Below are 112,386 nucleotides of genomic sequence, written 5' to 3' on the forward strand. Positions count from 1 at the left end.
GCGCCATAGGAGAGCCGCTTGCCGCCCTCGAAGGTGCCGCGGATCGCCGGATGGGTCTTGAAGCGCTGGAATTCCTCGAACGGATAGAGATAGGGGTTCTTGTAGTTCAGGTGGACGACGAAGCCGACCGCCACCAGATTGTCCTCGAGATGATAGAGGAAGGAGCCGCCGCCGGTCTTCATGCCGAGCGGCCAGCCGAAGGAGTGCTGCACCAGGCCCTGTTTGTGGTTCTCCGGCTTGACCTGCCAGAGCTCCTTGATGCCGATGCCGAATTTCTGCGGCTCGCGGTCCTTCTGCAGATCGAACTTGGCGATCAGCTGCTTGGCGAGCGAACCGCGCACGCCCTCGCCGATCAGCGTATATTTGCCGCGCAATTCCATGCCGCGGGTATAGTTGGGGCCAGGCTCGCCGTTCTTCTCGATGCCCATATCGCCGGTGGCAACGCCGATCACCGCACCCTTGTCGTCATAGAGCACTTCGGTGGCGGCAAAGCCCGGATAGATCTCGACGCCGAGCTCTTCCGCCTTGGTCGCCAGCCAGCGACAGACATTGCCGAGCGAGACGATGTAGTTGCCGTGATTGTTCATCAACGGCGGCATCATGACATTCGGCAGGCGGATCGAGCCGGCCGGCCCGAGCAGCAGAAAATGGTCTGATGTGACCTCGGTCTTGAAGGGATGATCGGCCTCATCGCGCCAGCCGGGCAGCAGCCGGTCAATGCCGATGGGATCGACGACGGCGCCGGAGAGAATATGGGCGCCGACTTCCGAGCCCTTCTCCAGCACGACGACCGACAGTTCCGGATCGACCTGCTTCAGCCGGATCGCCGCGGAAAGACCGGCAGGGCCGGCGCCGACGATCACGACGTCGAATTCCATGCTCTCGCGTTCGGGCAGCTCAGTCGTCTCGGTCATTCACTCGTCTCCGCTTGGCCGCCTACGGCCATCATCCCATGGGTGACTTTCTTGTCAAAACAGCGCCGCATTGTCGAGCCGGGATGCGACAGCCAATCCTCAATTTCGCACAATGATACGTCTGCCGATCCGAGATTTACGATAACGCTTACGTTAACGTCAATTGCGAAATCCGATGCGGCCCTTCCCTCTCTTTCCTTTTTCCTCGCCTGCGCCTTATACATCGCTCAAAGACATCGGAGAAAATCATGGATCTCGGCATCAAGGGCAAAAGGGCGCTCGTTCTCGCCTCCTCACGCGGGCTTGGCCTCGGCATCGCCACTGCACTGGCGCGCGAAGGCGCAAACGTGCTGCTCTCAGGGCGCAGCGGCGAACAGCTGGAGGCCAATTGCAAGGCGATCAACAGCGAAGGCCATGGCCGGGCCGACTGGATCTGGGCCGACCTCAGCGATGAACGTTTCGTCGAGACGGTGACGACGGCGGTGAAGGAGAAATTCGGCGGGCTCGATATCCTCGTCAACAATACCGGCGGGCCGACGCCCGGCACGACCGAGGACATGACGGGTGAAAAGCTCGAAACCTATTTCCTCTCCATGGTCGCCCGGGTGATCACCCTGACCAATGCCCTACTGCCCGGCATGAAGGCGCAAGGCTGGGGCCGCATCCTGACGGTCGCCTCCTCGGGCGTAATCGAGCCGATCGCCAATCTGGCGCTGTCGAATACGCTGCGCCCGGCCCTTGCCGGCTGGAGCAAGACGCTTGCCTCCGAAGTGGCGAGTTTCGGCATCACCACCAACCTGCTCCTGCCGGGCAGCATTCTGACGGCGCGGCTCGACGATCTCGATGGCGCAGCGGCAAAACGGACGGGCAAAAGCCTCGAGGAAATCCGCACCGACAAGGAGGCGCGCATTCCAGTCGGCCGCTACGGTAAGGTGGAGGAGTTTGCCGCAACGGCGGCCTTCCTGTGCAGCCAGCCGGCAAGCTACATCACCGGCTCGCTCATCCGCTGCGACGGCGGCGCGGCACGATCCGTCTGAGGTATCCGTTAAGCAGCGCGGGTGGCCGAGGCCGCCCATGCCGCTGCGCTGCGGATCATCTGTTCCACATTGGCCGGATCGTCGGCAAGTTCGGCGAGCTCGGAAAGCCGATGGAACCCAGTCAGGACCGCGATGCGCCGCCGGTCAAGCCGTCGGCCGGTCAGGATTTCATAGGCCGAGACGATGCGTGCGGTCAGATCGGGCGAGATGAAGTTCGAATAGATGAACTCCTGGTGCAACGGCCCGAAACCGGAATCGGCGAAATCGTAAATACCATTGAGCCTGCCCTGCCGAAAATCGAAGGCCATGTTCCAGCCGTGGCCGTCGAAAAAGCCGTAGACCTTGCCGTAGGGATCCGGCGGCAGGAATTCGAAATCCGAAACAACGGTCTCTGCAAAGCGCTGGATATCAGCGGGCAGCAGCGGCAAGGCCTTAGCTCGCACCACGTCCGGCGATTGCCACGGCTGGATCGCCGCTGCGCCGGCCGCACGCAGGCGGTCGGCGTCAAGCGCGTGAAGCTCGGCGTAAAAACGCGCGAGATCATCCGCCAGGCGCTGCCGTTCGCCCTCCCCGAGCGCATCGTAATCTTCGGTAATGAGATGTTCGCCCTCCAGCTTGGCGTGACTGGAGAAGATCGGCGGCCCGTCGTGAATGCGCATATCGGGAACCGCCATCGACAGCGACGGCCTGATGATGTCGAGCAAGGCCGCTTCCTTCACCAGCGCCCTTTCGGCGCCGAGATGGCGGGGAAACTTGAAGATCAGCGTGTCATCGACATCAACCGCCATCGAATCCCAACCCTTCGCCGCCAGCTTGAAGACGGAGGCCGTCAGGTGGGGAAACACGCTTGTGATGAGGGTGCGAAATTCGCGGGCTTCCAACTCAGTCATGACGAACTGCCTTCTCTGTTTTCCGCTATTCCTTGTGTGCAGCGACCCGCATGCGGGAGCGGCTTCGGCCTGCCGCAGTCTAGCGGCAATGCCGCTGCGTAGCCACGTCAGGCGCACTCCTACTATATTAGTATAGTTTGAATATTACGGAATATTCATTACAAAAATTTAAGCCCTTATAACCACTTAGTGATCGCGACCCGGGAATTATGTCTTTTTTGCGCCGCAATATACGCGGCTCAATCAAGCATAAATTCGCAACCCTGCTCAACCGGTCTCGCCATGAAGAAATTTTGGATCACCGTCAGTATTATCGCCGCTGCTGCCGTCGGCCTCTGGCAATTCGGCAACCTGATCCCCTATGCCTCGCGCATCCCCTACTTCTCGCAGCTGACCAGGCAGGCGGCCGGCGGCAATGGCGGCGGCCAACAGGCTCAGGGCGGCCAGGCACAGGCCGATCCATCGCAAGATGGCGGTCAACATCAGGGCGGCGGCCGCAGGCGCGGCGGCGGCGGCCCGACCGTCGTCAAGACCGTCGCAGCGGTCAAAACGACGCTGCCCATGGATGTGACGGCGACCGGCTGGGCCGACGCGGATGACAACACCACCATCGCCGCACAGGAACAGGGGCTGATCGTCAGCATCGCGGCGCAGGACGGGGCGACCGTCAAGGCCGGCGACCTGATCGCCAAGCTGGACGACCGGACGGCCAAGGCGGCCGTCGACAAGGACAATGCGATGATCGTGCGCGACACGGCGACGCTTTCGGAAGCCGAGACCGCGCTGGTGCGCGCGCAGGACCTGTTCGACCAGAAAGCCGGCACCCAGCAGAGCCTGGATCAGGCGAGAGCCGCCCGCGATACCGCCGCAGCGACGGTCGATGCTGATAAGGCGACGCTCGCCTCCGATCAGATCCTGCTCGAGCATACCGATATCCGCGCGCCATTCGACGGCCGGCTTGGCGATATCGCGGTCAGTAAAGGCGCCTTCCTCAATGCCGGCGCGGCGATCGTCACCATCGCCAAATACGATCCGATCTATGTGAAATTCCACCTGCAGGAGCGCTATTTGCGCGAGCTGAAGAAGGCATTGGCAGCCGGTCCGGTCGAGGTCAGCACAGCCCCCAGTTCCACCAAGGGCCAGGTCCGCAAGGGCGAGATCAGCTTCTACGACAACACGGTCGATACCGCCTCGGGCACGATCCTCGCCAAGGCGAAATTCGAAAACGCCTCCGGCGCCCTCTGGCCCGGCCAGTCGGTGAATATCGTCGTGCATTTCAACAACAACGAACAGCAGGTGGTGGTGCCGACGGTCGCCGTCAGTCCCGGCCCGGACGGTTTCTTCGCCTTTGTCGCCAAGGACGGCAAATCGCGGCTGACACCGGTGACCGTCGCTCGCGCCAATGGCGGCTTCACCGCCATCGAATCTGGCCTTTCAGAAGGCGACCATGTGGTCGTCGAGGGCCAGGGCCAGCTCAGCGACCAGCAGGCGATCAAGGAGCAGTTCGACGAAAAGGCGCTCGATCTCGCGTCCGCCGACGCGCCCCGGCAGCCGCAGAAGTCCGAGACGATCACCGTGGGAGCTCAGCAATGATCCCCAATTTCTGTATTCAGCGCCCCGTCGCGACGACGCTGCTTGCCATCGGCGTCATTCTGGCCGGTCTTGCCGGTTACCGGCTCGTGCCAGTTGCGGCCCTGCCCCAGGTCGATTTTCCGACGATCAACGTTTCGGCGCAGCTGAGCGGCGCCTCACCGCAGACGATGGCGACGTCGGTCGCCACGCCGCTGATCAAGCAGTTCGAGACCATTCCCGGCATCAGCGAGATCAGCGCCTCGAGCTCGCTCGGCAGCACCAGCATCGTGCTGCAGTTCGACCTCAACCGTGATATCGACGCGGCCGCGGCCGACGTGCAGGCTGCAATCTCACATGCGACCCGGCAGCTGCCCGACAATTTGACGACGCCGCCGAGCTACCGCAAGACCAACCCGGCCGATGCGCCGGTCATGCTGCTCTCCGTACAGAGCAACACCATGCCGCGCAGCAAGCTCGACGAGATCGCCGAAGACATCATCTCGCCGTCGCTTTCCACCCTCCCCGGCGTCGCTCAGGTCAGCGTCTATGGTGCCCAGACCTATGCTGTGCGTGTCGAAGTCGATCCCAACAAGTTGCTCACCCGCGGCATCGGCATCGACACCGTCAACAAGGCGCTTTCTGCCGCCAACAGCCAGCAGCCCGTGGGGACGCTGCAGAACAATGCGCAGAGCATGACCATCACGGCGAACACGCAGCGCACCAATGCCGACCAGTTCCGCTCGCTCGTCATTGCCAATCCGAACGGCGCGCCGATCCATCTCGGCGATGTCGCCGATGTGCAGGACAGCGTCGAGAACCAGTATACTGGCAGCTGGTATGACGGCCAGCGCGGCATCATCCTCGCCATCCAGCGCCAGCCGGATGCCAACACTGTCGACGTCGTCGATGCGATCAACGCCAAGCTGCCGCAGCTTCACGCTGAAATTCCGGCTTCGGTCACGACCGTGGTCATGAACGACGCCGCAAAACCCATTCGCGCCGCCATCGCCGACGTGAAGTTCACGCTGTTCCTGACGATCGGCCTCGTCGTCCTCGTCATCTACCTCTTCACCGGCCACGCGACGGCGACGATCATTCCAGGGCTTGCCGTTCCGCTGTCGCTGATCTCGACCTTCGGCATGATGTATGTGCTCGGCTACAGCATCGACAACATATCGCTGCTGGGGCTGACGCTCGCAGTGGGGCTGGTGGTGGACGATGCCATCGTCATGCTCGAAAACATTCTGCGCCATGTCGAGGAAGGCATGCCGGTGCGCGAAGCGGCGATCAAGGGTGCCGGCGAAGTCAGCTACACCATCATCTCCATGTCGGTTTCGCTGATCGCGGTGTTCATCCCGATCCTGCTGATGGGCGGCGTCGTCGGCCGCGTCTTCAACGAATTCGGCATGGTGGTGGCCATCGCCATCATCTCGTCGGCGATAGTCTCGCTAACCGTGACGCCGATGCTCGGCTCGCGTCTGTCCAACAACCACAGCCGGCCGCCGCTGCTCATCCGCCTCTTCGATGCCGGCTTCGAGCGGACGCTCAATGGCTATGACAGAGCAGTCGGCTGGTGCTTGCGTCATCGCATCACGATCCTCGGCGTGTTCCTCGGTTCGGTGGCGCTGACGGTCTATTTCTTCATGACGCTGCCGACGAGCTTCTTCCCGCAGGAGGATATCGGCCGCCTGACGATCAGCACCCAGGCCCGCCAGGACATTTCCTATTCCGCCATGGAGGCGCTGCAGCAGCAGGCGGCAGCCGCCGTCAAGGCGAACCCGGCGGTCAACCACGTGATGTCGACGATCGGCGGCAACCCCAACAAACCGCAGAACAATGGCTCGATGTTCGTCGAGCTCAAGGACAAGAAGGAGCGTCCGCCGCTTGACCAGACGCTGCGCGAGCTGCGCACGGCGATCAACAAGATCCCCGGATTGCAGGCCTTCGTGACGCCGAACCAGAGCCTGCGCTTCGGCGGCCGCCAGACCGCCAGCCAGTATCAGCTGGTCATTCAGGCGCTGAGCGCCGACCAGACCAACCTCTGGGCCGGCAAGATCCAGGCGGCGATGCGCAAGGATCGGCTGTTCACCGACGTCACCTCGGACGCCCAGAACAACGCCCTGCAGGCGAATATCGTCATCGATACCGAGCGCGCGGCCGCCTACGGGATCGACAACGATACCCTGCGCACGACGCTGCAGGAATCCTTCAGCGGCTATACGGCGGCCGAGATCCAGTCGACCGGCGACAGCTACGACGTCATCGTCGAATACGATACGAGTAAACCCTGGGACGACCAGAAACTGGCCGAAATCCGCGTCGCCTCGTCGAATGGCAGCCTGGTGCCGCTGTCGAATTTCGCGCATGTCGAGCGCACCACTGGCCCGGTCACCATCAATCAGACCGGCCAGCTCGTCTCGACCACCGTCTCCTTCAACCTGCCGGAGGGCGTCTCGCTCAGTGACGCGACGGCGGCGATCGACCAGATCAAGAAGGAGATCAGCCTGCCGACCGATGTCTTCACCTCCTATGGCGGTACGGCGGAAATCTTCCAGCAGTCGCAGGGCAATACGCCTTACCTGATCCTGGCGGCCGTTTTGACCATCTATGTCGTGCTCGGCGTGCTCTATGAAAGCTTCATCCATCCGCTGACCATTCTCTCAGGCCTGCCGGCCGCGGCCTTCGGCGCGCTGCTGGCGTTGAAGATCATGGGCTTCGATCTGTCGATCATCGCCCTTATCGGCCTGCTGATGCTGATCGGCATCGTCAAGAAGAACGCGATCATGATGATCGACGTGGCGATGGAGACGATGCGCACGACGGGCGAAAAGGCGACGGCGGCGATCCACGAGGCCTGCGTGCGGCGCTTCCGCCCGATCATGATGACGACCTTCTGCGCCCTGCTCGGCGCCTTGCCGATCGCGCTCGGCACCGGCGCGAGCTCCGAGCTGCGCCAGCCGCTTGGCATCGCCGTCGTCGGCGGTCTTGTCGTCTCGCAGCTGCTGACGCTGTTCATCACGCCGGTCATCTTCGTCGAGATGGACCGCTTCGGAAACTTCCTGGGCCGGTTGATGGGCCAGAAGAAGGTCGAGGCGCCGGTGATGCAGGAGACAAGGGCAATGGCTGCCGAATGATGATGGCCCTCTGACTTCCGCGTCGCCATCAGCCCTTGCGGCGCACGTCTTCTTCCGCAGGGAGAACTCTTCTTCCCCAGGAAGAATACGTGCGCCCTTGATCACATCAACTTTCGATCCTCTTGAATGTGTCACGCCTCTGTGGCATCACCCGCCCTCCTTGATCCGGGCGTCCTTCGCCCTTCACGGAGCGACGCTCCGTCTCCAATAACAATCGGCATGAAGGAGTGCGGGCATGGCTCAGGCGCTGGGTTTCGACTTCGGCACGACGAATACGGTTCTCGCCATGGCGGACGGCGGGACAACCGGCTCGATGACGTTCACGAGCACGGCGGGCACGGCCGACAGCATGCGCACCGCGCTGTCCTTCATGAAGGATGCCCAGCTCGGCGCTTCGGCGCTGAAGGTGGAGGCCGGCCATGCGGCGATCCGGCAATTCATCGACAACCCCGGCGAATGCCGCTTCCTGCAGTCGATCAAGACCTTTGCGGCGAGCGCGCTGTTCCAGGGCACGCTGATCTTCGCCAAGCGGCATAATTTCGAAGATCTGATGGAGATCTTCGTGCGGCGCCTGCGCAACTATGCCGGCGACAACTGGCCCTCAGATGTCAGCCGCATCGTCACCGGCCGGCCGGTGCATTTCGCCGGCGCCAGCCCTGATCCGGTGCTTGCCACCGAACGCTATAACGAGGCTCTGTCGCGCTTCGGCTTTCCCGAAATCCACTATGTCTACGAGCCGGTCGCCGCCGCTTTCTATTTCGCGCAGAACCTGAAGCGGGATGCGACCGTGCTGGTCGCCGATTTCGGCGGCGGCACAACCGACTATTCGCTGATCCGCTTCGAAACCGTCGCCGGCAGGCTGACGGCAACGCCGATCGGCCATTCCGGCGTCGGCGTCGCCGGCGACCATTTCGACTACAGGATGATCGACAACATCGTCGCGCCGCAAATCGGCAAGGGCAGCCATTTCAAAAGCTTCGACAAGATCCTTGAAGTGCCGTCCAACTATTATTCCAGCTTCGGCCGCTGGAACCAGCTGTCGATCTTCAAGACCACGCGCGAATTCGAGGATTTGAAGAAGCTGGTGCGCACCAGCCTGGAACCGGAAAAGCTCGAGATCTTCATCGACCTCATCGACCATGACGAGGGTTACCCGCTCTACCAGGCGGTATCGGCAACGAAGATGGCGCTGTCGGCCGCCGACGAGGCGCCTTTCGACTTCGCGCCGCTTGGCCGCGGCGGACACCGCAGCATCAAGCGCAGCGACTTCGAAGGCTGGATCGCCGAGGATCTCGCCCGCATCGAAGGCGCGCTCGACGAGGTGCTCGACAAGACCGAGACGAAGCCGGCGGAGATCGACAAAGTGTTCCTGACCGGCGGCACCTCCTTCGTGCCGGCGGTGCGCCGCATCTTCACGGAGCGTTTCGACCGCGACCGGATCGAAAGCGGCGGCGAACTGCTGTCGATCGCCCACGGCCTGGCACTGATCGGCGAACGCGACGACATCACGCAATGGACTGTGCAATAGATCAGGACGGAGCGGCCAATGTGCAGCCTGCCCTTTCAATGCCCATTTCTCTCCGTTAAACTTGTCGCATGATCTCCGCCAACGACCTCTCCCCTGCCGAGCTTGCAGCGCTTCTGCATTTCCATGCGGATGCCGGCGTGGAGTGGCTGCTGGAGGAAGAGGCGGTCGACCGCTTCGCCGAGTTCGAAGCGATGAAGGCGGCGCGCCGCCCGGGATCGGCGCAGCAGGACCGTCCTGCGGCCGGGGAGCGTCCAAGCGTCGGGGAGCGTCAGACATCGCCGCGCCCGACTGCGGCAGCACGTCCAGCCCCAGCCTCCGGCCCGCAACCGGCGATCCCGGATGGCGAGGCGGTGCAGCAGGCGCGTTTCGTCGCCGAAAGCGCGCGCTCGCTTAGCGAACTGAAGACCGCGCTCGAAGCCTTCAACGGTTGCAATCTCAAGCACAGCGCCCGCTCGACCATCTTTGCCGACGGCGACGCCGAAAGCGGCATCATGGTGATCGGCTCGGCCCCGAGCGCCGAAGACGACCGAGAAGGCCTGCCTTTCTCGGGTAAGTCCGGCCAGTTGTTCGACAAGATGCTGGCGGCGATCGGGCTCGATCGCTCTAGCGTTCTGCTGACGCAAGTCATTCCCTGGCGCCCGCCAGGTAACCGGGCGGCATCGGCGGCCGAGATCGACATCTGCCGGCCCTTCATCGAACGACAGATTGCGCTCGCCGAACCGCAGGTGATCCTGCTGCTCGGCAATTTCGCGGCGCGATTCTTCTTCGGGGAAAACGATACGATTCACGGCCTGCGGGGCCGCTGGAAGGACATCGTCATCGCCGATCGTGCCATTCCGGCCATCGCCAGCCTGCATCCCCAGGATCTGTTGACCGCACCCGTCAACAAGCGGCTCGCCTGGAACGATCTTCTCGCCTTTCAGGCAAAACTCAAATCCCTCTCTCTGCTCAGAAATTAGTCGACGTTGAAGAATTTGTGAAGCGCGCCATGCATTTTTCGCATTGCTGCATCGCGTCAGCACGCATTGTAGAATCTATGCTGCACTGCAATATAGGCCTGTGTCTTGGGAGGAATCACAGGAACCAAGGCCATGAACAAGAGATTTCGTCCTATGCATTCCGGGTTTGAAACCCTTCGCCTTGCCGGCGACCAGCTTCGCTTCACACATGGCTACAGCCGCTTCGGTTTCGCCACGAACGAACAGATGATCGCCCGCGGTACCGGCATCAACAGCCGCACGGCGCGCCCGAACGCCATTTTCTCGGACTTCCAGCAATACTGAGCGGCGGCCGCTACAGCGCCGCGCATCTCGCCAGACGCGCAGATGATGCTGTAGCGCTTTGAATCTGCTGCCTTTTAAATGTCAGAGTAACCCACCATGTCAACGATCCTGCTATCGCTTCTGCGCAACATCGACACCTTCGAGCATATCCGCGTCGCTGTCTGCGCCGCGCGCGAATATGAGCGCGAGTTGTCGGTAAAGCCGGCCAATGCCGGCCCGGTCTCAGCAGCGATCGTGTTGTGATCACACCGTCAGTGGGTCGATCCGGGCCGTTGCCCATTCGAAGGCTTCGTCGACATAGGCGAACTTGACCGCCTGCCAGGCGCAATATTCCTCGACGAAATGCCGCGATAGCCAGAGATGCGCCTTACGCGGCTCATCATACCAGCCGACGCAGCCACGCTGTGCCGCCTTTGCCAGAAGGCGCTGCAGGTGCGTGCGCGACATCATGAAGTCGGCGGCAAGCGCACGGGTTTCGACGCGGCCGACGAGAAACTTGACCGCCTCGGCGTCTTCCGTTTCCATCCTGGCGATGAAGTTGTCGACGACGAGGCCGCCGGCTTCCGTCCAGAGAAACAACGCCACCTGCGCCGGCGGCTCCCGCCACGCGGCATCTTCCAGGCAGTGGCGTGCAATGCGCGGCTGAACGAGCCTCATCAATGACGGGTTTGCCTGGAAAACCGCCGCCCGTTCACCGCCGTCGAGCAGATCGAGCGCGGCGAGATTGGCATGAATCCACGCCGACATCGCCTGGAGGCTGACATTGGCAGGCTCGAAATGGCGCGGCCGGCGCCGCTCGTCGCCCGGCGTATGGGTGATGAAGCGGTAGGTAAAGAGTTCTTCGATGAAGGCGAGCACGGTGTTGCGGCTCGCCACCTTGTGGGCGGTGATGCGGCCGGTCAGCCCAACTGCTGTAAGACCCGAGGTCGGGTCGCGCGGATCATATTCCAGATGGAGGGCATAGGCGGTCTGGGTCAGCAGCCAGCGCTGGTGGGAGGCGAGCAATCGCGCCAGACGCGGGCCGGCATCGAACATGCCGCGCGTCTGCCCGGCCAGAAAGCGAATACTCGTCAGAAAGGCGCAGTTCCCCGCCAATTGCTCCGCCGTGAACGCCATTATGCTTTTCTCCACCTCCGCTCGCAGACCAGCGTTCGGAGCAGTAATATCGAAAGCCGCGGTGGCAGCGGCCTGTCAGCCATGCACAGCGTTGAATAAATGATCGTATCTCATGTTCAACAACCATATTCCTGGGATCGACGCCATCCTAAGAATTGACCATTCCTTCGCCCCCGAGCAGCAGGTTTCGCGCGGCCGCAATCGCCGCGTTAAAATCCAGCCTGCCGTGAAGCTCAGGCCTGCGGCGTCGTCGCCTTGCGCGCCTCGCGCTGTTCGATGCCCAGCTGATGCTCGCGATAGATGATGAAGATACCGGCAGCAACGACGATGACCGTGCCGGTGAGCATGGTAAGGCTCGGCACGTCGCCGAAGACGAAGTAGCCGACGACGCCGCCAAGCAGGATCGACGTATACTCGAACGGCGCAATGGTGGAGACGTCGGCGTGGCGGTAGCTTTCGGTCAGCAGGATCTGCGCCACACCACCGCAAAAGCCGGCAGCGACGAGAAAAAGTGCCGACGGCCACGGCAGGATGTGCCAGCCGAAAGGAAGCGAAGCCAGCGAGAAGACCGACGCGGTGAGCGAGAAATACAGCACGATCGTCGCCGTCTTCTCCTCCTCGACGAGGCGGCGCACCTGGATCATCGCCATGCCGCCCAGAACCGCCGAGAACAGCACGCAAAGCGCGCCGACGGCCTGTTCAGTTTCCATGCCGCCGTCTCGAAACAGCGTCAGCTTTGGCCAGGAGATGATGGCAACCCCGGCTATGCCGACCAGAACGGCGCTCCAGCGATAGATGCGCACGGTCTCGCCGAGAAAAACCGCGGCGAAGATCACGGCGACGAGCGGCAATGCGTAGCCGAGCGCGATCGCCTCCGGCAGCGGCAGATGCAGGAGGCCGTAAAAACCGAAAGCCATCGACAGTATGCCGATCGTGCCGCGCTTCAGGTGCCCGACCGGATTGGTGGTTTGAAAGGCGGCGCGCAGCTGTCCGATATAGGCGAGATAGGCCATGATCGGGAAGAGCGCGAAGAAGGACCTGCAGAAGGTGACCTGACCCGGCGGAATATCCGGGCCGGCCAGCTTGATGAAGGTCTGCATGGCGAGGAAGACCACGACCGATGAGACTTTCAGCGCAATGCCTCTCATCGGGTTTCTGAGAACCGAGTGCATGATCCTGGCTCTAATGCTGACTTGAACGAAGGGGAAACGCGTTCGACTCGGGAACGCAGCAGGTGACGCCCCATCGTAGCGAAAGAAAATCCCGCTGCATAATCCTTAAATCGGAATCGACGTCAGGATGACGCGGGAGTTCAAGGCTTACGGCATGCTTTGCGCGTCTGGAGAGGCCGGCATTCTCGTCGGCAAATCCTCGAGCAAAACCGGCAAATTCGGGCAAAAGGCAGCTACTACGACAATAGCGTTTCGATCGTCGCCTTCGCGCGCACCCTCGGCTACGAGGATTACGACGGGCTCGGCTGGACGGCGGCGTGGTGCAGCAGACCGCAAGCGACGCGTACGATCAAGGCCGCGCTCAATCAGAAATAGCAGACCTACTTCTGGCCCGCGCGTCCATCCGTTTCGAACAGGATATTTAGCCCGTAAACTTCGTGTTCGCGGGCAATTTGCTTTAACTTTGGTTCAGACTTTAATGTAATCATGCCCGGCAATTTAGGCAGAGCGCCCGCCTCTGTATCCGCGGTTGTCAAATAACGGTCTTCAGGAAACACCATGCGAACAGATACCGGCCAGGTCATTCATCTGGCAGATTACCGTCCCACCGACTTCGTGCTGGAACGCGTGGACCTGACCTTCGAACTCGACCCGACGGAGACCAAAGTCGAAGCCCGTCTCATCTTTCACCGCCGCCCGGGCGCCGACACTACAGCGCCGATCGTGCTCGACGGCGACGAGCTGACGCTGGCGGGGCTGCTGTTCGACCAGGTGGAGCTCGATCCCTCGCGTTATGAGGCAACGCCGGAAAGCCTGACGGTGCGCGACCTGCCGGAAAGCGCCCCCTTCGAACTGACGATCACCACGATCATCAATCCCGAGGCCAATACCCAACTGATGGGCCTCTATCGCACCGGCGGCATCTACTGCACGCAGTGCGAGGCGGAGGGCTTCCGCCGCATTACCTATTTCCCCGACCGGCCCGACGTGCTTGCGCCGTTCACTGTCAACATTATCGCCGACAAGGAGACCAACCCGCTACTCCTGTCGAACGGCAACTTCCTCGGCGGCGCCGGCTATGGCCCCGGCAAGCATTTCGCCGCCTGGTTCGACCCGCATCCGAAGCCCAGCTATCTCTTCGCTCTCGTCGCCGGTGATCTCGGCGTCGTCGAAGACACCTTCACCACCATGTCCGGCCGCGAGGTGGTGCTGAAGATCTATGTCGAGCACGGCAAGGAGCCGCGCGCTGCCTATGCCATGGATGCGCTGAAGCGCTCTATGGCATGGGACGAAGAGAGGTTCGGGCGCGAATATGATCTCGACATCTTCATGATCGTCGCCGTCTCCGACTTCAACATGGGCGCGATGGAGAACAAGGGCCTCAACGTCTTCAACGACAGATACGTCCTTGCCGATCCCGAGACCGCGACCGATGCCGACTACGCCAATATCGAAGCGGTCATCGCGCACGAATATTTCCACAATTGGACCGGCAACCGCATCACCTGCCGCGACTGGTTCCAGCTGTGCCTCAAAGAAGGCCTGACGGTCTATCGCGACCAGGAATTTTCCTCCGACCAGCGCTCGCGCCCGGTCAAGCGCATCGCCGATGTGCGCCATCTGAAGTCCGAGCAGTTTCCGGAGGATGGCGGCCCGCTCGCCCATCCGGTGCGGCCGACGACATATCGCGAGATCAACAATTTCTACACGCGGACCGTCTACGAGAAGGGCAGCGAAGTGACGCGGATGATCGCGACGCTGCTCGGCAGAGACGGCTTCAAGAAGGGTATGGATCTCTATTTCGACCGCCATGACGGCCAGGCGGTGACGATCGAGGATTTCGTCAAATGCTTCGTGGATGCGAGCGGACGGGACCTCACGCAATTCTCGTTCTGGTACCATCAGGCCGGCACGCCGCTCGTCACCGCATCGGGCAGCTATGATCCGGCGGCCGGCAACTTCACGCTGTCGCTCGAACAGATGACGCCCGCTACACCCGGCCAGTCGAGCAAGGAACCGATGTATATCCCGCTCAGCCTGGCGCTCTTCGGCGAGAACGGCGGCAAGATCGCGCCGAGCTCGGTCGACGGCGCCGAATATGCCGGCGAGGTGCTGCACCTAACCGGACGCACGCAGACGGCGGTGTTTCATGGAGTCGGCTCGCGCCCGGTCGTGTCGATCAACCGCAGCTTCTCGGCACCGATCAACCTGCATTTCGATCAAAGCCCGGCCGATCTCGCCCATCTCGCCCGCCATGAGACGGATCATTTCGCCCGCTGGCAGGCGCTGACCGATCTGGCGCTGCCGAACCTTCTGAAGGCTGCCCGCGACGCGCGCGAGGGCAAGCCGGTCGTCTGCGAGCCGACCTTCGTCGAGACGCTGATTGCGGCGGCCGCCGACGAAAGCCTCGAGCCGGCCTTCCGCGCCCAGGCGCTGGCGCTGCCGAGCGAATCCGATATTGCCCGCGAACTCGGCGGCAACAACGATCCCGATGCCATCCATGCCGGCCGGCAAGCGATCCTCAAACAGATCGCCGATGCCGGAAAGGAAGTCTTTGCCGACCTCTACGCGGCGATGGCGACCTCTGGCGGCTTCAGCCCCGATGCCAAGAGCGCCGGCCTGCGGGCGCTGCGCAATAGTGCGCTGACCTATCTCTCGCACGCCGAACAGACACCTGCGCGCGCCAAGGCAGCCTTCGACGCAGCCGACAACATGACCGACCTCAGCCATGCGCTGACGATCCTCGCCCATCGTTTCCCCGACAGTGCGGAGACAAGCGAGGCGCTGGCCGCCTTCCGCGATCGCTTTGCGGAAAACGCGCTCGTCATCGACAAATGGTTCACGATCCAGGCCGGCATTCCAGGCGTCAAGGCGCTGGACCGGGTGCGCGGCTTGATGGAGAACCCGCTTTTCAAGCGGACCAACCCGAACCGGATGCGGGCTCTGGTCGGAACCTTCGCCTTTGCCAATCCGACCGGTTTCGGCCGGGCCGACGGCGAAGGCTATCGTTTCCTCGCCGGTCAAATTCTCGAAATCGACGGCCGCAACCCGCAGCTCGCAGCTCGCATTCTCACCTCGATGCGCTCCTGGCGCTCGCTGGAGCCGACACGCGCCGATCACGCCCGCTCCGCGCTGATCGAGATCGAGCGGGCGCCCGACCTTTCCACCGATGTGCGCGATATCGTCGAACGCACGCTCAAGGGGTGATTTGCCTGGACCGGCCGGCGCGCACCACGCGGCGGCCGCCTCTCCCGGTGGTTCGAATCGCCCGAAAAACACAAAAATATAAATAGTTAACGGATTTTTACCTTTGCCTCTGGACAAGGCGAATCACCCATGATTCTCTAGGTCAGGTTCGAGCGAGCGGCGCGCGAATCACACGAGGGACAAGGCGAAGAGATGATGGACGTGCGGCGGGCAACCGTGGCCGGAGGACGGCTGCGTGTCGATTTTGACGGGCTGAAAGCCTGGCGAGACAGCCTATCCGGTCACCCGACATCGGAGCCGCTCCTGCGTCATCTGCCGAAGGCAGAGCTGATCTTGAAGCGCGCCATTCCGGCATTGATCATCGCCTTCCTCACCGTCGTCGCCGCCTCCCATTTCTTTGGCATGATGAGCGAATATAGCCGGCTGGAGGCTTCCGCCCGCCATGCCACCGCGCTTTCGGCGGCGACGGCGTCGGCCGTATTTGCCGATACGGCCGACATTTTCGACAGTGGCGATATCGCGCAAGCGCAGGCCCGCCTCTCCAGGTACCTGCCGCAGGACCGGCTTGATAACGGCGCCTTCGTGCTGCTGGTGCAGGCCAGCGGCAAGGTTTTTGCCGCAACGACCGCCGGGCTTTCGCATGTCGGCAGCAATGTCGGCGATTTCTTCCCCGAGGTCTCGGCGATCCGGCGTTTCGGCGATCGGGCCGGCGTCATCGAAACGACTATCGGCGGCGTGCCGCACTATGCCGAGATCACGCTGATGGGCAATGCCGGCGGCTTCGTCGTCGCCGCCACCTCGCTTGAGGAGGTCGGCAGGCTCTGGCGCGAGGAGCTGGCGCTCAATGTCACGCTGTTTGCCGGCATCTCCTCGATCCTGCTCGTCATCCTCTATGCCTATTACACGCAGGTGAAGCGCGCCCGCGACGCCGATGACATCTTCCTGGAATCGAACCTGCGCGTCGAGACGGCGCTGTCGCGCGGCCGTTGCGGCCTTTGGGACTTCGATTTCGAAAACCGGGAATTCTTCTGGTCGCGCTCGATGTACGACATGCTCGGCCTGCCGGGCTCCGACAAGACGATGGGCTTCGGCGAAGCCGCGCGGCTGATGCATCCCGATGATGGCGGCCTCTACGAGATCGCCCGCGCCATCGCCAAGGGCCATTCCGGCCAGGTCGACCAGATCTTCCGCATGCGCCATGCCGGCGGCCACTATGTCTGGATGCGGGCGCGTGCTCAGGTGATCCGCAGCAATTCCGGCCGCATGCACCTGATCGGCATCGCCATGGACGTGACCGAACAGCACCGGCTCGCCCAGCGCTACGCGGAAGCCGATCAGCGCTTGGCCGACGCTATCGAATGCACCTCTGAGGCCTTCGTGCTCTGGGACAAGAACGACCGGCTCGTCATGTGCAACACGCATTTCCAGCAGGCCTACGGGCTGCCGGACAGCGTGCTGGTGCCCGGCACCGAGCGTTCGATCGTCAATGCCGCCGCCGCCCGCCCAGTCATCGAGCGGCGGATCGCCGATGCCGACGGCTCCGGCTATTCGCGCACGACGGAGGTGCAGCTCGCCGACGAGCGCTGGCTGCAGATCAACGAGCGGCGCACCCGCGACGGCGGCAAGGTGTCGGTCGGAACCGACATCACGCTGATGAAGCGCCATCAGGAGCGGCTGCGGGAATCCGAACGGCGGCTGATGGCGACGATCGGCGATCTTTCCGCCTCGCGCCAGACGCTGGAAATCCAGAAGGCCGAGCTGTCGACGGCCAACGCCAACTATCAGGCGGAGAAGGAACGCGCCGAGGCCGCCAACAAGGCAAAGTCGGAATTCCTCGCCAACATGTCGCATGAGCTGCGCACGCCGCTGAACGCCATTCTCGGCTTCTCTGAAATCCTGCAGAACCAGATGTTCGGGCCGCTCGGCTCGTTGAAATACAACGAATATGCCCGCGATATCCATGACAGCGGCAAACATCTGCTCAACGTCATCAACGACATCCTCGACATGTCGAAGATCGAGGCCGGCCATCTCCGGCTGCATTGCGAGCGCATCGACCTCGTGCCGCTGATCGAGGAAAGCCTGCGCTTCACCGCCATTCCGGCGGCGGAAAAGAACATCGTCATCGACCAGCGCATCTCCTCCGGCCTGACGCTGACGGCCGACCGCCGGGCAATGAAACAGGTGCTGCTCAACCTGCTCTCCAATGCGGTCAAGTTCACCGATAATGGCGGCCGCATCGCGGTGCGCACACGCCGCGTCGACGGCGCCGTCACCGTCACCATCGCCGACACCGGCATCGGCATCCCCCGCTCGGCGCTGTCGAAGATCGGCCAGCCCTTCGAACAGGTTCAGAGCCAGTACGCCAAGAGCAAGGGCGGTTCCGGCCTCGGGCTTGCCATCTCGCGTTCGCTGACCGCGCTGCATGGCGGCCGCATGAAAATCCGCTCGCGCGAAGCGGTGGGCACGGTGATCTCGCTGCGCATCCCGGACGACGTTTAGGCTTTGACCACACTCAGAAAAATCTTCCGAACCGCCTTCGAGAGCCGTTTCACTTCCCCCTCGAGCGTCCTGATATCGGGGCAGTCGCCGGCACGGCAGACGAGTTCGATGAGGCCGGCAGGCGCGTCGTTCGGATCGAACTCACCGTCGATGCAGAGACGAATCAATTGCGACAGGCTGGTATAGAGCGCGAAGGCTTCAAGACAGGTGTCGAGATCGTCCGCGGCCAGCAGCCGGTCGCCGAGCAACTTCAGAGCCTCGCCGGTGCTCTTGCCGCTGACAGCAACGCCGACGCCCCTGGTTGGCGCGATCAACACCAGATACTGGGCGATGAATTCGAGATCGATGACACCGCCGGGGATATGCTTCAGGTCCCACGGGCCCGAAGGCGGCTTTTCCTTGTCGATCAGTTCGCGCATCTCGGCCACGTCATGTGCCACCTTGACGATATCGCGATCGGCCGACAGCACCTCGCGGATGACATGCTCCGCTTCGGCGATCAGGCTGTCATCGCCTGAGATCAGCCGGGCGCGGCTGAGCGCCATATGCTCCCAGGTCCAGGCCTCCTCGCGCTGATATTTGCCGAAGGCATTGATGCGGGTGGCGACCGGCCCCTTGTTGCCGGAGGGACGCAGCCGCATGTCGACCTCATAGAGCACGCCTTCGGCCGTCGGCGCCGACAGGGCGGCGATCAGCCTCTGGGTGATGCGGGTGAAGTAGCGCGTCGCGTCGAGCGGCTTCGGCCCGTCGGATTCGGCGGCGGCGGCGTCATAATCATAAAGCAGGATCAGGTCGATGTCGGACCCCGCGGTCAGCTCGAAGCTGCCGAGCTTGCCCATGCCTGATATGGCGATGCGGCCACCGGGATAATCGCCGTGCGCCGCCCGCATCTCGCTTGTCACGGCATCGAGTGCGGCTGATATGATGAGATCGGCGAGATGGGTGAAGGCGCGGGCGGCCATTGCGCCGTTGATTGCGCCGGTGAGCAGGCGGATGCCGATCAGGAAGCGCTGTTCGGCGGCGAAGATACGCAGCCGGTCGAGCACCTCCTCATAATGGCGCGCCTGGACGAGCGAGCCGTTCAGACGCTCGCTCAGATAGTCGCGCGTCGGCAGTTCGGCCATCAGGCCTGGATCGAGCATGCCGTCGAAGACATGCGGCTTGGCGGCGATCACCTCGGCAAGCCGCGGCGCCGAGGACATGATGTTGACGATCAGCGACAGCAGCGCCGGATTGCTGCTAAGCAGCGAGAAGAGCTGGATGCCCGAGGGAAGGCCGGAGATGAAGCTGTCGAAGCGCAGCAGCGCCTCGTCGGCGCGCCTGCTTTCGCCGAAGACGCGCAGGAGCTCCGGCGCCAGCTCCGTCAGCCTTTCACGCGCCTCCACCGATTGCGTCGCGCGGTAGCGGCCGTAATGCCAGGTGCGGATGATGCGGGAAATGTCCGACGGCCTGGTGAAGCCGAGCTTCTTCAAGGTCTCCAGCGTATCCGGATCGTCGCCCTGGCCGGTGAAGACCAGGTTTCCGGTTTCGGTGGAAAGCCTGCTCTCCTGCTCGAAGAGGCGGGCATAACGCCGCTCCACCGTCTTCAGCACGCCGACCAGGCGTTCGGAAAAGCTCGGCGTGTCGGTAAAGCCCATCATGAAAGCGATACGCTTGAGATCAGCGTCGGTCTCCGGCAGAAGATGGGTCTGCTCGTCGCGCACCATCTGGATGCGATGCTCGACGTCACGCAGGAACCAATAGGCCTCCGTCAGCTCATCGCGGGTCTCGGCGTCGATCCATTTCGCCTTGGTGAGCTCGCCGAGCGTCTCCTCCGTCGACCGGCCGCGCAGCGCCGGCATGCGGCCGCCGGCGATCAGCTGCTGGGTCTGGACGAAGAATTCGATCTCGCGGATGCCGCCGCGGCCGAGCTTGACATTATGGCCCTTCACCGCGATCGCGCCATGGCCCTTATGCGCGTGGATCTGCCGCTTGATCGAATGGATATCGGCGATCGCCGCGTAATCGAGATATTTGCGGAAGACGAAAGGCGAAAGCCCGCGCAGGAACTCCCCGCCAGCGGCGAGGTCGCCGGCCACTGCGCGCGCCTTGATGAAGGCCGCCCGCTCCCAGTTCTGGCCCCTGCCCTCGTAATAGATCATCGCCGCATCGACCGGAATCGCCAGCGGCGTCGAGCCGGGATCGGGGCGCAATCGCAAATCGCTGCGGAAGACATAACCATCCGCGGTGCGCTCCTGCAGGATGCGCACTAGCCGGCGCATCATCCTCGGGAACACCTCGATAGCGTCATCTGGGTCGGGCACGATGCCGGCCTGTTCGTCGAAAAAGACGACGAGGTCGATATCGGAGGAATAGTTGAGCTCGCAGGCGCCGAGTTTGCCCATGCCGAGCACGATCAGCCCCGAGCCCTCGCTCGGCTTTGCCGGATCCCGCAGCCTGACTTTTCCGCTTTCATGCGCCGCCAGCAGCAGATGGTCGATTGCAGCGGCGACAGAGGCTTCGGCGAGCTCGCTCAGCCAGCCGGTCGTGGCCCGACCATCGACGATGCGCGAGAGATCGGCGAGTGCGACGAGGAAGGCAGCCTTGCGCTTGATGATGCGCAGCCTGCTCATCACCACCGATTCCGCCGGCGTCGCCCCCTCGCCGTCCGGCCGCCAGCAGTCTCGCGCTTCAGCGATCAGCGCTTCGATCTGCGGCTCCAAGGGTTGCGTGATGGCGCCGGCGAGGATGGCCGGGTCGAGATTGACGATTTCGCGCAGGTAGGGCGACAGCGTCAGCACGGCGGCGATGAAATCGCGCAGCCCCCCTTCGCTCTTCAGCATCGCGGCGACTGACGGCTCGCTTTTGCCGGCCTGCTGAAGATCGCTCAGCGCCAGCTTCAACTCCGTCTGGCTCAGCGGACGCAGCAGCCCTTCGGCGACGTCCTTCAGGCCATGCGTCGATTTCGTCAGCATAGGCTCTCCCTGGCTTTGGAGCGGAGGAAACGGCCGCCAGAATCACGGCCCCGCCGCTCGATCGGGATTAAACTAGGGTCTCGGCGCCAAACCGCCAATACGCGATTCAACCGATCGTGTTTCCGCACAAGTGGTTCAGGCAGCCTTGGCCGGGAAGATCATGCTGACGGTCAGTCCGCGCTGTTCCGGCTTGTCGGGATTGGTATCGGAGAGCTCCAGCCGGCCGTTGTGCAGTTCCATCACCGCCTCCACCAGCGAAAGTCCGAGCCCCGTGCCCGGTTTCGAGCGGCTTTCGTCGAGGCGGACGAAGCGCTTCACCACGTCGTCGCGCCGATCGGCCGGTACGCCCGGCCCGTGGTCTGCCACCGACAGGCAGATGCCATCCGGGCGGCGGGCAAGCTTCAGCGACACCTCGCCCGCCCCTTTAGTATCGGAGGAGTATTTGATCGCATTGTCGAGCAGATTGAAGATCGCCTGGCCGATTAGCTCGCGATTCCCCTGCACCTCGATTCCGGGTTCGACGCTGGCGCTCAAGCCAAGTCCGGCCTCTTCTGCCGCCGGCTCGTAAAGCTCGGCGCTGTCGGAAACAATGGCCGACAGCTCGACCGGCGACATCTCCGCGGCGACCGATCCAGCCTCGACGCGGGAGATCATCAGCAGCGCGTTGAAGGTGCGGATCAGCTGGTCCGATTCGGAAATGATGCCTTCGAGTGCTGCGCGCCGCGTATCGCCGTCAGTCATATCGAGGGCGTCGGCGGCCTTATTGCGCAGCCGCGTCAGCGGCGTCTTGAGATCGTGGGCGATGTTGTCGGAGACCTGCCGCAGACCTTCGTTCAGCTTCTCGATGCGTTCGAGCATGGTATTCAAAGACATCGACAGCCGGTCGAATTCGTCGCCGGACCCGCCAACCGGCAGGCGCTGCGACAGATCGCCTGCCATGATCTTCTTGCTCGCATCCGACATACGGTCGATGCGTTTCAGCGCGTTGCGGCCAATGCCGAACCAAATGATGATCGCGCCTAGACCCATGATCGCCAAAGCGACCATCAGCGCCTGGCGCACCAGCAACCGGAAACGCTCTGGATCGCCGAGGTCGCGGCCGACGAGAATTCTTAAGCCGTTGTCGAGCACGAAAATATTGGCGATCGCCTTGTGCCGGCGCTCAACACCTCCACCGTCCGTATAACGCTGATAGGCGAAGGGGGCCGAGATCCAGCCGACTTCCTCGAAGACACCCGGCTGCACCGAAGCGACATTGCCGGCGAGAATATCGCCCGAGGGACCGGCGATGATGTAGAGATTGGCCCCGGGCTGGCGGGCGCGCCGCTCCATGGTGCGCAGCAGAAGGTTCATACCGCCGGTGTCATAGGCGCGCTGCACCTGCTCCACCTCCTGCCTGACGGCATCGCGGATCTGGCCCGTCAGCAGCCGTTCCGACATCGCCGTCACATAGAAGACGAGCGTCGCGGCGCAGATTGCGAAAAGCAGAATGTAAAGTGCCGAAAGTCGGACTGCAGTGGACTTGAAGAGAACCCTGAAGCGGCTCATCCCTCGTCCTTGATCATGTACCCCGCGCCCCGGATGGTTTTCAGGAGCGGCTGGCTGAAGTCCTTCTCGATCTTCGAGCGCAGGCGCGAGACATGGACGTCGATGACGTTGGTCTGCGGGTCGAAGTGATAGTCCCAGACGTTTTCGAGCAGCATGGTGCGGGTCACCACCTGGCCGGCATTCTTCATCAGATATTCAAGCAGGCGGAATTCACGCGGCTGTAGCGGGATTTCCTTGCCGCCGCGGCGCACTTCATGGGAGAGCCGGTCGAGTTCGAGGTCGCCGACGCGATAGATAACGTCCTGCTCCGGCGTACCCTTGCGGCGGCCGAGCACCTCGACACGGGCCAGCAATTCGCTGAAGGCATAAGGCTTCGGCAGGTAATCGTCGCCGCCGGCACGAAGACCGGTCACCCGGTCATCGACTTGGCCAAGCGCGGAGAGGATGAGCACCGGCGTATGAATGCCCTTGCGGCGCAGCTCACTGATGACGGAAAGACCGTCGCGGCGCGGCAGCATGCGGTCGATGACGATGACGTCATAGGTATTTTCCGATCCCATGAACAGGCCGCTCTCGCCGTCGCTGGCATGGTCGGCGACAATGCCAGCCTCGCGAAAGGCTTTCGTAAGGTAGGCCGCGGCTTCGAGATCATCTTCGATGATGAGAATCTTCATGCGGCCGACATTACCCACCGGCTGCGTTTCGGCAAGGCTCAAAGCATCTGGCTGCGGAGCGGCGCTCATCGCGATCATCCTTCAAAAATCAGAACAATCGAGCCGCGCGGAGTTTCCTCCGCACGGCTCCCGTTTTTCGCGGATCAGCCCTGGCCGTTGATCGGCAGAGCGACGAAACGGCTTCCTTCGCTCGACTGAATCTGGAAGAGCGCCCGGGTGCGGCCGTCCTTCTTGGCCTGGTTCAGCACCTTGACGACATCGGCGGGGGTGGAGACTTCCTGGTTGTTGACCGAGGTGATCTTCTCGCCTTCCTTGATGCCCTTGTCGGCAGCGTCGGAGTCCGGGTCGATGCCGGTGATCGCCAAGCCCTTGCCGTCATCGGAAGGGCCGACCGTCAGCCCAAGATCGGCGAGCGCCTTCTCGGACGCCGGCGCCTCGGGCTGCTGCGGCTGGTTGTTGTCATCGGCGCTAGCATCCTTCTGGTCGGCGGGCAGAGTGCCGAGTTCGACCTGGAGAGACTGCGCCTTGCCGGCGCGCCAGACCGAAAGTTCAACCTTGCTGCCCGGCTGCATCGCACCGATGCGGCGGCTGAGATCGCGCGCATCCTTGATGGTTTCGCCATTCAGGGCGGTGACGACGTCGCCGGCCTTCATGCCGGCCTTATCGCCCGGTGATCCCGCCTGCGGGGCGACGACCAGGGCGCCGCTCGGCTCGGAAAGGCCGATCGATTCAGCGATGTCCTTGGTCACCGGCTGGATTTGGACACCGAGCCAGCCGCGTGAAACCTGGCCGTCCTTCATCAGATCGGCGACGACATCCCTGGCGGTCGAGGCGGGTATGGCGAAGGCGATGCCGACGCTGCCGCCGGACGGCGAGAAGATCGCCGTGTTGATGCCGACGACTTCGCCGCTGAGGTTGAAGGTCGGACCGCCTGAGTTGCCGCGGTTCACGGCCGCATCCACCTGCAGGTAATCGTCATAGGGGCCGGAGCCGATATCGCGGCCGCGGGCCGAGACGATGCCTGCTGTGACCGTGCCGCCGAGGCCGAAGGGGTTGCCGACGGCGACGACCCAGTCGCCGACGCGGACATTGTTGTCGTCGGCCCAGTTGACATAGGTGAACTTCTTGCCCTTGCCGTCGACCTTCAAGACGGCGAGGTCGGTGCGCGGATCCTTGCCGATCAGCTTGGCATCGAGTTCGGTGCCGTCATTCATCACGGCGACGAAGGCCTGACCGTCGGAAACCACGTGGTTGTTGGTGACGATGTAGCCATCCTCGGAGATGAAGAAGCCGGAGCCCTGAGCGACCGGACGCAGACGGCCCTTGCCGGGGCCATTCGGACCGCCGGGGCCATTCTGGCCAAAGCGCCGCTGATGGCCTTGCTGGTCGTTCGGATCCTGGCCGAACTGGCGGAAGAAGCGCTTCAGCGGATGATCGTCAGGCAGATCATCGAAGCCGCGGCCGTTGAAATCGAAGGAGAAGCCGTCATTGTTGTCGGCGACGGGATTGACCCGGTTTTCGACGCGAACGGACACGACGGCGGGCGACACGGCATCGACGACATTGGCGAAGCTCGGAACGGCAGGCGCCTGAACCTTGACGGCTTCGGCATAAGACCGGGTGATTTCGAGCGGAACGCCGGTCGCGAGCACAGCGGCTGCGATACCGGCGACGGTAGAAGCCTTGAGCACAGTGGCGAGGGACGGACGTCCGTTGAAATTCTTCAGCATTGGAGCACCTTCTCTTGTTCTTGGATCTTCAGACCGGCAGCGCCGGATCAGTCGATGCGTCAAGATATAGGATGGCGCACCTTACTGCGAACTGTCCGGCCAATGAAAAATTGGTAATGTTTGGAATATTTCTGGCCGTTACTGCGCCCGGCCCTTCCCTGGGGTGTCCAAAGGATTCGGAAATATTCACCGGCTCGACGGGTTGTTATTTCTTTAGAAGCTCGTTCAGCCTCGCCTGTTCTTCCGGCGTCAGCTTGCTTCCCGTCGGCTTGCCGACCCTCTTGCGGGCAAAGATGACCAATGACAGACCGCCGGCGAGCACCAGCAGCACCGGCGCGCCCCATAGCAGCACGGTCTTCGGATTGAATCGCGGCTTCAGCAGCACGAATTCGCCGTAGCGCGAGACGATGTAGTCCAGCACTTCCTCGTCGCTGTCGCCGTCCTTGATGCGCTCGCGCACCAAGAGGCGCAGGTCTTTCGCCAGTTCGGCATTGGAATCGTCGATCGACTGGTTCTGGCAGACCATGCAGCGCAGTTCGGCCGAAAGGGTTCGGGCGCGCGCCTCCAGCGCCGGATCGGCCAGCACCTCGTCGGGATTGACGGCGAAGGCGGAGAAGGGTGTGAAGAGGGTGAAGAGAATGACGAGGAGCTGTGAGAGAAGCCGCATTCCCCTTCTCCCCTCGGGGAGAAGGTGCCCGACAGGGCGGATGAGGGGGCGGCCACTCGAAGCAAAAACGACCTTTCGCTTGCGCTCAAGCTCCTCACGGCTCTGCCGCTCGGCCCCCTCATCTGCCCTTCGGGCATCTTCTCCCCGGTGGGGAGAAGCGGAAAAGAGGTGCGAGCGCATCATTCCGCCGGCTCCATGGCAGGGGCCGCCGGTCTTGCCTTCGCCTTACGGCGCGGGGCGCCGACGCGCAGGCGGCGGTCGGAGAGCGAGACGAGGCCGCCGGCGGCCATGATCAGCGCGCCGCCCCATATGCACAGGATGAACGGTTTCCACCAGATGCGCACGACGATACCGCCGTCCTTGGTGGCGTCGCCCAAGGAAACGTAGAGCTGGCTAAGGCCGAAGGTCAGGATGCCGGCCTCCGTCGTCGGCATCTGGCGGGCGGTGTAGAGCCGCTTGGCCGACCAGGTGTCGGCGACCGCGACACCGGCGCGGCGGATGCTGAAGTGGCCGCGCTCCTCGGTGTAGTTCGGCCCGGTCGCCGGCTGCATGCCGTCGAAATGCAGGCTGTAGCCGCCGGCATCCGTCGTCTCGCCGGGTTTCATCTCGATGACGTGCTCGGTCTGGAACGTCGTCACCGCGACGATGCCGAGCACGCTGATGCCGAGCCCGGCATGGGCAAGGGCGGTGCCGAAGGCCGAACGCGGCAGGCCGGTCAGACGCCGCCAGGCGACGTTGGCCGCCACCTTGCCGATGCCGGCGCGATACCAGAGATCGGCGATTGCGCCGAGAACCAGGAACAGGCCTGCGGCGAGCCCCAGCACGGAGAGTACCGGCCCACCATGTTGGAGATAGAAGAAGATCAGCGCGGCCGCGAAGGCGAGACCCGCCACAACATAGAGCCGCTGCAAAACGCCGAGCAGATCGCCGCGCTTCCAGGAAAGCAGCGGCCCGAAGGGCACGATGACGAGCAGCGGCGCCATCAGCAGGCCAAATGTCAGGTTGAAGAAGGGCGGCCCGACGGAGATCTTGTCGCCGGTCAGCGTCTCCAGGAGCAGCGGATAGAGCGTGCCGGTGAGCACCGTGCCGCAGGCGACCGTCAGGATCAGATTGTTGAGAACCAGGGCGCCCTCGCGCGAAATCGGCGCAAACAGTCCGCCGGCCGCAAGCTTCGGCGCCCGCAAGGCAAACAGCGACAGCGCCCCGCCGATAAAGATCAGCAGGATGCAAAGGATGAAGACGCCGCGGGAGGGATCGCTGGCGAAGGCATGCACCGAGGTGAGCACGCCGGAACGCACCAGGAAGGTGCCCATCAGCGACAGCGAGAAGGTCAGGATGGCGAGCAGCACAGTCCAGATCTTCAGCGCCTCGCGTTTTTCCATGACGAGGGCCGAATGCAGAAGCGCTGTGCCGGCCAGCCACGGCATGAACGAGGCGTTTTCCACCGGATCCCAGAACCACCAGCCGCCCCAGCCGAGCTCGTAATAGGCCCAGTAGGAGCCCATGGCGATGCCAAGCGTCAGACAGGTCCAGGCGGCCAGCGTCCAGGGCCGGACCCAACGCGCCCAGGCGGCGTCGATGCGGCCTTCGAGAAGAGCGGCAACGGCAAAGGAGAAGCAGACGGAAAAGCCGACATAGCCGAGATAGAGCAGCGGCGGGTGGATGGCGAGCCCGACATCCTGCAGCACCGGATTGAGGTCGCGGCCCTCGGCCGGGGCCGGATCAAGCCGCAGGAAGGGATTGGAGGTCAAAAGGATGAACAGGGTGAAGGCGAGCGAGATCCAGGCCTGCACGGCCAGAACATTGGCCTTCAGCGTCTCCGGCAGGTTGCGGCCGAAGACGGCAACCAACGCGCTGAATAGCACCAGGATCAGCAGCCAGAGCAGCATCGATCCCTCGTGATTGCCCCAGACGCCGGAATATTTGTAGATCAGCGGCACCAGCGAATGCGAATTCTCCCAGACGTTCTCGACCGAGAAGTCGGAGACGACATGGGCATAGGTCAGCACGGCAAAAGAGAAGGCGACGAGTGTAAACATCGCCAGCGAGCCTGATGTCGCCACATCCATCATCGCCCGGTCACGGCGGCGGGCGCCGATCACAGGCACGCTCGAGACGATCAGCGCCGTCGCCAGCGCCAGCACCAGGGCGTAATGGCCGATCTCGATGATCATGGCGTCGCCTTCGCCTCCTGGCCTTCCTGCCACAGACCCTGCGCCTTCAGCTTGTCGGCCACTTCCTTCGGCATATAGGTCTCGTCATGCTTGGCCAACACCGTGTCGGCGACAAAGACGTTGCTGCCTGAGGCAAACATGCCTTCGGTGACCACACCCTGGCCCTCGCGGAACAGATCCGGAAGGATGCCGGTATATTGGACCTTGACCGCATTGGCGCTACCGTCGGTGACTGCAAATTCCACCGTCGAGCCGGCGCCGCGCACGACGCTGCCCGCGCCCACCAGGCCGCCGAGCCGGATGCGGGTCTCCGGCGCCACCGGCGTCTTCGCCAGATCCGCCGGCATGTAGAAATAGGCCACAGACTGGCTGAAGGCGAACATCACCAACAGCACCGCGGCAAGGATGAAACTCATCCCGCCCCCGATCACCGCAAGGCGCTTCTGCTTGCGCGTCATTGGGTCATACCCTCCGTGGCTATGCCAAGTTCACTGGCAAGCGCCAGCAATTGCCGACCTTGTTCCCCCGGCGGCGGAAAGGCCGCAAGCCCGCGCTTCAGGGCGTCGGCTGCGCGATCCTTGTCGTTCATTACGGCGTAGGAGCGGACGAGCCGCATCCATCCCTCGAAATTGTTGGGTTCGGCGCTCAGCTTGGCGTCGAGGCTTTCGACCATGCCGCGGATCATCTGCTGGCGGTCGCCGGCGCTCATGTTTTCGGCCGCCGCCACGTCTTCCGACGTTGGGCCGCTAGGCGCCGAAGGCTGGGCAGCCGCGCCGCCGTTCTTGGAGATATGTTCAGTGACCAGCGGCAGCCAGGGCGCATCGGCAGGCGATTGCTGCGCCAGCGCTTCGAAGGCCCGGCGCGCCTCGTCGGCTCGCCCCGCCTGCTCCATGCTGAGGGCGATATAGAAGCGGGCACGCGGATTGTTGGGTTCAAGCGTCAACGACTGTTCCAGCGCTTGGCGCGCCTCTTCGGTCACCACGCCTTCGGAGACCGCTATCAGCGTCTCGGCGAGGCCGTCGAGCCGGATCGGGCTCGGGCCGAGAAGCCGGATCGCATTGCGGTAGGCGACCTCAGCATCATTGACCCGCATCGTGCGGACATAGATCGGCGCCAGCACGTCCCAACCCTTCCCGTCATCGGGATTTTCGGCCAGATGCCGTTCCGCCTTGGCGATCAGCACCGCCACGTCATTGCCGGGATTTTCCAGCCGCGCTTCGAGCGGCTGCGAGGGCAGACCGGGCCTGCCCATCGTCACATAAAGACAGAGCCCGAGCACCGGCAGGATCAGGAGAACGAAGGCTTCGGTGACACGGTGATGGCGCGCGGGCTTCGGCGTTCCCTCCGGCTCGCCGGCGGAGACGGCGATCAGCCGCCGGCCGATTTCGGCCCTGGCATAATCAGCCTCCTCAGCTGTGATCAGCCCACCGGCAAGATCGCGGTCGAGTTCGCGCAGCTGGTCGCGATAAACTGCCGCCTCGCCGGCACGACTGTTCTCCGCCGCCTTCGCTCCACGCAGAAGGGGGTAAAGCAGGATGACGGCGACGGCTGCCGTCAGAACGGCAACGAGAATCCAGAACAGCATACCGGCCCAAATACGTGAAGCGTGGCGCTATTCCAACTGCCAAAGCCGGAATGACGAAGATTTGAGGCTATTCGCCGCAATTTAGCTTGGAACGAGCCTCACCCGAGCGGCGACCAGCTACCGTCGTCGTTGCGGCAGGCAGCGCCACGCGCCACGCTGTCCTTGCCGTCGACCGTCAGCGTATGGGTATATTGCCGGCAATTCTGCGAGCCGACCTGATAGGGTGCTGCCGCCACCACCTTGCCGGTGACGTCCTTGCCGCTCCAGACCACCGGCTGGCCGACTGCTGCCCCTTCCAACGCCCGATATTCCGCCTCGAGCGCCCGTTGCTTGTCGCTATCGCTCAAGCTGACGCCGCTGCGCCCGACGATGCCGCCCTGCAGCGCGGTGATGAAGGCGGCCGATGCCGAAGGTTTGCTGGAAAAAATGCCGCGCGAAGCAGCCCCCTTCGTCGTCGTGCAGCCGGTGAGCGCGACGGCGAGAAGCAGGATGGAAACGATCATCCCTTGCGAGCGTAGAATCATTGCGTCGAACCACGATCAGAGGTCAATTTCAGCCGATCGAAGTGCAGCGTCCCCGTGTCAGCATTAAGGCAAAGCATGCTATGCGTTTGCCAGTATCTTTGTGACATCAAGCAGTTGGTCATGCAACATCCTTTGTGACGCCGGGCAGGATAAGCTTCGCCTTCAGCCCGCCCCACTCGCCGCGGGACAGCTCGAGGCGCCCCTGGTATTCGTTTGAAATCTCAGTGACGATCGACAGGCCGAGCCCGGTTCCCGGCTTGCTTTCGTCGAGCCTGCGGCCGCGCTTCAGCGCCTCGCGGATCTGGTCGGGCTCCAGGCCCGGCCCGTCGTCCTCGACGGCGAGCTCCACCCAGTGGCGGCGGGCGCTGGCCTCTGCCCCTTTCACGTCCTCGCCGGCCTCGACGGCGGAGAGCCGCACCCTGCTCTTGGCGAAACGCGCCGCATTCTCCAGGAGATTGCCGACCGTCTCCTCGAGATCCTGCTGTTCCATGGCGACGGCCAGATGCGGCGGCGAAACGACGAGATCGAATTCGGTCTCGACATTCAGCCGGCGCATGACGCGCACCAGCCGCTCGAGCGCCGGCTCGGCATCGGTGCGCGCCAGCACGGATTCGCGCTGGGCGGCGATGCGGGCCCGGTTGAGATAGGACTGCACCTGCCCCTGCATCGATTCCGCCTGACTGCGCACCAGTTCGCCGTGGGATTTTTCGAGAACGCGCGCCTCGTTGAGGAGAACGGCGATCGGCGTCTTCAGCGAATGGGCGAGATTACCGACCTGCATGCGCGCCCGCTCGACGATGCGCCGGTTGCTGTCGATCAGCGCATTGACCTCGTTGGCGAGCGGCAGGATTTCGCGCGGGAAGTCGCCCTTCAACTGCTCGCTTTCGCCGGCACGGATGCGCTCCAGGGCGGCGCGCGCCTTGTCGAGCGGCTTCAGGCCGTAGAGAATGGCGAGCGCATTGACGATCAGGCTGCCGACGCCGAAACCGGCAAGCGCCAGATAGAGGCTGTGGGAAAAGGTGCGCACATCGTCCTCGACGACGTCGACATTGCCGGTGACGCGGAAGCGCGCCGCGCGTCCGTCGGTATCGAGCACCACTTCGGTTTCGGCGACCTGCACCCGGTTGCCGGAGGCGTCCGTCACCTGGTAATAACGCTCGTAATTCTTGTCGAAGGGCGCCTCGACGACGGAGGGAACCGGAATGAGCGCCGAGCCGAGCGAGGGCGAGACCAGCGGCGCTGTCGTATAAGTGCCGAGCGGCTCCACCACCCAGTACCAGCCGGTCTTCGGCTGGGCAAAACGCAGATCGCCGAGCTGCGGGCTGCCGCTCAACGCCCCCTGATCGCCGATCGTCACCGAATTGATGACGTTATAAAGCTGGGCCCGCAACAGATCCTGAAAACCGCGTTCGGCGCTCTTGCGGTAGAGCGTCGAGATGAGCAGGCCGATTACCACCAGGGCCACCGTCGACCAGACCGTGGTCAGCAGCAGCACACGTGCGGTGAGCGACTTAATTCGCATGTTTCGGCGCTTGGATGCGGTAGCCGAGACCGCGCACCGTTTCGATCAGGTCGACGCCCATCTTCTTGCGCAGGCGGCCGACGAAGACCTCGATCGTGTTGGAGTCGCGGTCGAAATCCTGGTCGTACATGTGTTCGACCAGCTCCGTGCGCGAGACGACCTCGCCCATGTGATGCATGAGATAGGCGAGCAGCCGATATTCGTGCGAGGTCAGCTTCAGCGGCGTGCCGTTAACCGTCGCCTTCGAGGATTTGGTGTCGAGCCGAACGGGTCCGCAGATGATCTCGGAGGAGGCATGCCCGGCCGCACGCCGGATCAGCGCCCGGATGCGCGCCAGCACTTCCTCGACATGGAACGGTTTGGTGACGTAATCGTCGGCACCGGCGTCGATGCCGGCGACCTTGTCGCTCCAGCGGTCGCGCGCCGTCAGGATCAAAACCGGCATGCCGCGGCCGGCGCCGCGCCATTTTTCGAGCACGGTAACGCCGTCCATCTCAGGCAGGCCGATATCGAGGATGATGGCATCATAGGGTTCGGTATCGCCGAGGAAATGTCCCTCCTCGCCGTCGAACGCCTGGTCGACGACATAGCCCGCCTCCTTCAGCGTGTCGGTCAGCTGCCGGTTCAGGTTGACGTCGTCTTCGATTACCAGGATGCGCATCGGTCCGCCTTCGTCCGCTTCAAATCGATCATGTTCTGAATAGACCGATTCCGCCTACATCGGAACCTTTACCGTCACCTTGCGCGGGCGCTGGCCGTTGCCCGACACCAGAACGGTGATGATGCAACTATCGCCCACCGGTTGCACCGATAAGAGCTGGCCACCCGTCTGCTCGACGACCTGGGCGGCAGCGGCGCTGCAATCGCCTGTCACACGCACGACAAGAGTGCCTGTGGCGTCCGGTGAGGGCGCCGATACCACCAGTCCGGCGGCCACTATTGCGACGCTCAGAGGAAAGGCCATGTGTTATGCTTTCAAGGGTAATTCCAACTTGATGCGACTATGTACTCACGCGACCTGAATGGCAAATGAATGCGCTGTAATGCCGGGTGTTTAGAACCGTTCTCGACTGTTGGCGGCAGCAGGTGTCAGCTGCTGAAAACCGATGCCGCGGCCGCTTTTTGCGCATGGGAAAAGTCTTCCCCAGGCGCATACGGAGGGCTGGGCGCGGATGCTTGGGTCAAGCCCGCGCGCGGCGGGCTGCCGGAAATTGCAATCACAGCTTTTACCGGCTGATTGAACCTGTTATGTCCTTGCGGCTCCCGCATTCAGGCCATTTCAGCACCAATGCCAAACTCCTTCCGCTTCCGCTCGGCGCAGACGGTCTTCGTGCTCGCCATCACCCAGGTGATCGGCTGGGGTACGACCTTCGACATGCTCGGGGTGATGGGCCGCATCGTGGCGCCCGATCTCGGCATGGCGAACGAGGTGGCGTTTGCCGGCCTGACGATCATGATGTTGGTCAGCGCCATCGTCGGCCCGGCGACCGGCCGCTGGCTTGGCCGTTACGGCGCCGCCCGGGTGCTTTCGGCGGCTTCCCTGACCTTTGCCCTCGGCCTCTGCCTGCTGGCAGCCGCCAACGGCGTCATTCTCTACGCCGCCGCCTGGATCGTGATCGGCGTCGGCGGCGCGCTCGGCCTGTCGGCGCCCGCCTATACCGCCGTCGTCGAGCGCGAGGGGATGGACGGCAAGCGCGTCATCGCCGTCCTGATGCTGTTCACCGGGCTTTCGAGCGCCATCTTCTGGCCGATCCTCAGCCTGCTCAACGAAGCCGTCGGCTGGCGCCTCACCTTCCTCATCTGCGCAGGCCTGCAATTCTTCATCTGCCTGCCGCTGCATCTTTTCGCCCTGCCGAAGCCGATCGCCGCGCATGTCGTCGGCGGCGCGGCCGAAATCGCGCCGGTGCCGCTGTCGAAGGCGGCCGGGCGCAAAGCCTTTCTGCTGATCGCCGCGACGACGACCCTTACCACCTTCGTCACCTTCGGCATCTCGCCCTCGCTGCTCGAGATCTTCCGCCAGTCGGGCGCCGCGCCGGCCTTGGCGCTGCAGCTCGGCTCGGCCCGCGGCGTGCTCGGCATTTCGGCGCGCTTCCTCGACATGCTGCTCGGCCGGCGCGGCAATCCCATCCTCAGCGCCGCCATGGGCATCGGCCTGATGCTGATAAGCTTCCTGATGATGCTGCTCGCCAGTCCGTCGACGCCGCTGCTCGTCACCTTCGTTGTGCTCTACGGCTTCGGCTCCGGCGTCATGGCCGTCGCCCGCGCGCTTCTGCCGCTGGCGGTGTTTTCGCCGCGCGAATTCGGCCTGCAATCGGCACGGCTGTCGCTGCCGCAGAACCTTGCCAATGCGATCGCCCCTGTTGTCTTCACTGCCATCCTCGACCGCGCCGGCCCCGGCCCGGCGCTTTTCGCCGCTGCCGTTCTCGCCGCCTTGTCGCTGATTCTGGTGCTGATGCTGATGACGCTGGTGCGCGGTGCGCGGGCATCGCAGCCAAGCCCGGCCGCCTCATGACGCTTGGAATGGACGCCCTCTTCCGCTGACGATGGACCGTGCGTTTGACGAATCTTTTGAATCGCTTGCCGCCGATTTTGCGAAGATTGGATCCGGTGGCTCACGGCTGCATCAACATCCAGCGCGGCGAATCCGGAAAGCTGTTTATCCCTTTGAAATTTAACCCAAACACGTCCGGCAGCCGACGGCCTGCCGGTTCAGAGCGGCCGCGTCACCGCTGCGCGGCTGTCGTAGTCCGCGGCAATGCGCTTTTCCCGCAGCGGCCGCACACGCTCGATCGAGCGCTGATAATCGGGATGCGCCTTATAGGCAGCGAGAGCCGCTTCATCGTCGAATTCACCGTAGACGACAAGATCGATCTCGGTACCCAGCTGATCGGTCTTCACATTGGTGCCGATTTCCAGCAGCCGCGCGTGCGGAATGGCGGTCAGGATCGACAGTCCGGCCCTCACCTCCTCCAGATGTTCCTCCTGCACTGTGAAGAAAACGATATGGCGGATCACGCGGAAGCTCCTGTCAGATTTCAGAGGGTCGCCCGCGCGATAACACGCGGACCCCGGGCCTTCAACCGCACGCCCCGACCTGCGCGGCATCAGGACGCATCGCCGCATGGAAGGCCCTGGCGTAGCCCGCGAGCTTCTCGGCCCGGTCGGTGCCGTTGACGATGCGGCGCGCATTGACCCAGTCCTCGGTCGTCGCGTTCAGGTGATCGGCAAGTTTGTGTCCGGTAAAGCTGCCCTGCAGCATGCCTTCGATCAGGATGGTCACCGCCGCATCCATCTCCATCGCCCGATCAGGATCGGCAACGAGGTCGATGCCCGTCAGCACGCTCATCGCCTCGTAATTCCGCCTATGGGTGAGCTGCACCAGGCCACGCCCGAGCCAGCAGCGGCCATCCTCGTCCGGCCGCCAGTAGGGCGCCTTTACCCAGGAGAGCCTGCCGGCGGCAAAGGCCGCCTCCAGGATCTCGACGGCGCGAGTATCGCTTTCAGCCAACGTCTCGCGGACCGGCTGCATCGTATAGGCGGTCTCGTGGTAAGCGGTTGCGAGGATGTAGGCCAGCCACCGGCGGTCGGCCCGCGCAAACCGCTTTTCCCAGGCATCGAGAATCGCCGCAATACCCTCTACCTGAGGATGAGTTAGCCCTCCTTTAAAGAGCTCCTGGCACACCGCATCAAAAAAGAACATCCGATCCATGTGGACAACCATACCGCGCTTCCCGGCAATCTCGTGGTTAAAACCGTCTTAATCGATTAAAATCAACTTAATCGTTTGAAGTGCCTAAGCCCCTGATTTACACGGCTTTTATCTTGTGCAATTCATTTCCTTGCCCTGAAGCCTTACCACCACAAGAGGAGACTTCCGATGCAGACGCCTGCCGCCAATACCCAGACCACCATTCCCCAGCACGTCGTCGACCAGATGGAAAATGAGTGGCGCCAGATTCGCCTTGAGCGCGAGAACACCCCGCCCGACCCGGCAGCCTCAACCGCAACGCCGAGAGATACAGGCAAAGCGGCGCGGATGTAAGGTCTGCCCTCATCGCGTCGCAGCCTCAAGCCGCTTCGCCAACGTTTCCAGCGACCGGGTGAAGACCGCTTCATCTTTGAGCGCGCGCGACAGTACCAGCGCCCCTTGAATGCCGCAGATGCCTTCCTCGGCCAGCGTCTGCGCCTCCCGCTCGGCACAGCCTGCCCGCATCAGCGCCGAACGCAACGCCTCGATCCAGCGGATAAAATAGTCGCCGATCGCAGACGAAAACCGCTCACGGGTGTCGTCGAGCGCGAAGGCGCCGACGAGGCAGATGCGGCCGCCGGAGCGGAAATAGTCACCCACGTTGAGCCACATCGCCGCGATCGCCTGACGGGCATCGTCATTTCTGAGCGGCCGATAGACCGCCTGCTCGAACCAGGCGTCGATATCGGCGAGCACGGCGCCGGCCATCTCCTCCTTACCGCCCGGGAAGAAGTGATAAAGGCTGCCCTTGCCGATGCCGGTGCGTTCGGTGATGCGGCTGAGCGTGGCGCCCTCGTAACCGAGCTCGCGGAAGGTTTCCGCGAGCAGCGGCACGATGTCGGTGCGTTCATAGACGGTCTTCACCGGCCTGAATTCATCCTGTTCTAGAGGCCGAGCTCGGTCAGGCCGGGATGATCGTCCGGCCGTCGGCCGAGCGGCCAGTGGTATTTGCGCTCCGTTTCCCGGATCGGCAGATCGTTGATGCAGGCAAAACGGCGCTGCATCAAGCCGGCCGCATCGAATTCCCAGTTCTCATTGCCATAGGAGCGGAACCAGTTGCCGCTGTCATCGTGCCATTCATAGGCAAAGCGCACGGCAATGCGATTGTCGGTGAAGGCCCAGATCTCCTTGATCAGCCGGTAGTCCAGTTCCTTGGCCCATTTGCGGGTGAGAAAAGCGACGATCTCGGCGCGGCCGGTAATGAATTCGGCGCGGTTCCGCCAGCGGCTGTCCGGCGTGTAGACGAGCGAGACGCGCTCGGGATCGCGGCTGTTCCAGCCGTCCTCGGCGAGACGAACTTTCTGCGTGGCGGTCTCCAGGGTGAACGGCGGAATGAGGCTGGACATGATATCTCCTGTACTGAGTAGTTTCGAGTTTACCGATCGGTACCGGTTTTACAAGTTTGTCGGGCGGCGATCGAGCTCAGACATCGGTGCGCCGGTTCCACCGCAGCGGCAGGGCATCCGGGCGCAGCACGATATCCTCCGGCGTGAAACGCCACAGCCTTTCCGCCCTGGGAAAGGCGGCGATGTCAGGCGAATCGAGCAACACCTCGACCCGTCCCGTCATCTGCAGCATGTCGCCGGTATCGAAATCGATGAAGACCAGCCCGGCCTTCGGATTGACCAGGAAATTGCCGAGCGTGTTGAAGAAACGATTGCCGGCAAAGTCGGGAACGGTCAGCGCGCCATCGGCGCCGAGATGCACGAACCCGGCATAGCCGCCACGATGGGAGACGTCGACCTGGCGTTCGCCATTCTCGCGGTCGACATAGGAAGCGACGAAAAACGTATCGGCATTCTCGACCATCCGCCGCGCGCGCTCGTCGAACTCATGGGACCGCAGCGGCGGCAGCGCTGTCGGCAGAGCGGGATCGCGAACGAAGGCGGCGGCGCGAGGCTGGATATATTGCGGGCAATTGCCGAAGCTCTGGCCGACGCGCAGGCGGAAACCATCGGCATCCGTCCTGCTGATGGCGCCGTTCAACCGGTTGCGCCGCCGGGTCTCGAGCTGAATGCCGAGCATCGCGATGGCGGCGCCATCCTCCATCCCGGCATCGGCAGGATCGGCCGACTCGCGCGGCAGGCGGACCTCAAGCGTCTCCGGGTCCGGCGAGGACATGAAACCCGGCTGCGCGGCCCGCACCGTCGCCCAGACGTCGCCCTTCGCATCGACCGTGCCGAGCACGACGAAAGGCAGCATCGGAAAGAAGGCGCGGTGCTGCTCGGGCATCGCCTTGCGGACGAAATTCCGCCCCGGCCCGTCCATCCGCTCGACGACGCCGACGCTGCGCTGCATTGCGAGTTCACCCTGATGCCAGGGCGATGGCGCATCCTCTCTTGACTTCTCCAGCATCACGGCCTCCTTTCAGGCACGATCGGGACGGATCTTTATGCGGCCAGTCCGATCTTCGTCTTGCGGAAGCTGACGAAACCCGGCAGCGCCTCGATGCGGGAAAGCCAGGCGCGCACGGCCTGATAGGGCGCGGTGTCGACATTGCCCTCCGGCGCATTGGCGATGTAGCTGTAAAGCGCGATATCGGCGATCGTCGGATTGTCGCCGAGCAGGAAGGCGCGGCCCGTGAGCTCCGCCTCGACCAGCGTAAGAATGCGGTGCGCCCGGGCAATCACCTCGTCGGCATGAAAATTGACGCCGAAGACAGTGACGAGACGGGCGGCGCAAGGCCCGTAGGCGATCTCGCCCGCGGCGACCGAGAGCCATTTCTGGATCCGTGCCGCCGCCAACATGTCTACCGGCAGCCAGTCGGTGCGGCCAAATTTGCGTGCGAGATAGACGAGGATGGCGGCGGAATCGGGAATGACCGCTCCATCGTCGTCAAGCACCGGCACCTGGCCAAAGGCATTGAGCTTCAGGAACTCAGGAGCCTTGTGAGCGCCGGCGGCCAAGTCGACCTCGACCAGTTCGTAAGGCACGCCGAGCAGCGACAGGAACAGGTGAACCCGGTGGGAATGGCCGGACAGCGGATGATGGTAGAGTTTCATGACGGTTCCTTTGTCTGATGGGGCGGGAACAAGGCCTCGGCCTTGCCGGCGATGGCCGTTCGAACCACCTGCAGGGAATTTACTGCCTTCCAATGAACTGCAGTAGGATGCTAATCTGGAAGGCATGTTCTCAATTGATGGAAGGATAAAATGGACCGCCTCGACGCCATGAGCGTGCTTCTTGCCGTCGTCGAGCAAGGCAGCCTGTCGGCCGCCTCGCGGCATCTGCGTTCACCGCTGGCGACGGTCAGCCGCAAGGTCTCCGAGCTCGAGGCGCATCTCGGCGCCAAGCTGCTGCAGAGAAGCAATCGGAAGATCACATTGACCGAGGCCGGACGCTCCTATGTGGAGGCGGCGCGGGAAATTCTCGACCGGGTGGAAGAGGCGGAACGGACGGCCGCCGGCGAATACAGCGCGCCGAAGGGCGAGCTGACGATGACCGCGCCGATCGTCTTCGGGCGGCTGCATGTCCTGCCTGTCGTGGTGGATTTCCTGAAGGCCTATGCCGAGATCAATCTGCGGCTGATGCTCGGCGACCGTCTGTCGAACCTTGTCGAGGATCATATCGACCTGGCGCTGAGGATCGGCACCCTGGCCGACAGCAACCTGATCGCCACGCGGCTCGGCGCGATCCGCCGCACCGTCTATGCCAGCCCGGATTATCTCGCGCGGCACCTGGCACCCCGGCAGCCGGGCGATCTCTCCGCACATGACTGCATCACCTTCGAGAACATGGCCGCGACTCGGAGCTGGAGCTTCACGGAGGGGAAGCGCGATCTTGCCGTGCCGATCCGCTCACGGCTCGCGGTCAACACCGCCGAGGCCGCCGTCGATGCGGCCGTCGCCGGTCTCGGCGTCACCCGCGTGCTCTCCTATCAGGCCGCCCGCGCCGCAGCGGCGGGCCTGCTGGTGCCGCTGCTCGAAGATTTCGAACCGCCGCCGGCGCCGGTGCAGCTCGTCTATCCCTCGCAGGGGCTGGTGCCGCTGAAACTGCGGGCGCTCATCGATTTCGCCACGCCGCGCCTGCGCGCGACGCTGAAATAGGCTCTAGGCGAGTTTGCCCTCTTCCGCCTTGTAGAAATATTGGCTGGCGACCAACCAGCCTTTCAGGGGCCTGAGTGGCGGAATGCAGGTGGCGAGCATGAAGGGGCCGGTGACCAGAAGCTGCACCCAGATCGGCGCCGAAAACGCCACCTCCAGCCAGACGCCAAGCAGGACGCTCGGTATGCAGGCGAAGCAGATGACGAAGAAGGCCGGGCCGTCGGCCGGATCGGCGAAGGCATAATCGAGGCCGCAGACCTCGCATTGCGGCTGCAGCGTCAGAAAGCCCTTGAACATATGGCCCTGGCCGCAACGCGGGCAACGTCCCCTGACGCCGGTCTGCATCGGAGGAAGCGGGGGATATTCGGTGTCCATGATAACCTCGTCTTCTCTGGCACGCGGCTCAATGCCGATCAATGCCACACAAATGCATGCATCCAATATAAATACATTACGCATCAATCACCAGTCAACTTGCCAGAATGCCGCAGATCCCCGTCGGCTGGCGACCGGGCAAACCGCAGACATCACATCATCGAAGGGACCAGACCAGCAGCGGGCCTGAGGGCAAGTTGAAAGCTGCCGGGATTAGAAGAACGACGCCGCCATTTCCGGCGGGCCTTCCAGCGCATGGGTCATGAATTCCAGTGCGCCGTGCAGTCTCTCCCGAGTGATCGGGCCGCCGAGGCAGACCCGCACCGCTTCCGGGGCGGCGCCCTCGACGGTGAAGGCATCGCTTGCCACGACGCCGATGCCGGCGGAACGCATATGACTGCCGAAGGTGGAACGGGTCCAGCCATTGGCGAGCGGCAGCCAGATGTTGAAGCTGATCGGATCGGCGCGGTAGCTGCCGGCAGGCAGGATGGCGGCGACCATCTGCTGACGGGCGGCGGCCTCGGCGCGGATGAAGCGCAGGATCGCATCGGCCGTGCCGTCCTCTATCCAGCGGGTGGCGAGTGCCACTGTCAAAGGCGAGGCCATGACGTTGTTGGCGCGCATAGCGCTGACGAAGGGCCATACGGCCTTGCTGTCGGGCGCCACGACATAAGCAAGGCGCAGGCCCGCGCCGAGGGATTTCGCCAGGCCGCCAATATGCCAGGTGAGGTCCGGCGCTAATGCCGCAAGCGGCGCCGGACCTTGCTGGGGAATGAAGCCATAGGCATCATCCTCGACGATCGGCAGCTGATGTTTGCGGGCGACGGCCGCGATTTCCTCGCGCCGACCGGTTGAAATGGTCAGTGTCAACGGGTTCTGCAGTGTCGGATTGAGATAGAGCGCCTTCGGCTTCAACCGTTCGCAGGCGCTGGCAAGGGCGTCCGGCAGGATACCGTCCTCGTCCATCGGCACGCCGGCGAGGTTGAGCCGCAGCTGGGCGGCGATCGAGCGCATGCCGGGATAGGTGATGATTTCCGAAAGCACCGTCTCGCCCGGCTTTGCCAGCAGGCCGAAGATCGCCAACAGGGCCGGATGCGCACCCGGCGTGACGAAGATCCGCTCCTGCGAAGGCGTGAGCCCACGGCGGCCGAGCCAGACGGCGGCGGCGTCCTTATCGATGCCGGAGCCGCCGAAACCCTGGTAGCGCAGTAGCGGGATGAGACTTGCGGCCACCGCCGACATGGCCTCTCGCATGCCCGCGATCAGTTCCGGATCGTCTGGTTCCGGCGGCATGTTCATCGAGAAGTCGACGATCGATGCGCGGCGCGGATCGGGCGCCGCGTCAGGCGCGAAGTCCTGCCTCGCCTTGCCCACGCGGCCGGTGATGAAAGTGCCCCGGCCGACATGCGACTCGACAAGACCGCGCTTCTGCGCCTCGACATAGCCTCTGGCCACGGTGGTGAAATCGACATTCAGCCGCTTGGCGAGGTCGCGTTGCGGCGGCAGCCGGTCTCCGACCGCCAGATGGCCGCTGCGCAGATCCATTTCGATCAGATCGGCAATCGCCATGTAACGCGGGCTGCTGCTCCGGCTGAGATCGGGATGCCAATCCTTCATGTCGTGATCCCTGTCTGATTCCTGATAGGATTGACTGTATATTGTTGCGCAGCACCGCTGTCACCCCCAGATATTCCGGTAGCCTTCCACGGCTTGGCATAGGGCTGCGGAAATTCCAGTCGCGCCAACCTTGCCGCCGCCCCTTCACCTTCTTACCTATTAAGGAGGCGCGCCGGCTTTCGGTGTCGCGCGGCGGCGCCTCGGGATAAAAGCATGAATATTGATCCGATCCTGCGGTCCGTCGTGGCCGTCCGTTCCTCCATCCCAGAAGATGCCTTCACGGCGGAGACGCTGGGCACCGTCCGGGAGGGCAGCGGCGTCGTCATTCGCGACAACGGGCTGGTGCTGACCATCGGTTATCTCATCACCGAGGCTGAGGAGGTCTGGCTGACGACCCAGGACGGCCGGGTGGTTCCCGCCCATCCTCTTGCCTATGATCAGGAAAGCGGCTTCGGCCTGGTGCAGGCGCTCGGCGTTCTCAACGCCCCGGCGGTGGATTTCGGCGATGCGGCCGCCGCCAGGCCCGGCGATCCCGTCGTGCTTGCCGATGGGATCGGCGAGTTCGTCCAGGCAAACATCGTCGCCCGGCAGGAATTCGCCGGCTATTGGGAATATCTGCTGGACGAGGCGATTTTTACCGCACCGGCCCATCCCGCCTGGGGTGGGGCAGCGCTGATCGGCGCCGACGGCAAGCTGCTCGGCATCGGTTCGCTGCGCCTGCAGATGAGCCAGGACGGCGAGGTCGCCGACATCAATATGGTCGTGCCGATCGATCTGTTGCCGCCGATCCTCGACGACCTCTTGAACCGCGGTCAGGTCAACAAGCCGCCGCGGCCTTGGCTCGGCGCATTCTCCGCTGAGAGCAATGGCGGCGTGGTGGTGATGAGCGTCGCCGAAGGCGGTCCGGCCGCCGAGGCCGGTCTGCGTCAGGGCGATATCATTTCCGAGATCCGTGACGAAGAGGTTGACGGCCTTGCCGATTTCTACCGCAAGCTCTGGAGCAGCGGCCCGGCCGGCGCCGAGATTCCGATGCGGATTCTGCGCAACGGCCGGGAGGCCTGGCTGCGCGTCAAATCCGCCGACCGCAACAGCTTTCTGAAAAAGCCGCAGCTGCAGTAAAGTCTTACCGGCCAAGTGCGCGCGGCCGGACCTCCAAACGGATTCCACTCTTCTTTTGGCAGTTGAAAGATGCTGCTGTTCAATTAGTCTTGGGATGAACGGAGTTTGCAGACCATGTTCGATCATGTCTCCATCGGTGTCAAAGACCTCGAAAGAGCCCGCCGTTTCTATGATGCGGCGCTGGCGCCGCTCGGCTATGAGCGCCTGTCCAATTCCGATGGTGTGATCGGCTACGGTCCTGATGAGGTCGGCCTCTGGGTGATACAGGCCGAGCATCCCGTTGTCGCCGACATGCAATCCGGGCTGCATTTCTGCTTCGTCGCCCCGAACGAGGCCGCTGTCGACGCCTTTTACGCCGCCGCTATCGCATCCGGCGGCACCGACAATGGCGAACCGGGCATCCGGCCGGATTACGGCCGCTTCTATTACGCCGCCTTCGTCATCGATCCCGACGGCTACCGCCTCGAAGCCTATTTTCACAAGGGTGAGATGTAAGCGGGTGAGATAAAACGTCGCCGTCAGGCCGCCGCTCTTGAAATCGCCACGCGACAGCCGGAAGCTTCGAGCGCTTCGCCGGCGACGTCGAGGAACAGCCGGCGGAACCAGCGCGCCCGGCCGTCGGCCTGGTCGACCCGACGGTAGAGCATGGTCACCGGATCGACCGGCAGCGGCAGCGGCGGTTCGCAAATCGTCAGCCCATGCAACTGCGCCATGCAGCGGCCGATCGATTCCGGAACGATGGCGATGGCCGGCATGGCCCGCAGCGCCGTCGGCAGAGCGGAAAAGCGCGGCACGGTCGCCACCACCCGGCGCCGATGGCCGGTGCGGCTGAGCGCGATATCGATGCTGGTCGAGGCGTTGCCCTCGAAGGAGACGGTGACATGCGCGGCATCGGCGAAACCGTCCAGGCTCAAGGGCGCCTTCAGTTTGAGTTGAGCATCGTCGTAAATGCAGATCGAGGCCTGGTTGAACAGCGGCGCGCGGATGTGCCAGGAGGCCGGTTCGTCGTGCACCGAAACGCTGAAATCGAAGACGCCCTCGTCCAGCCGGCGCGCGGCGTCGCGCTTTTCGGAAGCGATGCCGATCAGCCGGGCGCCCGGAGAAAGCTGCAGCAGGCGGGCGGCAAGCGGGCCGAAGAAGGCCGATTCGAGATTATCGCACATGCCGATGCGGAACTCGCCCTGCCAGCTTGCCGGATCGAATTCGGCCTGCGGGCGGATGGCGCGTTCGATGCCCGACAGCGCATCCTCGATCGCCGGCGCAATGGACAGGGCGCGCGGCGTCGGCTGCAGGCCGCGGCCGACACGCACGAACAATTCGTCATCCAGCGCCTCGCGAAGCCGGCGAAGAGCGGCCGACAGGCCAGGCTGCCCGAGCAGCAGCCGTTCGGCGGCGCGGCTGACATTGCGCTCCTGCATCAGCACCGAAAAAGCCAGCAGCAGGTTGAGGTCAATTTTGCGCAGCGTGGCATCATTCATCATCACCAGTAATACCTGGCATGGCTACTATCAATTTGCAATAGGATTGGAAGCTGTACATTTTCTCGTTCCCTGCCGCCCGGCAACCTCCCTCCGATGAGGCGGCAGCCAAGAAGGAACGATTTCGATGACCTTTTCCAAATCGAAAAGCGCGGCGGGGCTGGCATTGCTGCTGCTCTGCACCGCCAACTTTCTCGACGCCATGGATGTCTCCACCATCGGCGTTGCGCTCCCCGCCATCCAGGCCGAGCTCGGCATGGAGGCGACATCACTGCAATGGGCCGTCAGCGCCTATGTGCTCGGCTATGGCGGCTTCCTGCTGCTCGGCGGCCGGGTCGCCGACGTCTTCGGCCATCGGCGCGTGTTCCTCTGGTCGCTGGCGATCTTTGCCGCCGCCAGCATCGCCGGCGGCTTCGTCGACAGCGGCCCGACCTTGATTGCCGCCCGTTTGATCAAGGGCATTGCTGCCGCCTTCACCGCGCCTGCGGCGCTGGCGCTGCTGCTCTCGGTGTTCGGCGAGGGAACAGCCCGGGCAAAGGCGCTCGGGGTCTTCGCCTCCACCGGTGCGACCGGCTTCGTGCTCGGCATGGTTCTCGGCGGGGCAGCGACGATCTTCAGCTGGCGGGCAACGCTGGTCATGGGCGCGCCGGTCGCCATTCTGACCCTCGTCCTGGCGCCGCTGGCGCTGCCGGCCGATCCGAAAAGGTCCGGACCGCGGCCCACATTCGACTGGGCGGGCGCACTGACGATCACGCCGGGGCTGCTGCTCTTCGTCTTCGGCATCACCAATGCCGCGGCTGCCGGCTGGCAGGCCCTGCCGACCTGGGGTTCGCTTCTGGCGTCGCTGGTGCTGATCCTGCTCTTCCTCGCGGTCGAAGCACGCCATGCCGATCCGATGGTGCCGCTCGGCATGTTCCGCCGGGCGCGGCTGCGGCACGCCAATGCGATCGCCGCCCTCTTCCAGGGCGCCTATGTCGGCTTCCAGTTCCTGGCGACGCTCTATTATCAGAACGTCATCGGCTGGTCGGCCTTCACGACAGGCTTCTCCTTTGCCCTCGGCGGCGTCTTCGTGATGTTCCTGGCGCCACGCTTTGCGAACCTGGCGCAAAACCGCGGCGCCACCGGGCTGATGGCGGCAGGCGTCGGGCTGCAGGCCTTCAGCTACATTTTCTGGGTGGCGGCACTCGGACATGTCGATCCGCTCCTACTCGTGCTGGTCTCGCAGATCCTGCTCGGCCTCGGTTATGCCATGACCTACCCTTCGGTGCAGGTCGCAGCCCTTTCCGACGTTGAGGACGACAAGTCGGGGCTCGCCTCCGGTCTGCTCTTCGCGTCGTTCCAGATCGGCGGCGGCATCGTGCTCGCGGCCGCTTCGGCGGTGTTCGGCGCAGCAGCGAATTTCGGCTGGGATCCGTATGTTGCCGGCGTCGCCTTCGTGGCGCTGCTTGCGATCGCCGTCACCCTGCTTGCAGCCGCAGGTCCGAGGACATCGGCCGTCCGGAGGCCCACCTATCAGGCGGCGGAATGACCGTTGCGCCCGCACCTTATCGGTGCGGGCTCTTCATAAGCAAAAACGAATATTCGCAGCGAGAACCCCATTGCCTTGCCTCGGCGAAAGGCGCATGGTTTCGCCGTCGGCAGCCATTGTCCGGGCGCTGCCGACTGAGGGTTTTCATACCTTCGCCCCGACGAAAGGAGGACCGATGTCTTCCACTTCCAAAAAGCCGTACCTGACCTCGTCCGATCTCGACATGCTTCAGTCCGTACTCGACAATGCGGGCTACGAGGCCAGGATCGCGATCGACGACGGCAAGGGCTGCAATGTCGCAGCGGTGCTGCTGATCAAGCTGTTTCAGGAGGGCGTAACGTCGCCCGCCAAGCTTTCGCAGGCACTCGAACACTACTTCGGCAAGCTGAAAACGCCGCCGAAACCAGTCACTCCGGTTTACGACCGTTATGCGATCCAGGGATTGCCCAGCGACAGGCGTAAGACAAACCTCAAACCCGACGCGCGAAGCTGAAAACGCGCTTTGTATTCGTCTGAATAGGAGATCGATCGATGGCAAAAGGTCAGTTGAGAAGCAATCGCGAGGCTCGCAAACCTAAGAAGGACAAGCTGGCGCCGAAGATGGCCGGCACCTTCGCAGGCCAGATGAAGGCCGCGACCCAGGCCACTCCGCACGGAAGCAGCGCGCCGAAGAAATAAGCGCGCGTCGAGCCCTCGGGTGGATCGCCCGTGGCCCCTTTCATGACAAACGCAGTCGGGATCGATTTGCGTATTGGGTGATGTGTGGCTAAAAGCGGCGGCGCGTCCTGCCGGGACGCGGGATCAGCGATGATCGTGTTTTCGAAAAAGCCGGAAGGTGCCACAGAGCATGACACTTGTTCATATAATCAACCGCGTCGACGATCCGTCGAGCGTCGCAGCCTTTTCCGGCGATATTTCGTGATCGAAGGCGCGCGCCGCTTCGCGAGCGAGGAAATCCGGCTTGCCGCCTTGGACGAGCCTTGTGAAAATCCGCAGAAACAACCGACAGCATTTTTCGCCGAAAAACCTTGGTTGAAGATCCTTGCAGGATATCGCCAGCCGAGGGCCACACGCAGTGCCTTTGAACTGGCCGTGACAGCTATTCCCTTTGCGCTGTTCTGGGCCGCCGCATGGGCGGCCGTTCGTTACGGCTTTCTGCCGGGCCTAATCCTCGTCGTTCCAGCAGCCGCTTTCCTGCTCAGGCTGTTCATGATCCAGCATGATTGCGGCCACGGCTCATTTTTCGCCCGCCGCCGCCTCGACGACTGGGTCGGGCGCGCGATCGGCATCCTGACGCTGACGCCTTACGACTATTGGCGTCGGGCGCATGCGGAACATCACGCCTCGGCCGGAAACCTCGATGAGCGCGGCGTTGGCGACATCGAGACGCTGACGATCGCCGAATATAACGCGCTGTCGCGCCGGGGACGGCTTGCCTACCGGCTCTACCGGCACCCAGCCGTCATGTTCGGGATCGGGCCGGCATGGCTGTTCATCTTCAAGCAGCGCCTGCCTTTCGGCATGATGCGCTCCGGCCCCCTGCCCTGGATCTCGACCATGGCGACCAACCTTGCCATCGCCCTGGTCGCCGCCCTATTGATTTGGGCGGGTGGTATGGTCCCCTTCCTGCTGGTCCACTTGCCGACCGTGCTTCTGGCGGGAGCCGCTGGCGTCTGGCTGTTCTATGTCCAGCACCAGTTCGAGGAAACGCACTGGTCGAAGAAACCGGACTGGCAGTTCCAGCATGCGGCGCTTCACGGCGCCTCGCACTACGACCTGCCGCCGGTGCTGCGCTGGATCACCGGCAATATCGGCATTCACCATGTGCATCATCTGGCGAGCCGAGTGCCTTATTATCGGCTACCGGAGGTGCTGCGGGACCATCCCGAGCTGGCTGGAATCGGCCGCATCACGCTCATGGAAAGCCTGCGCTGCGTCAAGCTGGTGCTCTGGGACGAACAGACAATGCGGCTGGTGTCGTTTCGTGAAGCGGCGCGGCTCAGAGCCGCAAACTAAAAGCGCTCAGCGGTAGCCGGTCACATCCGCCGGCTTGCCCGGCTCCTGCACTTCCACCAGGTAGCGCCAGCAATCCGGCCGGGAACCGTCGATGTCGTCGAAGCCGTAGATCTTGGCCACACCGCCGCTCGACAACGACTGGCCGTTCCAGCGAGCACGATCGGCATCGGCGGCGATGGCCGCTACCGCGCGGCCGACGAAGCGCGGCGTTTCGGAAATCGCGAAATGCGGCTGGACCTTCGTCGCGTCGCGCCAGTTCGCCTCGCTGACGCCGTAGGCATCCAGCATCATTTCGGAGCGCAGCCAACCTGGCGTGATCGAAATGGCGGTGGCGCCGTGTTTTCCCAGGTCCTGAGCATGCGTCCAGGCCATGCGGGTTACGCCCGTCTTGACAAGATCGTAGAAGGGCGAAAGCCGGTAATGCGTGGCGTTGTATTCCGCCGTACCGTCGGTCACCTCGACCAGCAGGCCGCCCGGCCGCTCGATCATCAGCGGCAGGGCGTAGTGGGCGGTGATCAGATGCGTTTCGATGCCGAGCCGCAGCATGCGCAGGCCCCTGTCGAGCGAATGCTCCCAGACTGATTTGTCCCATTCGAACAGTGTTTCGCCGCCCCAGATGTCGTTGACGAGGATATCGAGCCGACCGGTCTCCGCCCGGATGCGGGCGACGAGCACCTCGACCTCCGTTGCGACGAGATGATCGACCTGCACGGCAATACCCTTGCCGCCTGCCGCGGTCACCAGCTCGGCAGTCTCCTCGATCGTCTCCGACCTTCCATATTCGGATTGCTGCGTGCGCGTCGTGCGCCCCGTGACGTAGACGGTGGCACCGGCCGCGCCGAGCTCCACCGCGATGCCCCGGCCGGCGCCGCGTGTCGCACCGGCCACCAAAGCCACCTTCTCCCGCAAGTCCGCTGTCACGTCTCCATCCTCCAAGGTAGAATTGAAAACCGCCTCTTGTATATAAACGAACGTTCGTTCATAAATAAGACAGATGCAAGAGGAATTTCATGCCGCGCCGCCGCACGCTTTCCGATGAACAGCTTCTCGCCATGGTGCTGGCGCTGATCCATGCCGAGGGGCCGGATGCGGCAACCTTCGCGGCGGTGGCCAAAGCCAGCGGCCTTTCCGGCTCGACGCTGGTGCAGCGTTTTACGACGAAAGCGGCGATGCTGCGCGCGGCACTGCTCTATGCCTGGGACAGGCTGGACGCGGAAACGGCACGGCTTGCCGAGGCCGTGGCGAAAACGCCGGAGGGTGCCGTCGCCCTGCTCGTCGGTCTGTCGAAGGATTACGGCGACGATGCCGCCGCCTATGGCGAGGGATTGCTGGTGCTTCGCGAAGACTTTCGCGATCCGGTGCTGCGCGCCCGGGGTGCGGCCTGGGGCAAAGCGCTGACGGCGGCGATCGCACGCTGTTTCGGATCGGCGAGCGCGCCGGAGACGATCGCCCGGCTGATGCTGTCGCAATGGCAGGGCTCGCTGACCTGGTGGGGCTTTGGCGCAGAAGGGCGGGTGGATGAATATGTGGAGACGGAACTGCGGCGGTTCCTCGCAGCGGTCGCCGTCCATTCGGCTAAGCGCCCGTGAAGATCATCGCCTTGACAAAATAAAGCAATGCGGCGGTGGCGACGATCGTCGCCGATGTGAGCAGCAGTCCGATCAAGGTGACGAGACCATCCCACTCCATCAGGGCGACGGCCAGCACGACCAGCGAGACCACCGGCAGAATATTGCCGAAGGGGATCGGCAGCGCGATCACCACAGCAAGCAGGAAGACAGGAACGCCAAGAAGCGCCTGCACTGTCGGACCGGTGAGGACCTGCAGCCGGCCGGCGCGCACGAGCTTTTCCACCGGGGCGATCACCGGCACCGCGTGACCGACGACAAGATCAAGCGCCGCGGGCGAAACCCGGCGATCCCGGAGGATGGCGGGCAACCAGATCTTCCGGCCACCGGCGACAATCTGGAGGGAGACCAGCGCCAGCGCGGTGCCGAAAACCATTCCGAATGGCCCGGGGATTGGTGTCAGCGCCGGGATTGCCAGGAACAGGATGGTGAAGGCGATGCTCGTCTGGCCCATCGCCTCCAGAGCCTCGCCGACAGAGAGGCCGCCTTTTACCCGGGCGATTTCCAACATCTCCCGAAGCCGCGCAGTAGCGACACCGCGCGGCGGTTGCCTCTTTCCGTCTTGATCAATCACACTGTCCATTTTCAGCTGGTTGCCGTCATGCACCCTCGCCGCCTCCCTTCAGGGCGCTGGCGAGGGCTGCGCATTGCGGGTCGCTGCCGTCGAGAAGCTCCGCCGGCGCGGTCTGGCCGAGCGCTATGCTGACGACTGTGGCCGCCGCCCAGACGTAGTCGCCGGCGGCGCGCTCGACGAGCCGCGGTCCCTCAGATGTCAGGCAAGCCTGGGACTGGCGGACGATCACCATGGGAAGCCGGGCGCGCTCAGCCTGTTGCTGTAGCTCGGCCTGCAGCGGACCGACCACGAGCAGGGCAAAAATCCAGCCGATGAAATCCGAAATCATATCTGTTCCTTCCTTTGTTTACGTATTGCTCGCAGAGCCCGCTCAGGCGGGCTGCCGCGGATCCCGCGTCTTGAGGAGGCTCCAGACCACGCCGGCAGCGATGATCACGAAAGTGATGCTCAGCGAGAGCGCGGCCGGGAATTTTTCCAGGCCCAGCAGATCGGCGACGAAGATCTTCGAGCCGATGAAGATCAGCACGATGGCAAGCGCGGGCTTCAGATAGCGGAAGCGATGAATCATCGCCGCAAGCGCGAAATAGAGGGCGCGAAGGCCGAGGATCGCGAAGATGTTCGAGGTATAGACGAGGAACGGATCGGTGGTGATCGCGAAGATCGCGGGGACCGAATCCACGGCGAAGATGACGTCGGCGACTTCGACCATCACGAGCGCCATGAAGAGCGGCGTGATGAACCAGGTCATCGCTCCCGTCCTGGGGTCTGCCTTTCTGACGAAGAACCGTTCGCCGTGATGTTCCTCGGTGACGTTGAAACGGCTGCGCATGAAGCGGACGAGGACGTTCTTCGAGACATCAGGCTCGGCCTCCTTGACGAACAGCATCTTGATGCCGGTGACGATCAGGAACGCGGCGAAGATATAGAGAAGCCAGGCGAATTCGGCGACCAGCGTGGCGCCGACGCCGATCATGATGGCGCGCAGCACGATGACGCCGAGAATACCCCAGAAGAGCACGCGGTGCTGGTAGAGGCGCGGCACGGCAAAGAAGGAGAAGATCAGGGCGATGACGAAGACGTTGTCGAGGGCCAGCGTCTTTTCGACGACGAAGCCCGTCAGATAGGCAAGGCCGGCCTCGGAGCCGAGATACCACCATACCCAACCACCGAAGGCGAGGCCGAGCGCGATATAGAGGGCGGAAAGCCTGACGCTTTCGCCGACGCCGATTTCCTTGTTCTGCTTATGAAGAATACCGAGGTCGAATGACAGAATGGCGATGACAAGGGCGAAAAAGCTCGACCACATCCAGAGCGGCGTTCCCAGCCACTCGACGAACAAAAAAGACAGATTCAAGGATAATCCCCTGGTCGGCACTGGTTGTCGGAGAAGAGGTCCGACATCGCAAGAGTGCCGAAGCTCTCGCCAGAGGGGCCCGGACCAGCGGGTCGCACCGCAAGTGGGGTCTCACTTTTCAATAATCAAGCAGCGGCCGGCGTCAATTTTATATGTCGCGCCGGAGACACGACTGCCGTGCGATATATCACACCGCAGGCGAAAGCCGGGCGCGCCGGCCGCTTACGCTTCTTCCTCGTCCTTCTCCTCGCCGACGGTCAGCGGCCAGTCGACGACGTAATCCTCAAGATCCTCGATATCGATCTCGGTTTCGCTGATCGTGCGGCCGCGGGCGGAAATGCCGGCTGCATGTACGGTTTCCGGGTCGCCGGAGACGAGCGGATGCCACCAGTAGAGATCGTGGCCCTCGTTGACCAGCCGGTAGCCGCAGGTGGGCGGCAGCCAGGCGATCTCAGGCACGTTCTCCTTGGTCAGTTGCACACAGTCCGGCACGAAATCCCAGCGATTCGCATAGCTCGAGCAGCGACAGCTCTGGCCGTCGAGCAGCTTGCAGCTGACCGAGGTGAAATAGATATCGCCGCTATCCCATTCCTCGATCTTGTTGAGACAACAGAGGCCGCAGCCGTCGCAAAGGCTTTCCCATTCGGCCGCGGTCATTTCGGCCAGCGTCTTGCTCTTCCAGAAGGGCAGATCGTTCATCGTTCGTTTCTTGCAACAGCGGCCCGCAAATTCGCGTGACCACCGCTCTACTCTCTTGTTATCCGCCACAAAATCAATCAATTCTTCAGCATGCTCCTGGTACCGGAGAACTTTCTCCTGGTATCGGAGAGCTTTTCGGGCCCATCGGGCCTCGCGCTTTCGCCGCTTTCCGGCTGCCGGACATGAGGCAGGCGCGATCAGGCGGGAATACAGGACGTGCAGGATCCGGACAACCCTGAAAAAGGGCCTGAAAACGAGACAGAAAAGCAGGCCGCTGACCCCGGCAGGCGGCCGGCGAAGAGCCGTCACATTCTGCTGCGCATCGATTCGTGGATCGATTCGACCGTCTGGAACGCCGGCTTCCGCGCCGCCGAGATCTGGGAAGACACCACTATCTTCTTCCGCCGTTTCCGCGTGCGCGGCTGGAAGCGCGTGGTCTTCGAACTGGCCGGCGAAGGGCTGACCCTCGGCACGGTCGGCGCGGTGCTGATGCTGGTGCTTGCCCAGCCGGCCTTCGAAGCGACCAAGGAGGACTGGCGCAACCGCGGCGATTTCGCCGTCACCTTCACCGACCGCTACGGCAACGTCATCGGCCATCGCGGCGTCATCCATCAGAATTCGGTGCCGATCGACGAACTGCCGGACTCCCTGATCAAATCGGTGCTCGCCACCGAAGACAGGCGCTTCTTCGACCATTTTGGCATCGACGCCATCGGTCTCTTCCGCGCCATGGTCACCAACGCCCAGGCCGGCGAAGTCGTGCAGGGCGGCTCGACGCTGACGCAGCAGCTCGCCAAGAACCTGTTCCTTTCCAACGAGCGTTCGATCGACCGCAAGGTCACCGAAGCCTTCCTGGCGCTATGGCTCGAGGCCAACCTATCCAAGAAGGAAATCCTCTCCACCTATCTCGACCGCGCCTATATGGGCGGCGGCACGTTTGGCGCGGCCGCGGCGGCGCAGTTTTATTTCGGCAAGAACATCACCGATGTGAACCTTGCCGAATCCGCCATGCTCGCCGGCCTGTTCAAGGCGCCGGCGAAATATGCGCCGCATGTCAACCTGCCGGCGGCGCGTGCCCGCGCCAACGAAGTGCTGACCAACCTCGTGCAGAGCGGGCTGATGACCGAGGGCCAGGTGATCGCCGCCCGACGCAGCCCAGCGACCGTCGTCGACCGCAACGAGGTGGAATCGCCCGATTTCTTCCTCGACTGGGCCTTCGACGAGGTGCAGCGGCTTTCGCCGCGTTTCCACCAGCATTCACTGATCGTGCGCACGACGATCGACATGGGCATCCAGAAGGCGGCCGAGGATTCGGTCGAGACGTCGCTGCGCGAATATGGCGAGGCTTACCACGCCAAGCAGGGCGCCCTGGTGATGATCGAAAACGGCGGCGCCGTGCGCGCCATGGTCGGTGGGCGCGATTACGGCGAAAGCCAGTTCAACCGCGCCACCAGGGCGCTGCGCCAGCCGGGCTCCTCCTTCAAGGTCTATACCTATGCCCTGGCGATGGAGAGCGGGATGACGCCGCAGACGACGATCGTCGACGCGCCGATCTACTGGGGCAATTGGAGCCCGCATAATTACGCCAACCGCTATGTCGGACGCATCACGCTCGAGACCGCGATCGCTCAGTCGATCAACACCGTGCCGGTGCGGCTCGCCAAGGAGAAGCTCGGCATTCAGCCGATCCGGGCGATGGCGAAAAACCTCGGTGTCGAAACGCCGATCCGCGACGACGTCACCATTCCGATCGGCACCTCCGAAGTGACTGTGCTCGACCAGGCGACGGCCTATGCCACCTTCCCGGCCGGCGGATATCAGTCGCGCCGCCACGGCATCAGCCAGATCCTCGATTACGAGGGCGATGTGCTCTATGATTTCGACCGTGACGAGCCGGCGCCCAAACGCGTGCTGTCGGAACAGGCCGATGCCTATATGAACCAGATGCTGTCGCGCGTGCCCTATGTCGGCACCGCGCGCAAGGCAGCTCTCGACAACGGCGTTTTGACCGCCGGCAAGACCGGCACGACCCAGGCCTATCGCGACGCCTGGTTCGTCGGTTTCACCGGCAACTACACCTGCGCCGTCTGGTTCGGCAATGACGACTACACCTCGACCAATGAGATGACCGGCGGCTCGCTGCCGGCGATGACCTTCAAGCGCGCCATGGACTATGCCCATCAGGGCGTGACGCTGCGCGCCATCCCCGGCGTGGAAAACCCCCTGCCCTCAGAAAAGGACCTCGCCAAGACCGTCGCCGCCAAGCCGCAGGACGGATTACCGCAGCTCATCAGGCCGCGCATGCTTTCGGTACAATCGACGAATATCCTCAAAGACCTCGGCAAAAAGCTGAAGGATGCCGCCCCGCTGGCGCCGGCGAAGCTGGCGAGCGCGGAGTAGCCCAGACCCAGGAAGATCGGCGAGACCAGCCCCTCATCCGGCTGCCGCCACCGACCGGGGTCGAGCCACGGGTCTCGACTCGTCCTTCGGACCCGGAAATGGGGCGAAGGGACCTAGCCGCAACCTCTCCGTCCCCACCGGCCTCTGGCGGGGCACGTCCCCTCGTCCCGTTTACGGGGAGAGGGTTAGGGTGAGGGGCCGTGTTGCCGCATTCAGCACGGCCGCGGACAGATCGGCGTCCATGTCGTCGCACGCCATTCCACCCTGCCAGAATCAGTGGTAACCCTTTCATCCGATATGGTTTCCAAGGTCATAACGTGTTTCGATTCCCCCTTTTCATCCTGATCACGCTGATCGTCGCCTTTGGCGGCGGGATCATGATTTCGCTGTATGCGCTGGATGCGACGCAGGGTTTCGGAGCGATCAAGCTTGGCGCCTGGGAGGCTTTTCCGGCGTTGCAGACGGTTGATGCCGATCCTTACGCCAAGTCGCACCGGGCGCGCGCCGGCAAGCTGCTCTATGGCAGCGCCGAGGGACTGACCTTCACGGCGAGCGTCGACGACGAGGGGGCGCGGCTGAATGCCGGCTGCCGCTACCGCATCAGCGGGCAGACGCCGCCCGCCCGGCTGTGGACGCTTTTTACCGCCGACAATGGCGGCAATCCGGCGGCGGTGAAGACTGGGCTTCCCTCGGCGCTGAACTCCTGGACGGTGCTGCGCCAGCCCGACAGCAGCTTCTCGATCGAGATCTCCGCCGTCGCGCAGCCGGGCAATTGGCTGGCCCTGCCGCAGGCCGGCACCTTCCGGCTGGTGCTGACCTTGTTCGATACGCCGACGGCCGGCAGTTCCGGCGTGATCGACCTCGCCATGCCCAAGCTCACCAAGACCGGATGCGGCAATGCTTAGGATCGTTTTCGCCATCCTGACCGGGCTTTTCGGCGCAGCGCTTCTGCATCTGGTCATCATCCTTTCGCTGCCGCATTTCACCGGCAGGGACGCGGCGACCCGGGTGCAGGCGGAAGGCGACCTCAACAATTTCTACCTGCTGAACGACCAGTATGACGAGGCCGGGCTTGCCAATGGCGACCCCTTCGTGCGCACCGCCGTCTGCTCCTTCGATGTCGAGGATGGGCCGGTGCATTTCACCGCCAGGGGCAACGTGCCCTTCTGGTCGATCGCCATCTACGACAGCGCCTCCAACGAAGTCTTCAGCATGAATGACAGGACTTCGGTCGGCGGCGCGCTCGATGTGCTGGCCGGCGGTCCGATCCAGCTGACGGACCTGCGCAAGAACCTGCCACGGGAGCTGGAACAGGCGATCCTGGTGGAAATGGCGCGGCCGGACGGTTACGCCGTGCTGCGGACGCTGGCGCCGCAGGCGAGTTTCGATGAGGCCGCACGGAACTTCCTGACGGAAGCCGGCTGCGAGCAGTTCAGCGCCCGCTAAGGTTGAACCGACATTACTTCTTGCTGGCGCGCGGCGCGGGCGCCGGGCCATGTCTGGGGGGCTCGGCCAGCCGCTCGTAGCGGACACCGGTGAACCAGAGGATCTTGGCTTCGCGGGGTTCCTTGTCCTGAGGACGCGGCGCCCGCGGTCGCCGATCCGCCAATGCGACTACTATTGCCATTCTCGTCTCCATGCACTGCCCGAGACGGATGAACTTGCGATGGATTTCACCCTGCCCGCCAATCTGCGGGCCGGCGCGTCCTGCGGTGCCGGCATGACCGAACCGAGGGCATTCGCGCCTTTCCCACGGCACCTGACTGAAATACCGTGATGCGGAGTTTCGACGATCCAACCACTCAAATCGCGTCGTTCCTATCCGAATTGAGACACATGACAGTTAACAGTTTACTAATATTCAGCGCTTGCCAAACACAGTTCCCCTGACTTCCTCTTTAACGCATGAAGCGCCGGTTTGGTTTCATGCCGCCTGCGCGCGGGTTCTGGCACCCGTTGAAGGATAAAATCGGAGGTAATTCATATCGTTGGCAATGCAGCCACGACCCCGCGCGCCGGCGGCGCTGCAGGTGTTGCAAATATGCGGCAGACCGACATCCGTTGCGTCGCACCCCAGGATCGGGACGATCCGCCCTCAATCGGAGAGCGGGGTTGCGGCCATCGCCGACCCGCGAATCGTTCCAGACGCGAGCGGCAGCGAAGGGCAACAAGCCCTGCCGGTGATTCCCATCCTTGTTCGAAGACTCGGATATCGCGGAGCTACCGCACCAACGGAATATCAGCAGCGAGAGCCTTAAGACGCCGTCTGCAGCATCAAGCAAGGTGTGCACTGGAGCGATGATGACAGCCACGCAAAAGCTGCTTCACGCCCGCAAGATGACAGCAGGACTAACTGTCGCTGCGGTCGAACGAGCGATCGGAAGCCCTCAGAGCAGGCCTTCAAAAAGCACAGGGATTTCTGTTGCCGGCTAATTATCCAGCAACACGTCACACGTGTGTATTTCTGTTGCATTTTAATAAAATCTTCAGCATGCATTAACCGTACCGGTGTAGGATTTGTTCATATCCGTGCGGTCCGACCGGTGTCCCGCCAGCGCTATCGGCCCACGGTTTCCCTTGGTTCTGCGTTTTCAGGGTGTGCGTGTGCGTGACCGGTTTCGAGACCTCGAGGGCCCCTTGGCCGTCAGGAAAAAGGACGTGGTGTTAATGGCGACTGTCAGCAGTTTCGAGAGCCTGTCACATCCGACACGATCCGAACTGCGTCAATTCGCCGAGCTTTTCACACCGCTGTTCCAGGCCTCCTCCGATGAGGCCAAGCGCCAGGCCGTCGCCGCCCTTTCGCAATGCCAGACCATGCCGGCAGCCGTGGCGCTGTTCATCGGCAATCAGCCGATCGAGATCGCCGCGCCCTTTCTTGCCGCCTCCAAGGCCATTGCCGACGACACGCTGATCACCATTGCGCGCATGCAGGGCGCGGCGCATGTCAGGGCGATCGTCAGCCGCGAATCGCTCTCGCCGAAGGTCATCGACGCGCTGGTGGCGTTGCGCCAGACCCAGCCGCGACCCGCGGCCCCTGCGGCGCCGATCACAGAATCGGAGGCCGTGCCGCTGTCGCCGGTCCCGGCCGAGAGCAACGAGGCCGAAGCGCTGGCGGAACAGCGTATCGCCAATGAAGAAGCGTTGCGCGAACGCATTCTCGACCTTGCCGGCCATCTCGGCCGCAAGGACGATGACAGGCTCGGCCTGCGCACGCTGACCGACATTCAGGAGGCGCTGCTGGTGCGCTTCGCCCGCCTGCGCGAGGCAACCCATTTCGCGACCGCGCTCGCCGATGCGCTTTCGGCCAGCCGCTGGCTTGCCGAACGCATCATGCTCGATCTATCGGGCCAGCAGCTCGCCACGACGTTGACGAGCCTCGGCATGGGGTTTCTCGACGCCGTCCTCGTGCTGGAAAGGTTCTATCCGCACCTGGCCGAACAGCAGCATAATGTCACGCGCGCCTGGATGGTGCTTGATGGGCTCGATCCGGAAGAATGCCACGAAAGGGTAGAGGCCTGGCGGCGCGCCGACCGCTACACCTACAAGCCGGAGGCGGCTGTTACGCCGGCCCGCGAGGAAACGGAGAGCCACCGCTTCGTCCGCCAGGCGCCGGTGCAGCGCGACATGCGCGTGCTCGGACGGCGGTCACGCTGAGCTGACGCTCAACCTTTCCCCGCAAGCGGGATCATGTCGCCCAATTCCTCCGCCTCCAGTTCGACGATCCACAGATCGGGGTCGAAGCGGCGTTCGCGCTCCAGCATCGCCCGCACCGCCTCCGGCTCGCTGCGCGCAAGACGGATTTCGAACAGGCGATCGCGGATCTCGTCTTCGCCGAAGGCGGTCTGCGGCGCCGGCGCATAAAGCGTTTCCAGGCCGTCGCGAAAGTGCTGACGGATGAAGATCGCACCCGCCTCCTCGGCCCCCTTCTTCTCGACAGCGGCGAAATCGCCGCTGGCGAAGACCCGGCGCAAAAGGGAGGAAACGAAGATATCGGCGCGTAATCTCATCGGCGCGGTATAGACCGGCGCGCCGGCATCGGCAATCGGCGCTCGGATGTTGCCGGATGCGTCAAACCTTGACCGCCAGCCGCAATCCGCCCCAATGGCGGCCGCGCACGGTGATCGGCGCGGAAATATCCTTCATCATCACGAAATTGCCGCCGCCCATGTCGCGCCGATAGGTCTGGACGAGGAAAGGCGCGGTGCTGCGGCCGGCGGCCAGGCCGACACGATCGGCGAAGATGCGGCGATTGCGGCAGTTGGCGGTGTTCCAGACGGCGTCGCCCGGCCGCTGCGGCTGCGAGAACTTCCGGTTATGGGTCGGCAGATAGCCATTCTCGTCGATCGCCGCGCAGAAGGCGACGCGCTCGTCCAGAGCAAGGAGCGGCTCCTGGATCGGCGGCAGCAGGCGGTCGGTGAGCTCGGTGAAGGCCGCCATCATCTGCGCAGGATCGGTGCCCGGTATCGGCCGGTAGCGGCGGTCGAAGAGGGCGTCGAGGCCGATCTGGCCCTCGGCGACGGCCCGTTCGAATGCGGCTGATATCTGCTTTGCCACCGCTTGCGCTTTCTCGATCCAGCGGCTGTCGGCGGTCTTCACGCCGGCGCTCGCCGTCAGCTGGACCAGGGTTTCGGAGAGACCGACGACACTGTCGACCCGTTTTGCCGCCTGCTGCAGGGCGACATTCGAACCGGCGACCTCGCCGGACATCTCGCTGAGCTTTTCGACGAAACCGGCGCATTGCTGGTCGACCGCCTCGGTGGTGTTGGCCATGACGGTGGAACTGTCGAGGATGCGGGTGATGACATGTTCCATGCTTTCGAAGGCACCGCGCATCGCCTCGGACTTGTCGCGGACTCCGGCAGCACTGTTGCGCGCATCGCCGCCGACCACCGACAGCCGGTCGATCTTCACCCGCAATTCGTCCAGCGTGTCCTGGATCGAGCCGGTCGCCTTCGAGGTTTGCAGCGAAAGCGCACGGACCTCGGCGGCGACGACTGCGAAACCCTTGCCGGCATCGCCGGCGCGCGCTGCTTCGATCGCGGCATTCAGCGCCAGAAGGTTGGTCTGGCGGGCAATGGTGCTGATCTCATCGGCGATCTTGTCGACATCGGCCAGCGACTTCGAAAAGCCGGCGATTTCGGCACCGATGACGTTGGAGGACTGAACCATGTGGCCGATCTCGGCGACGGAGCCGGACAGGCGGTTGGCCGATTCCTTCAGCATCTGGCGGGCTTCGGCCGCGGTGCGGTCGGTCTCGCGCAGCGACAGGGCGACAGAGCGGTTGGTTTCGGCAATCGAAAGCGCGGTGCGGGTGACATGATCGAAGGCGGAGGCATGGCGGGCCGACATCGCCGCCATGTCCTGAATGGCGCCGGCAATATCCACAAGATCGATGCCAAGCGTCGAGGCCTCCTCGGCAAGGCGCTGCAGGATGTGACGCAAGGCCGTGCGATCGGGGCCTTCCGCTTCGACGGCCGGTTCTCCGGCCAGATCGTCTATCGCCTTCAACGCATGCATGACCGACGTTCCCCCGCCTCAATCGGCAAAGCTTCGATCAACATGGTTAATAAGTTGCAAACGGCGCCAGCGTCTTAGACTTAGGTTGTAGAGCCTCGAGTGAGGCTTGCGGCTGCACGCTGCGCGAAACGTCTCAGATCGCGCCGATTTCCTTGAGTTTTTTCAGCACCGCCTCGTTCGGCTCACCGTTTTCGGGCAAGTTGTAGTGCTTCTGGAAGTGACGGATGGCAGCGCGGGTCTGCTCGCCGGCAACACCGTCGACGCCGACATTGGCATAGGCCATGTTGGATAGACCCTTCTGGATCTTCAACACCAGGTCGACAGTGGTGAGTTCGCTTGCCGGAAGCTGCTTTGCGGCTGATGGAGCCGTCTTGACGGTCTTTTCGGCGCTGCGAATCGCGGCGGCCACCGGGTCTTCCGCCGCCGCCTTCGAGCTGACATCCTCACGCGGTTTTTCCGCGGGCACGGTCGAGGGGCCGGCGGCGTCGGTTTTCAGCGCAGCCAGCACCTCTGGCGTCGCTTCCCCGGTCTGGGCCATGCCGACAGTCTCCTGGAAGAAGAGGATGGCGGCGCTGGTGCGGGGACCGATAATACCGTCAGGAATGCCGTTATAGAGACCGCGGCGCACCAGCTGCTGCTGGATACCCATGACGAGCTCGCTCGGCTGCTGAGTCGGTGCGGCCGGCGCCGGCGTGGCGCTGGTGCTGGTGGCGGCATCTTCAGGCCGTTCGATCCGGAAGGTGGTAACCTCGCCCTGCTGCTCTTCGGCTGGGCGGCGGGCGCCGAGCACGTTTGAAGACTGCGGGTCGCGCGTGCGCAAAATCGGATGCGGATGCAGGCCGGGCTGATACCAGAGCGCATTGGCCGCGACAAAGGAGAAGATGACGACGAAGGCGATCGTGCCGCCGGCAACCGACGGATTGCGGCCGATGACGCCGCCGAGCACAGATGCGCCCTGCAGACCGAGACCACCCAGCGCAGATGCTCCCTGCAGGCCGAGGCCGCCGAGAGCGGCCGCACCTGACACCACGAGGCCGGGCTGCTGCCGTCGGTTTTTTCCCTTAGGCGATTTTCGCTTGCGCGCGGCCATCGAAAAGCCCCTCTTCCAATTCTACCCCTGTTTTGACCACGTCTTTCAACCGCGGCGGAAACTCGACGGTCGCGCCATGGCCGGCATCGTCTGCCCGCCTGGCGCCAGAACCATCCACCGCGATCTCGATGGTGATGATCGTACCCTCACCCGGCTGGCTGGCGATAGCAAAATTTCCGCCATGCAGCGCCACCAGCCCCTTGACCAGTGAAAGGCCGAGGCCGCTGCCTTCGAAGCGGCGGGTGTAATCGTTCTGGATCTGGACGAAGGGCTGCCCGAGCATCGCCAGCTTGTCGGCGGCAATGCCGATGCCGGTGTCGCTGACCGTCAGCTTCAGGATGCCGTCGCGAGCCGCCGCATCGACGGAGACGACGCCACCGGCCTCGGTGAACTTGACGGCATTGCCGACAAGATTGATGAGGATTTGCTGGATGGCGCGCTGATCGGCGACGATCTCGCCGAGGCCGCGCTGGATCCGGCTCGTCAGGGTGACGCCCTTGGTCTTGGCCTGCAAGGCCAGCATCGATTCGCAGGATCTGACGGAGGCCGATATATCGAAGGCTTCGAGGATCAGCTCGTAGCGGCCGGCCTCGATTTTGCTCATGTCGAGCATGGTGTTGACGACGGAAAGCAGGTGCGCGCCGGATTCGCGCACGAGGCCGACATATTCCCGCTGGCGATCGTTTTCGAACTTGCCGAAATATTCGCCGATCAGAATGTCGGAAAAACCGAGAATGGCGTTCAGCGGCGTGCGCAGCTCATGGCTGACGGCGGCGAGGAAGCGCGACTTGGCATCGTTTGCCGATTCGGCATCAGCCGCGCGGCTTTGCGCCTCGGCCCGCAGCTGCTGCTCGACGGAGACGTCGCGCAGCTGGGCGATCACGGCGGTCAGGTCGCCATCGGCATCGCGCCGGGCGGTCATATCCATTCTGAGATAAGCGAACTGGCGCTGATCGCGCGAAACCGAAGGCCGGTCGAGACGCAGATCGACGCTTGCGGCATCCTCGCCGCGCCTGAGGCCATCGAGCGCCTGCAGGAACAGGATGCGATCGGAGACATGCACCTGCTCCAGGAAGCCCCTGCCCTTCGGATCGCGCATCCAGGCGAGGAAATCGCGGCGATCACGGCCGCCGATGGTGGCGACGCTGCCGTGCGGATCGAGGAACAAGACGAGACCAGGCGTGACGCTCAGGAAGAAGTCCTCGGCCGACTGCGTGGCGATGCCGGCCGACGAGCCCTGGCGGGCCAGCGCAATGCTGCCGACGGCGGAAAAGAGGAAGGCGGCGCAGACCATGGCGACACCGGCCGGCAAGGCGACGGCTGGGCTGGTAACCGCCGAAAGACCAACGGGCGCGGCGACGAGAGCGGCCGAAGACAGCAGCACCAAGCGGCGCAGAATCGCAAGCTCGCGTTGGCGCACGGCTTCACCGCCGCCCGTCCGAGAGAGCCAGCTTGTCGCCGCCCGGTCTACGAGCGCCGTCACCCAGCCGCCAATGTCACTCAATACTCGCACGCAATACCCGCCCGAAAAAGGCTGTCTGTCGATCCGGACAATAGGCCCCCGCGACTTAAGGAAAGGATAAGGCAAAAGCGCCGTTCACAGCCGGAAAGGGCAGAAATTCCCGTTTTGATGCATCCGAGATGCCCTTTGCTTTTTGTGGTTAATAGCCGGTAAGCAACGGAAATTCTTCATATTTCAGCACAGCGTTAACTCCTGTGGCAAGGCGAGCAGCCAAAAGCGCTGCAATTGCAAGGAGGTGCTGCCATGATGCTTAACGGCGATCGCTCGCATTCGACTTAAATGCTGCTCAAATCCGGTTCGCTAAAATTTGAATTAAATTTGCCGCAAATGCGCGCGAGTTTCGAAAAGCGGCGTTCGCAACTAATCGATAGGGTGAAAGCACACCGGACAACCGGCCTGATTCGGCGAAAAGAACCGGACGGGAAAACAGGATGGGCAACGACAATGTGGTTTCTGATCAAAGGATCCTTCTGGTTTGGCCTTGTGCTCGTGCTTCTTTCCGTCTTCAGCACGGAGGGTTCCGACAAGCTCGCCAGCGGCCCGCAATTGCAGCTTTCCGACGCCTTTACGGCGGCGAGCGGCGCCTATGACTATCTGACCGGCATGTGCTCGGAAAAGCCCGAGGTCTGCGCCAAGGGCGCAGAGACCCTGACGGCGCTCGGATATCGGGCCCGCGAGGGCGCCCATGTCGCTTATGAATTGCTCGACAGCCAGTTCGCCGACGAACCGGCAACGACCGCAAGGCTTGCCGAAACGGCAAAGCGGTCGGCACCCGCCCTGCCTTCCCTCGCCACCCCCTCCGTCGAGGAGAAAGTGCGCGAGGCAAAGGCTGCGCTGAACCAGCCGATGCCCTACCGTCCGCCGGTCGATGATGAAACGGCCGCCGAGACGGTGGTAACCGGCGCGATCCCGCTGCCGACGCCGAAACCGGCGATCTGACGGTATTGCGAGGCGCCCGCCAGCAACGCATTTCGAATTCTTCGTTCTTGTTTGCCTCAATTCCGGACGAAACAGCTTAGCAGCCGGAATTGCCTGAGCTTGCATCGGTGGTCCGCAATGACGCGGAAATGCCCCATGCCTGACGTGCCTGCCCTGTTTAATTCAGCATCTTGCTGCGCCGTGAGGAAGCCCATCCCTCACGGCGTTTCTTTTGAGAACGAGTCACGCATCAATATGCGGCGGGGTCTTGCGACATGCGGCAAATCCAACGCCGCAACGCGCTTTAACGGTTCAAATCCGTCGGTCTTTCACCTATATGCAGTATTAGAGCATGTCCGTAGGCAGAATTGCCGTGCAGTTTCGCCGGCCATGCCGATAGTGAAAGGCTTTCCATGGCATCCCTCGACCAGATCATCGACGACTTTGCCTTCCTGGACGATTGGGAAGACCGCTACCGCTATGTCATCGAACTCGGCAAGGCGCTGCCCGAACTGGCCGAGGAAAAGCGCACCTCCGAGAACAAGGTGATGGGCTGCGCCAGCCAGGTCTGGCTGGTGACGCACACGTCGGGCGATCCTGATAACCCGATCATGAACTTCGAGGGCGATTCCGATGCCCATATCGTGCGCGGCCTTGTCGCCATCGTGCTTGCCACCTATTCCGGCAAGCCGGCATCCGAGATCGCCGCGCTCGATGCCTTCGAGATCTTCTCGAAGATCGGCCTGGTGGAGAACCTGTCGTCGCAGCGGTCGAACGGGCTGCGCTCGATGGTGAAAAGAATCCGGGAAGAGGCGAAAGTCCGTGCCGCTGCTTGAACGCGATTCGATTCGGGCCGGACGCGTGTGGCAGCGCCCTCTAATATAGTATATTAACACTTCCTTATAGTATAGGAATACATTCTACGCTGCACTTCCGAAGCATAAGATCCGGCGCCTCGTGATCTCCCGTCCTCACCCGGATCATTTGCGATAGGCGCAAAATAGTCCGGAATATAATTTTCCCCGCCTGGAACAGGATAATGTCGGGCCTCCTCAGACTAACGTCTCATAAGTCGGAACAGAATGTCGTCCGAATCGGCTCGCAGCCTTTGGAATCACATTCGCGATAAAGACAGAAAAGCCGGGCACAAGACCCGGCTTTTGTCGTTGATGGCTTTCGAAAAAGCTCAGCCGCGGCCGCGCTTGCGGCGCTGACCCAGGCCCATCTCCTTTGCCAGGCGCGAACGCGCTTCGGCATAGGCGGGCGCTACCATCGGGTAGTCGGTCGGCAGGTCCCACTTCTCGCGGTATTCTTCCGGCGAGAGAGAGTGATGCGTCATCAGGTGGCGCTTGAGGGACTTGAAGTTGCCGCCGCATTCCAAACACGTAATCTGCTCGTCCTGTACGGACTTGCGGACAGAGACTGCAGGCTTCTGCTTTTCGACAACGGCCGCAGCGGGCTGCGGTACGGACGTGTTGCTCAGTGCCGAATGCACGTCGGAAATCAGGTTTGCCAGGTCGCTGACCGGGACAACATGGTTGCTGACATAGGCCGCGACGATGTCGGCCGTCAGTTCCACAAGCAGCTCCGGCCCATTGCCGGTCGCCATATCTGTCATATGTTTTCTCCTGTTAGCATGCTCAAACGATCTTTGACTGTCACGCCAAAGACCCGCCTCGTAGAAGCGAACAGCAAAAGCACAGGAAGCAATCTTCTGTTTCGAAAAACGTGAAATCCACCCCTAGATTCCGAAGTTCGAGACCTGTTCTTATACTGCCTGACCAAAAACCACTACGTCGTGCTCCAGGCGGTGGCCTCAGTTTAGACATTGAAAAATCAACACTGAGGGACTTGGAAGCAGTACGATTGTAATTCACAATCAGAATTCTACTTGCATTTTCAAATACCATCGTTTGGCCGAAAGGCCAATTATTATTTGTCGTTTTTCTTGAGAAAAAATGGCCGGCGAAGAATTATAGGACTTTAGGCCAAGCTTTACTCACAGCTTCCTGTGCATAAGTCGAACGTAAAACAGGTTAAGATGGCAATAGCAACCCCTCAGCGTTCGCGCATATCATCGCAGACCGAGATGGCGCCGAGATCGTGTCCCGAACTATGGGCCGCCCTGGCCAGCAGATGGGCGGAAACCGGCGCCGTCAACAGGAAGAAGACGAACCCGGCAAGGGCGCGGGCGATAACCGCCGGATCCTGCGAATAGAGGCCGGCGGCAAAGAGCAGCAGGCCGGAGCCGACGGTGCCGGCCTTCGAGGCCGAATGCATGCGGGTATAGAGATCGGGCAGCCGGACCAGGCCGATCGCCGCCGCAAGGGCAAAGAGCGCACCGGCAACCAGCAGCAGCGCGGTGACGGCTGCGACGAGATAAGCTGTCATCGTCCCTTCCTCCCTGCCCGGCGCGTCTTTGCGCCGCCCGTTGCCGCGGACACCGATGGCGGCGATTTGATGTTGCCGCGCGACAGCACGAAGCGGGCGAAGGCGACGGTTGCCAGGAAGCCGACGAGGCCGAGCGAGATGGCGATATCGATATAGAGGGAGAACCCTGTCTTAACCGCGATGACGGCAATGAAGCCGATGGCGACGCCGGTCAGCATGTCGAGAGCGAGGATCCGATCCGGCAATGTCGGACCTGCAACGACGCGCCAGACGGTCAAGAGCAGCGCCAGACCGAGGATGAGGAGGGCGGCCGAGGATGCGACGGCAACGATGTCGGCGGGCGTGATCACCGGAAGGCCTCCATGATCTTGCGTTCGAAACCGTTGGCAATGCCGCGCCTTGCAGCCTCCGGATCCGAGCAATCGAGCGCGTGGACATAGAGGGTGCGGCGATCTGTCGAGACATCGACGGAAAGCGTGCCGGGTGTCAGCGTGATGAGATTTGCCAGCAGGGTGATCTCGAAATCGCTCGTCACCGTCAGCGGAAAGGCGAAGATGCCGGGCTTCAGCTTCATATCCGGCGACAGAACCGTGAGCGTGACCTTCCAGGCCGACAGCGACAGTTCCTTGAGGAAGAGGGCAATGAGCGACAGCACCAGGCGGGTGCGACGCAGATATCCCCCGCCGCCGAAGGGTTCGCGGATGACGGCCAGCGCCAGAGCCGCCAGCAGGAAGCCGAAGACGAGATTGTGCAGCGAGGCGCTGCCGGTAACGGCAACCCAGGCGATGGCAAGCAGCAGGTTGAAGAGGAAAGCGATCACCGCTGAGCTCCTTCCGGGAAGACCGAATGGAGATAGGCCTGGGGATCGGCAAGGCCGGCGGCGGCCGCTTGCGACAGCGCCAGCAGCCGTTCCGGCAGGATGCCGAAGCCGATGGTGAGCACGGTCAGCGCGGCGACCGGCAGAACGGTGCGCCAGGAAGAGCGCGACGGCGCGAGCGTCATCGGCGCGGGACGCCAATAGGCAAGGAGAAAGAGCCGGCCAAAGGCGATCGTCGTCAGAAAACCGCCGGTCAAGATTGTCGTCGCCAGCCACCAGGCGCCGCTATCGAGCGAGGCCTTGACGAGCATGACCTTCGGCCAGAAGCCGGAAAAGGGCGGCAGGCCGCAGGCGGCCAGGAAAAGCACCAGTGAAAGTGCGGCAAAGCCGCCGCTTTGGCGATAAAGCCCGCCGAGGTCCGACAGGCAAAAGCCGCCGCCGCGCCGGGCGATCTCGCCGGCGGCAAGATAAAGCGCCGTCATCAGCACCATGGAATGGAGAGCGTAGAAAACCGCGCCGGCGATGCCGCCGGCATTGCCGAGCGCGACGCCGGCAAGCATGTTGCCGATGCCCGAAATGACGACATGGCCGAATAGCCGGCGGACATCGTTTTCGGCAAGCGCGCCGAGCGCGCCAACGAGAATGGTCGCGGCGGCCGCGAGCGCGATCACAAGGCTGAGTTCGGCGCGTTCGGCCGGCAGCAGCATGACCATCACCCGAACCAGCGCGTAGATGCCGACCTTGGTCAGCAGGCCGGCAAACAGTGCCGAGACGGTGATGCGCGGCGTATGATAGGCGGCGGGCAGCCAGAAATTGACCGGGAAGGCGGCCGCCTTCATGGCGAAGGCAAGCAGGAAGAGGCTTGCCAGCGACATCAACGGCGCCGTGCCGCTGATGTCTCGCGCCTTCCCGGCGATATCGGCCATGTTGAGCGTGCCGAAGACGGCATAGAGAATGCCGACCCCCACCAGGAACAAGGTCGTGGCGATCAGGTTGAGCACCGCATATTTCAGCGCCCCGTCTATCTGCTGCCGTTCCGATCCGAGGATGATCAGTCCGAAGGAAGAGATCAGCAGCACCTCGAACCAGACATAAAGATTGAAGACGTCGCCGGTGAGAAAGGCGCCGGTGACACCGGCCATCAGCAGCATGAGCAGCGGAAAGAAGCCGTAGCGGCGGCCGCTTTCGCTGATATCGGCCAGCGCATAGATGCCGCCGGCTAGCCCCGCAAGGGCTGCGGCGAAGGCCATCAGCGCACTGAAGAGATCGACGGTGAAGGCGATGCCGAAGGGCGGCAGCCAGCGCCCCATGACCATGGTGAGCGGTCCTTCGGCCGCGACCTTGGCAAGCAGCGCCGCATCGATCAGCGCCAGCCCCGCGAGGCCCGAAATGGCCAGCCAGGACTGCAGGCGGGGATGGGCGCGCACCATCAGCAGGACAGCGCCGAGCGTGATGCAATGGACGACCGGCAGAATGGCGAGCCAATGCGCTAGCGGCACCGGGGCGGTCACCAAGGCGGCGGAGAGATCGACGGTGATTGGGGCGGCCATCAGGTGCGGCCTCCGGGATGGTCGGGGGCGTGCCGTAGGGTACCCCCCTCTGCCCGGCCGGGCATCTCCCCCACAAGGGGGGAGATCGGCAAGAGGCGGCCGCTTCTCGATATGGTAATTTCACGCCAAGCAGCTTCGCCGATCTGAGGCATTTGACTGGAGCGAGACGAGGCTCCCAGCCGATCTCCCCCCTTGTGGGGGAGATGCCCGGCAGGGCAGAGGGGGGTGAGCATCCGCACCGGCATTCGCGTCAATACCCCAATGGTGGCAGCGGCCGGTCGTCGGGTTCGGCGGCACGCATTTCGCTGGTGTCGTCGGTGCCGAGATCCTGATAGGCGCGGTAGGTCAGCACCAGCAGGAAGGCCAGGAAGGAAAAGGAGATGACGATCGCCGTCAGGATGAGCGCCTGCGGCAGCGGATTGGCCGTGCCGGCGGGCAAGGTCTCGAGACCCGCCGGGATGATCGGCGGCACTTCGCGCGTCAGCCGGCCTGATGTAAAGAGCAGCAGATTGACGGCATTGCCGAGGATGGCGATGCCGAGCATGATGCGGATCGAGAATCGCGACAGCATCAGGTAGATGGCGGCGGCAAAGAACAGGCCGACGAGGATCGCCAGAAGGGGCTCCATCACTCCATCTCCTTTTCTTCCGATGCCACTTCCTTTTCTTCCAATGTGAGGGCGATCGAGGTGATGGCGCCGAGTACCACGAGATAGACGCCGAGATCGAAGAGCATGACGCTCGACAGCGGCACCTCGAGGCCGAGAAGGTTCGGGTAGATCCAGAGGCCGGTCATGAAGGGAACGCCGACGACGATCGAGAGAAGACCGGCCGCAGTCGAAAGGAAGAGGCCGCAGCCGGCAATCGACAGCGGGTGGAAGAACAGCGCCCGGTGAACGGCGGCAACGCCGCGGGCAATGCCGTAAATCGCCAGTCCCGAGGCGGCGATCAGCCCGCCGATGAAGCCGCCGCCCGGCTCGTTGTGGCCGCGCAGCAGCACGAAGACGGAAAAAAGCAGCATCAGCGCGGTGAGGAAGGGGGCGATGGTGCGGAAGATCAGGGTATTCATACGATCATTCCCCTGCCCCCACCGCATCCGGATCATTGGCGGCAAGCTTGCGCTCGGTGCCGGCGCGGATGCGGATCAGCGCCAGGATGGCAAGGCCGGTGACCGCGACGACGGCGATCTCACCGAGCGTATCGGTGCCGCGGAAGTCGACGATGATGACGTTGACGACATTGGCTCCGTGGGCGATCGATTTTGAATAGGCGTTGAAGAAGGCCGTCAGCGCATTGTTGAACGGTGCCTGCGTCGCCCGCAGCAGCAAGAGTGCAAAACCGAGACCGCAGACGAGCGCCAGTGCGCCGTCGAACAGCCTGCGGCCGAACGGCCGCCGGTCGGCCGGCGAAAGCTTGAGCCTTGTCATGACGAGGGCGAGGATGACAACCGAAAGCGTTTCGACCATGAACTGCGTAAATGACAGGTCCGGCGCCCCGAACAGCAGGAAGATGACGGCGACGGCGAATCCCTGGATACCGAGCGAGACGATCGCCGTCAGTCGGTCGCGGGCGATGAGCACGGCGACAAGGCCGAAAGCGGCGATCAGCAGGACCGCCCCTTCATGCAGCCTGACATCGGCGGGCCAGGCGGGAAAGCGCGGCAGTTCACCATAAACGATGGGCGGAACGATCAGGATGGCGGCGAGGCAGAGGAACGTGGAGGCGACATAGATCTCAAGCCGTCCCGGCTGGACGACACGCATGAGGCGGGCGGAGAAGCGCACAAGAGCCGATACGGCAAGATCGAAGCCATGATCCGGCCCCCGCCCGGCGGCGCGCAGGAAAACGGCCATCCAAAACCGCGCGCGATCGAGCTGCCAGTAGACGCCGATTCCGAGCGACACGGTCAGCAGCGACAGGATCAGGGGCAGGCCGATATGCGGCGCCAGCGAAATGGTGATTTCAACCGGGGTTCCGCGGATAGCGGCTGCGATCGGCGAAGACAGAGCGGCATGGGTGAAGGTCGAGAACACCGCCGACACCAGGCCGAGGACGGCGAGAGCGGCGGGACCGAGCCAGAGCAGCACGGGCGCCTCGTGCGCGGATTTCGGCGTCTCGACCTTCTGGCCGAGGAAGGGTTTCAGCGCCACGGCAAAGGCGACGGCAAACATCAGCGCGTTGCCGAAGACGGCGATCGCTGTGAAGGTGATGGCGCGGATGTCGCCGCCGGCGAGCGCCGTATAGATCTCCTCCTTGGCGAGAAAGCCGAAGAAGGGCGGCAGACCGGCCATGGAGAAGGCCGCGGCAAGGGCGATGAGCCATGTCAGCGGCATCGCCCGCCTGAGGCCGCCGAGCCGGGTGATGTCGCGCGTGCCGGTTTCGTGATCGATGATGCCGGCGACCATGAAGAGCGCGCCCTTGAAGAGGGAATGCGCCACCAGATAGAGCGCCGCCGCCTCCACCGCGTGGTCCGAGCCGAAGCCGATCAGCATGACGAGCAGGCCGAGCGACGAGACGGTGGTATGAGCGAGCTTGAGCTTCAGGTCGGTCTGGCGGATGGCGAGCGCCGTGCCGACCACCAGGGTGAGCCCGCCGAAGAATGGTAGAAGGATTTCCCAGGCGGGCGTTGCCCCCATGACCGGGTTGAGCCGCATCAGTAGATAGACGCCGGCTTTTACCATGGTGGCCGAATGCAGGTAGGCCGAAACCGGCGTCGGCGCCTCCATGGCGTTCGGCAGCCAGAAATGAAAGGGAAACTGCGCCGACTTGGTAAAGGCGCCGCCGAGCACCAGAATGAGAGCGGCGAGATAGAGCGGGCTTTCGCGCAGGACATCGCCCGATACGATCAGCTGCGACATCTGCGTGACGCCCGACATGTTCCAGAGGATGAGCAGGCCGGCGAGCAGGCACAGCCCTCCCCCGCCGGTGACGACAAGCGCCTGCAGAGCGGCGCGACGGGCCGCCTCGCGCTCGTGATCGAAGCCGATCAGCAGGAAGGAGGTAATCGACGTCAGTTCCCAGAACACGAAGAACATCAGGAAGCTGTCGGACACCACGATGCCGAGCATCGCGCCCATGAAGAGAAAGATGAAGGAGAAGAAGCGGCCCTGATCCTTGTGTCCCCTAAGGTAGGCGCCGGCATAGAGCACGATCAGCGTGCCGATGCCGGTGATCAGCAGCGCGAAGGCCAGCGACAGCCCGTCGAGGAACCAGGAAAAGGAGAGGTTGTAGCTCGGCACCCAGGCATAACCGCCGGTGACGGTCTGACCGCGTGCGACCTGCGGAAGCAGGCGCAGAAAATGCAGGAAGGCGAACAGCGGAGCGGCGGCCAGCAGCCAGGCACCGTTTGCGCCGAGAAAGCGGATGACGAAGGGAGCGGCAAGAGCGCCGGCGAGCGGCAGACACAGGGCCAGAAATGTCAGAGCCGTGACATCGGCCATGTCTCCTCCTCTACCGCCCAGACGGAAAGCCGATCTCAAATCGGCTTGTCTTCTGACTTAGGCGAAACGGCAAGGCGTCTCAAGCGATTTCGGTCGCAGCCAAACCACGCTGCAAAGTTCCAAGCCCTCAGGCCATCGATCGGGAAAGACGCGTCAGCAACCGGACGGCGCAGCCGTGCAAGACGAAGGCCACAAGCGCCAGCGGCCAGAGCAGGCAGGCGACCAGCCCGGCAAGACGATGGAACGTCAGGCCGTCATGATTGGCCCAGCCTTCCAGCATCGTGATCGCGATGGCGACCGCGGCCACGAGACCGTAGAGCAGGACGATTGCCGCTTCAAACACCAATGTTTCCTCAATGCACGTAACATTAACCCTAACAGAAAACCCTTAATGGATGTAAAAGAAATCGTCTTCCCTGAACTGCTGCATGCCGCGATTGTCACCGCAGGCGCTGAAGGCTTGATGAAGCAAGGACGGCGCACCACATTTCCTCGCAAGACGGAACCGCCCCTCGGCGAAAGGAGCACGTCATGTCCGAAACTGCAACCACCGCCAAGATCCATAAGACCGACGCGGAATGGAAAGAGCAGCTGACGCCCGAGCAATACCGCATCACCCGCCAGCACGGTACCGAACGCGCCTTCACCGGCCCCTACTGGGATTCCTTCGAAACCGGGCTTTACCGCTGCGTCGGCTGCAACGCGCCGCTTTTCCGCTCCGACACGAAATTTGATGCCGGCTGCGGCTGGCCGAGCTATTTCGAAGCAGTGTCGCCCGATGCGGTGACCGAGCATCGCGATACCACCTACGGCATGGTGCGCACCGAAATTCGCTGCGGCACCTGCGACGCCCATCTCGGCCACGTCTTCCCCGACGGCCCGCCGCCCACCGGCCTGCGCTACTGCATCAACGGCCACGCCATGGTGTTCGAGCCCGGGAAATAAGGCGTTCGGCTCTGAAAGCGGCCAAGGGGGATTCCGCACGCAGGAGCGGCCGATGGCGCTGCCCGACCGGCTGACCCTGCGGGAAATCACGCCTGCCGATCTGCCCTTTCTCCACCGCATTTTCGGCGATAAAGGCGCCAATTTTTTCTTCGTTCCTATTGAATTAAAAGCCCGCAAAAACCAATTAATCTGCCGCAAGCCGAGCGCCCCTAAGAGGCCGCTGCCTTATCGCCGATCACAGCTCGGAGGCCGCTTGGCGCAGATTGCTCGTTCAACATCGCGGTAGGGAAGGAGCGAATGATGAAACCCGATGTGTTCAAACAGCCTGTCACTATTTTTGTCGGCCTTGGATTTCCAGCGAAGGTCCGAACAGTCATGGAGGCGTATCGGCATCTTGCCGAATGGCCGGAGACATTCAGAGACCCCGCCCATTCTATTGCCCTCAAGGCCTGCACCGCCGCACTCCGCGGCGAAATCGAGGCGGAAACCGCCCGCGGCCTGTTCGTCGCGTTTGCTGAGAAACACGATCTGCTGGCGCCGGAGAGCAGCCTTGATGACGTCGCTTCCGCAGCGGAACAAGGAACCGCACGTTCGTTGAAAATCTTCGGGGCATGAGCGCCCGTCGGCGATTGGCCCGCGGTGTAGAAACACTACACTCAGCGGGCCGGCCAGCGCGTTAACATCACGAGAGGGACGCTCACCCTCATTCACCTGATGACCAAAAGAAAGCGCGCGCCATCCCGCAATAGTTCCAGGGCGGCTACAGCCGCCTTGCTGATGGTACGACGCAATTCTGTAACCGAGGAGACTGGGGTTCTGTTGACCGCGACGATTACGTCGCCTGCACGAAGGCCGGCGCGGTCGGCTCGGCTGTCAGCAGCCACGCTCTCGATCACGACGCCCGAGGCTCCAGCTGCCCCGGATTCGGGTGCCGAGGCGTCCCGCAATATCGCACCGTCGAGCAGTGTCCCCGAGAGGCCAGAGGAGGTGCGACTTTCGCTCGTGGTGGTGACTTCAATCTCGCGCTGCTCGCTGCCGCGCTTCACGGTCAGTCTAATCTCGCTGCCCACTGGCGTGAGGCCAATGCGGTTCCTGAGGTCAGTCGCGCTACGCACCGCGTTGCCGTCCACGGCGGTCACCACATCGCCGGTTTTCAGTCCAGCCCGATCGGCGGCCGAGCCGGGTTCGACGTTGGCGACGAGCGCGCCGCGCAGGTCACCGAGACCGAGCGCGTCCGCCAGATCCGGTGTGATATCCTGGATGCCGACGCCCAATCGGCCACGCTGTACCTCGCCATGGGCGATCAGCTGCTTCATCACCGACACGACCATGGTGGTTGGCACCGCAAAGCCGATGCCGACATTGGCGCCCGCAGGACTGAGAATCGCGGTATTGATCCCGACCAGCTTGCCATCTAGCGTCACCAGGGCACCGCCTGAATTGCCCGGGTTGATGGAGGCATCGGTCTGGATGAAATCTTCGTAGCCCTCGATGTTCAAGCCGCTTCGTCCGAGCGCACTGACGATACCAGATGTCACCGTCTGGCCGAGCCCGAAGGGGTTACCGATTGCGACAACGTAGTCCCCCACCTTGAGAGCATCGGAGTCTCCGATCTCAATGGCCGTAAGGTTCCGCGCATCGACCTGGAGCAGAGCAAGGTCGGTACCCTTGTCACTGCCGACAAGTTTCGCAGCGAGTTGCCGGCCATCCTTGAGCGTGACTGAAATGTCCGTACCCCCATCAACGACGTGGTAGTTCGTCAGGACGTAGCCCTTGGAGGCGTCCACGATGACGCCCGAACCGGCACTCATTCTGGCTCTCTGCTGCTGCTCCGGCAGATTAAAATACCGACGGAAATAGGGATCGCTGAATAGCGGATTGTTCTCGGAGGGGGAGCGCGAGAGGACGGCAATATTGACGACGGCAGGCGTGATACGCTCCAGCATCGGTGCCAGCGTCGGCAAGGTGGCCGACGGTGCCGCTCCTGCTGTCTGTGCAACGCTCGGTGTGACTGCGAAAAGCGCGGCTCCAGCGGCAATGGCTACGGAAGCAGCAATCGTGTGGAGTCTTGCGGAGGGATCAAACATCGGTTGCTCCTTGGATCTGACGGTTACTACTCCGACATCGTCCTTGGCACCGGGCAAAAGAACGGGCTCGGACACCCGAGCCCGTTCAGACCGGACTCATGCGGCCGACAGCGGATGGTTATGACTGAACCAGATGCTGCCTGCGGCCAGGACAGCGACTACAATGCCGGCAATCACATGCGCCCACATGGCTGCCGTCGCGGCCGAAAAGCCAAGAATCCATGGAGCGACCAGGGCCCAAAGGCCGAGCACCAGGTTCGCCCACTCCTCCGCCTCATAAAACGCATAGAGAGCCGCGACGGCGAGCACGGTGATGGCAGCGCCGACAATCCATGCATTCCAGGCTGCAGAAGTTTCAGCGGCGAAGCCGAACAGCCAGGGTGAGATCAAGAGGCCAAGACCGGCAACGATATTGACGATATCGAAAGCCGTCCGGTTGTTAGAAGACAGAGACTTCAGCATCGGTCATTTCTCCTTCTTGTTTTGGTTGGATCATCAATGGACCGCCTCCTGTGGACAGGAGACGGCTGCGGCGCCAGTGGATCACCGTCACCGCAAGCCTCGGAAATCGTGGCGCGGGGAGCTGCAAGTGGGGCTGTTGCCGATATTCCCGCCAGGAACAACAGTCCGCCCTTCCTAAAGGCGTCGCCTGCGATCTCCTTAAATTCGAGCTCGGTCGGGCTTTCGGGCAGTTCGGGGACCGGCTTCGCACCACGCCCGAAACGACCGCGCGCGGCCGCAGCAACCGTTAAAGCAAACCTGTCGAGCTGGATTTTGTGGCAATCGACGACATGCGGGTTCATGGGCGCACCTCATGCTGCCTTTTGTTCGGGCAGATCATGACCCCGTCTCCCGCCCTCTCGTCCGGGCACGACCAGCCTCGGAGACAGCTGTGCGCCCGTGTCTGCCTGTCGTTGCAAGAAGTAATCGAGACCCTGCCGCTCCGCATAGCGAATGGCCGATTCGAGGGTCGGAAATTTCAACTCCACCTGCACCAGCGTCTCACCACTGCCGGTGTAGCCCAGCAGAGGCTCGATGAACGGAGCGCTGCAGCGATCGAAGACAAGCCGCCACCCCTTGGTCGGTGCGGTTGCCAACGTCATCACGGAGCAGGACGGTTTCAAGATGCGGGCAGTGGCATTCTCTGGAAACAGTGATCTTCCCGCAAGAGGATGGCTGCGCCGACTGTTGTTCGAGGCGCGGGGACCGCAGGACTTTGGTTCGCTTTCCTTCTGTGATTGATGAACAGTTTCCATCGTTTATCCTCCCCATTCCGGCAAGGACAAGCGGCGGCCGCGGGGCGGCCGCCGCGCTCGTTTCGATCAGCTCCTGATGGCGATGCGCTTGACCTGTGACTGAGCCTTTTCGGTTTTTGGCAAGCTTACGGTCAGGACGCCGTTCTTGAAGGTGGCCTCGACCTGGTCTTCCTTGACCTCGGTGCCGAGCGGGATGCGCCGCTCGAAGCGGCCGTAGTAGCGCTCCGAGAACTGCTTCTCCTTGTCTTCGGTCTCCGAACGCTTTTCACCTTTCAGCGTCAGAACGCCGTCATCGAGCAGGACCTCGATGTCCTTTTCCTCGAGGCCGGGTACTTCGGCCGTCACCTTGATTTCCTTGTCGGTATCGGAGATTTCGACACTCGGCCAGCCGGCACCAAAGCCGCTGGCGCCACGCAGTGACGGTAGCCCGGAGCCGAAGCCGCGGAAAACATCGTCGAACAGCCGATTGACCTCGCGATGGAGCGACAGGAAGGGATCGCGGTCATCGTCGCGAAGGAGACTCGGACCCTGGTTGCCGTTGGTGCGACCCCAGGGAATCAAGTCACGGACACTCATGGTTTTACTCCTTTCTGGTGGTTGTTGGGCAAGCTCTCCACATGGCGCCAGCCATCTGGCCGATGGCTGCCTGCTGCCGGGGCAGAGCTCAAGCCGCGTGCTTGCCGGCTTCGATCTGTTCCGGTACCGCCTTCGGCATCGCCTGAGCCGTTGCGATCTCAATTTGGCGCGGCTTCACCTCTTCCGGTGTTTCGCGCTTGAGACCGATGGTCAGCAGACCATTGACGAGCTCGGCATCCACAACCTTCACGTGGTCGGCGAGTTCGAACCGGCGATGAAACGGCCGTGTGGCAATGCCGCGATGCAGATACTGAACATCTTCACCATTCGCCTTCTGGCCGGAGACGACGAGCATGTTCTCCTCTTGACTGAGCGCCAATTCATCCTGTGAGAAGCCCGCCACTGCCATGGTGATGCGGTAATCATCCTCGCCGGTCTTGACGATGTCATAAGGCGGCCAGTTGTCGACTGTCTCGGCGCGGCGTGCAGCCTCGAGCGCATTCAACATTCGTTCGAAGCCGACGCTCGAGCGAAACAGGGGCGTGAAGTCGGAGTTTGTCCTCATAGCCATATCCTCCTCATAAGCAACATGGATACAAGGAGACGCCAAGAGCGACCGGCGTCTCCTGGACCTTCTGTCGACCCCTCTTCAGCGATCGACAATATTTATGTAATTCAGCGGCTTAACGTTTCAAGGGGATGGAATTTCGCAGAGGAAAATTGATTTCATTTATAGGCGCACCATATGCTGGGCGCAGCTTGAACCAGGAGAAATGGCTATGACAATGACTTCAGGCGACGTCATCGCCGTCCTTGGGCCTGCCGACAGCACGCTTGTAGCCGAGGTCATCGCAACAGGTGCAACGCAGGCCGAACTTGCCGAGGCATTTGCCTGGGCCAACAACGATGAGGCGCTAATGGGCGAAGGCCGACCTCTGCCGACCGGCCGGATTGCTGCGCTGATCGACCTGCTGAGGGCGGATGAAGAGGAAGAGGATTAGAGAGGCGGGGACCCGCCTACTCCAGACCGTGCTTCGTCATGCGGTGGTGAGCACCTGAACGTTGCCCCGACGATCGATGACATCGACCACGACCTGCCGTCCCGACCCCCGGATGGCGACGTCAGCCGAACCACTGCCGATCCACAGGTGCCGCAAGATCACCTCGTCGAGGAACGAGGGAAGTTGCGGCAGATTGAAGCTGATTTGCATGCCATCCGGGTCGAAGCCGAGGCCGAGACAGGATTGCAGCAAAGACAGGGGCGCTGCAGCCGCCCATGCTTGAGGCGAGCAGGCAACCGGATAAAAGGTCGGCCCCCGTGCCCGCTGACGCGGCATGCCGCAAAGAAGTTCGGGAAGCCGCCGAAGCTCGATATAGCTGGCGGCTGCGAACAACCCTTCGAAGATGCGCGCCGCTTCGGTTCGATAGCCATAACGGGCAAGGCCACTGGCGATCATCGCATTGTCGTGCGGCCAGACCGAACCATTGTGGTAGCTCATAGGATTGTAGCGTGCTTCGGTGGAGGGAAGGGTGCGAATGCCCCAGCCGCAGAAGGACGATGCACTCATCAGAGTGCGGGCAATCTGTGCCGCCCGTTCAGGATAAGCTATACCGGTGAACAGGGCATGGCCGGCGTTCGACGATCGAACCCGGCAAGGTCGTTTGTCCCCGTCCAGGGCCAGCACATATGTGCCGAGTTCCTCGTCGAAAAAACTGATGTCAAAGGCACGGCGCAGTGCTTCCGCCCGCGCGAGAAAGCTCGCCGCTCGTTCCGGCTTACCGATTCGCCGAAAGATTTCCAGGGCACTTAGCCAAGCCCCATAGACATAAGCCTGAACTTCGGCGATCGCGATCGGCCCCCTGGCCAATGTGCCATCGGCATGAAACACCGAGTCGTGGCTGTCTTTCCATGCCTGATTGATCAGGCCCTCTTCGGTCAGCCGACCATACTCGACGAAGCCGTCGCCATCGCGATCGCCGTATTCGTCGATCCATGTCAGCGCTGCCTCGATATGCGGCATCAGACGTTCGATAGTCGCAAGATCCGAGGTTCGTTTGAGATAATCGCCTGCCAGCATGACGAACAGCGGCGTCGAGTCGACGCTGCCGTAATAACGCCGGAATGGAACCTCGCCCAGCTCGGCCATTTCACCGTAACGCACTTCGTGCAGGATCTTGCCCGGCTCGGCGTCCGAGGCAGGATCGACGTTCGCCGCCTGGTTGGCGGCCAGATGACACAGAACCCCGCGCGCAATCTCCGGATCGAGCCAAAGTGTCTGATGCGCGGTGATCAAAGCGTCGCGGCCGAAGACGGTGCTGAACCAGGGAATTCCAGCGTAGGGATAGGGACCTTCCGCCGTGTCGGTCATCAACATGTAGAGGTCGGAGACGCTGCGCCGCGAAACTTCGTTGAAGATCTCGTTGGAAGTTGCAATTAAAGCCGCGCGCGAGGAAGAAGCGCGCAGCGCACGGCGTGCATCCCGCAGCGCCAGGAAGAAAGAATAATGGGCAGGTTGATCGGCGGAGGTCTGGTCGCAGCCGATGGTGATGAAGAGCGATCTGGACTCGTGCCGATCGAGCTCGAAATCGTAGGTCACAAGATCGCTGCGGATTTCCGAGGGCTCAGGTACAAAGGAAAGTCGCGTCGACCGCTTGCGATCGTCCAGGCCGATATAGGAAAGGAGGATGCAAGCCGGCTCGATTACGGCGGGAAGATCGCGGCCTCTCTTTGCTCTTGCCGTTCCGCGGACTTCGAAAAGATCGGCGAAATCCGCCTGGAACGCGATCTGGATGCGGACATGTTGGCGCCGTTCGTCATAATTCCGCACAGCCACCCGCTCATAACAGCGGTCATTCCACAGAAACCGTGACCTGCGCAGGTGAATCAGGTCATGTCCCATGACCAGCTTTCCCCTGTCATCGAACAGGTCAGGATTGGTGAGGTCGCAAGTCAGCGTGGCGTTGTCATCTCGAAGGGTCGACGACAAAAGCATCGGCCGCTGTCCATTGATCGTCAGGTAGAGATGCGAGAGATAACGGGTATCCCGGTGGTAAAGACCTTCTGGGCTTCCAGGCCCGGATAGAGCGTCGCCATTGTAGTCGAAGACGGCGAACGTATCGCCGTGCTTCAGGGTACGCGGCCGGCGCTCCTGCAGCGATGCGGCAGCCGGAATGAAGAACTGGGCGACCGCCGCCGGGCGTAGTGATGCAGTGGCGGCGTCGATGCCCGCAGAAATGTTCGACATGTCTCCTCCTTGGCGTCAGGCGACAGCCTGCAGGTCGGGCGCCTGACCATTCGACCGGCGGATTGGCGCCGCTTTGGTGCGAACACCCGGCAAGTTGCGATAGATGTCGAGATAGTCGAACGCCATCCGCTCCGCAGTGAAGCGCTTTTCGAATGCGCCCCGCACTCTGCGTCGATCCAGCCGGAGCGCCCATTCGACGTTCTCGGCCGCCTCGGTGACACTGTCGACCAGAATGCCGGAGACGCCATTGTCAATGACCTCGGGAACCGAGCCGCAGCCGAACGCGATCACCGGCGTGCCGCAGGCCATTGCCTCGATCATCACCAGTCCAAAGGGTTCCGGCCAGTCGATGGGGAAGAGCAGAGCGCCTGCATTGCCAAGGAAGTCAGCCTTCTGGTGTTCATTGATCTCGCCGATGTATTCCACATGCGGATGGCTCTTTACCATCGGCTCGATCACGGTTTCCCAATAGGCTCTGTCAACATTATCGATCTTGGCGGCGATCTTCAGCGGCATTCCGACCTTTGCCGCAATCTGAATCGCGCGGTCGGGGCGCTTTTCCGGAGAAATCCGCCCGAGGAAGGCAAGGTAATTGCCCTTCGGATTCTCCGTGAAGGGAAGTAGATCGGCCGGCAAACCGTGATAGACCGTGCCGCGCCAGTTGACCGGTGGCATCGGGCGGCGCTGATCATTGGAGATCGACACCAGCGGAACGTCCGGGAACGCCGTGTAAAACGGCTTGAGATCAGGCAGGTCTAGCCGTCCGTGCAGTGTGGTAACCGTGCGATCGGCGAAATCGCGGATCAGCGGGAAATGCACGAGATCGATGTGGAAATGCAGCACGTCGAACTCATGCGCGCGCTGACGGATCTCCTCCAGCATCACGACCTGATGCGGCAGATGGTCCTTGACCGTCGGATTCAACCGAAGTGCGACGTTCGCACACGGCAGCAGTCTCGCGCGGGTGACGGAATCGCCGCTGGCAAACAGCGTGACCTCGTGCCCCTGGCCTGCGAGTTCTTCAGTAAGATAAGAGACGATCCGCTCCGTTCCGCCGTAGAGCTTTGGCGGAACGCTCTCGGCAAGCGGTGCAATCTGAGCGATCTTCATTGGCAAAACCTCCTCAGTTGAGCAAAGAGTCGTCGGCAAAAATCATGCCTGCGTCCTCAAGGGAGCACGCGTCAGGTCAGCTGGAGGGGCAGCTCTCAAATGGCTGGTAACGCCGTCCTCCTCTCGAATAGCTGCAAAAGCCGAGCCGCGGCAGCCGGCGTGCCGCCAGCCTGTGGCGACGGGCCCTGCGGGCCCCAGAGGGAGCGGACGAACCCTGCTCCCCGGATTGCTGATCACCCTTATCCAGCGTCTTCAGCGCTTCAAGGATCTCGTCATAGGAGACGGCTCTTTCCGCCCCGGGATAAAGGCGAAGAGCAGGTATGGATTCGATGGCGAAGATATCGGATGCCCAGGAGGCGAGAATGGCCCGCTTTTCGTCATTGCTGATGTCGGTGGCGGTCAGCACGTCACGCGGGTGACTGAAATGTTTCGCTGGATGAAGCAGATGCGCCGCGCTGATCGCTGCCCTGGCTTGCTGCTCGATGGAATTGCTGGTGCTTTCCTTTCTCATGGCTTGGCTCCACTGATGTTGACCGATGGAACTTCATGCATTCTCATTTTGGTGGCGAGGCCCGCCCCGAGGGCAGGACGGGCCAGGCGATCGCTTAGAAGTCCATGCCGGCGCCGGCCGGCATTGCCGGTGCGGCGTCTTTCTTCGGCTTCTCGGCGATCATCGCTTCCGTCGTCACCAGCAGGCCGGCCACGGAGGCGGCATCCTGTAGTGCGGTGCGAACGACCTTGGCCGGATCGATGACGCCCTGCGCGTAGAGATCGCCATATTCGCCGGTCTGGGCGTTCCAGCCGTAAGCGAATTCGCTCTTCTCCCGCAGCTTGCCGACGATGATCGAACCTTCCGCGCCGGCGTTTTCGGCGATCTGGCGAACCGGCGCCTCGATTGCACGACGAACGATGTCGACGCCGACGCGCTGGTCATCATTGGCGGTCTTGATAGCGTCGAGCGCCTTGACCGCGCGCAGCAATGCCACGCCGCCGCCGGGCAGAATGCCTTCTTCGACCGCCGCGCGGGTTGCATGCAGCGCATCGTCGACGCGGTCCTTCTTTTCCTTCACTTCGACTTCCGTCGAGCCGCCGACCCGGATGACGGCAACGCCACCGGCGAGCTTGGCAAGACGTTCCTGCAGCTTCTCGCGATCGTAGTCGGAGGTGGTCTCTTCGATCTGGGCGCGGATCTGAGCGGTGCGACCGTCAAGTTCCGCCTTCGAACCGGCACCATCGATGATGGTGGTGTTTTCCTTCTCGATCGCCACCTTCTTGGCCCGGCCAAGCATGTTGAGCGTCACATTCTCGAGCTTGATGCCGAGGTCTTCGGAGATGACGGTGCCGCCGGTCAAGATGGCGATGTCTTCGAGCATGGCCTTGCGGCGGTCGCCGAAGCCGGGGGCCTTGACGGCAGCGATCTTCAGGCCGCCGCGGAGCTTGTTGACGACGAGCGTTGCAAGGGCTTCGCCTTCGACATCTTCAGCGATGATGAGGAGCGGCTTGCCGGACTGAACGACAGCTTCGAGAACCGGCAGCATCGACTGCAGGTTCGACAGCTTCTTCTCATGGATCAGGATATAGGGATCCTCGAGCTCGACCCGCATCTTGTCCTGGTTGGTGACGAAGTAGGGGCTGAGGTAGCCGCGGTCGAACTGCATGCCTTCGACGACTTCGAGTTCGGTTTCGGCGGTCTTGGCCTCTTCGACCGTGATGACGCCTTCGTTGCCGACCTTTTCCATCGCTTCGGCGAGATAGCGGCCGATCTCGGAATCACCGTTGGCTGAAATAGTACCGACCTGGGCAATTTCGGAATTGTTGGAGATCTTGCGGGCGTTAGCCTTCAATTCCGCGACCACCGCGTCGACGGCAAGATCGATGCCGCGCTTCAGATCCATCGGGTTCATGCCGGAGGCAACCGCCTTTGCGCCCTCCTTGACGATCGCCTGGGCAAGAACGGTCGCCGTCGTGGTACCGTCGCCGGCGAGATCATTCGTCTTGGATGCTACTTCACGCAGCATCTGGGCACCCATGTTTTCGAACTTGTCTTCAAGTTCGATTTCCTTGGCGACCGAAACGCCGTCCTTGGTGATGCGCGGCGCGCCGAAGGACTTGTCGATCACAACGTTGCGGCCCTTCGGGCCGAGCGTTACTTTCACCGCATTGGCCAATACATCGACCCCACGCAGCATGCGTTCACGGGCATCGCTATGAAATTTGACTTCTTTCGCAGCCATTCTGTAACTCCTTCAATAGGCAGCTTTTTTGACTAATGCGCGGAAATCGCCTCAGGCGGCGATCTTTTCGGCGGCCCGGGCCTCGATGATGCCCATGACATCGCTTTCCTTCATGATCAGCAGGTCTTCGCCGTTGATCTTGATCTCGGTGCCGGACCACTTGCCGAACAGGATGCGGTCGCCGACCTTAACGTCGAGCGGCTGGACCTGACCAGCATCATCGCGCGCACCGGGGCCGACGGCGATGACCTCGCCTTCCTGCGGCTTTTCCTTGGCGGTATCGGGTATGATGATGCCGCCCTTGGTCTTTTCCTCGGAATCGACGCGGCGGACGAGAATGCGATCATGAAGCGGTCGGAACGACATGTTTTCCTCCAATGGACAAACAATAATGATGTTGTTCCCCTGGCCGGACCGGATGACCAGTCCGGGCGGGTGCAAAACCTCGATCGAGCGTTCTGCGCGCAATGATCTGGTTTTGCGCTTTTCCCATTTCAAGAGGGCGCCGTAAAAAAATTAGCACTCACTCGAAGTGGCTGCTAACATCCTGTAAAGGAACAATAAACAGGGTGGGCGCGTTCAGAAATCCGTTGATGGCCGCAAAATTTTGCGCCACCTTTCGAGCGTCATGAAACGGAGATGAAGCATGCAATTTTCATCAGATCTGGAGCGTCAGCTGAACGGCTATGGACTGACCACCGCGCATATCCTCTATCGCATTCCTGATTTTGAATCCGTGCTGCAGACCTATGTCTGGCAGGATTACGACCTCGCCCCGGACTTTCCGGAAATGCACAAGTTTCTCGATTTCTGGCAGTCGACGCTCGACGGGCCGCTACACTCCGTTCGCTACACCCATCAGCAACTGATCGGACCTAACGAATGGCGCCGCGTCATGGGCGAGTTCAAGCTCCACTAGCTCCGGCATCCATCGCAGTCGATAATCCGGCCGCGCGATCCTGCGAAACCCGACCGATCACTCGTGCTCTGCAGGGCATGGCCAGGTTGCCGGCGCCGAGAGGCCGGGCGGCAGCTTGGTCGAGGCATCGCCGCAGGCGAGCTCGATCTGCGCCTGTTCGAGCCCGGCGGCAGCCGAGAGGTCGAGGCCCTCGATGCGGGTCAGGAACATGAAGGCGCGCTCGAATGTCGCCGGGCCTTCGAAGGTGGCGTTGGAGAGATCGGCGCGGGAGAGATTGGCGAAGGAGAATTTCACCCCCGTCAGCACTGCTTTGTCGAAATCGGCGCGGCCGAGTTCGGCCTTTTCGAAGCTCACGCCGGCGAGCCGGGCGCCGCCGAAATTGGCGCGCTGCAGCTCAGCGCCGGCGAAGGAAGCGCCTTCGGCGGCAATATTCGCGAAACTGGCGCGATAGGCCTCGACCTTGGCGAAGTTGGCCCCTTCGGCATGTGAGCCTTCGAGCGAGGCACGCACCAAAGTCGCCTTCTCCAGATTGGCGGATTTGAAATTCGCACCACTGAGATCGGTCAGCGAGAAATCGGTGCTGAAGAGATTGGCGCCTTCGAGATCACTGCCCTGCAGCATCAGGTTTTTCTTCGAGCATTCCTGCCAGTCGAGCTTCGGCGAGGCCGTGCTGCCGCAATCGGCAGCGCGCGTAGAGATCGGAGCGGCGGCGAGAAGAAGGAAGGCAAGGAGGCCGAGCGCCGATCGATGCATTGCCATTGAACTGTTGATCTCCATGACGCTTATCACGCCGCCTCTCGCGAAGCAGGCGCTCCCATTTCTACACAGCTCAGAATACAATAAAAAGATGGCGAACGCGCCGGCAATGATTTGCGGGGTCACTCCGTCCGAAGCGTTCATCCGCTTTGCCCGGGCAAGCGGCCATCCGGTCTTCCAAGCCAAGCGGTCAATCCGTTTTGGAGGGCAGACGAAGCTCCATGCAGGTGAGATCCAGCCAGCGGCCGAACTTGGTGCCGACCTCGGAAAATCTGCCGGCGATGCGGAAGCCGAGCTTCTCGTGCAGCCGGATCGAGGCGGTGTTCTCAGCCTCGATGCCGGCGATCATCACGTGGACATTGCCGGCGGCGGCACGCGCGATCAATTCGCGCATCAGGGTCTCGCCGATACCGGCGCCGCGGCAATCCTTGTCGACATAGACGGAATGTTCGACCGTATGGCGGTAGCCGTCAAAGGCGCGCCAATCGCCGTAGGAGGCGTAGCCCGCGACCTTGCCCGACATTTCGGCGACGATGACGGGAAAGCCGCGCCCCTTGCGCGCCCTCAGCCATTCCCGCCGGTTTTCGAGATCGACGAGCGTCTCGTTCCAGATCGCCGTCGTGTGCTCCACGGCGTGATTGTAAATCTCGCGGATGGCGGGAAGATCGGCTTCGGTAGCGTCGCGAATGAGGACGGTGTCTGTCATGGTTGGTCCGGTTTGATTGGCTATCTGGGGTGGCATACGCCGCGGTTCAGAAGATGTAAACGGCAGTGGAGACCGCGGTTGCGGGACGGTTGCGCCCGGCCGCCGTTCAGAAACCCGATGCCGACAGGCTGAAACAGGTGAACACCGCCGAATAATGCACGGCCGCGGCGATGACGACGAAGCCATGCCAGATGGCATTCTGGAAGCGCAGTTTCTCCCAGACATGAAAGATGACGCCGAGCGAGTAGAGGACGCCGCCGATGACGATCAGCAGCATCGAGGCGGAGGGGATGCGCGCGGAGACAGGCCCGGCGACCAGCACGCCGCTCCAGCCCATGGCGAGGTAAAGCAGGATGGCGAGACGGTCGTAGCGGCCGGGAAAGGCGCATTTCAGGACGATGCCGACGACGGCGAACAGCCAGATCGCCACCAGCATGTACAAGAGCAGCGGATCGTCCGCGCCGCGTTGGAGGAAGGGTGTATAGGTGGCGGCGATCAGGATGAAGATCGCCGAATGATCGAAGCGGCGCAGGAACCATTTCGTGCGCGAGACCGGCCAGAGATTGTAGGAAAAGGAAATGGCAAGCGTCAGCACCAGTCCGACGCCATAGATCCAGGCGGCGGCGAGTGCGCCATAGGAGCTCCAGACCGTGGCGTAGAAGATCAGAACGGTGGCGCCGATCAGCGCCAGCACGAGGCCGACGCCATGGACGATGCCATCGGCGATCAGCTCATATCTGTCGTAAGCCCAGCGAATGCCGTTGAACTCAGCCATGCGCGCCAATCCGTTTCGTGCCCGATGGTGATGGTCGCATTGAACCGATGGCGGCGCAACAGCGGCACGTCGCGCCAGCGGTAAATCTTCGTGACAGACCGCACGACATCTTCCCCGCCTCGACGGCGCGAAAGAGCACTCGGAAAACGGAGCGGCGCAGATTCAGATCTTCTGCCGCTCGACTAGCACTGAGCACTTGGCGTGACGCACGACGCGGTCGGCCGTGGCGCCGATAAAGTAGTTGGAAAAATCCGGAATATGCGAGGCGAGGATGATGAGGTCGGCGCCATGGCTTTCGGCGGCCGCGATAATGGCCTTGGCCGGCGGACCGTTGCGGATGTCGATCCTTGCCGCAATTCCGGTGGTAGCAACCAGCCCTTCCAACTTGTCGCGACTGTCCTTCAATGCGTCCTCGAGCATATTGGCCGGGAGCTCGATCGCGACATAGGTCGGCACATCCTCGACGACGTTGAGGGCGACGATCTCGCCGCCGTCATCGAGCAGCGACGCGGCCTTGCGAAGAATGTTCTCTCCCCTGTCGAGGCGGCCGAGCGCGATCGCCACGATAATCTTCCTGTACATGGCTTCCCTCCATGACTGAGATGCATAAGCTTGCTCTAATAAAGATATGGGCGCATTGACTCCGATCAAGGCCGGCTCGCGTCATCGTCAACAGCTGCTCAACGCTTCATCCTCAAAAACGAGCCTTCTGTGAACAATCCAGATGAGCCATATAGAGGTCAAGTACGGCAACCCGAGGAGATCAGGCGAATGAACCGGCGACACTTTCTCGGGTTTGCTACAGGCGGCATGGTTGCCGCCACCGCCGGTGCGCCTTCAATTTCAGAGGCAGGAGAATTATTCATGACGACCGAGACATCCTATGCGCTGACGCGGCCTGCCTATATCGACCAATCGCATCTCGTCGTCCGAGACCTTGCGCTTGTGTCCGGCTTTTATCAGTCGATGCTCGGCCTGAAAGTCATCGAAAAGACGGCAAGCGGCGAAGTCCTTGGCGTCGGCGGGCAGCCGCTGCTGACGCTGACGACCGCCGGCAATGCCGCCGTCGCGCCGCGAAACGCCGCCGGCCTGTTCCACACCGCCTTCCTGATGCCGGACCGCACCGAACTGGCGCGCTGGCTGCGGCATGCGGCGCATAACAATGTCGTGCTTGACGGCGCTTCCGACCATCTCGTCAGCGAGGCGATCTATCTTTCAGACCCGGAAGGCAACGGCATCGAAATCTATGCCGACCGGCCGCACAAGGGATGGAAGTTTCATCAGGACGGCATGGTGGAGATGGCGACGCAGCGTCTCGACCTGCAGGCGCTTTACGACAGCGCGCCGGACGATCGCTGGGACGGCATGGCGCAGGGGACGGCGATCGGCCATCTGCATCTGCAGGTCGGCGATATCCCGCAGGCCGACGCCTTCTATCGCGACGTGCTCGGCCTGAAGCTGATGGCCCGCTATCCCGGCGCGAGCTTCTTTGCGACCGGCGGCTATCACCACCATCTCGCCGCCAATATCTGGAACAGCCGGGGTGCGGGCCCGCGCGCCGACAATATGACCGGCCTGTCCGATTACAAGATCCGCTTCAACGACAAGGCGACGCTCGATGCGGCGGTCTCTAAGCTCGACGCACTGGAGATCAACAGCGAGAAGCGCGATGGCGGCGTTTTCCTCCGGGATCCCTGGGGCATCGGCCTGACGCTGTCGGCCTGAACCGGGAGACGCTATTGGACCTTCTCGGTTCCCAATGGCGTCGTCACCCCCGTCGGCCCGCCGCCGTTGCCACTCGGCGCCGGCGAACGGTCTGTTGCTTCCGGCGGCCGTGCAGGGCCGGAGACCGGGTCATCGTTGAACGTGCCGGGACCGGACGGTTGCGTATTGATCGGATCCGGTTTCGTCGACGCCGTCGCCGTCGGATCGTTATTGTCGGGGTCGGGCCAGATCGCAACACTGACGCCGGCAATGATGAGAACGGCCGCGCCTGCCGCGAGGACCGTCCAGGCCCACCAACGCCGTTGGTCGGCGGCTTTCAGGCTGCTCTCGTCGGCGTAAGGGGGATTGGTCGAATAGGTCTTGGTGGTTTTCGTCCGATCGGGATCTTCGGTCATGAGCTATCTCCTTCCAACGTCGAACGCCCGCCACTGCAAGCTTGTTCCGGCGATGCAATTCAACTCGCTTGCTTGCCGGCGCGGGGCGGAGGTTCTCTCGCCTGACCGCGCACGCCTGCAACGGGCGCCATTTGCGCCATCGCGGTGACCTTGCGGAACCGGAACCGAAGCAGCGCGTTCTTGTGGCGAAGCAATGGGGCTTCGGGGACCTCACCGCATGGGCATCGCCAACGGCATCCGCAAACAGGCAAAGAAGATCGCCGACGGCGAACGCCGCACCAGCACCTGGGCAAAGACATTGCAGGAGGCGGCGGAGGAGCTGCCACCACCTGCGCCGGTGCGTCGTGTGGAAAAGGACGGGCTGGATATCAGCACGGCCTGGGCGATCATCGGCATCTTCGCCATCCTCGGGCTGGCGGCCGTCTATATGATGTCGCTGATCCTTATCCCCATCACGCTTGCGGTGGTCGTCGGCATGATCCTCGGCCTCGCCGCCGAAAATCTGAGCAAGATGGGAGTGCCGCGGCTCGCCAACGCCTTTCTGCTGTCAAGCGGGGTCGCTCTTGTCATCGCGCTGCTGGCCAACTCGCTTGCGGATCCGCTGACGACGCTTGCCAATGAAGCGCCGGCTTTTGTCGAGCGCACGATCAGCCGTATCATGCCTTATCTGGAGCGCATCGAATGGTTGCACATCACGCCGGCGACATTCGAAAGCGGGCCGATGTCAATCGGTGCGCTGCTCGAAAACACCGGCAACGTCCTGCATGTGGTGACCACGAGCCTGACGCCGGCGCTGGTGCAGGGGCTGATCTTTTTCGCTGCGCTGCTGCTCTTCCTCGCCAGCCGGGTCAATCTGCGCAAGACGATCATCATGACCTTCCGCACCCGCCCGCAGCGGCTGGCCGCGATCCGCATCATCAATGCCGTCGAACAGGTGCTCGGCTTCTACTTTGCCACCGCCTCGCTGATTTATGTCGGGCTTGGCATCGTCATGACCATTATCGCTTATGCGAGTGGGTTGTCGGCGCCGGTGCTGTGGGGCTTTTTCGCCTTCCTGTCGAGCTTCATTCCTTATCTCGGCATCACGCTGATGACGCTGTCCGTCGCCATCGCCGGCATCATCACATATGACGGCTTCATCGTCGGCCTGATGCCTGCCGCCGCCTTCTTCACGGTGCATCTCGTCATGGAAAACATCATCTTCCCGGCGGTGATGGGGCGACGGCTCGAAATCAACCCCTTCATCGTCTTCATCGCCATCCTGTTCTGGACGTGGATGTGGGGTGCGGTCGGAGCGATGCTGGCGCTGCCGCTGTCGTTGATCGTCATGACCATTATCGAGGAGTTGTTGATCGAGGAACGACCGCAGCCGCAATTGCCGAAGTGATCAAGCAAGGAGACATCCGTTGGCATCTGATCCCGACCTCGACGAATCCGATCATGACCAGATGGTCAGCGGCTGTTCGCTTTGGGGGAGGAATGCCATCCGTCCGGAGTGGCGGCCGATCGAGCAGAGCATTGCTGCCGATGTGGCAGTGATCGGCGGCGGCATCACCGGTGCGCTGATCGCAGAACATCTGACGGCGCGGGGCTTTTCCGTTGTTGTCGTCGACCGGGAGGAACCGGACTTTGGCAGCACCGCCGCCAGCACGGCGATGCTGCAATGGGAAATCGACAGCACGCTCAGCGAGCTGGAGACCTGGTATGGCTTCGAGCGTGCGGCCGGCATTTATCGCCGCAGCGCCGCTGCCGTCGCCGGCCTTGCCAAGTTGATCGCCGCAAACGGCATCGCCTGTGGTTTTCGGCCGCGCAACACGCTCTATCTCGCCGCCAATCAGGAAGGTGCCCGCGACCTGCAGGCGGAGCGCCAGCTGCGCCGCCGGGCCGGCCTGCCCGGCGTCTATCTCGAACATCCCGATCTCTTCACCCAGTTCGAGCTCGATCGCGATGGCGCGATCTATTCGCCGGGTTCGGCGGAAGCCGATCCGTTGCTGCTCACCTGGGCGCTGATCGCGATCGCTGTGCGGCGCGGCGCGCAGTTGCTCAAGGCTTCGGTGACAGCGCTGCACAGCGACGGCGACCACGTCACTGCCGAAACCGACGGAGGCCATGTCATCCAAGCGCGCCATCTTGTGCTGGCGACCGGCTATTCGATGCCGGGTCTCGAGATGCCGAAGCTGCACCGCGTCTGTTCGAGCTGGGCGTTCGCCACCGTGCCCCAAAACCCGGCAAGGCTCTGGCGCGACAGGGCGCTGATCTGGGAGGACAGCCATCCCTATCTCTACATGCGCACGACAGCGGATCACCGCATCGTCGCCGGTGGTGAAGACGACGGCACCGTCAATGCTGCGGTGCGCGAGCGGAAGCTGCCGGCGAAGATCCGTGTGATTCAGGCGAAGATGCAGCGGCTCTGGCCGAGGGCCGACACCCGCATCGCCCATGCCTGGGGCGGAACCTTCGGCGAAACCGCCGACGGCCTGCCGCTGATCGGCCCGGCACCCGGCATGCCGCATGTGTTCGCCGCCTATGGCTACGGCGGCAACGGCATTACCCTTTCCTATCTCGCTGCCCAGATGATCGGCGCGATGATTGCCGGCATGCATCGCGACTGGTTCGAGGATTTCGCGCTCGATCGCGACGGGCCGGGGCTGCGGCGGTTTGGGGAAGATAGGGCGCGAGCGGGGAGTGAACTGCGGTAGAGGCCTTGTAGTGGCTGTCGTGCCGTGGCCGCCCCCCCTCTGCCCTGCCGGGCATCTCCCCCACAAGGGGGGAGATCGGCTGGACTTGGTGACCTCCCCAAACAACTGGCATCGCGGCTCGGCAAAACGGTAGAGAGGCCGAAGGCTTGGCTACTTGCCAATCTCCCCACCTGTGGGGGAGATGCCCGGCAGGGCAGAGGGGGGCGGCCACGGCACACCTTCAATAGCGAACTACTCCGTCGTGCGATCATCCCCCATATCATCGACATCATCGAGGCGAACAAACTCCGTGCCCTTCACCTTCAGATCGACCAGCGCCTTTGCTACCCCCTCGCCCGCCGCATGGGTCGGCTGGTTGATGTGGGAGATGACGACGTCACGGTCCTTGGCCGAGGCGATGCGCTTTTCGGTGATTGCAGCGCCGAGCAGCGAGCCGCCGTCGCCGTTCACCGAATAACCGGCGATGCGGTAGCCGAGGGCGCGGATTTCGCCGATTGCCGAAAGGTCATATTTGGCGGTCGAGCCGCGGAACCAGTGCGGTGCGGGAATGCCGGATGCGAGCATGGCGGCAGCGCCGCCTTCGACTTCCTGTCGGACGGCCTGCGGCGAGCCGGCGGACGCTATGCCATAGACCCGAGTCGGCGTATCGACGGCGGGAATGTGGTTCTCACCATGATTTTCGAGTTCGAACAGGTCGGGGTTCTGCAGGAAGACGGCGAGCGCGGCGGGGTTGCGCTTCAGCCAGCGGGCCGTGACGAAGATCGTCGCGGGAATGCGCTCGCGCACCAGCGTCGACATGATGCGCTCGTCCGCCTGGCCCATGCAGGCATCGAAGGTCAGCGCAATGCGGGCATGGCCTGCGATGTTGGAGCGGGCAATATGCAGATGCGGCTCGACGAGCTTTACCGCCGGACCCTTGATGACCGGAGCGCCGGCAGCCGGCAGCAGCGGCGTTTCGGCCGCGCATAGCGTGGTGAGGCCGGCCAGAAGAAACGGCGAAGCAAGCAAGATGCGGTTCATGGAAGGACTTCTACGATTCGATCGGCCGAGTTTAGCGACGGCATTCGTCCACCACCATGTGGCCGGTCAGCGCAGCCAAGGCGACAGGCGATCAATCGTAGAGATAATATTTTTCCCACTTCTCGCGCGGCACCTTGTCGCCGATCTGGTAATCGAGCTGGCGCACGTTGATATGCTGCGGACCGGTGATGCAGGTGTAGGAGAGATGGTACCAATCGCCCTTGCTGCGGAAGACCGCGCCCGGCGCCTGCAGCGAATTGTCGCCGGCGATCGGATCCTTGAAGGTATAGGCGATCACCTTGTCGGGCTTGAAGCCGGTGCTGTCCTGGTTGATGCGGCTCATCGCCTCGGTGTCGCAGCTCTGCTCCAGGCGGGTCGAGGGATCGAGTTTCTCCAGCTGCTTCTTGATGGCGGGATCGACGGCAAAGGCGGGGGCGGCAAGAGCGGCCAGGGATACAAACAGGAGCAGACGTTTCGGCATTGCGGAGAAAATCCCTTACTGTTGTCCATTCTTCACCCTGCCACAGGCGGGTTGCCAGGGGCTTGGCAGGTGTAACTTTCATGCAGCGATAGCGGACTTTCTTAAACTTTGTGGTGACATCAAGGCAGGGCGAGACAAGCCGTCGCCTTGTCTGTGGAAGGCCCCCTTCCCCCTTGGCGCTTGATCCGGAACCGGTGCGCCTCTATCTCTTGCCAACCCGACCTTCCCACCGGAGCCAATTCCTTGTCCGTTTTCAAGAACCTGCCGACACCGCCTGCCGCCCCGAAGAAGCCCGTCTCCGATACGCGCCACGGCATTACCCGCACGGACGATTATGCCTGGCTGCGCGCCGACAACTGGCAAGCGATGTTCAAGGATCCCTCGATCCTCGATCCCGAGATCCGCCGGCATCTCGAAGCTGAAAACGCCTATATGAATGCGGCGATGGAAGACACCAAACCGCTGCAGAAGGTGCTGTTTTCCGAAATGCGCGGCCGCATCAAGGAAGACGACAGCTCGGTGCCGGTGAAGGACGACGCCTATGCCTACGGCACATCCTACGTGACCGGCGGCGAGCAGCCGCGCTACTTCCGCATCCCCCGCGACGGCGATGTCGCCGACGAGACGATCCGCATGGTGCTGCTGGACGGCGACAAGGAGGCAACGGGCAAAGCCTATTTCCGCCTCGCCGGCCTCGACCACTCGAGCGACCACGGCCGCGGCATCTGGGGTTATGACGATAAGGGCTCGGAATTCTTCACACTGAAGGTGCGCGACCTCTCGACCGGCCAGGATCTCGACGACGTGATCGAGAATACCGGCGGCGGCGGCGTCTGGGCGCCCGATGGTAAGAGCTTCTTCTATTCGGCGCTCGACGAGAACCACCGGCCCTCGAAAGTGTTCCACCATATTGTCGGCCGGCCGCAGTCGGAAGACCGGCTGGTCTATGAGGAAACCGATGCCGGCTTCTTCATGGGCGTCGGCGGCTCGCTGCTCGACGATTTCATCTATATCGACATCCACGACCACGAGACCAGCGAATACCGGCTGCTGTCGACCAGGGATCTGACAGCCGAGCCGAAGCTGGTGGCGGCGCGCGAGGAAGGCATCGAATATTCGATGACCGAGGGCGGAGACGTCTTCTATATTCTGACGAATGACGGCGGCGCCAAGGATTTCAAGATCATGGAAGCGCCTATGGACAATCCGGGCAAGGAAAACTGGCGCGAAGTGGTTCCCCATAAGCCCGGCACGCTGATCATCAGCCACATGGCCTATGCCCGCCATCTCCTGTGGCTGGAGCGCAAGGACGGGCTGCCGCGGATTATCATCCGCGACCGGTCGACCGGTGAGGAACACGCGATCGCCTTTGCCGAGGAAGCCTATTCGCTGGGGCTGTCGGGTGCTGCGGAATACGACACGGATGTCATCCGCTTCTCCTATTCCTCGATGACGACGCCATCGCAGCTCTACGACTACAACATGGTGACGCGCGAGCGCACGCTCTTGAAGACGCAGGAAGTGCCGTCGGGCCACAATCCCGAAGACTACGTCACCCGCCGGGTCTTCGCCCCCGCCTGGGATGGCGAGACCGTGCCGGTCACCCTGCTCTACCGCAAGGACATGCCGCTCGACGGCAGCGCCCCCTGCCTGCTCTATGGCTACGGCGCCTACGGCATCACCATTCCGGCCGGCTTCAACACCAATTGCCTGTCGCTCGCCGACCGCGGCTTCGTCTATGCCATCGCCCATATCCGCGGCGGCAAGGACAAGGGCTTTGCCTGGTACGAAGACGGCAAGATGGACAAGAAGACGAACAGCTTCAAGGACTTCGTCGCCGCGGCCGATTATCTGAATCAACAGAAGTTCACCTCTTACGCGAAGATCATCGCTGAGGGCGGCTCGGCCGGCGGCATGCTGATGGGCGCCGTCGCCAACATGGCGCCGGAAAAATTCGCCGGCATCATCGCCGCCGTTCCCTTCGTCGACGTGCTCAACACCATGCTCGACGACACCTTGCCGCTGACGCCGCCGGAATGGCCGGAATGGGGCAACCCGATCGACAGCCGCGAAGAATACGAGCAGATCGCCGCCTATTCGCCCTATGACAATGTCGGCCCCAAAGCCTACCCGCCGATCCTGGCGCTAGGCGGCCTGACCGACCCGCGCGTCACCTATTGGGAGCCGGCCAAATGGGTGGCGAAGCTGCGTGAGCAGACGACCGGCGCGGCGCCGATCCTGCTCAAGACCAATATGGATGCCGGCCATGGCGGCGCGTCCGGGCGTTTCCAGCGGTTGGAAGAGATTGCGTTTGAGTATGCGTTTGCGATCAAGGTGGCGGGGAAGATGTGAATTTTTAGGGGGGTGCCGTGGTCGCCCCCTCTGCCCTGCCGGGCACCTCCCCCACAGGCGGGGAGATCGGCAAGTGGCCAAACCTTCCCGCCTCTCTACCGTTTCGCCCAGCCGCGTCGCTGGTTGTTTGGGAAGCCAGCAAGCCCAGCCAATCTCCCCACCTGTGGGGGAGATGCCCGGCAGGGCAGAGGGGGCGGCACGGCACAACGGTCAAAGGAGAAGGAAATGCCCATCTACATCGCCCTCCTCCGCGCCGTAAACGTCGGCGGCACCGGCGCCTTGCCGATGACCGAATTGAAAACAATCTGCGAAGAGCTCGGCTTCACGGATGTCAAAACCTATATCCAGAGCGGCAATGTGCTCTTCCGCTCGGATGAATCCGAAACGGCGGTGGAGGAAAAGCTCGACGCAGCCCTCGGCAAGACGATGGGCAAGCGGCCAGGCGTGATGGTGCGAACCCGGAAGGAGCTCGACGCGATCGTCGCCGACGCACCCTTCCCCGACGCCAAACCGAACTTCCTGCTCGTCTATTTCCTGCCCGAAAGAGCCCTTGCCGATGCACTCGAAAATATGGCGCCCGATGGCGAGGAAGCGAAACTCGCGGCCCGCGAAATCTATGTGCACTACCCCAATGGCTCCGGCCGCTCGAAGCTGAAGCTGCCGGCGCTGAAACCAGCGACCTCGCGCAATCTCAATACCGTGCGCAAGCTCGCGGAACTGGCCGCAGCGATGGAACGTTAACGGCAGCTAGGCTCTCGGCATTTCCGCAGCCGGCAGGAAGAGCATCTTTACGAAAGTCCTCAGCATCAGCACCTGTTCGGCCAGCGTGTTCGGCTCCTTCAGTGTCTTCGACAGGACGATGCCGCCTTCAAGGACTGAGGACACCATATCGGCGAGCTGGTCGATATTGACGGGTTCGCGCGGCGGATAGACCTCCATGATATCGCGAAGCATGCGGCCGAAACGCCGCCGCCAGGCAAGCACCGCATTGCGGTTGGTCTCCTGTATTTCCCGGTCGAACAGCCGCTCGTAATAGCAGACGGTCGCCACAAGGCAGCCGGGATGGCCGTTCGGCAGGTCGGAGAGCAATTCGGACAGCAGCTTCAGCCCGAGCAGGAAGGATTGCAGCGGATCGTCCACCAGATCCCTAGCGCGGCTGAAGATCTCGTCGTAGATGCGCTCGTCATTTTCGATGTAGCGGTTGAGCAGGGCCTTGGCGAGCTCGTTCTTGTCCCTGAAATGATAGAAGAAGCCGCTCTTGGTGATGCCGGTCTCGGCAATCAGCTCCTCGATGGAGGTGCCGCCGAACCCCTTCTGCAACACAGCCGCCTCGGCCACATCGAGGATGCGGGTCCTGGTTTCCTCGCCCTTTCGCATATCCCCTCCTGTACCGGCGGTACAGTTTTGATCGGCGCACGGTCAGAACTTGCCTGCGTCCCCGGAAGCTTCGGTTGCGCCAAGCGATTGATATTAACCGGCAAAAGCCAAAACCGCCGGCAGTATACCGCAAGTCGCCTAGTTTGGCAGCCGATTAAGCGCGAGAACTTCGTTCGACGACAGCTGTTCGGCTGCCGCGAGGAAAAGGCTTCAACAATGGCAAAGTACAGAAACGGTCTGCCGCAGCTCAAAGGCGGCACCTTCATTACCGATGGCGGCATGGAAACGACGATGATCTTTCAAGAAGGCATCGAGCTTCCGCATTTCGCTGCTTTCATATTGCTGGCTTCCGAAGACGGGCGCCAGCGGATGCGGAATTACTATCGCCGTTATCTCGATATCGCGCGGCGGCACGGCACGGGCTTCGTGCTCGACACCGCGACATGGCGCGCCAATCCGGACTGGGGGCAGAAGCTCGGCTATACCGCTGACGCCCTGAAGGCGGCCAACGAGGAAGCCGTCGACCTGCTCGTCGGGTTACGCAGCGCCTATGAGCGGCCGGAGCAGCCGATCGTCATCAGCGGCGCGATCGGCCCGCGCGGCGACGGCTATAAGGCGGGCAGCATGGATGCCGCCGAAGCGGAAGACTACCACGCTTTCCAGATCGGGGCTTTCGCCGGCACCGAGGCCGACATGGTGACCGCCTTCACGCTGACCAATATTGACGAGGCGATCGGCGTGGCGCGGGCGGCACAGTCGTTCAACATGCCCTCGGCCATCTCCTTCACGCTGGAGACGGATGGCAGACTGGTGACGGGTCGCAGCCTTCAGGATGCCATCGAGACCACGGATGCGGCGACCGGCGGGGCGCCGGCCTATTACATGATCAACTGCGCCCATCCCTCGCATTTCGAAGGTGCACTCGATCCCGGCAGCGCCTGGGCAAAGCGCATTTCCGGCATTCGCGCCAACGCCTCTACCATGAGCCACGAGCAGTTGGACAATAGCGAGACGCTGGATGCGGGCGATCCCGAGGATCTCGGCAGCCGCTACCGCAAGCTCATCGGCCGCATGCCGGCGGTGCGCGTGCTCGGCGGCTGCTGCGGCACCGACCACCGCCATGTCGCGGCGATCTGTGAGGCATGCCTGCCGCAGGCGGCATGACAGCGGTAGGAGGCCTGTATCCGGCTACGGCGTGCCATGTGTGCCCCCCTCTGTCCTGCCGGGCATCTCCCCCACAGGTGGGGAGATGGGCTGGGCTCACTGGCTTCCCCAAACAATGAGCGTCCAGCACGACGAAACGGTAGATGAGTAGGAAGTTCAATCCGCTTGTGATCTCCCCGCCTGTGGGGAGATGCCCGGCAGGGCAGAGGGGGGCTGCTACGGCACAAGGCCAGAGAGACCAGTTCATTGCCGATCTGCGTCAAGAAGGCTGAGGGCGTCAGTCTCCGACCGCGTCTTTCGTCTGTTTGGCCTTGTAGCCGCTGATCTCCTCGCCGGCGGTCGCGGAGAAACGCAAGTTCCAGAAGGTCGCGGTGATCGAGATGAGCGTGACGACGACGAAGGCGGTGGAGAAATCGTCGAGCGACGGCGTTTCGACATTGTTGAAGGCCATGGAGCCGTGCAGCGCCAAGGCACCGATGCAGATGCCGAGCGACAGCATCAGCTGCTGGAAGGTGGTGTAGAAACTCGTGGCCGAGCTCATCCGCTCCTTGTCGATCTCGTCATAGGCAATCGTGTTATAGGCGGTGAACTGGAACGACAGGAAGAAGGCGCTGAGTATCAGCACGATGAAGATGAGCGGCATCGGCCAGTCCGGCCGGAAGGCGGCGCAGAGGCCGTAACCGACCGTGCCGAAGATGCCGTTGAGGACGAGGCTGCGGCGGAAGCCGAGCCGGCTGAAGACGAATTTTGCCATCGGCTTCATGGCGAGCGCACCAAGTGCTGTGGCGATGACGATCTGGCCGGCGGCGGCGGCCGACAGGCCGAAGCCGATCTGGAAGAGCAGCGGCAGCAGGAAGGGCTGTGCGCCCTGGGTGATGCGGGTCAGCGAACCGGCTATGACCGAAGTGCCGAAGCTCGGCACCTTCATCAGCGAGAAATCCAGAATCGGCGACGGATGCCGGCGGGCATGCCTGAGATAGGCGATGCCGAAGATGAGGCCGACGGCGATCAGGAAGAGCGAGAAGGCGCCCTCGCCTTCATGGCTCGACATTTCGAAGCCGAAAAGCAGCGAGCCGAGCGAGAGGCCCGAGAGCACGAAGCCGATCGTATCGAAGGGACCGCTCGCCTTGCCTTTGACCTCGTCGATATAGATCGAGACGAAGATCATGCCGATGATGCCGATCGGCACGTTGATGTAGAAGATCCAGCGCCAGTCGAGATAGGTGACGAAGAAGCCGCCGAGCGGCGGGCCGACGATCGGGCCGATCAGCGCCGGCACCAGCAGCCAGGACATGGCGCTGACCATATCCTTGCGGTCGACGCTGCGCATAAGCACGAGGCGGCCGACCGGCATCATCATTGCGCCGCCCAGGCCCTGCAGCAGTCGCGCCAGCACCTGGAAGGACAGCGTCGGCGCTAAGGCGCAGAGGATGGAGCCGATGACGAAAACGGCGATTGCCGCGCGGAACACGGTGCGGGAACCGAAACTGTCGGCCATCCGTCCGCTCGCGGGAATGAAGATCGCCAGGCTGAGGAGATAGGAGGTGAGAGCGATCGACATGGCCGGGGCGCTGACCGCGAAGTCGCGCGCCATGGTCGGCAGCGCCGTCGCCAGCACGGTCGCATCGATATTTTCCATCAGCATCGCACTCGCGACGATCATCGCGATCACCCGGAAATTGGGCGCGGCGCGCCGAACCATAGGCGCCTGGTAAATCTGATCCGACATCGTCCGGGATCACTCGCGGTGGCGCGGCGGAGCACACGAGGCTGCAAGGCCGCGGGGGATGACATGGCGTAATGCCAAGGGGAGACGATCTGGTATACGCCCGCGATCATGGCGGCGCTATGTCCTTTATAGCAAAGCAGCTTTGACGAGAGAGAAAAGCACATCACGTTTGCTTGCATCGGCCTCATGCTTCGTGAAGAGCTTGCGCCGCAGGCCACCCGGCCCTACCTATCAGTCATGACCTCCGCCCTCGAGAAAAACCGGCCCGGTGCGGCCTTCGCCTTCGACAACAGCTATGCCGGCCTGCCGCAACGCTTTTTTGCGGCGCAAGTGCCGACGCCCGTGGCGGAGCCGTGGCTGATCAAGCTCAACGAACCGCTGGCCGCCGAGCTCGGGCTCGACGTCGAGACGCTGCGGCGCGACGGCGCGGCGATCTTTTCCGGCAATCTCGTTCCCGAAGGGGCGCAACCGCTGGCCATGGCCTATGCCGGCCATCAGTTCGGCGGCTTCTCGCCGCAGCTCGGCGACGGCCGGGCGATCCTGCTCGGCGAAGTGGTCGACCGGAGCGGCAGGCGTTTCGACATCCAGTTGAAAGGCGCCGGACCGACGCCCTTTTCGCGCCGCGGCGACGGGCGGGCGGCGCTCGGACCGGTGCTCAGGGAATACATGATCAGCGAGGCTATGTTTGCGCTCGGCATTCCGGCGACGCGAGCGCTGGCGGCGGTGACGACGGGCGAGCCGGTCTACCGCGAAGAGGTGCTGCCGGGCGCCGTCTTCACCCGGGTCGCAGCCAGCCATATCAGGGTCGGTACATTCCAGTTCTTCGCCGCCAGGGGCGATACCGACGGCGTGCGGGCGCTTGCCGATTATGTCATCGACCGGCATTACCCCACCCTGAAAGAAGCCGACAATCCCTATCTCGCGCTGTTCGAGGCAGTCTCCGAGCGCCAGGCGGCGCTGATCGCCCGCTGGCTGCATGTCGGCTTCATCCATGGGGTGATGAACACGGACAATATGACGATCTCCGGTGAGACGATCGATTTCGGCCCCTGCGCCTTCATGGATGCCTATGATCCGGCGACCGTCTTCTCGTCGATCGACCAGCATGGCCGTTACGCCTATGCCAACCAGCCGGCCATCGGCCAATGGAACCTCGCGCGGCTCGGCGAAACGCTGCTGCCGCTGATCGACGCCGAGCCCCACGGCGCAGTCGATAAGGCGAATGGCGTGATCCGGGCTTATGGCGAGCGGTTCCAGGCGCATTGGCTGGCCGGTATGCGGGCGAAGATCGGCCTCGCCGGCAAAGAGGACGGCGATCTCGAACTGGTGCAAGCGCTGCTCTCACTGATGCAGGCGCAGGGCGCCGATTTTACCCTGACCTTCCGGCGGCTGTCGGATCTGACCGGCGATGACGCCCTGGAGACAGCCTTCGCCGCGAGCTTCCGAGAGCCGGATTCCTGCGGCACCTGGCTTGCGCAATGGCGCGAGCGGCTGTCACGCGATCGCCAAAGCGACGGCGAGCGCGCAGCCGCCATGCGCAGCGTCAATCCGGCCTTCATTCCGCGTAATCACCGGGTCGAACAGGCGATCGAGGCAGCGGTCGAGAACGGCGATTTCTCGCTGTTCGAGGCGCTGCTGAGGGTGCTCGCCAATCCCTACGACGACCAGCCGGATTTTGCCCCCTATAGCGAGCCGCCGAAGCCGCACGAGCGGGTGCTCGCGACTTTCTGCGGGACGTGAGCACGATTAAATCCCTATCGTTCGAGCCGGCGGCCGGCATTCCTACAACCGGACCGTGATTTCACGCTGCGGCAAATGCAGCCGTTGAAAGGCATCTCTCTCGCGCTATCTGGCTGACCGGTGGGGCTTTTCCGCCCCTCCTTCACCCGGCGGACCTCAACGGGAGACAGCCTTATGGCGATCGTTATCACCTCCATCCTCTTCATCATCATCGGGCTGGCGCTCGGTGGCGGCGGGTTCTGGCTCGTCACGCTCGGCGGCAGCCTCTTCTATCTGTTCGCCGGCCTGATGTTTCTGATCACCGCCGGCCTGCTGCTGATGCGCAAGGCGGTGGCGCTCTGGGTTTATGCGGTGCTCGTCGTCGCAGCACTCGCCTGGGCGGTGTGGGAGGTCGGTTTCGACTGGTGGCAGCTCGGACCGCGCGGCGGCATGATCATCCTGCTCGGGCTCTGGCTGCTGACGCCGTGGATCCGCCGGCCGCTCGGCTTTCGCAGCCCGACGGGCATAACCTACGGCGCCAACCCCTGGCCGCTTGCCGTGCCCGTTGTTCTCGCCATCGCCGTCGCCCTCTATTCGATGACGACGGATCCGCACGATCTTGCCGGCGACCTGCCTAGGGATGAGGTCGTGGCCAGCCCCGCCTTCGGCGGCAGCGTGCCGGATGGAGAATGGCATCAGTACGGCCGCACGCCGTTCGGCCAGCGTTATTCGCCGCTCGACCAGATCACTGCCGAAAACGTCTCCACCCTCAAAGAGGCGTGGCGATATCAGACCGGCGACGTCAAAAGGCCGGAGGACATCAGCGAGACCACCTATCAGGTGACGCCGCTCAAGGTGAAGGACACGCTCTATCTCTGCACGCCGCATAACTGGGCGATCGCGCTCGACGCCAAGACCGGCAAGGAGAAATGGAAATATGACTCCAATTCCGGCATGAACCCCAACCGGCAGCACCAGACCTGCCGCGGCGTCACCTATTATGCCGATCCTGAAGTCGCCGCCGGCCAGCCCTGCGCCGAGCGCGTCTATCTGCCGACCTCGGATGCCCGGCTGATCGCGCTCGACGCTGCGGACGGGAAGGTGTGCACCAGCTTTGCCGATCAGGGCGTACTGCATCTCGAAACCGGCATGCGCTTCAACCCGGCCGGCTATTATTATTCCACCTCGCCGCCGGTCGCGGTGGCCGGCAAGATCATCATCGGCGGGGCGGTGAACGACAATTACTCCACGCAGGCGCAGTCGGGCGTCATCCGCGCCTTCGACATCAAGACCGGCGCTCTGGTCTGGAACTGGGATTCCGGCAATCCCGATGTGACGACGCCGATCGCGGCCGGCCAGACCTACACGACCAATTCGCCGAACAGCTGGTCGGTCTTCAGCGTCGACGAGGCGCTCGGCATGGTCTACATCCCACTCGGCAATCAGGTGCCCGACCAGCTCGGCATCAACCGCAGCGACAATGTCGAGAAATTCTCCTCCTCGATCGTCGCCCTCGATATCGCCACCGGCCAGCTGCGCTGGGTGCGCCAGACCGTGCATCACGATCTCTGGGACATGGATGTCCCGGCCCAGCCGGCACTGATCGACCTGACGAAAGAAGATGGCAGCGTCGTTCCCGCCCTGGTCGGCCCGACCAAGCAGGGCGATCTCTACGTGCTCGATAGGCGCAGCGGCGAGCCGATCATCCCGGTCAAGGAAATCCCGGCCCCCGGCGGCGCGATCTCGGGCGATCATACCTCGCCGACCCAGCCGATCTCCGACCTCACCTTTTCGCCCGAACCGCTCAAGGAAAAGGACATGTGGGGGGTGTCGCTGTTCGACCAGCTCGTCTGCCGCATCGATTTTCACCGCTACCGCTATGAGGGCCGCTATACGCCGCCGTCACTCGAAGGGACGATCGTCTATCCCGGCAATTTCGGCACCTTCAACTGGGGCAGCGTCGCGGTGGATCCGGAACGGCAGATCATGTTCGGCATGCCGACCTATCTCGCCTTCACCTCGCGCCTGGTGCCGGCTGCCGAGATTCCGCCACGCGGCCAGGACGAGAAGGGCAGCGAACAGGGGCTCAACCGCAATGACGGCGCGCCCTACGGAGTCTTCATGGGCCCCTTCCTCGGCCCGCTGCAGATCCCCTGCCAGGCGCCGCCATGGGGCTATGTCACGGGCGTCGATCTGCGCACCGGCAAGATCGCCTATATGCACAAAAACGGCACCGTGCACGACATGACGCCGCTTCCGCTGCCCTTCAAGGTGGGCGTGCCCGGCATTGGCGGGCCGATGCTGACCAAAGGCGGCGTCGCCTTCTTGAGCGCCGCCGTCGACAACTACCTGCGCGCCTATGACGTGACAAATGGCCGAGAACTCTGGCAGGCGCGGCTTCCCGCCGGCGGCCAGGCGACGCCGATGACCTATACGACTGACGACAACAAACAATATGTCGTCATGGTCGCCGGCGGCCACGGCTCGGTGGGCACCAAGCCCGGTGATTATGTGATTGCTTATACGCTGCCGTGATGGAGGAGTTGCCGTTCCTTCGGAGAAAGACCCCTCCCCAACCCCTCCCCACAAGGGGGAGAAGCTACCGTGCCGCGCCCGTCACATTTCATTTCTGACGATACCGCATGTGGCAGCGCATTTTGGTGCGGGAGCGCGCCGCAGCTTAGCCCCTCCCCCTTGTGGGGAGGGGTTTTCACCCGCACTCCGGACAGCCGTCGCATCTTTCCTATTTCAAACCATCTCCACAATCATCCGTCCCACCTCGGCAAAGACCGGGTTCAGCTCCTTCACCGGCACGGTCGCCTCGGCGATATAGACGGCGGCGACGATCGGGCCGCGGTCGGGGGGCCAGATGACGGCGATGTCGCCGAGGGAGCCGTTCGGGCCGGTGCCGGTCTTATCGCCGACCTTCCAATCGGCCGGCAGGCCGGCTCTCAGCCGCTCCTTGCCTGTCGTGCTTGCCACCAGCCAGTTGATCAGCCTGTCGCAGGAGGCTTCGGTCAGCACCGAGCCGAGCGTCAGGTTGCCGAGCGTATCGAGCATCGCATCCGGGGTGGTCGTGTCGCGCGGATCGCCCTTCCGGCCCTCGTTCAGCGTCGGTTCGGTGCGGTCGAGACGCGTCGTGCCGTCGCCGATCGAGCGCAGCCAGTCGGTCAATGCGGCCGGACCGCCAAAACTTTCGAGCAGCAGGTTGCCGGCGGTGTTGTCGCTGACCGTCACCGCCGCATCGCAGAGTTCGGCGATCGTCATGCCGTCGGCGCCTGCGTGTTTTTCGCTGATCGGCGAATAGTCGACAAGCTTGTCCTTGCCGTAGGTCACCCGCCGGTCGAGGCTCTCGTCACCCTTGTCAACGCGGGCCAGCACGAAGCCGGCGGCCAGCGCCTTGAAGGTGCTGCACATCGGAAAGGCTTCGCTGCCGCGATAGCCGAAGGAGATGCTGGTCTGGGTGTCGAGCACCGAGACGCCGAGGCGCCCGCCGGTGCGTTTTTCCAGCTCGGCCAGGCGGCGCTCGACATTGTCGTCGCCCTCCTCGCTCTTCTCCTCGGCATTGACGGGAAACGTGAGGGCAGGCAGGCACAAAGCCGAGCCGATCAGCATGCGGCGGGTAAGGCTGAGATCCATGAAATTCCTCCGGCGGTGAGGAGGACAGAGCTAAGGCGCGATTGCGGCGGCATCTCGTCATTGCGGCGGCGTCCGCACTGGAATTATGCCGCCCGCGTCACCTCGACCGTCACATGCGACAATTCCGACAGCGCCGAAAGCCGAGCCTTGTAGAAGGCCGGATCGCGCGGCTCGGGGGTGAGGACGGCGACGATGGCGGCGTGATGGCCGGGGCCGACCTGCCAGACATGCAGATCGGTGATCCGGTCTTCCTCCGTCTCGATCGCCTCGCGAATGTCAACCGGCAGCGTCTCGCCGTGCGGGACGACGTCGAGAAGGACGCCGCCCGAGGATTTCATCAGGCCCCAGGACCAGTTGGCGATAACAAGGCCGCCGACTATGCCCATGATCGGATCGAGCCAGAGCCAGCCATAGAGGCTGCCGAGCGTCAGCGCCGCGATGGCAAGCACGGAGGTCAGCGCGTCGGCGACGACATGCAGATAGGCGGCGCGGATATTGTTGTCGCCGGTTTTACCGTGGTGGGCATGGTCGCCATGCCCGTGATCGTGATGGCCCCGATGGCTATGCCCGTGATGGTCATGTCCGTGATGGCCATGCCCGTGATGAGCGTGATGACCGTGGTCGTGGCCGCCGCCGGCGAGCAGCCAGGCACTGGCGAGATTGACGGCAAGGCCGATCACCGCGACCGCAATCGCCTGGGCAAAGCCGATCGGCACCGGATTTACAAGCCGCAGCCAGCTCTCCCATGCCATCAGCAAAGCAATCAAAGCAAGAATGATGGCGCTGGCAAAACCGGCGAGATCGCCGAGCTTGCCGGTGCCGAAAGTGAAGCGCGGATTGCGCGCCTGACGGCGGGCGAAGAGATAGGCGAGCGCCGAAATCAGCAGCGCGCTGGCATGGGTCGACATGTGCCAGCCATCGGCCACGAGGGCCATGGAGCCGTAGATCGTGCCGGCGAAGATTTCGGCCACCATCATCAGCGTCGTCAGTCCGATCACCAGCCAGATCCGCAGCTCATTGCGCTGATGGTCGGCGCCGAGGAAGACGTGATCGTGTTCGAGGGCGGTCATCTGGGCTTTCCCGATCCCGGCATTCATTCCAGGCTCCTTCTCTCATCAGCGGATATAGGTTCGCAACACTTCCGAAATTTCCTCGACCGCCTCGGCCCGTGCCGCGTCATCGGCGGCATTCAGCACATGCTCGCGCAGGTGATCGTCCAGCACCTCGCCGGTCAGTCCGGTCAGGGCGCCGCGGATCGAGGCGAGCAGCTGCAGGATTTCGCCGCAGGGGCGCTCGGCCTCGAGCGCCCGCTCGACCGCCTCCATCTGCCCCTTCAGGCGGCTGATGCGGGCGATGAGCTTCTTTTTCTGCAGGGTGGTATGGGACATGGTCGGCCTTCTATAACATAGGGGGGTATACTATCAAGCGCACGGACTGACATCAATGAGCGTGACAGCGTGTTGAGCGCCACGCTCCAACGCCATTGACAAATGCCGCGTTTGCGGCGATTGATGCGCCATGATCAAAAACGCGCACCAGAGCCGCTCGTATTTTTGGCTGTACCTGTAAAGGGCGGCCGGACAGATCATATTGTCAACAAGCCGCCGTCAGGCGGCTTTGTTGTATCGGCAGCGTCCTGACGGCAGATTATCAAAGGACGCGAAGACCATGACCGAAATCGAAGACAGCGAAATTTCACTGATGCGCCCATCGGTGGTGACGATCCGCACCGCCAAGCCGCGCGACCTGCCCGAGCTCAACGACATGATCGCCCTGCTTGCCGCCCATCACGGCGACGCGGCGGCGACGACGCCGGAGCAGCTCGAGCGCGATCTGTTCGGCCCCCTGCCCTGGATCCAGGCTCTCGTTGCCGAGACCGGCGAAGGGCTGATCGGCTACGCCATCCTCGTGCCGCTCTACAGGGCGCAGGAGGGAAAACGCGGCATGGACCTGCATCACCTCTTCGTGCGCGACGGCCATCGCGGCCACGGCACCGGTCAGTTGCTGGTCGACCGGGCCCGCGAAACCGCCCGCAATGCCGGCTGCGGCTACCTCTCCGTCAGTGCGGCGACCGGCAACGTCCTGGCGCACCGCTTCTACGAACAGCTGGATTTCACGCCGCGGCCGGTGACCGGCATGCGCTACATGCAGTCGATCGCATAGGGTGGCCAGATCGAAGGTCTAGATTCCTGGCTCATGGGCGAGAGCGAGTTACGCTTGCCAGCTGGAGAGGCGCGCATCTATTCAGACGCAGGGTGGGGTTCGGATCGAGTCGGACGAGCCCCGCTTCAGTCCTGCTGATATTTTATCCAATCGCGTTAGGAGCTTTCATGGCTGATTTCAAACTTCATTGCTTCGCTCTCTCCGGGAACTCTTACAAGGTCGCACTCTTCTTTGCGCTTGCCGGCATCGAGTGGGAAAGCATTTTCGTTGATTATCTGGGCGGCGAAACGCGTACTGAAGAATGGCGAAAGACGATCAACGAACAGGGCGAAGCGCCGGTGCTCGAACATGGCCAAGCGAAGATCAGCCAATCGGGGGTCATCCTGGACTACTTGTCAGAGGTGACAGGCCATTTTGGCGCGCAGACGGCCGAAGAACGACGCGACATCATGCGTTGGATCCTCTTCGACAATCATAAATTCACCAGCTATTACGCGACGTTGCGGTTCATCTATGGCCTGCAGAAGAGCGGCGAGACGCCCGTCGTCGAGTTCCTAAGGCTGAGGGCCAAAGCTGCCTATGCGATTGTTGATGAACACCTGGCTCACCGGGCCTTCATGGTCGGCGACCGGCTGACGATCGCAGACCTTTCATTGGCGGGCTACGCCTTCATGCCGGAGGATACCGGAATCGATCACAGTGCCTTTCCGGCTATCGCAGCCTGGAAAGATCGCATCAGCAGCATGCCGGGCTGGCGCCACCCCTATGATCTCATGCCCGGTCCCACTTCCCTATAACAGGGAGATCGACCTTGCGAATGCAGCGGCCGCAAAAACCGCTGCACAGTCTTGCGCGACCAGGCCTTAACGCCCCGGCACAGCCTTCAGATAGGCGGCGATCGCCTCGCGGTCGGCGGCCGGCAGGTGGGCGATGTTCTGCTGGACATCGACCATCGAGCCGCCGACACTATCGAAATCGGGGGTGAAGCCGGTTTCGAGATAGCTGGCGATATCCGCCTCGCTCCAGCCGCCGATGCTCTCGGAGGCCGGGGTGATATCGGGAATGCGGCCCCTGCCTTCCGGATTGGGCGCGCCGGCGAGCCACTGATCGGCCTTAAAGCCGCCCAGCGCATCGCGCGGCGTGTGGCATTCGCCGCAATGGCCGGGGCCTTCGACGAGATATTGGCCGCGCTTCACCTTGTCGTCGCTGTTGGCGAGCGCGACGCGCGGCTGATCGTTGAAATAGAGAAATTTCCAACCGCCGAGCGCCAGCCGGATGTTGTAGGGGAACGGCAGCTCATGCGGGGGCGCGACGTTGGCGCTCTTCGGCAGGGTTTTCAGGAAAGCGAAGAGATCGTTGACGTCCTTGTCGCTCATGCGGGAATAGGAGCCATAGGGAAAGGACGGGTAGAGATGCTCACCATCAGGTCCGACGCCGCGCTTCATCGCATTGCCGAATTCGGCCAGCGTCCAGGCGCCGATGCCAGCTTTTTCATCGGGTGAGATATTCGGCACGTGGAAGGTGCCGAAAGGGCTCTTCAGCGCCAGGCCGCCTGAAAGCGTCAGCTTCGCATCGCCTTCGGAGCCGGGAGCGGCATGACAGCTGACGCAGCCGCCCGCCCAGAAGACCATCTCACCATTGGCAGGATTCGGCGCGCCGAGGCCGGCCCAGTGGCTCTCCGGCAGCGGATCGGGCGCGGTCACCAGATAGAAGGCGGCACCGCCGAGGACGGCGATGCCGATCAGACAGAGCAGTAACCGGATGAACCTGCGGACCATGCTCCGCCTCCCCTTTTGCCGAGATTTCCCGGGCGGATATCAAGACGACCCGCGTCGGCGGCAAGGCCGGCGCGGATCGCATAAGGATCCAGATCAAAATGGCCTATCGCTCACTCCTTGAGGCGATAGGCCTTGTGACAGCCGCCGCAATTGGCGCCGAGGGTGTTCATCGTGGCGCCGACGGCAGCGGCATCGGCCGGAAGCTGAGCGAGCGCGGTTTCGGCATCGGTGGAGAGCTTGGCGGCGCGCGCCTTGAAGTCATCCATGTTTTCCCAGAGCTTGGGGCTGACCTCGGGATCGTTCATATCGCTGCCCGGCTTGAACTGATCGGGGAAGACCTTGGCAGTCGTGGCAATCGTCGTCAGCGCCGCCTTCACCGCCTCGGCATCATAGGGCTTGGTGCCCTTGGCGATGGCGGCCAGCGCGCCGGCCGAACCGCCGATCTGCTTCATCAGGGCAATGCGCGAATCATGTGTCCCGTCGGCGGCGGTCACGGAACCGAAGGCTATTCCTGCCATCGCTGCGGCGGCAGCTACTGCTTTCCAATTCATATGTTCCTCTCCAGTTTTCTGAGGGCCAAGGCGGCCGCTGGCCAATCTGCCCCGGGAGCATGACAAAATCCATGCGTCCAGGTGGTCACGTTTTGCCGGGTCACCATAAAAACAACGTGATAAACAGCGAACAGACCAGGGCTGCCATGCCGACAAGACGACAGCCAGCCTACCTGCCTGAACCTCCTGATCGGCGGCAAAACGCGGCAACATTGCGATGCCGAGAGCGGACAGAGCGGCACGACGTGATCGTCGAGATCCTGTGGTGGAACTTCATATATTGGTGGCAGTATAGAATTCAAACGGGACGATGTGCTGCGACACGGTTGGCGATCGGCCGGCATCGAGAGCTTCCGCCATTGCCCGCACCAGGGTCTCTCCCAGCAGCTTTGCCGGATGAGACAGGACGACCCTGATCAGCCCCTCAGCAAGACCGGCTCTCGTTTCATTCGTCAGCTCGTGTGCTATGACCACCAGGCGTTTGGCTGACGGCCCACCATCTTCCCGAAGGGCTCGCATCACACCGGTGATGCCGCCACCGGCAACGTAGAGTCCGACCCAATTCGGCTCAATCTGCAGAAGGCGGCGCGTTGCTTCATAAGCGATTTCGGGCTCTTCAAGCGTGGCAACCGTCTCCAGCATCTGGAAGCCCGGCGCACTCTCCCGGAAATACGATCGAAAGCCCATCTCATTCAGTTCTTGGGCGAGATATCGGTGACTGCCGACGAAGACGGAAACCTTGCCGCCATTGCCATTCAGCCCGGCTATGAACCATGCGGCCGTGCGGCCCTTTTTGATGCAGTCGTTGCCGACATAGGCTGCGCGGGAGGCAGTGGAAATATCGGAAATCATGGTCACAACAGGAATGTTCTCTGCTGCAAGACCATCGACGGCATGGTTCACCTGCGGGTGGTCTGAGGTGATCATTCCAATGACGTCGGCTTCGCGACTGAGAGCGTAAATCGCCTCGGCAGCCTTATCGGGGGCAAGATCGTCCATGAATCTAACGATGGCCCTGCCATGGGCGTCGGGAAATGCTTCGGTCGCCGCAACGAGAATGTCGCTCCACATTCGATAAAGCTTGCGGTGAGACTGCTTGAGAAGAAAACCGAATTTGATCACCGGCTTGTCGTGCTCGAGTCGGCGAGCGATGGCCGTCACCCCATGAAAGCCGATCTGCCGGGCGGCGTTCAGAACCCGCTCCGCCGTCTGCGGGCGCACCGGATCGCGTCCGTTCAGCACGCGATCGACCGTTGAAATGCTCACATTCGCGGCCTTTGCCAAGTCAGGGATCGTTGGGCGAGACATAATAAACCTCTCATAATCTGACGCTATTTATGAGAGGTTTTGGGAGAAAAATCCACCGGTTCGTTGACACTCTGCTGAATTTTCGCAATTTCATCTTCCAGCAAAAGCCAGTTTGGCGGGAGAGCTTGGGAGAGCTCTCTCATCTGGAGGAAATACTCTCATGTCTGCGACCTTGCAAAGGGTGGCGCCGCTTTCGGGCGGCGAAGGCCATCGCACGCCTATAGATAGCGCAGCCGGCTTCGTTCTTGAAATGCGCTCAATCACCAAGGCCTTTCCCGGTGTTCTCGCGCTCGATGGCATGAGCCTGAAGGTTCGTGCCGGCACCGTCCATGTTCTCGTCGGGGAGAATGGCGCGGGCAAGTCGACGCTCATGAAGATTCTAAGCGGCATCTACGCGATCGACGGCGGAGAGATCCTTTTCAGAGGCGAAAAGCTCGACCATCAGAGCGCCGCAGCCGCGCTGGACCGAGGGATCTCGATGATCCATCAGGAACTCAGCCCGGTGCTCGACATGACCATCGCCGAAAACATCTTTCTCGGCCGCGAACCCACTTATAGCAGGACGGGCGTTTTGTCCCGGTTCGTCGATTTCGATCGCATGAATTCAGATACGCAGACGCTGCTCGATCGCCTGGGTCTGAAATACAGCCCCCAAACCAAGATGCGCGACCTGTCCATCGCGACGATGCAACTCATCGAGATCGTCAAGGCGATTTCGCGCGAGGCCTCTCTCGTCATCATGGACGAACCGACGTCGGCGATCAGTGACACGGAGGTCGCGATGCTGTTCAGACAGATCGCAGACCTGAAAGCAGCAGGCGTGGCGATCATCTACATCACCCATAAGATGGACGAGATCTTCCAGATCGCCGACGACATCACGGTAATGCGTGACGGTCAGTTCGTAGCAGCCGCCCCGGCGAGCGAATACGAGCCGGCAAAGCTGATTTCTCAAATGGTGGGCCGCACGATCTCCAGCATCTTTCCGAAAGAGGAGGTGCCGATCGGCGATATCGTCCTTTCCGTCGAGAACCTCTCGCGGGACGGCATTTTCGAAAATGTCAGCTTCGAGGTACGGGCCGGCGAGATCATTGGCCTTTCCGGTCTGATCGGCGCCGGGCGGACGGAGGTAGCCCGGGTGATCTTCGGCTTGGACGCCGCGGATGCGGGCGTCATCCGTTTGAATGGAAAACCGCTAAGGCTCACGTCTCCGAAGGATGCCATCGCCAACGGCATCGCCATGGTGTCAGAAGATCGCAAGGCGGAAGGTCTGGTGCTTTGCCGGTCCGTCGGCGAGAACATTTCGCTCGCGAACCTCAAAAAGTTTGCTTCCGGCCTTTTCATCAGCGAGCGGCAGGAAGAGACAGCTTCCCAGCGCATGATCAAGATGCTCCAGATCAAGACGCCCGATACGGCAATGATCGTGGAGAACCTCAGCGGCGGCAATCAACAGAAAATCGTTCTCGCCAAGTGGCTGCTGGGTGATCTGAAGCTGCTCATTCTCGACGAACCCACACGAGGCATCGACGTCGGGTCGAAATCCGAAATTCACAGACTGATGACCGAGTTCGCTCGTCAGGGGCTCGCGATCGTCATGATCTCATCCGAACTGCCCGAGATCCTTGGCATGAGTGATCGCGTGGTGGTGATGAGCGAAGGCCGGGTCACCGGCGAACTAACAAGAGCCGAGGCCACTCAGGAAAACATCATGCGCCTCGCCACGGGAGGACACTGATGAGTATTGAACGCGCAGACGCGGCGGTGAAACGAGAAGGCCAGGTGATTTCAGGCTCTCGGAACATGAGCTTTTCCCAGATCTACCGCAAATACGGCACAATCCTGATCTTCGTCGGTATCTGCGTCCTTGCCTCGATCCTGAGCCCGACATTTCTGACAGAAGCCAACCTCACCAATGTCCTGCGTCAGGTCGTGGTGGTGAGCCTTCTTGCGTGCGGCGTTACCTTCATCATCATTCTGGGACATATCGACGTCTCGCTGGGATCTGTCCTAGCGCTCTGCGGCGTCTTGGCGGCCAGCGTGATGGCCATGACCGGAAGCGTCATTCTGGCGGTCGCCGCGGGCGTTGCGGTCGGGATCGTCACCGGCGTCATCAACGGCTTC

110 protein-coding genes and 3 pseudogenes (1 of these 113 only partly in view) are annotated in these 112,386 nt (G+C 62.7%); 43 read left to right on the top strand and 70 right to left on the bottom strand.

Going from position 1 to position 112,386, the window contains the following annotated elements; all coding sequences use genetic code 11:
- A partial coding sequence (locus EFR00_RS22665) for an NAD(P)/FAD-dependent oxidoreductase (RefSeq protein ID WP_148102822.1) occupies positions 1–914 on the bottom strand: 914 nt, incomplete at its 3' end.
- A 248-nt stretch (positions 915–1,162) separates the two neighbouring features.
- On the opposite strand from EFR00_RS22665, the gene EFR00_RS22670 reads away from it, so the two are divergent.
- Positions 1,163–1,951, top strand: a complete 789-nt coding sequence (locus tag EFR00_RS22670) for an SDR family oxidoreductase (RefSeq protein ID WP_009995259.1) — start codon at positions 1,163–1,165, stop codon at positions 1,949–1,951.
- An 8-nt stretch (positions 1,952–1,959) separates the two neighbouring features.
- Here the strand turns inward: EFR00_RS22670 and EFR00_RS22675 are convergent, their stop codons facing one another.
- On the bottom strand, positions 1,960–2,841 hold the full coding sequence (locus EFR00_RS22675; RefSeq protein ID WP_009995260.1) for a phosphotransferase family protein: 882 nt from the start codon (positions 2,839–2,841) through the stop codon (positions 1,960–1,962).
- 282 nt (positions 2,842–3,123) lie between these two features.
- On the opposite strand from EFR00_RS22675, the gene EFR00_RS22680 reads away from it, so the two are divergent.
- The 6 genes from EFR00_RS22680 (at position 3,124) to EFR00_RS33115 (ending at position 10,601) form a co-directional block, all read left to right on the top strand.
- Positions 3,124–4,434, top strand: a complete 1,311-nt coding sequence (locus EFR00_RS22680) for an efflux RND transporter periplasmic adaptor subunit (RefSeq protein WP_077994848.1) — start codon at positions 3,124–3,126, stop codon at positions 4,432–4,434.
- On the top strand, positions 4,431–7,547 hold the full coding sequence (locus tag EFR00_RS22685) for an efflux RND transporter permease subunit (RefSeq protein ID WP_077994847.1): 3,117 nt from the start codon (positions 4,431–4,433) through the stop codon (positions 7,545–7,547). The genes EFR00_RS22680 and EFR00_RS22685 overlap by 4 nt, the downstream gene beginning before the upstream one ends.
- Before the next feature lie 235 nt (positions 7,548–7,782).
- On the top strand, positions 7,783–9,075 hold the full coding sequence (locus EFR00_RS22690; RefSeq protein WP_077994846.1) for an Hsp70 family protein: 1,293 nt from the start codon (positions 7,783–7,785) through the stop codon (positions 9,073–9,075).
- A 68-nt stretch (positions 9,076–9,143) separates the two neighbouring features.
- Positions 9,144–10,034, top strand: a complete 891-nt coding sequence (locus EFR00_RS22695) for a uracil-DNA glycosylase (protein ID WP_077994845.1) — start codon at positions 9,144–9,146, stop codon at positions 10,032–10,034.
- Between the two features lie 132 nt (positions 10,035–10,166).
- The gene (locus tag EFR00_RS22700) at positions 10,167–10,358 is read left to right on the top strand and encodes a hypothetical protein (protein WP_077994844.1); all 192 of its coding nucleotides are present in this window, start codon (positions 10,167–10,169) and stop codon (positions 10,356–10,358) included.
- 96 nt (positions 10,359–10,454) lie between these two features.
- Complete coding sequence (locus EFR00_RS33115; protein ID WP_164519028.1) at positions 10,455–10,601, top strand: hypothetical protein; 147 nt, start codon at positions 10,455–10,457, stop codon at positions 10,599–10,601.
- Here EFR00_RS33115 and EFR00_RS22705 read toward each other — a convergent pair whose 3' ends face one another.
- On the bottom strand, positions 10,602–11,474 hold the full coding sequence (locus tag EFR00_RS22705) for a hypothetical protein (protein ID WP_077994843.1): 873 nt from the start codon (positions 11,472–11,474) through the stop codon (positions 10,602–10,604). It lies immediately after the preceding gene.
- A gap of 233 nt (positions 11,475–11,707) precedes the next feature.
- Positions 11,708–12,646, bottom strand: coding sequence for a DMT family transporter (locus EFR00_RS22710; protein WP_077994842.1), 939 nt, complete (start codon positions 12,644–12,646; stop codon positions 11,708–11,710).
- Positions 12,647–12,865: 219 nt separating this feature from the next.
- Here EFR00_RS22710 and EFR00_RS34045 point away from each other — a divergent pair.
- From EFR00_RS34045 to EFR00_RS22725, 3 genes and pseudogenes are all read left to right on the top strand, one after another.
- A pseudogene (locus EFR00_RS34045) lies at positions 12,866–13,021 on the top strand (methyl-accepting chemotaxis protein); the annotation flags it as partial.
- Between the two features lie 183 nt (positions 13,022–13,204).
- Positions 13,205–15,853 carry an aminopeptidase N gene (pepN, locus tag EFR00_RS22720; protein WP_077994841.1) on the top strand — a complete coding sequence of 883 codons (2,649 nt, stop codon included), beginning with the start codon at positions 13,205–13,207 and terminating at the stop codon, positions 15,851–15,853.
- A 192-nt stretch (positions 15,854–16,045) separates the two neighbouring features.
- On the top strand, positions 16,046–18,355 hold the full coding sequence (locus tag EFR00_RS22725) for a PAS domain-containing sensor histidine kinase (protein WP_077994840.1): 2,310 nt from the start codon (positions 16,046–16,048) through the stop codon (positions 18,353–18,355).
- Here EFR00_RS22725 and EFR00_RS22730 read toward each other — a convergent pair.
- From EFR00_RS22730 to EFR00_RS22785, 12 genes are all read right to left on the bottom strand, one after another.
- Entirely contained in the window at positions 18,352–21,309 is a 2,958-nt protein-coding gene (locus EFR00_RS22730) for a bifunctional [glutamine synthetase] adenylyltransferase/[glutamine synthetase]-adenylyl-L-tyrosine phosphorylase (protein WP_077994839.1), read from the bottom strand. The two genes, EFR00_RS22725 and EFR00_RS22730, sit on opposite strands and share 4 nt — an antisense overlap.
- Positions 21,310–21,444: 135 nt before the next feature.
- Positions 21,445–22,857 (bottom strand): sensor histidine kinase, encoded by a 1,413-nt coding sequence (locus EFR00_RS22735; protein ID WP_077994838.1) that lies wholly within the window; start codon positions 22,855–22,857, stop codon positions 21,445–21,447.
- Complete coding sequence (locus EFR00_RS22740) at positions 22,854–23,609, bottom strand: response regulator transcription factor (RefSeq protein ID WP_010055266.1); 756 nt, start codon at positions 23,607–23,609, stop codon at positions 22,854–22,856. Before EFR00_RS22740 ends, EFR00_RS22735 begins: the two co-directional genes overlap by 4 nt.
- A gap of 65 nt (positions 23,610–23,674) precedes the next feature.
- A complete protein-coding gene (locus EFR00_RS22745) occupies positions 23,675–25,261 on the bottom strand; it encodes a Do family serine endopeptidase (RefSeq protein WP_077994837.1) in 1,587 nt (528 codons plus the stop codon).
- 205 nt (positions 25,262–25,466) lie between these two features.
- Complete coding sequence (locus EFR00_RS22750; protein ID WP_077994836.1) at positions 25,467–25,928, bottom strand: cytochrome c-type biogenesis protein; 462 nt, start codon at positions 25,926–25,928, stop codon at positions 25,467–25,469.
- Between the two features lie 179 nt (positions 25,929–26,107).
- Positions 26,108–28,102: a heme lyase CcmF/NrfE family subunit gene (locus tag EFR00_RS22755; protein WP_077994835.1), complete on the bottom strand. Its 1,995-nt coding sequence runs from the start codon at positions 28,100–28,102 to the stop codon at positions 26,108–26,110.
- The gene (ccmE, locus tag EFR00_RS22760) at positions 28,099–28,560 is read right to left on the bottom strand and encodes a cytochrome c maturation protein CcmE (RefSeq protein ID WP_009988134.1); all 462 of its coding nucleotides are present in this window, start codon (positions 28,558–28,560) and stop codon (positions 28,099–28,101) included. The genes EFR00_RS22755 and ccmE overlap by 4 nt, the downstream gene beginning before the upstream one ends.
- Positions 28,557–29,687, bottom strand: a complete 1,131-nt coding sequence (gene ccmI, locus EFR00_RS22765; RefSeq protein ID WP_077994834.1) for a c-type cytochrome biogenesis protein CcmI — start codon at positions 29,685–29,687, stop codon at positions 28,557–28,559. The genes ccmE and ccmI overlap by 4 nt, the downstream gene beginning before the upstream one ends.
- Positions 29,688–29,785: 98 nt before the next feature.
- Complete coding sequence (locus EFR00_RS22770; RefSeq protein ID WP_038687820.1) at positions 29,786–30,211, bottom strand: membrane protein; 426 nt, start codon at positions 30,209–30,211, stop codon at positions 29,786–29,788.
- Between the two features lie 118 nt (positions 30,212–30,329).
- Positions 30,330–31,733 (bottom strand): sensor histidine kinase, encoded by a 1,404-nt coding sequence (locus tag EFR00_RS22775; protein ID WP_038687818.1) that lies wholly within the window; start codon positions 31,731–31,733, stop codon positions 30,330–30,332.
- Entirely contained in the window at positions 31,723–32,394 is a 672-nt protein-coding gene (locus tag EFR00_RS22780; RefSeq protein ID WP_009994275.1) for a response regulator transcription factor, read from the bottom strand. The genes EFR00_RS22775 and EFR00_RS22780 overlap by 11 nt, the downstream gene beginning before the upstream one ends.
- A 54-nt stretch (positions 32,395–32,448) precedes the next feature.
- Positions 32,449–32,697 carry a hypothetical protein gene (locus EFR00_RS22785; protein WP_009994276.1) on the bottom strand — a complete coding sequence of 83 codons (249 nt, stop codon included), beginning with the start codon at positions 32,695–32,697 and terminating at the stop codon, positions 32,449–32,451.
- 324 nt (positions 32,698–33,021) lie between these two features.
- On the opposite strand from EFR00_RS22785, the gene EFR00_RS22790 reads away from it, so the two are divergent.
- Positions 33,022–34,245, top strand: a complete 1,224-nt coding sequence (locus EFR00_RS22790; RefSeq protein ID WP_183738088.1) for an MFS transporter — start codon at positions 33,022–33,024, stop codon at positions 34,243–34,245.
- A 197-nt stretch (positions 34,246–34,442) separates the two neighbouring features.
- Here EFR00_RS22790 and EFR00_RS22795 read toward each other — a convergent pair whose 3' ends face one another.
- Positions 34,443–34,748 (bottom strand): Dabb family protein, encoded by a 306-nt coding sequence (locus EFR00_RS22795; RefSeq protein ID WP_039618754.1) that lies wholly within the window; start codon positions 34,746–34,748, stop codon positions 34,443–34,445.
- Positions 34,749–34,768: 20 nt separating this feature from the next.
- Positions 34,769–35,454: pseudogene (locus EFR00_RS22800) on the bottom strand (hypothetical protein).
- A 156-nt stretch (positions 35,455–35,610) separates the two neighbouring features.
- Here EFR00_RS22800 and EFR00_RS33120 point away from each other — a divergent pair.
- Positions 35,611–35,775 carry a hypothetical protein gene (locus tag EFR00_RS33120; protein WP_009993710.1) on the top strand — a complete coding sequence of 55 codons (165 nt, stop codon included), beginning with the start codon at positions 35,611–35,613 and terminating at the stop codon, positions 35,773–35,775.
- Positions 35,776–35,784: 9 nt separating this feature from the next.
- On the opposite strand, the gene EFR00_RS22805 is transcribed toward EFR00_RS33120, so the two are convergent.
- The 4 genes from EFR00_RS22805 to EFR00_RS22820 form a co-directional block, all read right to left on the bottom strand.
- Positions 35,785–36,345 (bottom strand): TetR/AcrR family transcriptional regulator, encoded by a 561-nt coding sequence (locus tag EFR00_RS22805; RefSeq protein WP_077994832.1) that lies wholly within the window; start codon positions 36,343–36,345, stop codon positions 35,785–35,787.
- A 20-nt stretch (positions 36,346–36,365) separates the two neighbouring features.
- Positions 36,366–36,827 carry a nuclear transport factor 2 family protein gene (locus EFR00_RS22810; protein WP_038687812.1) on the bottom strand — a complete coding sequence of 154 codons (462 nt, stop codon included), beginning with the start codon at positions 36,825–36,827 and terminating at the stop codon, positions 36,366–36,368.
- A gap of 76 nt (positions 36,828–36,903) precedes the next feature.
- Positions 36,904–37,836: a pyridoxamine 5'-phosphate oxidase family protein gene (locus EFR00_RS22815; protein ID WP_009993136.1), complete on the bottom strand. Its 933-nt coding sequence runs from the start codon at positions 37,834–37,836 to the stop codon at positions 36,904–36,906.
- 35 nt (positions 37,837–37,871) lie between these two features.
- Positions 37,872–38,483: a glutathione S-transferase family protein gene (locus EFR00_RS22820; protein WP_077994831.1), complete on the bottom strand. Its 612-nt coding sequence runs from the start codon at positions 38,481–38,483 to the stop codon at positions 37,872–37,874.
- Between the two features lie 150 nt (positions 38,484–38,633).
- Between EFR00_RS22820 and EFR00_RS22825 the strand changes: the two genes are divergently transcribed.
- Positions 38,634–39,527, top strand: a complete 894-nt coding sequence (locus EFR00_RS22825) for a LysR family transcriptional regulator (RefSeq protein WP_077994830.1) — start codon at positions 38,634–38,636, stop codon at positions 39,525–39,527.
- 3 nt (positions 39,528–39,530) lie between these two features.
- On the opposite strand, the gene EFR00_RS22830 is transcribed toward EFR00_RS22825, so the two are convergent.
- Both EFR00_RS22830 and EFR00_RS22835 read right to left on the bottom strand, forming a co-directional pair.
- Positions 39,531–39,899, bottom strand: coding sequence for a DUF983 domain-containing protein (locus tag EFR00_RS22830; RefSeq protein ID WP_037113541.1), 369 nt, complete (start codon positions 39,897–39,899; stop codon positions 39,531–39,533).
- Between the two features lie 213 nt (positions 39,900–40,112).
- Entirely contained in the window at positions 40,113–41,516 is a 1,404-nt protein-coding gene (locus EFR00_RS22835; protein ID WP_077994829.1) for an aminotransferase-like domain-containing protein, read from the bottom strand.
- Positions 41,517–41,729: 213 nt separating this feature from the next.
- Between EFR00_RS22835 and EFR00_RS22840 the strand changes: the two genes are divergently transcribed.
- Both EFR00_RS22840 and EFR00_RS22845 read left to right on the top strand, forming a co-directional pair.
- Positions 41,730–42,635: a S1C family serine protease gene (locus EFR00_RS22840; RefSeq protein ID WP_010059187.1), complete on the top strand. Its 906-nt coding sequence runs from the start codon at positions 41,730–41,732 to the stop codon at positions 42,633–42,635.
- Between the two features lie 114 nt (positions 42,636–42,749).
- Entirely contained in the window at positions 42,750–43,130 is a 381-nt protein-coding gene (locus EFR00_RS22845) for a VOC family protein (protein WP_009996888.1), read from the top strand.
- A 23-nt stretch (positions 43,131–43,153) separates the two neighbouring features.
- Here the strand turns inward: EFR00_RS22845 and EFR00_RS22850 are convergent, their stop codons facing one another.
- Positions 43,154–44,116, bottom strand: a complete 963-nt coding sequence (locus tag EFR00_RS22850) for a LysR family transcriptional regulator (protein WP_077994828.1) — start codon at positions 44,114–44,116, stop codon at positions 43,154–43,156.
- A 124-nt stretch (positions 44,117–44,240) separates the two neighbouring features.
- Here EFR00_RS22850 and EFR00_RS22855 point away from each other — a divergent pair, with 124 nt between their 5' ends.
- The 4 genes from EFR00_RS22855 (at position 44,241) to EFR00_RS22865 (ending at position 47,657) form a co-directional block, all read left to right on the top strand.
- Entirely contained in the window at positions 44,241–45,641 is a 1,401-nt protein-coding gene (locus EFR00_RS22855) for an MFS transporter (RefSeq protein WP_077994827.1), read from the top strand.
- 94 nt (positions 45,642–45,735) lie between these two features.
- A complete protein-coding gene (locus EFR00_RS22860; protein WP_009991935.1) occupies positions 45,736–46,134 on the top strand; it encodes a hypothetical protein in 399 nt (132 codons plus the stop codon).
- A gap of 38 nt (positions 46,135–46,172) precedes the next feature.
- Positions 46,173–46,319: a hypothetical protein gene (locus EFR00_RS33125; RefSeq protein ID WP_164519027.1), complete on the top strand. Its 147-nt coding sequence runs from the start codon at positions 46,173–46,175 to the stop codon at positions 46,317–46,319.
- A 240-nt stretch (positions 46,320–46,559) separates the two neighbouring features.
- Positions 46,560–47,657 carry a fatty acid desaturase gene (locus EFR00_RS22865; protein WP_077994826.1) on the top strand — a complete coding sequence of 366 codons (1,098 nt, stop codon included), beginning with the start codon at positions 46,560–46,562 and terminating at the stop codon, positions 47,655–47,657.
- Positions 47,658–47,663: 6 nt separating this feature from the next.
- On the opposite strand, the gene EFR00_RS22870 is transcribed toward EFR00_RS22865, so the two are convergent.
- Entirely contained in the window at positions 47,664–48,578 is a 915-nt protein-coding gene (locus EFR00_RS22870; protein ID WP_039618731.1) for an SDR family oxidoreductase, read from the bottom strand.
- A gap of 89 nt (positions 48,579–48,667) precedes the next feature.
- Here EFR00_RS22870 and EFR00_RS22875 point away from each other — a divergent pair, with 89 nt between their 5' ends.
- Complete coding sequence (locus tag EFR00_RS22875; protein ID WP_077994825.1) at positions 48,668–49,246, top strand: TetR family transcriptional regulator; 579 nt, start codon at positions 48,668–48,670, stop codon at positions 49,244–49,246.
- Here EFR00_RS22875 and EFR00_RS22880 read toward each other — a convergent pair.
- From EFR00_RS22880 to EFR00_RS22895, 4 genes are all read right to left on the bottom strand, one after another.
- Entirely contained in the window at positions 49,233–49,859 is a 627-nt protein-coding gene (locus EFR00_RS22880) for an exopolysaccharide biosynthesis protein (RefSeq protein ID WP_077994857.1), read from the bottom strand. The two genes, EFR00_RS22875 and EFR00_RS22880, sit on opposite strands and share 14 nt — an antisense overlap.
- A 25-nt stretch (positions 49,860–49,884) precedes the next feature.
- Complete coding sequence (locus tag EFR00_RS22885) at positions 49,885–50,187, bottom strand: hypothetical protein (RefSeq protein WP_077994824.1); 303 nt, start codon at positions 50,185–50,187, stop codon at positions 49,885–49,887.
- Between the two features lie 42 nt (positions 50,188–50,229).
- Complete coding sequence (locus tag EFR00_RS22890) at positions 50,230–51,213, bottom strand: TerC family protein (protein WP_039618726.1); 984 nt, start codon at positions 51,211–51,213, stop codon at positions 50,230–50,232.
- Between the two features lie 222 nt (positions 51,214–51,435).
- Positions 51,436–51,912 (bottom strand): YcgN family cysteine cluster protein, encoded by a 477-nt coding sequence (locus tag EFR00_RS22895; protein ID WP_009993493.1) that lies wholly within the window; start codon positions 51,910–51,912, stop codon positions 51,436–51,438.
- 216 nt (positions 51,913–52,128) lie between these two features.
- On the opposite strand from EFR00_RS22895, the gene EFR00_RS22900 reads away from it, so the two are divergent.
- The 3 genes from EFR00_RS22900 (at position 52,129) to EFR00_RS22910 (ending at position 55,758) form a co-directional block, all read left to right on the top strand.
- Entirely contained in the window at positions 52,129–54,312 is a 2,184-nt protein-coding gene (locus tag EFR00_RS22900) for a transglycosylase domain-containing protein (protein ID WP_039618723.1), read from the top strand.
- 317 nt (positions 54,313–54,629) lie between these two features.
- Complete coding sequence (locus EFR00_RS22905; protein WP_009994723.1) at positions 54,630–55,217, top strand: DUF1214 domain-containing protein; 588 nt, start codon at positions 54,630–54,632, stop codon at positions 55,215–55,217.
- The gene (locus EFR00_RS22910) at positions 55,210–55,758 is read left to right on the top strand and encodes a DUF1254 domain-containing protein (RefSeq protein ID WP_009994722.1); all 549 of its coding nucleotides are present in this window, start codon (positions 55,210–55,212) and stop codon (positions 55,756–55,758) included. The genes EFR00_RS22905 and EFR00_RS22910 overlap by 8 nt, the downstream gene beginning before the upstream one ends.
- A gap of 13 nt (positions 55,759–55,771) precedes the next feature.
- Here EFR00_RS22910 and EFR00_RS33130 read toward each other — a convergent pair whose 3' ends face one another.
- Positions 55,772–55,939, bottom strand: coding sequence for a hypothetical protein (locus tag EFR00_RS33130; protein WP_164519026.1), 168 nt, complete (start codon positions 55,937–55,939; stop codon positions 55,772–55,774).
- Between the two features lie 977 nt (positions 55,940–56,916).
- Here EFR00_RS33130 and EFR00_RS22915 point away from each other — a divergent pair.
- Positions 56,917–57,966 carry a DUF2336 domain-containing protein gene (locus EFR00_RS22915; protein WP_179363885.1) on the top strand — a complete coding sequence of 350 codons (1,050 nt, stop codon included), beginning with the start codon at positions 56,917–56,919 and terminating at the stop codon, positions 57,964–57,966.
- 8 nt (positions 57,967–57,974) lie between these two features.
- Here the strand turns inward: EFR00_RS22915 and EFR00_RS22920 are convergent, their stop codons facing one another.
- From EFR00_RS22920 to EFR00_RS22935, 4 genes are all read right to left on the bottom strand, one after another.
- The gene (locus EFR00_RS22920; protein WP_038687782.1) at positions 57,975–58,319 is read right to left on the bottom strand and encodes a DUF1491 family protein; all 345 of its coding nucleotides are present in this window, start codon (positions 58,317–58,319) and stop codon (positions 57,975–57,977) included.
- A 61-nt stretch (positions 58,320–58,380) separates the two neighbouring features.
- A complete protein-coding gene (locus EFR00_RS22925) occupies positions 58,381–59,829 on the bottom strand; it encodes a methyl-accepting chemotaxis protein (protein WP_077994823.1) in 1,449 nt (482 codons plus the stop codon).
- Positions 59,830–59,962: 133 nt separating this feature from the next.
- On the bottom strand, positions 59,963–60,919 hold the full coding sequence (locus EFR00_RS22930) for a peptidoglycan-binding domain-containing protein (protein ID WP_077994822.1): 957 nt from the start codon (positions 60,917–60,919) through the stop codon (positions 59,963–59,965).
- Complete coding sequence (locus tag EFR00_RS22935; RefSeq protein ID WP_077994821.1) at positions 60,891–62,432, bottom strand: sensor histidine kinase; 1,542 nt, start codon at positions 62,430–62,432, stop codon at positions 60,891–60,893. Before EFR00_RS22935 ends, EFR00_RS22930 begins: the two co-directional genes overlap by 29 nt.
- A 453-nt stretch (positions 62,433–62,885) precedes the next feature.
- Between EFR00_RS22935 and EFR00_RS22940 the strand changes: the two genes are divergently transcribed.
- Entirely contained in the window at positions 62,886–63,380 is a 495-nt protein-coding gene (locus EFR00_RS22940; RefSeq protein WP_039618715.1) for a DUF5330 domain-containing protein, read from the top strand.
- Between the two features lie 392 nt (positions 63,381–63,772).
- Positions 63,773–64,195 carry a SufE family protein gene (locus EFR00_RS22945; protein ID WP_009987486.1) on the top strand — a complete coding sequence of 141 codons (423 nt, stop codon included), beginning with the start codon at positions 63,773–63,775 and terminating at the stop codon, positions 64,193–64,195.
- 350 nt (positions 64,196–64,545) lie between these two features.
- On the opposite strand, the gene EFR00_RS22950 is transcribed toward EFR00_RS22945, so the two are convergent.
- The 9 genes from EFR00_RS22950 to EFR00_RS22995 all read right to left on the bottom strand — a co-directional run bounded on the left by EFR00_RS22950 (position 64,546) and on the right by EFR00_RS22995 (position 71,899).
- Entirely contained in the window at positions 64,546–64,977 is a 432-nt protein-coding gene (locus EFR00_RS22950; RefSeq protein WP_010060045.1) for a Ros/MucR family transcriptional regulator, read from the bottom strand.
- Between the two features lie 440 nt (positions 64,978–65,417).
- On the bottom strand, positions 65,418–65,750 hold the full coding sequence (gene mnhG, locus EFR00_RS22955) for a monovalent cation/H(+) antiporter subunit G (RefSeq protein WP_077994820.1): 333 nt from the start codon (positions 65,748–65,750) through the stop codon (positions 65,418–65,420).
- Positions 65,747–66,100, bottom strand: a complete 354-nt coding sequence (locus EFR00_RS22960) for a cation:proton antiporter (protein WP_077994819.1) — start codon at positions 66,098–66,100, stop codon at positions 65,747–65,749. Before EFR00_RS22960 ends, mnhG begins: the two co-directional genes overlap by 4 nt.
- On the bottom strand, positions 66,097–66,570 hold the full coding sequence (locus EFR00_RS22965) for a Na+/H+ antiporter subunit E (protein ID WP_038687767.1): 474 nt from the start codon (positions 66,568–66,570) through the stop codon (positions 66,097–66,099). The genes EFR00_RS22960 and EFR00_RS22965 overlap by 4 nt, the downstream gene beginning before the upstream one ends.
- Entirely contained in the window at positions 66,567–68,117 is a 1,551-nt protein-coding gene (locus EFR00_RS22970) for a Na+/H+ antiporter subunit D (RefSeq protein ID WP_077994818.1), read from the bottom strand. The genes EFR00_RS22965 and EFR00_RS22970 overlap by 4 nt, the downstream gene beginning before the upstream one ends.
- A 250-nt stretch (positions 68,118–68,367) precedes the next feature.
- Positions 68,368–68,745 (bottom strand): Na+/H+ antiporter subunit C, encoded by a 378-nt coding sequence (locus tag EFR00_RS22980; protein WP_038687763.1) that lies wholly within the window; start codon positions 68,743–68,745, stop codon positions 68,368–68,370.
- Positions 68,745–69,185: a Na(+)/H(+) antiporter subunit B gene (locus EFR00_RS22985; protein WP_039618707.1), complete on the bottom strand. Its 441-nt coding sequence runs from the start codon at positions 69,183–69,185 to the stop codon at positions 68,745–68,747. Before EFR00_RS22985 ends, EFR00_RS22980 begins: the two co-directional genes overlap by 1 nt.
- Positions 69,186–69,189: 4 nt before the next feature.
- On the bottom strand, positions 69,190–71,556 hold the full coding sequence (locus tag EFR00_RS22990; RefSeq protein WP_077994816.1) for a putative monovalent cation/H+ antiporter subunit A: 2,367 nt from the start codon (positions 71,554–71,556) through the stop codon (positions 69,190–69,192).
- Between the two features lie 127 nt (positions 71,557–71,683).
- Positions 71,684–71,899, bottom strand: a complete 216-nt coding sequence (locus tag EFR00_RS22995; protein WP_010056887.1) for a hypothetical protein — start codon at positions 71,897–71,899, stop codon at positions 71,684–71,686.
- Between the two features lie 188 nt (positions 71,900–72,087).
- Here EFR00_RS22995 and msrB point away from each other — a divergent pair, with 188 nt between their 5' ends.
- The 3 genes and pseudogenes from msrB to EFR00_RS23010 all read left to right on the top strand — a co-directional run bounded on the left by msrB (position 72,088) and on the right by EFR00_RS23010 (position 73,099).
- Complete coding sequence (gene msrB, locus EFR00_RS23000) at positions 72,088–72,501, top strand: peptide-methionine (R)-S-oxide reductase MsrB (RefSeq protein WP_008528859.1); 414 nt, start codon at positions 72,088–72,090, stop codon at positions 72,499–72,501.
- 52 nt (positions 72,502–72,553) lie between these two features.
- On the top strand, positions 72,554–72,787 hold the full coding sequence (locus tag EFR00_RS23005) for a GNAT family protein (protein ID WP_077994815.1): 234 nt from the start codon (positions 72,554–72,556) through the stop codon (positions 72,785–72,787).
- Positions 72,788–72,801: 14 nt separating this feature from the next.
- Positions 72,802–73,099 (top strand): annotated as a pseudogene (locus EFR00_RS23010) (DUF982 domain-containing protein).
- Between the two features lie 109 nt (positions 73,100–73,208).
- Here EFR00_RS23010 and EFR00_RS23015 read toward each other — a convergent pair.
- The 6 genes from EFR00_RS23015 to EFR00_RS23040 all read right to left on the bottom strand — a co-directional run bounded on the left by EFR00_RS23015 (position 73,209) and on the right by EFR00_RS23040 (position 76,985).
- Positions 73,209–74,588 carry a DegQ family serine endoprotease gene (locus EFR00_RS23015; protein ID WP_077994814.1) on the bottom strand — a complete coding sequence of 460 codons (1,380 nt, stop codon included), beginning with the start codon at positions 74,586–74,588 and terminating at the stop codon, positions 73,209–73,211.
- 96 nt (positions 74,589–74,684) lie between these two features.
- A complete protein-coding gene (locus tag EFR00_RS23020; protein ID WP_009992872.1) occupies positions 74,685–75,050 on the bottom strand; it encodes an SPW repeat protein in 366 nt (121 codons plus the stop codon).
- The gene (locus EFR00_RS23025; RefSeq protein WP_125461965.1) at positions 75,044–75,391 is read right to left on the bottom strand and encodes a DNA-directed RNA polymerase subunit omega; all 348 of its coding nucleotides are present in this window, start codon (positions 75,389–75,391) and stop codon (positions 75,044–75,046) included. Before EFR00_RS23025 ends, EFR00_RS23020 begins: the two co-directional genes overlap by 7 nt.
- A gap of 9 nt (positions 75,392–75,400) precedes the next feature.
- Complete coding sequence (locus tag EFR00_RS23030) at positions 75,401–75,844, bottom strand: NADH dehydrogenase ubiquinone Fe-S protein 4 (RefSeq protein WP_077994813.1); 444 nt, start codon at positions 75,842–75,844, stop codon at positions 75,401–75,403.
- 66 nt (positions 75,845–75,910) lie between these two features.
- The gene (locus tag EFR00_RS23035; RefSeq protein WP_077994812.1) at positions 75,911–76,420 is read right to left on the bottom strand and encodes an Hsp20/alpha crystallin family protein; all 510 of its coding nucleotides are present in this window, start codon (positions 76,418–76,420) and stop codon (positions 75,911–75,913) included.
- 88 nt (positions 76,421–76,508) lie between these two features.
- On the bottom strand, positions 76,509–76,985 hold the full coding sequence (locus EFR00_RS23040) for an Hsp20 family protein (protein ID WP_009995635.1): 477 nt from the start codon (positions 76,983–76,985) through the stop codon (positions 76,509–76,511).
- A 214-nt stretch (positions 76,986–77,199) separates the two neighbouring features.
- On the opposite strand from EFR00_RS23040, the gene EFR00_RS23045 reads away from it, so the two are divergent.
- Positions 77,200–77,421 carry a hypothetical protein gene (locus tag EFR00_RS23045; protein ID WP_009995636.1) on the top strand — a complete coding sequence of 74 codons (222 nt, stop codon included), beginning with the start codon at positions 77,200–77,202 and terminating at the stop codon, positions 77,419–77,421.
- Positions 77,422–77,457: 36 nt separating this feature from the next.
- Here EFR00_RS23045 and EFR00_RS23050 read toward each other — a convergent pair whose 3' ends face one another.
- From EFR00_RS23050 to groES, 5 genes are all read right to left on the bottom strand, one after another.
- Positions 77,458–79,665: an amylo-alpha-1,6-glucosidase gene (locus EFR00_RS23050; protein WP_077994811.1), complete on the bottom strand. Its 2,208-nt coding sequence runs from the start codon at positions 79,663–79,665 to the stop codon at positions 77,458–77,460.
- Between the two features lie 15 nt (positions 79,666–79,680).
- Positions 79,681–80,775 (bottom strand): glycosyltransferase family 4 protein, encoded by a 1,095-nt coding sequence (locus tag EFR00_RS23055; RefSeq protein ID WP_077994810.1) that lies wholly within the window; start codon positions 80,773–80,775, stop codon positions 79,681–79,683.
- A gap of 76 nt (positions 80,776–80,851) precedes the next feature.
- Positions 80,852–81,286 carry a hypothetical protein gene (locus EFR00_RS23060; RefSeq protein WP_077994809.1) on the bottom strand — a complete coding sequence of 145 codons (435 nt, stop codon included), beginning with the start codon at positions 81,284–81,286 and terminating at the stop codon, positions 80,852–80,854.
- A gap of 94 nt (positions 81,287–81,380) precedes the next feature.
- Positions 81,381–83,009, bottom strand: a complete 1,629-nt coding sequence (gene groL, locus EFR00_RS23065) for a chaperonin GroEL (protein WP_077994808.1) — start codon at positions 83,007–83,009, stop codon at positions 81,381–81,383.
- A 51-nt stretch (positions 83,010–83,060) separates the two neighbouring features.
- Positions 83,061–83,375: a co-chaperone GroES gene (gene groES, locus EFR00_RS23070; protein ID WP_009985402.1), complete on the bottom strand. Its 315-nt coding sequence runs from the start codon at positions 83,373–83,375 to the stop codon at positions 83,061–83,063.
- A 280-nt stretch (positions 83,376–83,655) separates the two neighbouring features.
- Here groES and EFR00_RS23075 point away from each other — a divergent pair, with 280 nt between their 5' ends.
- Positions 83,656–83,928: an usg protein gene (locus tag EFR00_RS23075; RefSeq protein ID WP_010044618.1), complete on the top strand. Its 273-nt coding sequence runs from the start codon at positions 83,656–83,658 to the stop codon at positions 83,926–83,928.
- 57 nt (positions 83,929–83,985) lie between these two features.
- On the opposite strand, the gene EFR00_RS23080 is transcribed toward EFR00_RS23075, so the two are convergent.
- The 4 genes from EFR00_RS23080 to EFR00_RS23095 form a co-directional block, all read right to left on the bottom strand.
- On the bottom strand, positions 83,986–84,687 hold the full coding sequence (locus EFR00_RS23080) for a pentapeptide repeat-containing protein (RefSeq protein ID WP_038692370.1): 702 nt from the start codon (positions 84,685–84,687) through the stop codon (positions 83,986–83,988).
- Positions 84,688–84,874: 187 nt separating this feature from the next.
- Positions 84,875–85,390 carry a GNAT family N-acetyltransferase gene (locus tag EFR00_RS23085; protein ID WP_077994807.1) on the bottom strand — a complete coding sequence of 172 codons (516 nt, stop codon included), beginning with the start codon at positions 85,388–85,390 and terminating at the stop codon, positions 84,875–84,877.
- Positions 85,391–85,496: 106 nt separating this feature from the next.
- A complete protein-coding gene (gene trhA / locus EFR00_RS23090; RefSeq protein WP_077994806.1) occupies positions 85,497–86,165 on the bottom strand; it encodes a PAQR family membrane homeostasis protein TrhA in 669 nt (222 codons plus the stop codon).
- A gap of 162 nt (positions 86,166–86,327) precedes the next feature.
- Positions 86,328–86,747, bottom strand: a complete 420-nt coding sequence (locus EFR00_RS23095; RefSeq protein ID WP_077994805.1) for a universal stress protein — start codon at positions 86,745–86,747, stop codon at positions 86,328–86,330.
- Positions 86,748–86,936: 189 nt separating this feature from the next.
- Here EFR00_RS23095 and EFR00_RS23100 point away from each other — a divergent pair, with 189 nt between their 5' ends.
- On the top strand, positions 86,937–87,890 hold the full coding sequence (locus EFR00_RS23100; protein ID WP_183738100.1) for a VOC family protein: 954 nt from the start codon (positions 86,937–86,939) through the stop codon (positions 87,888–87,890).
- Between the two features lie 11 nt (positions 87,891–87,901).
- Here the strand turns inward: EFR00_RS23100 and EFR00_RS23105 are convergent, their stop codons facing one another.
- Positions 87,902–88,285 (bottom strand): hypothetical protein, encoded by a 384-nt coding sequence (locus EFR00_RS23105; RefSeq protein ID WP_077994803.1) that lies wholly within the window; start codon positions 88,283–88,285, stop codon positions 87,902–87,904.
- A gap of 217 nt (positions 88,286–88,502) precedes the next feature.
- Here EFR00_RS23105 and EFR00_RS23110 point away from each other — a divergent pair, with 217 nt between their 5' ends.
- Together EFR00_RS23110 and EFR00_RS23115 are read left to right on the top strand one after the other, a co-directional pair.
- Positions 88,503–89,672, top strand: coding sequence for an AI-2E family transporter (locus tag EFR00_RS23110; RefSeq protein WP_010057635.1), 1,170 nt, complete (start codon positions 88,503–88,505; stop codon positions 89,670–89,672).
- A gap of 19 nt (positions 89,673–89,691) precedes the next feature.
- The gene (locus EFR00_RS23115; RefSeq protein ID WP_077994802.1) at positions 89,692–90,984 is read left to right on the top strand and encodes an NAD(P)/FAD-dependent oxidoreductase; all 1,293 of its coding nucleotides are present in this window, start codon (positions 89,692–89,694) and stop codon (positions 90,982–90,984) included.
- Positions 90,985–91,215: 231 nt separating this feature from the next.
- Here EFR00_RS23115 and EFR00_RS23125 read toward each other — a convergent pair whose 3' ends face one another.
- Together EFR00_RS23125 and EFR00_RS23130 are read right to left on the bottom strand one after the other, a co-directional pair.
- Positions 91,216–92,004 carry a polysaccharide deacetylase family protein gene (locus tag EFR00_RS23125; RefSeq protein ID WP_077994801.1) on the bottom strand — a complete coding sequence of 263 codons (789 nt, stop codon included), beginning with the start codon at positions 92,002–92,004 and terminating at the stop codon, positions 91,216–91,218.
- 91 nt (positions 92,005–92,095) lie between these two features.
- Positions 92,096–92,485: a DUF930 domain-containing protein gene (locus EFR00_RS23130; protein ID WP_010059182.1), complete on the bottom strand. Its 390-nt coding sequence runs from the start codon at positions 92,483–92,485 to the stop codon at positions 92,096–92,098.
- A gap of 243 nt (positions 92,486–92,728) precedes the next feature.
- Between EFR00_RS23130 and EFR00_RS23135 the strand changes: the two genes are divergently transcribed.
- Together EFR00_RS23135 and EFR00_RS23145 are read left to right on the top strand one after the other, a co-directional pair.
- Positions 92,729–94,837, top strand: coding sequence for a S9 family peptidase (locus EFR00_RS23135; protein WP_077994800.1), 2,109 nt, complete (start codon positions 92,729–92,731; stop codon positions 94,835–94,837).
- Positions 94,838–95,062: 225 nt separating this feature from the next.
- Complete coding sequence (locus EFR00_RS23145; RefSeq protein WP_077994798.1) at positions 95,063–95,578, top strand: DUF1697 domain-containing protein; 516 nt, start codon at positions 95,063–95,065, stop codon at positions 95,576–95,578.
- 6 nt (positions 95,579–95,584) lie between these two features.
- Here the strand turns inward: EFR00_RS23145 and EFR00_RS23150 are convergent, their stop codons facing one another.
- Positions 95,585–96,214, bottom strand: coding sequence for a TetR/AcrR family transcriptional regulator (locus EFR00_RS23150; RefSeq protein ID WP_077994797.1), 630 nt, complete (start codon positions 96,212–96,214; stop codon positions 95,585–95,587).
- A 216-nt stretch (positions 96,215–96,430) separates the two neighbouring features.
- Here EFR00_RS23150 and EFR00_RS23155 point away from each other — a divergent pair, with 216 nt between their 5' ends.
- Positions 96,431–97,378 (top strand): homocysteine S-methyltransferase family protein, encoded by a 948-nt coding sequence (locus EFR00_RS23155; protein WP_077994796.1) that lies wholly within the window; start codon positions 96,431–96,433, stop codon positions 97,376–97,378.
- Positions 97,379–97,655: 277 nt separating this feature from the next.
- Here the strand turns inward: EFR00_RS23155 and EFR00_RS23160 are convergent, their stop codons facing one another.
- Entirely contained in the window at positions 97,656–99,107 is a 1,452-nt protein-coding gene (locus tag EFR00_RS23160; protein WP_077994795.1) for an MFS transporter, read from the bottom strand.
- Positions 99,108–99,344: 237 nt separating this feature from the next.
- On the opposite strand from EFR00_RS23160, the gene EFR00_RS23165 reads away from it, so the two are divergent.
- Positions 99,345–100,847 carry a protein adenylyltransferase SelO gene (locus EFR00_RS23165; RefSeq protein ID WP_077994856.1) on the top strand — a complete coding sequence of 501 codons (1,503 nt, stop codon included), beginning with the start codon at positions 99,345–99,347 and terminating at the stop codon, positions 100,845–100,847.
- Between the two features lie 174 nt (positions 100,848–101,021).
- A complete protein-coding gene (locus tag EFR00_RS23170; RefSeq protein WP_077994794.1) occupies positions 101,022–103,361 on the top strand; it encodes a glucose/quinate/shikimate family membrane-bound PQQ-dependent dehydrogenase in 2,340 nt (779 codons plus the stop codon).
- 213 nt (positions 103,362–103,574) lie between these two features.
- On the opposite strand, the gene bla is transcribed toward EFR00_RS23170, so the two are convergent.
- The 3 genes from bla to dmeR form a co-directional block, all read right to left on the bottom strand.
- Positions 103,575–104,465 (bottom strand): class A beta-lactamase, encoded by an 891-nt coding sequence (bla, locus tag EFR00_RS23175; RefSeq protein WP_077994793.1) that lies wholly within the window; start codon positions 104,463–104,465, stop codon positions 103,575–103,577.
- Positions 104,466–104,548: 83 nt separating this feature from the next.
- Positions 104,549–105,562: a CDF family Co(II)/Ni(II) efflux transporter DmeF gene (gene dmeF / locus EFR00_RS23180; RefSeq protein WP_077994792.1), complete on the bottom strand. Its 1,014-nt coding sequence runs from the start codon at positions 105,560–105,562 to the stop codon at positions 104,549–104,551.
- An 18-nt stretch (positions 105,563–105,580) separates the two neighbouring features.
- Positions 105,581–105,853 (bottom strand): Ni(II)/Co(II)-sensing transcriptional repressor DmeR, encoded by a 273-nt coding sequence (gene dmeR / locus EFR00_RS23185; protein WP_010021162.1) that lies wholly within the window; start codon positions 105,851–105,853, stop codon positions 105,581–105,583.
- A gap of 280 nt (positions 105,854–106,133) precedes the next feature.
- On the opposite strand from dmeR, the gene EFR00_RS23190 reads away from it, so the two are divergent.
- Positions 106,134–106,628 carry a GNAT family N-acetyltransferase gene (locus tag EFR00_RS23190; protein ID WP_038687712.1) on the top strand — a complete coding sequence of 165 codons (495 nt, stop codon included), beginning with the start codon at positions 106,134–106,136 and terminating at the stop codon, positions 106,626–106,628.
- Positions 106,629–106,795: 167 nt separating this feature from the next.
- On the top strand, positions 106,796–107,425 hold the full coding sequence (locus EFR00_RS23195) for a glutathione S-transferase family protein (protein WP_077994791.1): 630 nt from the start codon (positions 106,796–106,798) through the stop codon (positions 107,423–107,425).
- Positions 107,426–107,491: 66 nt separating this feature from the next.
- Here EFR00_RS23195 and EFR00_RS23200 read toward each other — a convergent pair whose 3' ends face one another.
- The 3 genes from EFR00_RS23200 to EFR00_RS23210 all read right to left on the bottom strand — a co-directional run bounded on the left by EFR00_RS23200 (position 107,492) and on the right by EFR00_RS23210 (position 110,265).
- Positions 107,492–108,406, bottom strand: a complete 915-nt coding sequence (locus EFR00_RS23200) for a c-type cytochrome (protein ID WP_077994790.1) — start codon at positions 108,404–108,406, stop codon at positions 107,492–107,494.
- A 110-nt stretch (positions 108,407–108,516) separates the two neighbouring features.
- A complete protein-coding gene (locus EFR00_RS23205) occupies positions 108,517–108,957 on the bottom strand; it encodes a c-type cytochrome (RefSeq protein ID WP_077994789.1) in 441 nt (146 codons plus the stop codon).
- A 273-nt stretch (positions 108,958–109,230) separates the two neighbouring features.
- Positions 109,231–110,265 carry a LacI family DNA-binding transcriptional regulator gene (locus tag EFR00_RS23210; protein ID WP_077994788.1) on the bottom strand — a complete coding sequence of 345 codons (1,035 nt, stop codon included), beginning with the start codon at positions 110,263–110,265 and terminating at the stop codon, positions 109,231–109,233.
- Between the two features lie 160 nt (positions 110,266–110,425).
- Here EFR00_RS23210 and EFR00_RS23215 point away from each other — a divergent pair, with 160 nt between their 5' ends.
- A complete protein-coding gene (locus tag EFR00_RS23215; RefSeq protein ID WP_077994787.1) occupies positions 110,426–112,000 on the top strand; it encodes a sugar ABC transporter ATP-binding protein in 1,575 nt (524 codons plus the stop codon).
- Positions 112,000–112,386: the 5' end (the start) of an ABC transporter permease gene (locus EFR00_RS23220; protein WP_009994160.1), read on the top strand. 624 nt of this gene lie beyond the right edge of the window; only the first 387 of its 1,011 coding nucleotides appear in the window; the start codon lies at positions 112,000–112,002; its stop codon lies beyond the right edge, outside the window. The genes EFR00_RS23215 and EFR00_RS23220 overlap by 1 nt, the downstream gene beginning before the upstream one ends.

Source organism: Rhizobium sophoriradicis, from assembly GCF_003939025.1.
Classification (GTDB): domain Bacteria; phylum Pseudomonadota; class Alphaproteobacteria; order Rhizobiales; family Rhizobiaceae; genus Rhizobium; species Rhizobium sophoriradicis.

Bases quoted from the DNA above. Each gene is read 5' to 3' on its own strand.
- EFR00_RS23060 (WP_077994809.1), bottom strand. From the start codon at position 81,286: ATGAGAAAGGAAAGCACCAGCAATTCCATCGAGCAGCAAGCCAGGGCA.
- EFR00_RS23200 (WP_077994790.1), bottom strand. From the start codon at position 108,406: ATGGTCCGCAGGTTCATCCGGTTACTGCTCTGTCTGATCGGCATCGCC.
- EFR00_RS23130 (WP_010059182.1), bottom strand. From the start codon at position 92,485: ATGCCGAAACGTCTGCTCCTGTTTGTATCCCTGGCCGCTCTTGCCGCC.
- EFR00_RS23040 (WP_009995635.1), bottom strand. From the start codon at position 76,985: ATGAGGACAAACTCCGACTTCACGCCCCTGTTTCGCTCGAGCGTCGGC.
- EFR00_RS22980 (WP_038687763.1), bottom strand. From the start codon at position 68,745: ATGGAGCCCCTTCTGGCGATCCTCGTCGGCCTGTTCTTTGCCGCCGCC.
- EFR00_RS22835 (WP_077994829.1), bottom strand. From the start codon at position 41,516: ATGAAGGATTGGCATCCCGATCTCAGCCGGAGCAGCAGCCCGCGTTAC.
- EFR00_RS22910 (WP_009994722.1), top strand. From the start codon at position 55,210: ATGCTTAGGATCGTTTTCGCCATCCTGACCGGGCTTTTCGGCGCAGCG.
- EFR00_RS23215 (WP_077994787.1), top strand. From the start codon at position 110,426: ATGTCTGCGACCTTGCAAAGGGTGGCGCCGCTTTCGGGCGGCGAAGGC.
- EFR00_RS22695 (WP_077994845.1), top strand. From the start codon at position 9,144: ATGATCTCCGCCAACGACCTCTCCCCTGCCGAGCTTGCAGCGCTTCTG.
- groES (WP_009985402.1), bottom strand. From the start codon at position 83,375: ATGTCGTTCCGACCGCTTCATGATCGCATTCTCGTCCGCCGCGTCGAT.
- EFR00_RS22740 (WP_010055266.1), bottom strand. From the start codon at position 23,609: ATGATCGCGATGAGCGCCGCTCCGCAGCCAGATGCTTTGAGCCTTGCC.
- EFR00_RS23075 (WP_010044618.1), top strand. From the start codon at position 83,656: ATGCAATTTTCATCAGATCTGGAGCGTCAGCTGAACGGCTATGGACTG.
- mnhG (WP_077994820.1), bottom strand. From the start codon at position 65,750: ATGACAGCTTATCTCGTCGCAGCCGTCACCGCGCTGCTGCTGGTTGCC.
- pepN (WP_077994841.1), top strand. From the start codon at position 13,205: ATGCGAACAGATACCGGCCAGGTCATTCATCTGGCAGATTACCGTCCC.
- EFR00_RS22730 (WP_077994839.1), bottom strand. From the start codon at position 21,309: ATGCTGACGAAATCGACGCATGGCCTGAAGGACGTCGCCGAAGGGCTG.
- EFR00_RS22850 (WP_077994828.1), bottom strand. From the start codon at position 44,116: ATGATGAATGATGCCACGCTGCGCAAAATTGACCTCAACCTGCTGCTG.
- EFR00_RS23145 (WP_077994798.1), top strand. From the start codon at position 95,063: ATGCCCATCTACATCGCCCTCCTCCGCGCCGTAAACGTCGGCGGCACC.
- EFR00_RS33120 (WP_009993710.1), top strand. From the start codon at position 35,611: ATGCAGACGCCTGCCGCCAATACCCAGACCACCATTCCCCAGCACGTC.
- EFR00_RS22855 (WP_077994827.1), top strand. From the start codon at position 44,241: ATGACCTTTTCCAAATCGAAAAGCGCGGCGGGGCTGGCATTGCTGCTG.
- EFR00_RS23055 (WP_077994810.1), bottom strand. From the start codon at position 80,775: ATGAAGATCGCTCAGATTGCACCGCTTGCCGAGAGCGTTCCGCCAAAG.
- dmeF (WP_077994792.1), bottom strand. From the start codon at position 105,562: ATGAATGCCGGGATCGGGAAAGCCCAGATGACCGCCCTCGAACACGAT.
- EFR00_RS23165 (WP_077994856.1), top strand. From the start codon at position 99,345: ATGACCTCCGCCCTCGAGAAAAACCGGCCCGGTGCGGCCTTCGCCTTC.
- EFR00_RS22825 (WP_077994830.1), top strand. From the start codon at position 38,634: ATGGACCGCCTCGACGCCATGAGCGTGCTTCTTGCCGTCGTCGAGCAA.
- EFR00_RS23150 (WP_077994797.1), bottom strand. From the start codon at position 96,214: ATGCGAAAGGGCGAGGAAACCAGGACCCGCATCCTCGATGTGGCCGAG.
- ccmE (WP_009988134.1), bottom strand. From the start codon at position 28,560: ATGACGCGCAAGCAGAAGCGCCTTGCGGTGATCGGGGGCGGGATGAGT.
- groL (WP_077994808.1), bottom strand. From the start codon at position 83,009: ATGGCTGCGAAAGAAGTCAAATTTCATAGCGATGCCCGTGAACGCATG.
- EFR00_RS23020 (WP_009992872.1), bottom strand. From the start codon at position 75,050: ATGCTGAAGTCTCTGTCTTCTAACAACCGGACGGCTTTCGATATCGTC.
- EFR00_RS23125 (WP_077994801.1), bottom strand. From the start codon at position 92,004: ATGAACCGCATCTTGCTTGCTTCGCCGTTTCTTCTGGCCGGCCTCACC.
- EFR00_RS23080 (WP_038692370.1), bottom strand. From the start codon at position 84,687: ATGGCAATGCATCGATCGGCGCTCGGCCTCCTTGCCTTCCTTCTTCTC.
- EFR00_RS23110 (WP_010057635.1), top strand. From the start codon at position 88,503: ATGGGCATCGCCAACGGCATCCGCAAACAGGCAAAGAAGATCGCCGAC.
- EFR00_RS23170 (WP_077994794.1), top strand. From the start codon at position 101,022: ATGGCGATCGTTATCACCTCCATCCTCTTCATCATCATCGGGCTGGCG.
- EFR00_RS22790 (WP_183738088.1), top strand. From the start codon at position 33,022: ATGCCAAACTCCTTCCGCTTCCGCTCGGCGCAGACGGTCTTCGTGCTC.
- EFR00_RS22670 (WP_009995259.1), top strand. From the start codon at position 1,163: ATGGATCTCGGCATCAAGGGCAAAAGGGCGCTCGTTCTCGCCTCCTCA.
- EFR00_RS22945 (WP_009987486.1), top strand. From the start codon at position 63,773: ATGGCATCCCTCGACCAGATCATCGACGACTTTGCCTTCCTGGACGAT.
- EFR00_RS23105 (WP_077994803.1), bottom strand. From the start codon at position 88,285: ATGACCGAAGATCCCGATCGGACGAAAACCACCAAGACCTATTCGACC.
- EFR00_RS22785 (WP_009994276.1), bottom strand. From the start codon at position 32,697: ATGGCCTTTCCTCTGAGCGTCGCAATAGTGGCCGCCGGACTGGTGGTA.
- EFR00_RS23085 (WP_077994807.1), bottom strand. From the start codon at position 85,390: ATGACAGACACCGTCCTCATTCGCGACGCTACCGAAGCCGATCTTCCC.
- EFR00_RS22700 (WP_077994844.1), top strand. From the start codon at position 10,167: ATGAACAAGAGATTTCGTCCTATGCATTCCGGGTTTGAAACCCTTCGC.
- EFR00_RS22895 (WP_009993493.1), bottom strand. From the start codon at position 51,912: ATGAACGATCTGCCCTTCTGGAAGAGCAAGACGCTGGCCGAAATGACC.
- EFR00_RS22815 (WP_009993136.1), bottom strand. From the start codon at position 37,836: ATGCTGGAGAAGTCAAGAGAGGATGCGCCATCGCCCTGGCATCAGGGT.
- EFR00_RS23190 (WP_038687712.1), top strand. From the start codon at position 106,134: ATGACCGAAATCGAAGACAGCGAAATTTCACTGATGCGCCCATCGGTG.
- EFR00_RS22970 (WP_077994818.1), bottom strand. From the start codon at position 68,117: ATGGCCGCCCCAATCACCGTCGATCTCTCCGCCGCCTTGGTGACCGCC.
- EFR00_RS22680 (WP_077994848.1), top strand. From the start codon at position 3,124: ATGAAGAAATTTTGGATCACCGTCAGTATTATCGCCGCTGCTGCCGTC.
- EFR00_RS22775 (WP_038687818.1), bottom strand. From the start codon at position 31,733: ATGCGAATTAAGTCGCTCACCGCACGTGTGCTGCTGCTGACCACGGTC.
- EFR00_RS22990 (WP_077994816.1), bottom strand. From the start codon at position 71,556: ATGGCCGATGTCACGGCTCTGACATTTCTGGCCCTGTGTCTGCCGCTC.
- EFR00_RS23030 (WP_077994813.1), bottom strand. From the start codon at position 75,844: ATGGAAACTGTTCATCAATCACAGAAGGAAAGCGAACCAAAGTCCTGC.
- EFR00_RS23155 (WP_077994796.1), top strand. From the start codon at position 96,431: ATGGCAAAGTACAGAAACGGTCTGCCGCAGCTCAAAGGCGGCACCTTC.
- EFR00_RS22940 (WP_039618715.1), top strand. From the start codon at position 62,886: ATGTGGTTTCTGATCAAAGGATCCTTCTGGTTTGGCCTTGTGCTCGTG.
- EFR00_RS22725 (WP_077994840.1), top strand. From the start codon at position 16,046: ATGATGGACGTGCGGCGGGCAACCGTGGCCGGAGGACGGCTGCGTGTC.
- EFR00_RS22930 (WP_077994822.1), bottom strand. From the start codon at position 60,919: ATGGCCGCGCGCAAGCGAAAATCGCCTAAGGGAAAAAACCGACGGCAG.
- EFR00_RS22950 (WP_010060045.1), bottom strand. From the start codon at position 64,977: ATGACAGATATGGCGACCGGCAATGGGCCGGAGCTGCTTGTGGAACTG.
- EFR00_RS23005 (WP_077994815.1), top strand. From the start codon at position 72,554: ATGGCGCTGCCCGACCGGCTGACCCTGCGGGAAATCACGCCTGCCGAT.
- EFR00_RS22820 (WP_077994831.1), bottom strand. From the start codon at position 38,483: ATGAAACTCTACCATCATCCGCTGTCCGGCCATTCCCACCGGGTTCAC.
- EFR00_RS22845 (WP_009996888.1), top strand. From the start codon at position 42,750: ATGTTCGATCATGTCTCCATCGGTGTCAAAGACCTCGAAAGAGCCCGC.
- EFR00_RS23100 (WP_183738100.1), top strand. From the start codon at position 86,937: ATGAACCGGCGACACTTTCTCGGGTTTGCTACAGGCGGCATGGTTGCC.
- EFR00_RS23095 (WP_077994805.1), bottom strand. From the start codon at position 86,747: ATGTACAGGAAGATTATCGTGGCGATCGCGCTCGGCCGCCTCGACAGG.
- EFR00_RS22690 (WP_077994846.1), top strand. From the start codon at position 7,783: ATGGCTCAGGCGCTGGGTTTCGACTTCGGCACGACGAATACGGTTCTC.
- EFR00_RS22685 (WP_077994847.1), top strand. From the start codon at position 4,431: ATGATCCCCAATTTCTGTATTCAGCGCCCCGTCGCGACGACGCTGCTT.
- EFR00_RS22840 (WP_010059187.1), top strand. From the start codon at position 41,730: ATGAATATTGATCCGATCCTGCGGTCCGTCGTGGCCGTCCGTTCCTCC.
- bla (WP_077994793.1), bottom strand. From the start codon at position 104,465: ATGGATCTCAGCCTTACCCGCCGCATGCTGATCGGCTCGGCTTTGTGC.
- EFR00_RS22780 (WP_009994275.1), bottom strand. From the start codon at position 32,394: ATGCGCATCCTGGTAATCGAAGACGACGTCAACCTGAACCGGCAGCTG.
- EFR00_RS22920 (WP_038687782.1), bottom strand. From the start codon at position 58,319: ATGAGATTACGCGCCGATATCTTCGTTTCCTCCCTTTTGCGCCGGGTC.
- EFR00_RS22860 (WP_009991935.1), top strand. From the start codon at position 45,736: ATGGTTTCGCCGTCGGCAGCCATTGTCCGGGCGCTGCCGACTGAGGGT.
- dmeR (WP_010021162.1), bottom strand. From the start codon at position 105,853: ATGTCCCATACCACCCTGCAGAAAAAGAAGCTCATCGCCCGCATCAGC.
- EFR00_RS33115 (WP_164519028.1), top strand. From the start codon at position 10,455: ATGTCAACGATCCTGCTATCGCTTCTGCGCAACATCGACACCTTCGAG.
- EFR00_RS22875 (WP_077994825.1), top strand. From the start codon at position 48,668: ATGCCGCGCCGCCGCACGCTTTCCGATGAACAGCTTCTCGCCATGGTG.
- EFR00_RS23160 (WP_077994795.1), bottom strand. From the start codon at position 99,107: ATGTCGGATCAGATTTACCAGGCGCCTATGGTTCGGCGCGCCGCGCCC.
- EFR00_RS22985 (WP_039618707.1), bottom strand. From the start codon at position 69,185: ATGAATACCCTGATCTTCCGCACCATCGCCCCCTTCCTCACCGCGCTG.
- EFR00_RS23045 (WP_009995636.1), top strand. From the start codon at position 77,200: ATGACAATGACTTCAGGCGACGTCATCGCCGTCCTTGGGCCTGCCGAC.
- EFR00_RS22735 (WP_077994838.1), bottom strand. From the start codon at position 22,857: ATGAGCCGCTTCAGGGTTCTCTTCAAGTCCACTGCAGTCCGACTTTCG.
- msrB (WP_008528859.1), top strand. From the start codon at position 72,088: ATGTCCGAAACTGCAACCACCGCCAAGATCCATAAGACCGACGCGGAA.
- EFR00_RS23195 (WP_077994791.1), top strand. From the start codon at position 106,796: ATGGCTGATTTCAAACTTCATTGCTTCGCTCTCTCCGGGAACTCTTAC.
- EFR00_RS23025 (WP_125461965.1), bottom strand. From the start codon at position 75,391: ATGAACCCGCATGTCGTCGATTGCCACAAAATCCAGCTCGACAGGTTT.
- EFR00_RS23015 (WP_077994814.1), bottom strand. From the start codon at position 74,588: ATGTTTGATCCCTCCGCAAGACTCCACACGATTGCTGCTTCCGTAGCC.
- EFR00_RS22750 (WP_077994836.1), bottom strand. From the start codon at position 25,928: ATGCGGCTTCTCTCACAGCTCCTCGTCATTCTCTTCACCCTCTTCACA.
- EFR00_RS23035 (WP_077994812.1), bottom strand. From the start codon at position 76,420: ATGAGTGTCCGTGACTTGATTCCCTGGGGTCGCACCAACGGCAACCAG.
- EFR00_RS22755 (WP_077994835.1), bottom strand. From the start codon at position 28,102: ATGATCATCGAGATCGGCCATTACGCCCTGGTGCTGGCGCTGGCGACG.
- EFR00_RS22925 (WP_077994823.1), bottom strand. From the start codon at position 59,829: ATGCATGCGTTGAAGGCGATAGACGATCTGGCCGGAGAACCGGCCGTC.
- EFR00_RS22745 (WP_077994837.1), bottom strand. From the start codon at position 25,261: ATGCTGAAGAATTTCAACGGACGTCCGTCCCTCGCCACTGTGCTCAAG.
- EFR00_RS33125 (WP_164519027.1), top strand. From the start codon at position 46,173: ATGGCAAAAGGTCAGTTGAGAAGCAATCGCGAGGCTCGCAAACCTAAG.
- trhA (WP_077994806.1), bottom strand. From the start codon at position 86,165: ATGGCTGAGTTCAACGGCATTCGCTGGGCTTACGACAGATATGAGCTG.
- EFR00_RS22705 (WP_077994843.1), bottom strand. From the start codon at position 11,474: ATGGCGTTCACGGCGGAGCAATTGGCGGGGAACTGCGCCTTTCTGACG.
- EFR00_RS22675 (WP_009995260.1), bottom strand. From the start codon at position 2,841: ATGACTGAGTTGGAAGCCCGCGAATTTCGCACCCTCATCACAAGCGTG.
- EFR00_RS22885 (WP_077994824.1), bottom strand. From the start codon at position 50,187: ATGATTTCGGATTTCATCGGCTGGATTTTTGCCCTGCTCGTGGTCGGT.
- EFR00_RS22770 (WP_038687820.1), bottom strand. From the start codon at position 30,211: ATGATTCTACGCTCGCAAGGGATGATCGTTTCCATCCTGCTTCTCGCC.
- EFR00_RS23210 (WP_077994788.1), bottom strand. From the start codon at position 110,265: ATGTCTCGCCCAACGATCCCTGACTTGGCAAAGGCCGCGAATGTGAGC.
- ccmI (WP_077994834.1), bottom strand. From the start codon at position 29,687: ATGCTGTTCTGGATTCTCGTTGCCGTTCTGACGGCAGCCGTCGCCGTC.
- EFR00_RS33130 (WP_164519026.1), bottom strand. From the start codon at position 55,939: ATGGCAATAGTAGTCGCATTGGCGGATCGGCGACCGCGGGCGCCGCGT.
- EFR00_RS22810 (WP_038687812.1), bottom strand. From the start codon at position 36,827: ATGTCCAGCCTCATTCCGCCGTTCACCCTGGAGACCGCCACGCAGAAA.
- EFR00_RS22710 (WP_077994842.1), bottom strand. From the start codon at position 12,646: ATGCACTCGGTTCTCAGAAACCCGATGAGAGGCATTGCGCTGAAAGTC.
- EFR00_RS22830 (WP_037113541.1), bottom strand. From the start codon at position 39,899: ATGGACACCGAATATCCCCCGCTTCCTCCGATGCAGACCGGCGTCAGG.
- EFR00_RS23050 (WP_077994811.1), bottom strand. From the start codon at position 79,665: ATGTCGAACATTTCTGCGGGCATCGACGCCGCCACTGCATCACTACGC.
- EFR00_RS23205 (WP_077994789.1), bottom strand. From the start codon at position 108,957: ATGAATTGGAAAGCAGTAGCTGCCGCCGCAGCGATGGCAGGAATAGCC.